Source organism: Klebsiella sp. BIGb0149 (assembly GCF_004362605.1).
GTDB lineage: Bacteria > Pseudomonadota > Gammaproteobacteria > Enterobacterales > Enterobacteriaceae > Klebsiella > Klebsiella terrigena.
This window is the reverse complement of the sequence record NZ_SNYG01000002.1, coordinates 1-112,621: the sequence shown is the minus strand read 5'-3', so window position 1 is coordinate 112,621 and position 112,621 is coordinate 1. Positions and strand designations below refer to the sequence as shown.

Genomic DNA, 112,621 nt, shown 5'->3' with positions numbered 1-112,621 from the left:
TTTCAGTCTATTAAATAGAAAAAATGAGACCTGATAAGCAGTAAAGCAGGGTCTATGCTTATAAAAAGGGCCATAAAAGAGTCTCAGGGGCGAATACCCCTTCTCCAGATGGGTTGAAGTGATAATCGTTATCACTAACATGGTGAGATGCCCTGATGGCGCCAACCAATGAGGTAGACCGATGGAAGTACAAGCAGGAACCTTTAATCCCGACGATTTTAGCTGGCGTGGCCTGATCATGACGCCCGCCGCCGCCGCCCATATCCGTGACCTGGTGAGCAAGCAGCCGCCGATGCAGGGGCTTCGTCTTGGCGTAAAAACCAGCGGCTGCGCCGGCTTTGCCTACGTGATGGAGCTTATCGCAGAGCCCGCGAAAGACGATCTGCTGTTTGAGTTCGAAGGCGCGAAGCTGTGGGCGCCGCTGCAGGCCATGCCGTTTATTGATGGTACGGAGCTGGATTACGTTCGGGAAGGATTAAATGAAATCTTTAAGTTTCATAACCCGAAAGCGCAGCACGAGTGCGGCTGCGGTGAAAGCTTTGGGGTTCAGGCGGAGTAATTATGTCTCGTAATACTGAAACAACTGACGATGTCAAAACCTGGACCGGCGGGCCGCTGAACTATAAAGAAGGCTTTTTTACCCGGTTACAGACCGATGAGCTGGCTAAGGGCATCAACGAAGAGGTGGTGCGGGCGATCTCCGCCCGCCGCAACGAGCCGGAGTGGATGCTTGAGTTCAGGCTGAACGCCTTCAGAGCGTGGCTGGAGATGGAAGAGCCGCACTGGCTCAAGGCGCACTACGATAAGCTGGACTATCAGGATTACAGCTACTATTCCGCGCCCTCCTGCGGCAACTGCGACGACACCTGCGCTTCCGAGCCGGGTGCGGTGCAGCAAACCGGCCCCGCCGACTATCTGACCAGCGAAGTTGAAGAGGCCTTCAATCTGCTGGGCGTGCCGGTACGCGAAGGGCGGGAAGTGGCGGTCGACGCCATCTTTGACTCGGTCTCGGTCGCCACCACCTACCGGGAAAAGCTGGCGGAGCAGGGCATCATCTTCTGCTCCTTTGGCGAAGCGATCCACGATCATCCGGAGCTGGTGAAAAAATATCTTGGCACGGTGGTGCCCGGCAATGACAACTTCTTCGCCGCGCTGAACGCCGCTGTCGCCTCCGACGGCACCTTTATCTACGTGCCGAAAGGCGTGCGCTGCCCGATGGAGCTATCGACCTATTTCCGCATCAATGCCGAAAAAACCGGCCAGTTTGAACGCACGATCCTCGTCGCCGACGAGGGCAGCTACGTCAGCTATATCGAAGGCTGCTCGGCGCCGGTTCGCGACAGCTACCAGCTGCACGCGGCGGTGGTTGAGGTCATCATCCACAAAGATGCCGAAGTAAAATACTCCACGGTGCAGAACTGGTTCCCCGGGGATAACAACACCGGCGGGATCCTCAACTTCGTCACCAAGCGAGCGCTCTGCGAAGGTGAAAACAGCAAAATGTCGTGGACCCAGTCGGAGACCGGCTCGGCGATAACGTGGAAGTATCCAAGCTGTATTCTGCGCGGCGACAACTCCATCGGCGAGTTCTTCTCGGTGGCGCTGACCAGCGGCCACCAGCAGGCGGATACCGGCACCAAAATGATTCATATCGGTAAAAACACCCGCTCGACGATTATCTCCAAAGGGATCTCCGCCGGTAAAAGCCAGAACAGCTACCGCGGGCTGGTCAAAATTATGCCGACGGCGACCAACGCGCGAAACTTTACCCAGTGTGACTCGATGCTGATCGGGCCGGACTGCGGGGCGCACACCTTCCCGTACGTTGAGTGCCGTAACAACAGCGCCCAGCTGGAGCATGAAGCCACCACCTCGCGAATTGGTGAAGATCAGCTCTTCTACTGTCTGCAGCGCGGGATCAGTGAAGATGATGCGATCTCAATGATCGTTAACGGCTTTTGTAAGGATGTCTTCTCAGAGCTGCCGCTGGAATTTGCCGTGGAAGCGCAAAAACTGCTGGCGATTAGCCTTGAACACAGCGTCGGTTAACAGTCTGGCCCATGCCGGCTGCGCGATGGCGCCGCCCGAAGCAGACTGCCGAATTAAGGAATATACATGTTAAGCATTAAAGATTTGCAGGTATCCGTTGACGATAAAGAGATCCTGCGCGGGTTGAACCTCGATATCCGACCCGGCGAAGTTCACGCCATTATGGGGCCCAACGGCTCCGGGAAAAGTACGCTCTCCGCAACGCTCGCCGGGCGGGAAGACTACGAGGTGACCGGCGGCAGCGTTGAGTTTAAGGGCAAGGATCTGCTCGAGCTCGCGCCGGAGGATCGCGCGGGGGAAGGGATCTTTATGGCCTTCCAGTATCCGGTGGAAATTCCGGGCGTCAGCAACCAGTTTTTCCTGCAAACGGCGCTGAACGCGGTGCGCCGCTATCGCGGGCAGGAGCAGCTGGATCGCTTCGATTTTCAGGATCTGATGGAAGAGAAAATTAAGCTGCTGAAGATGCCGGAAGACCTGCTGACCCGCTCGGTCAACGTCGGCTTCTCCGGCGGCGAGAAAAAGCGCAACGACATTCTGCAGATGGCGGTGCTGGAGCCGGAGCTGTGCATTCTCGATGAGTCCGACTCGGGGCTGGATATCGACGCCCTGAAGATCGTATCTGACGGCGTTAACGCGCTGCGCGACGGCAAGCGCGCGTTTATTATCGTCACCCACTACCAGCGTATTCTCGACTATATCAAGCCTGATTACGTCCACGTGCTGTACCAGGGGCGGATCGTCAAATCCGGCGACTTCACCCTGGTCAAACAACTGGAGGAGCAGGGCTATGGCTGGCTTACCGAACAGCAGTAACGCGCTGCAGCAGTGGCACCACCTGTTTGAAGAGCAGGCTGAGCTGAGAACGCCGGAAGCGCACCAGCACCTGCAGCAGGCGCTGCGCCTGGGGCTGCCGACGCGTAAGCATGAACACTGGAAATATACCCCGCTGGATGCGCTGCTTGGCGGCACCTTTGTTGCCCCGCAGCCCGAGGCGCTAACCGAGGCGCAACGGGACGCGCTGGCGCTCTCCGTCGACGCCTGGCGGCTGGTGTTTATCGATGGCCGCTACAGCGAAGCGCTGAGCGACGCGCTGGGCGACAGCGGTTACGAAGTGAATATCGATAACCAGCGTCAGGCGCTGCCCGACGCGCTGCAGCCGGAGCTGTTTCTGCACCTGACCGAAAGCCTGGCGCCGACGGTGACCCGCATTCGCGTGAAGCGCAACCAGCGCCCCGCGAGGCCATTGCTGATTATGCACGTGACGCGCGGGCTGGCGGGCGAAGAGATGAACACCGCGCACTACCGGCATCATCTGGAGCTGGAGAGCGGCGCGGAGGCGACGATTATGGAGCACTACGTCAGCCTCAACGAACAGCGCCATTTCACCGGCGGACGGCTGACCGCCGCGGTGGCGGATAACGCCCATCTGCAGCATATCAAGCTGGCGTTTGAAAATGCCCAGAGCTACCACTTTGCCCACAACGACCTCTCTCTGGGCCGCGATGCGTCGGCCTTTAGCAGCAGCTTCCTGCTCGGTGGCGCGGTGCTGCGCCAGAATACCAGCGTGCAGCTGCGGGGTGAGAACAGCAACCTGCGGATTAACTCCCTGGCGATGCCGGTCAAAAATGAGGTCTGCGACAGCCGCACCTGGCTGAACCATGATGTCGGCTACTGCAATAGCCGCCAGCTGCATAAAACCATCGTTAACGACAAAGGCCGGGCGGTATTTAACGGCCTGATTAACGTTGCGCCGAACGCGATAAAAACCGACGGCCAGATGACCAACAACAATCTGCTATTAGGCCGGCTGTCGGAGGTGGATACCAAGCCGCAGCTGGAGATTTACGCCGATGACGTCAAGTGTAGCCACGGCGCCACCATCGGGCGCATCGACGACGAACAGCTGTTTTACCTGCGCTCGCGCGGCATTACCCAGCAGGCGGCGCAGCACATGATCCTGTACGCTTTCGCCGCCGAGCTGACGGAAGCCATCGGCGACGTGGCGCTCAGGCAGCAAATTCTCGCGCGCATCGGCCAGCGTTTACCGGGGGAGACAGCATGACATTTTCTGTTGAACGAGTCCGCGCAGATTTTCCGCTGCTCGGCCGGGAGGTCAACGGCCAGCCGCTGGTCTATCTGGACAGTGCCGCCAGCGCGCAAAAGCCGGAGGCGGTGATTCGCGCCGAGGCGGAGTTTTACCGTCACGGCTATGCCGCCGTGCATCGCGGTATTCACACTCTCAGCGCAGAGGCGACGACGCGCATGGAGCAGGTTCGCCAGCAGGCGGCAACCTTCCTCAACGCGCGCTCAGCGGAGGAGCTGGTCTTCGTTCGCGGCACCACCGAAGGCATCAACCTGGTTGCCAATAGCTGGGGCAACGCCAACGTGGGGGCCGGGGATAACATCATCGTCAGCGCCATGGAGCATCACGCCAATATCGTTCCGTGGCAGCTGCTCTGTGCCCGGGTGGGCGCCGAGCTGCGGGTGATCCCGCTCAATTCGGACGGAACCCTGCAGCTGGATGCGATACCGGGCCTGTTTGACGCGCGCACCCGGCTGCTGGCCATCACCCAGGTCTCTAACGTGCTGGGCATTGAAAACCCGGTGCCGGCGCTGATCGCTATGGCGCATCAGCACGGTGCCAGAGTACTGGTGGACGGCGCTCAGGCGGTAATGCATCACGCGGTGGACGTCCAGGCGCTGGACTGCGACTTCTACGTCTTCTCCGGACACAAGCTGTACGGCCCGACCGGGATCGGGATCCTCTACGGTAAAGCGGACCTGCTGGATGAGATGCCGCCTTGGGAAGGGGGCGGTTCGATGATCGCCACCGTCAGCCTGACCCAGGGCACCACCTGGGCAAAAGCGCCGTGGCGCTTTGAGGCGGGGACGCCAAATACCGGCGGAATTATCGGGCTTGGCGCGACGCTGGAGTACGTCAGCGCGCTGGGGCTGGCGCAGATCGGCGAATATGAACAGACCCTGATGCGCTACGCGCTGCAGGAGCTGGCAAAAGTGCCGGACCTTATCGTCTACGGCCCATCTCAGCGGCTCGGGGTGATAGCCTTTAATCTCGGGGCGCACCACGCCTACGACGTCGGCAGCTTCCTCGATAACTACGGCATTGCCATCCGCACCGGCCATCACTGCGCCATGCCGCTGATGGACTTCTTTAGCGTACCGGCGATGTGTCGGGCGTCGCTGGCGATGTACAATACCACGGAAGATGTGGATCGGCTGGTCGCAGGACTACAGCGCATTCACAAGCTATTAGGCTAAAGGAAGCAATCATGGCGGCGTTACCGGAAAAAGAGAAACTGCTGCGCAACTTCAGCCGTTGCGCGAACTGGGAAGAGAAGTACCTCTATATTATTGAGCTTGGCCAGCGGCTGGCGCCGCTGAGCGCCGAGGAGCATACGGCGCAAAATATTATCCAGGGCTGCCAGAGCCAGGTATGGATTGTTATCGAGCAGAGCGAATCGGGCGTGCTCGCGCTGCGCGGCGATAGCGATGCGGCTATCGTCAAGGGGCTCATCGCCGTGGTGTTTATCCTCTATGACCAGATGACGGCCAAGGATATCACCGCCTTTGACGTTCGCCCGTGGTTTGAAAAGATGGCGCTGACTCAGCACCTTACGCCATCGCGGTCGCAGGGGCTGGAGGCCATGATTCGCGCAATTCGCGCGAAAGCCGCAAATCTTAGCTAGAATAAACAGGTAGATTTCATTCTGTTACGTTCGGTGGGAACGCGTTTCCCGCCGATATACAGATCCTGGCGTTTTATTAGCGAAAGAAGGAATCTCAGTATGAAACGCGCGACTCTCCTCACGATATCCCTTCTGACGGCCCTGAGCGCTCAGCACGGCGCCTGGGCGGTAGATTACCCACTTCCTCCTGCTAACAGCAGGATCATTGGTCAAAATCAATTCTGGACGGTACAGGAGGGGGATCGCAACCTGCAGGCGATTGCTCGTCATTTTGATACCGCGGCAATGCTGATCCTCGAAGCTAACGATACGCTGGCACCGGTGGAGCCTAAACCGGGCACCCAGGTGCTGATCCCGTCGCAGATGCTGCTGCCCGACACGCCTCGGGAGGGGATTGTGGTGAACCTGGCGGAGCTGCGGCTGTACTACTTCCCGCCGGGGCAAAATTTGGTTCAGGTCTATCCGCTCGGCATTGGCCAGCTTGGCCTGGAAACGCCGGAGATGACCACCCGCGTTGGGCAGAAGATCCCCAATCCAACCTGGACCCCGACGGCGGGCATCCGCGCCCGCTCGCTGGAGAAAGGGATTAAGCTGCCGCCCGTTATCCCGGCGGGGCCAAATAACCCTCTGGGACGCTATGCGCTGCGCCTGGCGTACGGTAACGGCGAATACCTCATCCACGGCACCAACGCGCCGGACAGCGTTGGCCTGCGGGTCAGCTCCGGCTGTATGCGCATGAACGCCGCCGACATTCAGGCGCTCTTTAGCCAGGTGAAGACCGGAACGCCGGTACGCATCATCAATCAGCCGGTGAAGTTTGCGGTTGAGCCGGACGGCAGGCGCTACGTCGAGGTACACCGGCCGCTGTCGCAGGATGAAAGCGGCAATACCCGCACCATTGCCTATACGCTGCCGGCAGAATTCCATCAGTTTTCCGGCGATAAGTCCGTTGATGAGGCGCAGCTGAAGCGCGCGCTGTCGAGACGAGCGGGCTATCCGGTGGTGGTTTCTGGCGGTGAGCAGAGCAGTGCTGGAGGGGCGGTATCGAATTTGTCGGTGCAGAATGCGCCGGTGGATGAGAGCAAAAGAGTGCAGTAAATCGGGGAGAGCAGGACAAAAAAATGGCGCACAATGTGCGCCATTTCTATTACACAGGCACTATTACTTACGGTATTTAGTAGCCTGGTTGTCCAGACGCTGGTTAGCGCGTGCTGCGTCATCTTTAGCAGCCTGAACGTCGGAACGCATTGCGTTCACGTCGTTGCTCAGCTGGTCAACTTTAGCGTTCAGAGTCTGAACGTCAGAAGACAGCTGATCGATTTTAGCATTGCTGGAGCAACCAGCCAGCAGAGTAGAACCCAGGATTACCGCGCCCAGTACCAGTTTAGTACGATTCATTATTAATACCCTCTAGATTGAGTTAATCTCCATGTAGCGTTACAAGTATTACACAAACTTTTTTGGGATGAGAATATTTTTTTACGGTAATACGCCTATTTTTGATCGTTCGCTCAAAGAAACAACGAATTTGGAGGATTAGTTTAAAAAGCCGTGTGAAAACAGGACGCTTCCATCGGATTCATCTTAGATAATCTCTTATTAAATAGTAAATTCCGATTTGCATTTTTATTAAGAGCAGCTAGGGATTGAATAAAAAAAAAGCGCCTCAGGGAGGCGCCTTTAAAAAAACAGGTATTAGCCTGTAAATTATTACAGCACGTGCACGGATGCGGTATTGGTTGTTCCGCTCGGGACCAGCGCACCGGAGACCATCACAACGACGTCGCCTTTACGCGCCAGACCGCTCTGCAGGGCCAGCTCTTTGCCCAGACGGTAGAAGTCGTCGGTAGAGGCCAGCTGCTCAACCAGCTGCGGTACCACGCCTTTGGTCAGCACCAGCTGACGGGCGGTGGTCTGGTTGGTGGTCAGCGCCAGGATGGTGGCATCCGGGAAGTATTTACGCACGGCGCGAGCGGATTTACCGCCCTGGGTAGCGACGACGATCAGCGGCGCTTCCAGTTTTTCGGCGGTCTCAACGGCACCACGGCAAACGGCTTCGGTGATGCGCAGCTTGCGGTTGTCGTTGTTGAACTCCAGACGGCTGGTCATCACGCGGTCGGTACGCTCGCAGATGGTCGCCATGATAGTGACGGCTTCCAGCGGGTATTTACCTTTGGCCGATTCGCCGGAGAGCATCACGGCGTCGGTGCCGTCGAGGATGGCGTTAGCAACGTCGCCGGCTTCCGCACGGGTCGGACGCGGGTTCTTGATCATGGAGTCCAGCATCTGGGTCGCGGTGATAACCACTTTGCGCGCGCGGATACATTTTTCGATGATCATTTTCTGGGCGAAGATAACTTCTTCAACCGGGATTTCAACGCCCATGTCACCGCGAGCAACCATGATGCCGTCAGAGGCTTCAAGGATTTCGTCGAAGTTGTTCAGGCCTTCCTGGTTTTCGATCTTGGAGATGATCTGGATGTTGTCGCCGCCGTTAGCCTTCAGGTGCTCGCGGATTTCTACCACGTCAGAACGCTTACGGATAAAGGATGCGGCAACAAAGTCAACGCCCTGTTCGCAGCCGAAGATCAGATCCTGTTTGTCTTTCTCAGCCAGCGCCGGCAGAGCGATAGAGACGCCCGGCAGGTTAACGCCTTTGTTTTCGCCGAGGTCGCCGTTATTCAGCACTTTACAGATAACGTTTTTACCTTCGATGGCGGTCACTTCCATGCCGATCAGACCATCGTCAACCAGTACGGTATTGCCTACGGAGAGGTCAGAGGTAAAACCTTCATAGGTAACGGCGACGATTTCGTTGTTGCCGACCACGGATTTGTCAGTGGTGAAGGTGAAGGTCTGGCCCGCTTTCAGGGAGACGTCGTTGCCGCCTTCCAGCTTGATGGTGCGAATTTCCGGACCTTTGGTATCCAGCAGGATAGCGGCGGTTTTACCGGTTTTGCTCACCACATTGCGCAGGTTCTGGATGCGCTGACCGTGTTCAGCATAGTCGCCGTGAGAGAAGTTCAGACGCATGACGTTCATGCCCGCGTCCAGCATCTTGGTTAACATCTCTTCGGATTCGGTTTTCGGACCGATGGTGCAAACGATTTTGGTCTTTTTCATGAAGGTATTAGTCTTTAAGTTGTGAAGGATTGGGGAATCTCGCTCCGTGGGCGCAGTGCCGTGGAGTCAAACCTGTATTGCGAAAGTTGCTATGGCACGCTCTAAGGATAGGTGACAACAAAAAAGCGTGCAGAAGAATGTGTGCTGGCGGTTCAGCCCATGAAAAGAGGCAATTTTGTATGCTTTTAGTCATGCAGTCCAATGTGCTGAAACCATTCAAGAAAGATTCGGTGTGCATTATACGACGATGAAACAAAAAAGGAAAATGAAAACAACGTTTCATTTTTCGTTATACTAACGCAACAAAACTCACACCAATTTCAATCTTATCTGCAACACAAATTTTCGCCAGTCGCTAAGCTAAATCGGCCCCGACGCGCGGTTTTTACCGCGGTTTTGTTACGGAAATTCGCCATTAGCGAAGAAACTGCGGGCTGGTTTGATTTATACGGAAAACATATCAATAATGATTTGATTGATAATGATAATTTGTGAGCGAAATTCGATGGGAAACCGAGCGAAAGACGACGAGTTGTACCAGGAAATGTGCCGGGTGGTGGGGAAAGTGGTGCTCGAGATGCGCGATCTCGGCCAGGAACCGAAACATATCGTGATTGCCGGCGTCGTGCGCACCGCGCTGGCGAATTCAAAAATCGCCCGCTCTGAGCTGACGCATGAAGCGATGACCCGGGTTATTCACGCCTTATCCGGACATGAATAACGCCGACGGCCGCGCTTCAGGCTTCAGGAGATAACGAAGCGCACCACCGCTTTTACCGCGATATCGCAGTGGTGGGCGACCATCGCCTCATCGTCGATTTCCGGCAGCGGATCGTCGAGGTAGAGGCTGCTGAAGGTGTAGAAATTCGAGACCTGATAAAAGCTAAAGCTGCTGATCAGCCGATGGACGTCCCGCGCCTCGAGCCCGGCCTGAAAAATTCCCTGCTGCTGCCCGCGCTGGAGAATGTCCTCCAGAATGGACAGGGCGGTTCGGTTCAGCGGTTTTAGCTGCCCGGACGCCTGCAGCCACTTCCCGCGCTGCATATTCTCCATACAGATAACGCGCATAAAGTCGGCGTGCGTCGCGTGATAGCGCACGCTCCACTTCACCAGCTGAACCAGCGCCTCAACCGGAGGAAGCTGCTCCAGCCCGAGCTGCTGCTCCGTCTCGCGGATGCGGGCGTAGACGTGCTGCAGAACCGCCTGATACAGCTGCTCTTTACTTTTGAAGTAGTAGACCACCATCCGCTTGGTGGTCTGCGCTTCGACGGCAATCTGCTCCATCCGCGCCCCCGAAAGCCCGTGTTCGGCAAATACGGCAATCGCGGCGGCGAAGATCCGCTCTTTCAGGGATTGTGCTTCATCATGAGCAACCACGGACATAACCACTCCTTTTTTCTGAGAGACAAAAAATACACATAACGATCATAATTTAGCAACCTTGTGTGGCGCGAATGAACCAAATGATACATATTCAGGGCTCACGTCCGCTGATGACACGAGGATCTATGCTGCGCTCAATCGCCACCGTCTCGATTTCCGGTACCTTACCTGAAAAGCTTCACGCCATTGCCGCTGCGGGTTATCAGGGCGTCGAAATCTTCGAAAACGATCTGCTCTATTATACGGGCACGCCGGCGGATATTCGTAACCTGGCGGCTGATTTAGGGCTAAAAATCACGCTTTTTCAACCCTTTCGCGATTTTGAAGGCGCCAGCCGCGCGCAGTTTGCGGCCAATCTGGCGCGCGCGAAACGAAAATTCGCGCTGATGCATGAGCTCGGCTGCGACACTATGCTGCTGTGCAGCAACGTACAGCCGGACTGCTCCGCCGATATCGCCCTGCAGGTGGCCGACCTTCGCGCCCTGGCGGATCTGGCGGAGCAGGAGGGCATTATCGTCGGCTATGAGGCGCTGGCCTGGGGGACTCACGTTAACCTCTGGCATCAGGCCTGGGAGCGGGTAAAAGCGGTGAACAGCCCGGCGATGGGCATCGTACTCGACAGCTTCCACATCCTGGCGCGCGGCGACGATCTGGCGCGCCTGCACGAGGTACCGGTGGATAAAGTCACCTTCCTGCAGCTTGCCGACGCGCCGCTGATGAAGATGGATGTCCTCGAATGGAGCCGCCATTTCCGCTGCTTCCCCGGCCAGGGGCAGCTGCCGCTGGTGGATTTTGCCTGCGAGCTGACCCGCTGCGGCTATCGCGGCCCGTGGTCGCTGGAGATCTTTAACGATGGTTTTCGCGCCTCGCCGAACGGCGCGACGGCGAAGGACGGCTACCGTTCGCTGCTGTGGCTGGAGGAGCAGACCCGGCGCCGGCTGGCGAGCAGCGATGCGGCGCTGTTTGACGCGCCGGAGCCTGCGCACTACGCCGGGCTGGAGTTTATTGAGTTTGCCGCCAGCCCCTCCGAGGCCAAAGCTCTCGGCCAGCGCCTGGCGCAGCTGGGTTTTCAGCAGGAGGGCCAGCATCGTTCTAAACAGGTGGTGCTGTGGCGTAACGGGGCGGCAAGAGCCGTCGTCAACTTTCAGCCGCACAGCTGGGCCGACCATTTTTACCAGCGCCACGGGATCTCGCTGTGCGCGATGGCCCTTGGCGTCAGCCGCAGCGCGCCGATTATTGCCCGCGCTCGCGCCTACGGCTACGCCACCTGGCAGGGCGACGCCGGGCCGAATGAAAGCCCGATCCCGGCGGTTTGCGCCCCGGACGGCAGCCTGATTTATCTGATTGAGCACGGGGACGATATCTATGCCCGCGATTTCCACCTGCAGCCGTCAGCGGCCGTACGCGATGATTACGGCGGCATCGATCACCTGGCGCTCGGGATGGAGGCGGACAGCCGCGATAACTGGATTATCTTCTTCCGCACGGTGTTCGGCTTTACGCTCGAACACGAACAGACGCTGCCGGACCCGTACGGTCTGGTGCGCAGCCTCGCGGTGCACAGCCCGCAGGGCAACGTCCGCCTGGCGCTAAATATTTCTCAAAGCCGCGCGACGCAGATTGCCCGCTCCGTTGCCTGTTATCAGGGCGCGGGGCTGCAGCATGCGGCCTTCGCCTGCCGGGACCTGCCGGCCACCCTCGATAGCCTGCCTGAGGTCTCCCTCGACGCGCTGCCGATCCCGGCAAACTACTACGAGGATTTAGCGGCGCGCTTTGGCGCCGACGAGCGCGTGGCGCTGTTCAAACGTCTGCAGCTCCTCTATGACCACGATGGTCAGGGCGGTGAATTCCTGCATCTCTACACCCGACCGTTCTCATCGGGGCGCTTTTTCTTTGAATTAACCGAAAGACGCGGCGGCTACGCGCTCTACGGCGCGGCAAACGCGGCGGTACGTCTTTCGGCGATGCAGTACGGCTAGTTTGTATCAAATGGTTCATTAAGTGCGTATCCCCCATACAATAACAACATTCATCTGCACCCCACGCACCGCATCATTCGCGCTGCGCTAAGGCGGCAACGTGCCTGCCGTCCGCGCAAAAAGCGCGGGTGATAACGTGTCTATGACAGGAAACGACTATGAGTTCTTATAGCCATAACCACGCGGCGACGGCAGAGACCGCGACCACCGCTCGCCGCTCCCGGCGGCGGATCGGGATCCTTTCGCTGCTGGCCGTCGGTACGATGATTAACTACCTTGACCGCACGGTATTAGGCATTGCGGCCCCCAGCCTAACCTCCGAGCTCGGCATTGATGCTGCGGTGATGGGGATCGTCTTCTCCGCCTTCGCCTGGACCTACGCGCTGGCGCAGATCCCCGGCGGCCTGTTTCTCGACCGCTTCGGCAACAAGGTGACCTATTTCCTGTCGTTGACCCTGTGGTCGCTGTTTACCCTGTTTCACGGCATGGCGGTTGGCCTCAAGACGCTGCTGCTTTGCCGTTTTGGCCTTGGGGTCAGCGAAGCGCCGTGCTTTCCGGTCAACAGCCGGGTAGTGAGCGCCTGGTTTCCCCAGCAGGAGCGGGCCAAAGCCACCGCGGTGTATACGGTGGGCGAATATCTTGGGCTGGCCTGCTTCTCGCCGCTGCTGTTCTGGATCATGGGCAGCTTCGGCTGGCGGACGCTGTTTATCAGCGTCGGTGCGGTCGGGGTGCTTTTTGCGCTGGTGTGGTGGCGCTGCTACCGTGAGCCGCACGAGGATAAGCAGCTTAGCCCGCAGGAGCGTGACCATATCGCCAGCGGCGGCGGCATGACTACCGCGACGCAGCAGCGGATGGTTTTCAGCTGGCCGCTGGTCCGCCAGCTGCTCGGCAAGCGGCAGATCCTCGGCGCCAGCATCGGTCAGTTTGCCGGCAATACGGTACTGGTCTTTTTCCTGACCTGGTTCCCAACCTACCTGGCGACCGAGCGCCACATGCCGTGGCTGAAGGTGGGTTTCTTCGCCATCCTGCCGTTCCTTGCCGCCGCCGGCGGGGTGATGTTCGGCGGCTGGGTCTCCGACAGGCTGCTGAAGGCCACCGGCTCGGCGAACCTCGGGCGCAAGCTGCCTATCGTTGCCGGCCTGCTGATGGCCAGCACCATTATCTCCGCCAACTGGCTGACCAGCGATCTGGCGGTGATCCTCGTGATGTCCTTCGCCTTCTTTGGTCAGGGCATGGTCGGCCTCGGCTGGACGCTGATTTCCGATATCGCCCCGCAGGGGCTGGGCGGGCTGACCGGCGGGCTGTTCAACTTCTGCGCCAATCTGGCCGGGATCCTCACGCCGCTGATTATTGGCTTTATCGTCGCGGCCTTCGGCAGCTTCTTCTACGCGCTGGTCTATATCGGCGGCGCGGCGCTGCTCGGGGTGGTGGCGTATCTGTTTATTCTCGGCGACGTCAAACGCATCGAGCTGGCAAAATAAGGAAAGGGATAGAACATGGTGATTAGTGGCAACACGCGGCTGATAGCCCATCTTGGCTATCCAACCGCCAGTTTTAAGGCGCCGATGATTTATAACCCGTGGCTGGCAAACCAGCAGGTGGACGTTAAAGTGGTGCCGATGGGGGTCAAGCCGGAGGATTATGCCGCCTTTATCGCGCCGCTGTTCTCGATGACCAACATCGTCGGCGCGCTGGTCACCATGCCGCACAAGATTGCCACCTGCGGCCTGGTGCAGCATCTCAGCCCGGCGGCGGCCATTGCCGGGGCGTGTAACGCCATTCGCCGCGAGGCCGACGGCAGCCTGAGCGGGGATATGTTTGACGGCGACGGCTTCGTCCTTGGCATCCGCCGCAAGGGCTTTCAGCCCCAGGGCGCGCGGGCGCTGGTGGTCGGCTGCGGCGGCGTCGGTTCGGCGATCGCCGCGTCGCTGGCGGCGGCGGGGGTCAGGGCCCTGACGCTCTACGATAGCCATCCGCAGGCAGCGCAGGCGCTGGCCGGGCGCCTGCTGCAGCACTATCCGGCGCTGGATCTCAGCCTGATGCAGCGCGATCCGCAGGGGCATGACCTGGTGGTCAACGCCACGCCGCTGGGCATGAAGGCCGACGACCCGCTGCCGCTGGATCCGCAGCGGATGTCGCCCGCCTGCTGGGTGGGAGAAGTGGTGATGACCCACGAAATGACGCCGCTGCTGCGGGCGGCGCAGGCGCGGGGCTGCGCGATCCAGCGCGGTACCGACATGCTGTTTGAGATGATCCCCGCCTATTTGCGCTTTTTCAATTTACCGGTGGCGACGCCGGAGCGGCTGCGGGAGCTGGCGGAAATTCGCTACTGAAACGCGCTCGGGCCGGTTACCATAACCACCATTTCCGGACTTGAGCGAGAGATCTATGACACCGCGAATCGTTCTGCTGGCGGCGGGGAGCCTGAAAGGCGCCTTTGTCCCGCTGCTGGCGCGTTTTCAGCAGGTTACCGGCATTGAGGTCGAGGCGCATTTTGGTCCCGCGGGCCTGCTGCGCGAGCGAATTGAGGCCGGGGAGCGCTGCTCGGTTTTCGCCTCCGCCAACGGCCAGCATCCGCAGGCGCTGCGGCAGGCGGGTCTGGTGGGCGAGTGCCGGGCGTTTGCCGCTAACCGGCTGATGCTCACCGTACGACGAACCGCCGCCGGCGAGGAGGCCGACTGGCTGACGCTGCTCCGCGACCCGCAGCTGCGCCTGGCGACCTCAACGCCGGGCTGCGATCCCTCCGGCGACTACACCTGGCAGCTGTTCGCACGAATTGAGGCCGGCTATCCGGGAGCCGGACGGGAGATGATGGCCCGCGCCCGGCAGCTGGTGGGAGGAAGAAACTCGCTAAAGGTCCCGCCGGGCAGCACGGCGGCAGCCTGGCTGATTGGCGAAGGGTTGGCCGACCTGTTTATCGGCTACGCCCACTACGCCAGCCAGATGCCGGCCGGCGACGCGCTGCGCTGTGTTGTCATTCCGCCGCCGTGGAACGTGCGCGCCGACTACTACCTGGCACCAATCGACGAGAGCGCCGAGGCGCAGCGGCTCTGCCGCTTTATTCTCGGCGACGAGGGGCAGGGCTTCCTGCGCGCGGCGGGCTTTTTGCCGCTCAGCGGCGGATCGTAAACTGCGGCGCCAGCAGCGGCACGGCCGAGCCGGGGTGGTCGATTTTGCGGACCGGTAAACCGTAGGCGCGCTGCAGATTGGCTTCGCTCAGCACCTCGGCGGACTCGCCCGCCAGCCATTCGCCCTCGGGCAGCAGGAGTAAGGTGTGGCTGGCTATCTGCAGGGCGTGGGTCGGATCGTGGGTGGTGAACAGCACCGTTCGCGTCTGGCGATGCGCCAGATCGCTAATCAGCTGCAGCACCACCTGCTGGTTGGCGAGATCCAGCGCCGAACAGGGCTCGTCGAGCAGGATATTCTGGCTGGCGCCCACCAGCGCGCGGGCGATCAGCACCAGCTGCTGCTGGCCGCCGGAGAGCGCGCGAAAGGCGGCGGCCGCCAGATGCGCAATTCCCAGCTGGCGCAGCGCCTCCAGCACCTGCCGTCGGTCCTCGGCGCCGGGCTGGGCAAACAGATCGACGTGGCGAGCCCGGCCCATCAGCACCACCTCCTGCACCTGCCAGCCGAACGCCGGGCGAAAAGATTGCGGCACGATGGCGGTGCCGCCGATCGATTCAAACCGGCCGCCGAGCGGCGCCAGCACGCCGGTCAGCGTATCAAGCAGCGTGCTTTTTCCGCGCCCGTTAGCGCCCAGGATCGCCCAGACTTCGCCGGAGCGGCAGCGCAGGCTAAGCGGGGCGAACAGCGGCTGACGATGACCATAGAGCAGCTGCGTCAGGCTAAGAGAGGCCTCCATCAGGCGGTTCCTCGACGACGGGAATGGAAAAGCAGCCAGCTAAACAGCGGCGCGCCGAGCAGGGCGGTGATAATCCCGATCGGGATCTCCGCCTGAGTTAAGGTGCGGGCCAGGCTGTCCACCACCACCATAAAGCCGCCGCCGAGCCAGAAGGCGGTTGGCAGCAGGCGCCGGTGGTCGGCGCCGACCAGCAGACGGGCAAGGTGCGGGATAACCAGCCCGACCCAGGCTATGCTGCCGCTGACCGCCACCTGCGCGGCCACCAGCACGGCGCAGCAGACCAGCACGCTGCGCCGCAGCGCGACGACCGAGACCCCCAGCCCGCGGGCGTCCTTCTCCTCCAGCGCCAGCAGGTTAATCCGCCAGCGCAGCCGATAGAGCAGGGTTGCGGCGGCGATAACCGGCAGCGCCATCAGCAGCACCTTATGCCAGTTAGCGGTGGCGAAGCTGCCCAGCAGCCAGAAGACGATATTCGGCAGCGTCTCTTCGCTATCGGCCAGATACTGCATCAGGCTGACCAGGGCGGCAAAAAAGCCGCTGAGGATAATGCCCGAGAGGATCAGCACCAGGGTATTTTCCCGCCCCTGCAGCGCGGCAATCAGGTACACCAGCATCAGCGCCAGCAGGCCAAACCCGAACGTCGAGGCCATCATCAGCAGCGTGTCGAGGCCTAAGAGGATCGCCAGGGTTCCGCCGAAGGCGGAGCCGGAGGTCACGCCGATGATATGCGGGTCGACCAGCGGGTTTTGAAAGACCCCCTGCAGCGTGGCCCCGCACAGGCCCAGCGCGCCGCCGGCCAGCAGCGCCATCACCACCCGCGGCAGGCGCACCGACCAGACGATCTGCCCGGCCACGCCGTCGGCGGGCGACAGGTGGCCCAGCTGGCGAAAGACCTCGCCGAGGCTCAGCGGATACTGGCCTAAACAGAGTGAGGTCACGGCAATCAGCAGCGTTGCCAGCGCCAGTCCACCCTGCAGCAGGGCCGGATGACGATTACTGAGCATCCAGCGTCCATTTTACGCGGTAGAAGCGCTGGTAATAGTCCTGCGCCCTGGCGTCGACGTCGACGGTGCTATAGCGGGACGGATAGAGCTTTTTCGCCATCCACAGTTCGCCGATCGCCAGCGCTTCCGGCATCGGGTAGCCCCAGGCCTTGGCGTATTCCGGCATCAGCCACACGCGATGGTTTTTCACCGCGTCGATCCCCTGCCACTGCGGGTCGCTGGTTATTTGTTTTACCACTTCCGGATAGCGGTCCTGGACAAAAATCACCTGCGGGTTCCACTGCAGCACCTGCTCCAGCGAGACCTGACGCGCGCCCTTCACCGAGGCGGCCGCCACGTTCAGGGCCCCCGCGTGCTTCATCATCAGGCCGGTATACTTCCCGGAGCCGTAGGTATTGAGATCGGGGTTAGCCATATAGACCCGCACCCGCTGGCCGTCGGGAATGTCGGCCACCGGGGCGTTGGCCTGCGCCCGGGCGCTATAGGTGTAGCGAATCAGCTCTTCCGCCTCGGCCTTGCGATTAACCACCTCGCCAATCAGGCGAATGCCCTGTTTCAATCCTTCGCTATAGGCCTGCTCTTCGTCGGCCATCGACGGGTTCATTTTGTTCTTTTCACCGTCGGCGTCCTGGCGCAGCGACACGGCGACGACCGGGATCCCGGCATTCTGGATCTGCTGGATCATCGCCTGGGGCGCGTAGTTGGCGACGAACACCACCTGCGGGTGCAGCGCCAGCAGGCTTTCGATATTGACCTGGGTTAAATCCCCCGGCGTTGGCAGCCCTTCGATGGCGGGCATAAAGCGCGCAAAGGCCGGGCCGAGCTGCTTTTTCCAGCTGCTCATGACGCCGACAACGTCGTCGGCGGCGTTAAGCTGCACCAGCAGGTTCAGGGTCTGGTGCTGGAGCACGACGACGCGGTTAACGCGATCGGGCAGGGTGACTTCGCGTCCGGTCTGGTCGGTGAGGGTGCGATCGGCAAAAGCGTTCGCGGCGAACAGCGTGCTGGTAACCAGCGTCAGGCTGAGTAAGAAACGAGGTAGTGTGGACATAGGCGGCTCGGTTAGAGAGTAAAGAATCGTTGTGCATTAAAATATATAGCGTTGGCGGAAGCAACGCTAAACGTCGCGTATACCCCTTAAGATCAAGATGTTTTGACGCATGCTCCCGCGGACGGGCCGCCTTGCGCATCCGCCGACTTTGGCATACGGTAAATCATCATTAATTCATTTTGCCGCCATCATGTCCTTTCAATCCCGGTTATTAAGCGCTATTCCCGGCATCCGCCACGCCTTCCTCGACGTGCACGAGACCGCCGCCTTTCCCTACGCTGAGATGGCGCCGGTTAAGCTGGTGCACGGCAACGTTGTCCATCACTATCGGGCCCCGTTGGCGGAACGGCCGCACGCCGACGCGGTGTTCACCGCCCTGAGCGGGCAGAAAGTGGGAGTGGTGACCGCGGACTGTCTGCCGATGCTGATGGCCTCCCGCGACGGGCGCTACGTCTGCAGCGTCCATGCCGGCTGGCGCGGGGCGGCGAGCGGGATCGTCGAAAACAGCCTGGCGCTGTTCCGCGAGCATCGGGTGGCACCGGAGGAGGTAGTGGTGGCGATCGGGCCGCATATCCAGGCCTGCTGCTATGAAGTCTCCGGCGAATTTTATCAGATCCTGCTGACGATGCCGGCGGGGGCGCTGGCGCGGCGGCATCGCGACCGCCTGTTCCATCATCGCCCCGCGCAGCCCGCCAGAGCGGAGCAGGCCCGGGGAACGGAGGCGGAGAGTTTGTGGTTCGATCTGCGGGCTTTTGCCGGGCTGCTGCTGCAGCGCGCCGGCGTGGCGGATGAAAACGTCGAGTGGCTGGGCAGCTGCACCTACTGCACGCCGCAGACGCTGGGCTCCTTCCGCCGGCGCACCCATTTCCCGGCAGCGAAAAGCTTCCAGTACTCGTGGATTATGCGTGCGCCCGCTGCGTAAACGCGGCAGCGCCGGCTAGCGCACCCTAAAGCCGTGGGTGGCGTCGCGCGCCAGCTGGTCGACGAGCCCGAACTCCCAGTCAAGATAGGCCTGCATCGCCTCGGGAGAGTTATCCGTTCCCTCGTACGGGCGGCGATAGCGATCGCTGGGTTCGCTCGCCAGGCGCGTATTGCCCCGCTCCAGCGGCAGGTCCGCCGCGATCCACGCCTGCGTGCCGCCGCGCAGCAGCTCTACCGGCTTACCGGTGAGCGCCGCGACTTCGGTGACAGCGTAACGCGCAAGCAGGCTGCTGCCGCAGGTAAGCACGTAGCGCTCGGCGGGCGGGATCGCCTCCAGCGCCTGCCTGAGTTCGGAGCGCACCAGCCACCAGGCGCCGGGAATATGCCGCGCCGCGTAGTTGGCGCTGGTGGTGAAATCCAGCACCGCGGTGCCCGGTTCATTCAGCAGCTCCGCCAGCCGCTGGGGGGCGATCTCTTCCGCTACCGGGGCCGGCGGGACGCTGGCTGCCGGTACGCCGCGCTCGCTAAACTCTGCCAGATTAGCTTCGCGCAGCACCGCCACCTCCCAACCCATCTGCGCCAGCCAGGAGGCGGTGATGGCCGCGCGAACGCCGTCATCGTCCAGCGCGACGATCCGCGCCCCGCGCACGCTGGCGTGGTGGTCGGTCTCCTGCACCAGCTGCCCACCGGGAGCGCTAAGGCTGCCGGGCAGGTGGCCGGCGGCGTACTCCTCCGGGCTGCGGACGTCGAACAGATAGGTGGTGCGGTCCTCCTGGCGCCGCCAGCGCTGCAGCGTAGTCTCATCAATAAACGCCACCCCGGCGCTTTCGGCCAGCGCGCGCACCTGCTGGCGCCGCGCCGTCGACGCCTGCTGCTCCGGGTCATAGCGCCGCTGCTGGCCGTGCTCCAGCGCCAGCCCGGCCAGCGTCCAGCCGATGGTGCCGTTACGCAGGGCGTAGACCGGATTACGCACTCCGGCGTTGCGCAGCGACTGGGCGCCGATAATGCTGCGGGTGCGTCCCGCGCAGTTAACCACGATCGGCGTCTGCTCCGAGGTCACGAGGCCGTCAACCCGCAGCGCCAGCTCGCCGCCGGGAACGCTGATGCTGCCGGGAATGCTCATGGTCTGATACTCATCGAAGCGCCGGGCGTCGAGCACCACCACCGGCTGCGGGCCGTCAATCAGCGCCTGAACCTCCTGCGCGCTCAGCGAAGGCGTATGGCGCTGGTTCTCGACCAGCTCGCCAAACGCTTTGCTCGGGGAGTTGACGTCCTGAAACAGCTCTCCACCGCTGCGCTGCCAGCCCGCCAGCCCCCCGTCGAGCAGGGCAACGTCGCGGTAGCCCCAGCCGCGCAGGCGTTCGAGAGCGACTATTGCAAGGCCTTCACCGCTATCGTAAACGGTTATCGGCGTCGTCAGGCGCGGCACCCGGCGGCTAATTTCCAGCTCCAGCTTGCTGAGCGGCAGGTTCGCGGCGAACAGCGGATGCGCGGTGGCGAAGTGCGCTTCTTCACGCACGTCGATCAGCGCCAGCTCCGCGCCGTCGAGCAGCGCCTGGCGGATCTGTGCGGCCTGGCGTAGGGAGTGTTCGGGCATATTAATTATCCTTAGAGAGATCCCAGAGATTGGGTAAATGGCGGTTGGAGTAGCCGGAGATAAAGGGTTTGCTGACTCCTTCCGGGGTATACACGGCGCGCCTGACGGCGCCGATATTGCCGCCGTAAACGTGGATGCTGATCGATACCCTGTCCGCCAGCGCGTTGCTGACCCGGTGAATATCGCCGTCGCGGGCGGAGACTTTTTCGACCTCGCCGGGGGAGAGGCGCTGGGCGATACCGTCAGCTACCGGCGTGCCGGCGTCGTCGAGACGGTAGCGCTGATTCTCTTCCGCCCCGCGCAGCATGCCGATCGCGCCCCACACCCGGTGGTCGTGGATCGGCGTCGACTGTCCCGGTCCCCAGACGAAGCTGACGATTGAAAAGCGCTGCCCGGAGTCGGCGTGCAGCAGATACTGCTGATAATGGTGGGGATGCGGCAGGGCGTACTCGTCCGGCAGCCAGTCATCCTGCTTCACCAGCGCCGCCAGCCGCAGGGCCACCGCGTCCAGCAGCGGCTCCGGCCGGCCGATCTCGCGATGCAGGACGTCAACGTCTTGAATAAAATGGCGTAATTTTTCCAGTCGGGATGTGCTCATCATCGGTTCCTGTCAGAGGGGCTGGTCAATACGCTAACAAAGGCGTTAATATTATTTAAATGCAATTTCCGCATATATTAATATGCAAAATAAACATTAAGAGTCTGGCGAGGCCGACTCTAAGGAATCTATGCGTATTGACGACATCGACGCCCTGCTAGCCACCGTACAGTTCTCCTCCCTGAATCAGGCGGCGGAATATCTGGGTATTACCCAGTCGGCGATCACCCGTCGCCTGCAGCGGCTGGAGCAGACGCTGAACGTGACCCTGCTGGAGCGGCAGACCCGGCCGCTGACCCTGACCGCCGCCGGGCATCGCGTCTACGAGCAGTGCCTGACCATCAAGCGGGAAACCAAAAAGCTCTACGGGCTGCTGGACCCGGAGGCGGAGCCGCGCGGGGTTCTGCGCCTTGGCCTGCCGCAGAGCGTGGCGGAAATCGGCCTCCAGCCGGCGCTGACGGCGCTGCGTCAGCAGTTCCCGCACCTCCAGCCGCAGGTGACCTGCGGCTGGAGCGCTCAGCTGCAGAAGCGTCTGGAGAGCGTCGAGCTTGACGGCGTGCTGGCGATGGGCCCGGCGCAGCAGGCCTTCGCGGAGGGCTACAGCGGGCGGCTGCTCTGTCCGCTGGATATCGTGGTGATTGCCGGCAGGAGCCTGCGCCTCTCCGCCGGGGCGCTGCGGGAGTGTGCGGCGCACGGCTGGGTGCTCAATCCCGACGGCTGCGGGCTGCGGGCGGGATTGATCCGCGAGCTGCAGGCCCAGGGGCTGCGGCTGCAGCTGAATACCGAGACCGCGGGGGCCCAGCTGCAGATTGGCCTGGTGGCGCAGGGGCTGGGATTGGGCATCGTCCCCCGGGCGGCGCTGGCGGCCAGCCCGTGGCGCGATGAGATTAGCATCCTGGCGTTAGCCGATTTCCAGCCCGCGGTCTGCCTGTGGCAAATCAGCGCCCAGAATTTGGCTAATCTCCAGCAGCCGCTGACTTTTTTTGCCGCCAAAATCGTGCAGCAGCTCGCTTCATCTGACTGAAAAATAGGTGTAATTTATCTAAATGCTGATTTAGCATATTAAGATATGATAAAAATGCATTTTGTTCATTAATCTCCGGTGTATAGGGTAACGATATTGCGCCGCCGCCGCGGCCGGCCCGTTACCCTGACCCAAGGAGTTTGTATGAGCATTCAGTTTCTCGGCATGATCGGCCACCGTCTTGCGTCCGAAACTATCGCCCCGGTAGGGCCGATTTTTGACCGCGACTATATCGTTCGTTTTGCTCAGGCGCACGAGGCCGCCGGCTTTGACCGGCTGCTGGTGGGGCATTGGTCCGATCAGCCCGATGGATTTCTGGTCACCGCCCTGGCCGGGCTGTCGACGCAAAAAATCAATTTTCTGCTCGCCCACCGCCCGGGTTTTGTTTCGCCAACCCTCGCCGCGCGAAAATTCGCCACCCTTGAGCATCTGCTCGGCGGCCGCCTCGCGGTGCACATTATCAGCGGCGGCAACGATGCCGAACAGCGCCGCGACGGCGACTATCTCAATCACGACCGGCGCTATGCGCGCACCGACGCCTTCCTTGAGACGGTACGCGAAATCTGGACCGCGGAGCAGCCGGTCGATATCGCCAATGAGTTCTACCAGGCCGAGCAGGCATGGTCGGCCATTCGTCCGCTGCAAAAGCCGCATATTCCGCTCTATTTTGGCGGCTCTTCAGAAGCCGCCATTCGGGTGGCCGGTAAGCACGCCGACGTCTTTGCCCTGTGGGGAGAGTCGCTGGGGCAAACCCAGGAGACGGTGAAGCGGGTGCGGGCTGAAGCGGCTAAACATCAGCGCGAAATTGATTTCAGCGTCTCCTTCCGACCGATTATCGCCGACAGCGAAGCGCAGGCCTGGGAAAAAGCCGAGCATATCTTACACGTGGCCTCAGAGCGCGCGGCGCAGACCGACGGCGGATTTAAGGCCAAGCCGGAGAGCGTCGGCGCCCAGCGCCTGCGGGCGACGGCGGAGCAGGGAAACGTGGTGGATAAGCGCCTGTGGACCGGTATTGCGAAGCTGGTGGGCGGCGGGCATAACTCCACCGCGCTGGTGGGGACGCCGGAACAGGTTGCCGACGCGCTGCTCGACTACTACGACCTGGGGGTGCACAACTTCCTGATCCGCGGCTTCGACCCGCTCAACGATGCGCAGGAGTACGGCAAGGCGCTGCTGCCGATCGCCCGCGAAAAGGCGGCGCTGCGGGCGGCTAAGGCGCGGGTATCGTGAGCTATCCTCCCCAGGCTCCGCCTCGGCCGGCGGCCAGCTGGCCGCAGCGGCTGACGGAGATCCGCCGGCAGATGGCGGAACGGGCGGCAGAACTTGACCAGAGCGGCGAGTTTCCCCGCCATAACCTCGACCTGCTGCACCGGGAGGGCTTTCTGAGTCTGGCCACGCCGCGGCGCTACGGCGGCGCGCAGGCGGACCTGCTGCAGCTGCAGGAGGCGATTTCTGCCATCGCGTGGGGCGAGCCGGCGACGGCGCTGATCGTCTGCATGCAGTATCTGCACCATCTGCGGCTGGCGGAGAGCGAAGGCTGGGCGGAGCCGCTGTGCGAGCGGGTCTTTCGCGACGCCGTCGAGCGCGGCGGCCTCATCAACAGCCTGCGGGTTGAACCTGAGCTCGGCTCCCCGGCGCGCGGCGGCCTGCCGCAAACCGTCGCCGCCCGCACCGCGCAGGGCTGGCGGCTCAACGGCCACAAGCTCTACACCACCGGCGTTGAGGGGCTGAGCTGGCTGGCGGTCTGGGCGCGGAGCGATGACCCCGACCCGCTGGTGGGGACCTGGCTGGTGCCGGCTAAAAGTGACGGCGTCACTATCGTCAGGAGCTGGGATCACGTGGGAATGCGCGCCACCGGCAGCCATGAAGCGATCTTCAGCAACGTGCTGCTGGCGCCGGAGAGCGCGGTGGAGACCTGGCCCGCGGCGACGCCGCCGGGGCCGAATGCCGAACAGACGCGGCTGTTTGCCAACCGCCACGCGGCGCTGCTGGCGGCCATTTACGACAGCGTCGCCTGCGCCGCGCGCGACTGGCTGCTGGGCTGGCTGCGTTCGCGTATCCCCGGAAGCCTTGGGCAGCCGCTGAGCCAGCTGCCGCGGGTGCAGGAAAAAGTCGGGCAGATCGACAGCGCGCTGCTGACCAACCGCTGCCTGCTGCAGCGGGCGGCCGCGCTGGGGTTTACCGCCGCTGAAGCCAATCTGGCGAAGGTGACCATCACCGACAACGCCATTCTGGCGGTAGGCCAGGCGCTGGAGCTCACCGGCAATCACGGGCTCAGCCGCCAGCACCCTCTGGAGCGCCACTACCGCAACGTGCTGTGCGGGCGGGTGCACACGCCGCAGAGCGACAGCGCCTGGCAGGCGGCGGGTAAACAGGCTTTTCAACTATAAGGATAATCACCATGCGCGAACGAAAGAGAACACCTTTAGCCGCGGCGCTAATGCTGCTGGCGCTGAGCGGCTATGCGGCGGCGCAGGAGCGCGTCACGCTGCGCATTGCCGATCAAAAAGGCGGCATGCGCTCGCAGCTTGAAGCCGCGAATGCGCTGCAGAACCTGAATTACGACATCAAGTGGGCGGAGTTTCCCGCCGCCGCGCCGCTGGCCGAAGCGCTGAACGCCGGTGCGGTTGATGCCGGGATTATCGGCGATGCGCCGCTGCTGTTCGCCCTCGCCAACGGCGCGCCGGTAAAAGCGATCGCCGTCGATAAGAGCAACCCCGCCGGCACCGCGGTGCTGGTCTCTCCGGGCAGCCCGCTGAAAAGCGCGGCGGACTTAAAGGGCAAACGCATCGCTACCGGGAAGGGGTCTATCGGCCACTTTGTCGCCCTCAAAGCGCTGGAGCAGGCGGGGATATCGCCCAGGGACGTGCAGTGGGTCTTCCTCGGTCCGGTTGATGCCAAAGTGGCATTGCTCAACGGGTCGGTGGATGCCTGGGCGACCTGGGAGCCCTACACCACCCAGCTGGTGAAAACCGCCGAGGGGCAAATTCTGGTCAGCGGCAAGGGGCTGCTGCCCGGCAATACCTTCCTTGCTGCCACCGACGCCAGCCTCAAGGACCCGGCTAAACGGGCGGCGCTGCAGGATTATCTGCATCGCCTGGCGGGAGCGGAGCGCTGGGCCTATGCCAATCTGGACAGCTACGGCAAAACCCTCGGGGAGATTATCCGTTTTCCAGCGGATATCGCCCGGGCGCAGTTCGCTAACCGGCAATCGCAGTGGCAGCGCCTGGACTCGCGCATCGTCGCCCAGCAGCAGGCCACCGCCGATTTTTATCAGGCCAACGGGCTGATCCGCGCCAGGCTGGACGTCACGCCGACGTTTGATGACGGCTTTACCGTGCCTGCACAAACCGCGCCTCAGGAGACCACGCCATGATCCAGCACTCTTTTTCCCGCCGCCGTTTTCTTCAGCTGAGCGCCGGTACGGCATTGGCGGCGACGGCCTGGCCGCTGTGGGCACACGATATGGCGGCGATGCCCGCCGAGGGCGAAAACCCGGCGCTGCGCCTGGCCGAACCCTACAAAATCAGGCTGGCGATCAACAAAAGCGCGGTGTGTCTTGCCCCGGTCGCGGTGGCCGAGCAGCAGAAGTTTTTCAGTAAGTACAACCTCGACGTCGAGTTCGTCAATTTTGGTAATTCGACCGACGTTCTGCTGGAGGCGATAGCCACCGGCAAGGCGGACGCCGGCGTCGGGATGGCGCTGCGCTGGCTGAAGGCGCTGGAGCAGGGTTTTGACGTCAAGCTCACCGCCGGGACGCACGGCGGCTGCCTGAATCTGCTGACGGCAAAAAATTCGCCGTTTGGCGGCCTCGAGAGCCTGAAAGGGCAGACTATCGGGGTGACCGATATGGCCGGCCCGGATAAAAACTTCTTCGCCATTTTGCTCAAGCGTCACGGGATCGACCCGCTCAGCGACGTGCAGTGGAAGGTGTATCCCGCCGATCTGCTGAGCGTGGCGCTCGATAAACGCGAGATTGCCGCCATCAGCGGCAGCGAACCCTTTAGCTATCGCCTGCTGGAGACCGGCAAGTATCAGCTGATCGCCAGCAATATGAGCGGGGATTACGCCAACCTCAGCTGCTGCGTGCTGGGGGTGAGCGGATCGCTGGCGCGGGACCACAAGCCGGCGGCCGCCGCGCTGACCCAGGCCATTCTGGAGGCGCATAGCTACGCTTCGGCCCACCCGGAAAGCGTGGCGCAGGCGTTTATGGCCCACGCGCTAAATACCAATGAAACCGAGGTCTCGGGGATCCTCCACGGCCAGGGCCACGGCCACCACGCCGTCGGCGAGGCGTTCGTCAAAGAGCTGACCCAGTACGCCATTGACCTGCAGCGGGTGCAGGTGATCAAGCCCGGGACCGATCCTCATCAGTTTGCGGAGAGTATTTATGCCAACGTATTCGCCTGAGCAGGCGCTGTCGCGGCCGCGGGCCAGCGGTCCGCTGTGGGCTGAAGGCCTGCTGGCCGCCGCGCTGTGGCTGGCGGGCGGGCTTTTTACCCTCAGGTGGCCGGATGCCGGGCGACGCTGGCCCTACAGCGAAGGCTGGGCGATGGCGCAGTTCGCGATCGCCGGCGGGCTGCTGCTGCTGGCGCTGAGCTATCGCTACTGGCGCCAGCGGGGCGGGCGCCTGCAGCATGCCGGGAAATGGCTGGCGCTGCTGCCGGTGCTGTTCGGCCTGTGGGAGTGGCTGACGGCGAAATCCGCGATCCTGCCGGTACCGTTTTTTGCCCCGCCGCAGGCGCTGATCGAAGTGCTGTATGACGACTGGCCGCGCCTGCTGGATAGCCTGCTGCACTCGCTGGGCCTGCTGAGCCTCGGGGTGCTGCTCGGAACGTCCAGCGGCTTTATCAGCGGACTGGCCATCGGCTGGTCGCAGCGCATTGGCTACTGGCTGCATCCGGTACTGCGCCTGCTTGGGCCGGTGCCGTCAACGGCGCTGCTGCCGCTGTGTCTGTTTATCTTCCCTTCCAGCTTCGGGGCCAGCGTCTTTTTAATCGCCCTCAGCACCTGGTTTCCGGTCACCGTTTTGACGTGGTCCGGGGTGATGAGTATCGACAAAGCCTGGTACGACGTGGCGCGCACGCTGGGGGCCAGTCAGCGCTTTCTGATCCTGCGGGTGGCCATTCCCGCCGCGCTGCCGAACGTCTTCGTTGGGCTGTTTATGGGGTTAGGCGCCTCGTTTTCGGTGCTGATCGTCGCTGAGATGGTCGGCGTTAAATCCGGGATCGGCTTCTATCTGCAGTGGGCGCAGGGCTGGGCGGCCTACCCCAACATGTACGCCGCGCTGCTGGTGATGGCCTTTCTCTGTTCCGGCCTGATTAGCGGACTGTTTATTTTGCGCGACCGGCTGCTGAGCTGGCAGCGAGGAGGCATGACATGGTAACGACCACGGCCACGCCGGCCGGTGCGGCCATCGATATCGCCCATCTGAGCCACGCCTTCGCGCTGGGTAGGCAGACGGTGCCGGTGCTGGAGAATATCAGCCTGCAGCTGCGTCCCGGAGAGAGCGTGGCGCTGCTGGGGCCGTCGGGCTGCGGTAAATCCACCCTGCTGCGGCTGCTGGCGGGGCTGGAGGCGCTGCAGAGCGGGCAGGTGCAGATCGACGACCGCCGCATGGGGGCTCCGGGGCCGGAGCGGATCCTGGTGTTTCAGGACCCGACCCTCTATCCGTGGCTGACGGTGCGGCAAAACGTGCTGCTCGGGCCCCAGGCGCAGGGGAGGAAAGGGCTGGAGCCAAAGGCCGACGCGCTGATTGCGCGGATGGGGCTGGAGGCGTTTAGCGCCGCCTGGCCGCGTCAGCTCTCCGGCGGAATGGCCCAGCGGGCGGCGCTGGCGCGGGCGCTGCTCAACGAGCCGCGGCTGCTGCTGCTCGACGAACCCTTAGGCAAGCTGGATTCCCTGACGCGCATCGGCATGCAGCGCGAGCTGATCGCGCTTTGGCAGCAGCAGGGCTATACCAGCCTGCTGGTGACGCACGATATCGAAGAGGCGCTGCTGCTGTGTGAAAGAGTGCTGGTGATGTCGCCCCGTCCGGGGCGAATTATTGCCGAATTTACGCTGCCGCTGCCCTTCCCGCGACACCGCGATAATCCGCAGCTGGTCGGCCATCGGCAGGACATTTTGCGCATCCTGGGCCAGGCGGAGGACTGGTAGGATTGGCGATGGGGAGTCTCTCCCGGCGGCAACCTTGCGCTGCGCCGGGAGAGCGTCGGGCGCTTAAAAATCCATCTTCACCGTAAACTGCACTTCGCGCGGGTCGCCAATCTGGTTGCCCAGGTTGTTGGTACCGACCGAAGAGGTGTAGTAGGTCTTATCGAACAGGTTCTTAACGTTAACCTGCAGGGTGACCGGATACTGCAGTTTCATCTTATAGGCGGCGAACGCGTCCGCGACGCCGTACCCCGGCAGGTAATAGTCCGCGCCGTTGGTGGCGGAACGCTTGCTGACCGCGTGCCCCCCGGCGCCGAGGGTCAGGGTATTGCCGGCGTAGACGTTATGCACGTCATAGGTCATGTACAGCGAGCCGGTATGTTTTGGCACGTTCGGCATCGGCTTGCCGGCGTAGTCCGGATCGTCGAGCACCTTAGCGTCGGTATAGCCGTAGCTGGCGATGATGCTCAGGTTGTCGGTGAGCGACCCGGCGACGTCCATCTCCACGCCCCGCGAGCGCACCTTGCCCGCCGTTTTGGCAATGGTTTCATCCCCGACCGTTTCGTTGTACAGCACGTTACGCTTATCGATATCGAACAGGGCGATATTGGCGGTCACGCCGCTGAACAGCTCAAACTTGGCGCCCAGCTCGTAGGAGGTGGACTCTTCCGGCGGCAGGTTGCCGATATAGCTGGCGATGGACGACTGCGGCATAAACGACTGCGCCACGTTGCCGAACAGCGAGATGGTCGGCGTCAGCTTATAGACCAGGCTAAACTTCGGCGTCCACTTCTGGTCGCTGCTGTCGGTATTGACGTTAAACGGACGCCCCTTGCCGGCGTACTGGGTGTAATACTGGTAGCGCACGCCGGCGACGGCGATCCAGCTATCGTTGAGGTAGAGCGCGTCCTGCACGTAGGCGGCGTAGCTCTCCTGCTGAATGCGCTGATCGCTATCGGATGCCGACACGCTGGTGCATTTATCGACGGTGCCGTAGACCGGATTGTAGATATTGAATCCCTTGGTATTCTTACAGCGGATCATGTCGGTGCGCAGCAGATCGTAGTTCTCGTAGGCGATACCGCTGAGGATCTCGTTGTAGAAACCGCCAATCACCACGTCGCCCTGCAGATCGGCACGGGTCGAGTGCATCTTCTGGGTTGAGCCGTGGGTGGCGTCAACGCGGCGGGTCAGGTCGCCGGTGGCGGAATCATAGGCCATGACCCGAGCCTGGTTATCGTTGTAGTGATCCTGGCTGTAGCTGTAGTCAAAGCGGGCGGTCCAGGCCTCGTTGAGCCGGTATTCGGCGTTAAGCTGCGCCAGGTCGGAATAGCCGTCGGTAATATTGAACGGCTCGTCGAAGCGGGTTTTACGATCGACGTTGACCGCCTTTTTGGTATTGAGATCGAAAATCGTCCCGCGATCGAACGGCGTACTGTAGTCGCGATGCGAGTACGCCACGTTGACCGTGGCGCGGTCGCCAAACCAGGTCAGGGAAGGGGCGATAAAGCTGCTCTTCTCTTTGCCAAAGCTGCGCCAGTAGTCTTCATTCTGATATTCGCCGATGACCCGGTACGCGAGGCGCGTCCCTTCGATGGGCCCGGTGACGTCAAACTGGCCGCTGCCGCCGCCAAAGCTGGTGGAGGTGGCAGAAATCGATCCGCCGAAGGTTTTTTCCGGGCGTTTGGTCACCACGTTAATCAGCCCGCCGGGGTCGAGAATGCCGTACAGCGTCGAGGCCGGCCCTTTCAGCACCTCCACGCGCTCGGCGGCGGCGTTGAAGCTGCGCGGCAGGACGGTGCGCAGCCCGTTGGTCATAATGGAACCGTCGCGGTTAGCGCCGAAACCGCGGCGGGTAAAGGCGTCCTGGGTGCCGCCGAGGGTATTGGTCTGCACGACATTAGCGACGTTATACAGCGCCTCGTCGAGCGTAGTGACGTGCTGATCTTGCAGCACCTGGTCGCTGACGGTGTTAACCACCTGCGGGATATCCAGCAGCGGCATTGAGGTCAGCGTCGCGGTCGAGCTGCTGAGGGGCTGATAGCCGCTGGTGGCGTTTTGCTGGCTGCCGTCCGCTACCACCGTAATGGTTTCGTCGCTCGCCTTTTTATCTTTTTCCGCCGCGGTTTGCGCGGCGATAATCCCCGGAGAGGTAAAGGAACCCAAAAAAATCAGTGAAAAAAGTGCACGCCCTTTCAATGTCGTGAAAGGGACAGTTGATTGCGTCATTTGTCTGTTTCTCGTGAACGAATCCGTCCTTTGCGGACAGATAAAGCCAATTAAATCATTGCCCTTAAAAATATTATCTATCCGTGAACCGCCATAATTCGCGCCCGGATATGTAATTGAGAATCATTCAACCACGTAGCAATGTAGTAGTAAACGTTATGTAAGATAAAAAAACGCTGCCGGCGAAAGCGGCGTTTTGGCGGCATAATGAACGGCGAAAATGATGTTTATCATTCTGTTTTTAATGTATTTAATTAGGATTGCTCCGCTACGTAAGATTGCCGGTAGCGTCTTTTCTCTGCGCGTAAAACAGAGTATTGACTACTACATTCATTCACATCATGATCAAAAGAGAATGAGATGTATTTTTGTTTGAGTGCAGTCCGTGCGGGCCTGATGCCACGCCGCTGCGGTGCGGGAGCGAGTTATGCCACAGCGGGTGATGCCTGCAGAGCAGGGGATTGTGCTGGATTCCCTGTCGGCCGGATACGGCCAGACCCTTATCGTCAACGATATTAATCTGACGATCCCCCACGGCAAAATGACGGTACTGGCCGGGGCCAACGGCTCCGGGAAATCGACCCTGCTATCGACCATCGCCCGAATGCTCAAGCCGCTCGGCGGCTGCGTACGCCTCGACGGTCAGATTATCCACGAGCTGCCCACCCGGGCAGTATCGCGCCGGCTGGGGATACTGCCCCAGTCGCCGCTCACCCCGGAAGGGCTGACGGTTTTCGAGCTGGTCGCGCGCGGGCGCTATCCCTGGCAAGGGCTGATGCGCCAGTGGTCGGACGCCGACGAGCGGGCGGTGGAGGAGGCGCTGGCGCTGACCGGCACCGCCGAGTTCGCCCATCTGCCGGTGGACAGCCTCTCCGGCGGCCAGCGCCAGCGCTGCTGGATAGCGATGGCGCTGGCCCAGCAAACCGCCACTATTCTGCTCGATGAACCGACCATCTGGCTCGATCTGCGCTATCAGGTCGATATTCTCGAGCTGCTGCAGACCCTGACCCGCGAACACGGGCGCACGGTGGTGACCGTCCTGCACGACCTGAACTTTGCGGTGAACTATGCCGATACGTTGGTGTTTCTTAAGCAGGGGCGCATTGCCGGGGTGATTGGTGAAAATGAAACCTGTACCCCGGAGCTGATTAAAACGGTGTTTGACGTTGACGTGCAGATGTCGCTGAACCCGCAAACCGGTAAACCGTTCTTTATGCCCTTTCGCGCCCGCCAGGCGGCCGGACAATGAGCGCCGGCGCGCTGATGCTCCGGCGCCGACGCGCCCGGCCGCGGCTGGCCGTGGTGGTGCTGACCCTGCTGCTGATCGGCGGCTCGCTGGTGCACCTGGAGCTGGGGGCGCGCTGGATTGCGCCGCCCACCATACTGCAGGCGCTGCTCCATTACGATCCGCGCAGTTTTGACCAGCGGATTATCGTCGATTTACGCCTCGTGCGCCTGGCCGCCGCGTTGCTGACCGGCGCCGCGCTCGGCGTCGCGGGTATGCTGCTGCAGACGGTGATCCGCAATCCGCTCGGCGAACCGCACATTCTCGGACTCAATGCCGGCGCGTCGCTGGCGGTGGTGGCGACCTCGGCGCTGGGCCTCGGCGAAGCGGCGTTCGGCCGCCCGCTGACCGCCGCCTGCGGCGCAGGGCTGCTGTTTGGCGCCGTGATGCTGCTGGCCTCCTCCGGACGCGGCGGCATGACGCCGCTGCGCATCACCCTGTGCGGGGTGGCGCTCTCGGCCTTTGCGTCGGCGGTGACCGCGGCTGTCCTGATTCTGGACGAACAGACGCTGCTGGCGATGCGCACCTGGCTGGCGGGCGATCTGGCCGGGCTGAAGTGGCAAACGCTGCGCGCGGCGCTGATCCCGGCGCTGGGCGGGCTGCTGATCGCGCTCACCATCGCCCCGCGGCTTAACGTCCTGGCTTTGGGGGATAAGGTCGCTCTCGGGCTGGGAGTGAAGATCGGCCAAACCCGGCTGCTGGGGCTCGCCGCCATCGCGCTGCTGTGCGGTTCGGCGGTCGCCGTTGCCGGGCCGATCGGCTTTGTCGGCCTGGTGGTCCCGCACGTGGTGCGGCGGCTGATTAGCGAGGATATTCGCCTGGCGCTGCCGCTGGCGGCGCCGGTGGGCGCCCTGGTGCTGGTGCTGGCGGATATTGCGGCACGCACCCTGGTGGCGCCTCAGGAACTGGCGACCGGGGCGATGACCGCCCTGGTGGGGGCGCCGCTGTTTATCTTTATTGCCGCGAGATTCTTTAAATGAAAAGCGCCGCACGTCGTGCCGGATTCCGCCCGCTGATTGTCGGGAGTCGTCATATTCTGCTGCGCCCGGCGGCGCTGAAGATGGCCGCCGCGCTGTTCGTCGTGATGGCGATCCTCGGCGCGTTTGGCCTGACGCGCGGCAGCTTTCCGCTGCCTTCCGGGACCGTGCTGCGGGCGCTGCTGGATGCGGATAGCCTCAGCGGACAGCAGCGCTTTATTCTGTTCGATATCCGCCTGCCGCGGCTGTTTATGGCGCTGCTGTGCGGGGCGATGCTGGGGATGGCCGGCGCGGCGATGCAGAGCATCACCCGTAACGGACTGGCGGACCCGGGGCTTATCGGCGTCAAGGAGGGGGCCAGCGTGGTGGTATTGGCGCTGATCCTGTTCTTCCCGGCGACGGCGCTGGCGTGGCGGCCGCTGGCGGGAATGGCCGGCGGCGTGCTGGTGGCGCTGCTGGTGCTGGCCCTGGCGCGCGACTGCTCGCGGCCGCGCTTTATCCTGATCGGTATCGGCGTCTCCTGGACGCTGGCCGCGGCGGTGGGCATTTTTATGACCACCGCCGACGTCCGCGATGTGCAGACGGCGATGATCTGGCTGGCGGGAAGCCTGCATGCGGCGACCTGGCCGCTGCTGGCGGTCGCCGCCTGCTGGGCGCTGCCCGGCGCGCTGATCCTGTTTCTTACCGCCCGCGCGGCGGACGTGGCGCTGCTCGGCGACCGCGCGGCCATCGGCCTCGGCGTCCGGCTACAGCAGCTGACGCTGCTGCGCTTTTTTGCCCCGGTGCTGCTAACCTCCGCCAGCGTCTCCTGCGTGGGCAGCCTCGGCTTCGTTGGCCTGATGGCGCCGCATATGGCGCGCTTTGTGCTGCGCGGCGGCCAGGTCTCTCTGCTGTGCGGCAGCGCGCTGATTGGCGCTCTGCTGGTATTAGTGACCGACACCATCGGGCGGGTGGCCTTTGCGCCGCTGCAAATCCCGGCCGGGATTGTCATCGCCCTGGTGGGCTGTCCGTTTTTTATTCTGCTGCTGTGGCGTCGTCGTGATGCCCTGTAACTCTCAAGGATTGCTATGCGTTGGTTAGTTCCTCTGCTGCTTTGCGTGGCCGGTACCGCGGGTGCCGCCGCGGGTCAGACGCAAAAATTTACCGATGATTTAGGTCGGGTGGTGAACGTGCCGCTGCATCCGCAGCGGATTGTCTCGATGCACGATCTGGATATCACGATCCCGCTGATTGAGCTCGGCGTGCCGCCGGTCGCCAGCCACGGGCGTACGCGTCCCGACGGTAGCCACTATCTGCGCTCCAGCGCCCAGCTTACCGGCGTCGATTTTGATAACAGCGATATTCAGTTTATCGGCACCGCGGATATCGATCTCGAAGCCGTGGCTGCGGCCAGGCCGGACCTGATTATTACCGAGCCCAGCCGCCACGTCTCGGTGGAACAGCTGGAGAAGATCGCCCCGACGGTAAGCATCGACCATCTGCAGGGCAGCGCGCCGCGCATTTACGCTAAGCTGGCGCAGCTGACCGGCTCCGAGGCGCGGCTGGCGGTGCTTGAACGACGCTATCAGGAGCAGATTAAGCAGCTGAAGGCGGCGGTCGATACGCAGAAGATTACCGTCTCGGTGATTCAGGCCAACGGCGGTAAAGTGACGGTTCACCATTCGTATCACGCGCTGGGGCGCGTGCTGCGCGATGCCGGCTTCCGCTTTCCGCCGCTGATTGAGCGTATTCCCGACGGCCAGCGCATCGACGTCAGCGCCGAGCAGCTGCCGGAGCTGGATGCCGATTTCGTCTTTGCGACCTGGCGCTCCGACACCGGCGGCAAGCCGCAGGACGAGCTGCAGGCGATGGAGGCCGTGATGCCGGGCTGGTGCGACTTTATGCGCGCCTGCCGCAGCGGACGCTATATCCTGCTGCCGCGGGAGGACGTGATCTCCAACTCCTTCGCCGCCCTGAGCCTGATGGCGGCCGAAGTGCAGTCGCATATTGCCGGACGTCCGCTGCCGGCGGAGCTGAAATGAAAACGCCGCTAAAACGCGAGAAGGGGCGGGTTGACCTGTTTGGCGACCGCTTTCGCGCCCGGGCGCATCAGCTGTCGCCGCGCCTGCTGGCGGTGGTCAGCTATATCAACGACAACCGCGAGGTGGTGCTGGAGCGCACGGCGATGGAGATTGCCACCGCCACCCACACCTCCGACGCCACGGTGGTCAGGGCCATCCAGGCGCTGGGCTTCGCCGGGCTGCGTGAGCTGAAGCAGACCATGGAGCGCTGGTTCGGCCCGTCGATTACCTCCTCGGAGAAAATGCTCTCGACGGTGAATGCGCTCTCCACCGACGTCAATTCGAGCATCGATTTCGTGCTCGAGGGCCACCAGCGCGTCTGCGAGGTGCTCTCCCGTCCCGACAACCGCGCGGCGGTCGCGCAGGCGGTGGCCCTGCTCAGCGACGCGCGCCAGGTGGCGATTTTCGGCATCGGCGCGTCGGGGATTCTGGCGGAGTATACCGCCAGGCTGTTCAGCCGCATCGGCCTGCCTTCCTACGTCCTGAACCGCACCGGTTTTAGCCTCGCTGAACAGCTGATCGGCCTGCAGCGCGGCGACGTGCTGATCATGATGGGGCAAAAATCCCCCCACCGGGAGGGCATGACCACCCTGCGCGAGGCCCGGCGGCTCGGTATTCCGACCATTCTGCTGACCCAGGCGGTGGACTCCCGCTTCAGCCAGGAGGCGCAGGTGGTTATCGAGGTGCCGCGCGGCGGCGATAACGGGCGGGTGCCGCTGCACGGAACGGTGCTGGTGTGTCTGGAAATGATGGTGCTCTCGGTCGCCTCTACCGCTCCGCAAAAAACCATGAAATCGATGAAGCGCATCAACGAACTGCATAAAGCGATCGGTAAATCTGGCGGTAAGCGCAGCTAACGGCCAGATAAATCACCGCGGCGCAGGTTTGTGGTTGCATGCCATGCTGAGTGTGTGTATTTTTATGCAAAATAAATGCATAAAAAGGATCGGTCATGGTTAAGAAGTGGATGAAAGCGTGCTGCCTGATGGCGGCAATGATTGGCACCGCGCAGGCGGCGCAGGAAACCTACGTTGTTGGTTCCGGCGGCACCTATCGCCCGTTTGAGTACGAAAACAGCCAGAAGCAGCTGGAAGGTTTTGATATCGACATCATCAAAGCGATCGCTAAGGCGGAAAACTTTGATATCAAGCTGGTCAACACGCCGTGGGAGGGGATCTTCGCTACCCTCAACACCGGCGATCGCGACATTATCATCTCCGGGATCACCATTACCGATAAGCGTAAGCAGATGGTGGATTTCTCCGCCCCTTATTTCCCGGCCGAGCAGTCGATCGTGGTGCCGGCGGATTCGAAGGTGACCTCGCTGGCGGCGCTGAAAAGCGAGAAGGTTGGGGTGGTGAACTCCAGCACCGGCGACATCGTGGTCTCTGACGTGCTGGGTAAAAACAGCACCGCCATCAAGCGCTTCGACAATACGCCGCTGATGCTGCAGGAGCTGTTTGAAGACGGCGTCAGCGCGGCGGTCGGCGACGTTGGGGTGGTAAAATACTACATCAAGCAGCACCCGGAGAAGCAGTTCAGGCTGGTGCCCGACGCGAAGTTTGAGCGCCAGTACTTCGGTATCGCCGTAGCCAAGGGCAACAGCGCGCTGCAGGCGAAAATCAACGCCGGCCTGCAGAAGATTGTCGCCGACGGCACCTACGCCAAAATCTATAAAACCTGGTTCGACGACAACGTCCCGACGCTGCCAGCGCAATAAAATCTGTTTTTTTGTCTTACTCACGGCTATCGGCTTTGACGATAGCCGTATTTTTTAGGGAAAGATTATGACGGGATTCCGTTGGGAGATCATCGAGGAGTACGGTCCGCTGTTTATGGACGGCGCCTTGATGACCATTAAATGCACCATTATTTGCGTGATCCTCGGCACCCTGTGGGGGCTGACCCTCGGGCTGGGGCGAATGGCGAAGGCCGAGCACGGGGTATGGAAATACGTCCTGCGCTACCTGGTTCAGTTCCCGGTACGCTTCTACGTCAGCGCATTTCGCGGCACGCCGCTGTTCGTGCAAATCATGGTGGTTCACTTCGCGCTGGTGCCGCTGTTTATCAACCCGCGCGACGGCCTGCTGGTCACCGGCGGGGTGATGAGCGCCGACTTTGCCCGCGAGCTGCGCTCTAACTACGGCGCGTTTCTCTCCTGCGTGGTGGCGATAACGCTCAACGCCGGGGCCTACGTCTCGGAAATTTTCCGCGCCGGCATTCAGTCGATCGATAAAGGGCAGATGGAAGCCTCCCGCGCGCTGGGGATGCCGTGGTGGAAAACCATGCGCCAGGTGATCCTGCCGCAGGCGTTTCGCCGCATTCTGCCGCCGCTGGGCAACAACGCCATCGCTATCGTTAAGGACTCCTCGCTGGCGTCGGCGATCGGCCTTGCCGACCTGGCCTACGCCGCGCGCACCGTCTCCGGCGCCTACGCCACCTACTGGGAACCCTACCTGACGATCTCTCTGGTCTACTGGGTGATTACCTTCCTGCTGGCACAGCTGGTTAACCGTCTGGAAAAGAGGTTTGGCAAAAGTGATTCACATTAACAATCTGCACAAGCGCTTCGGTGACAGCCACGTTCTGCGCGGCATCAGCTGCGATATTCAGCCGCAGGAAGTGGTGTGCATTATCGGCCCGTCGGGCTCGGGGAAAAGCACCTTTCTGCGCTGCATGAACGCGCTGGAAACCGTCAGCGAAGGCGAAGTTGAGGTCAACGGCTTTGCCGTCCACGATCGCGCCACCGATCTGAATAAAATGCGTGAAAGCGTCGGCATGGTCTTTCAGCGTTTCAACCTGTTCCCGCATATGACGGTGCTGGAAAACCTGATCATGGCGCCGATGAACCTGCGCGGCATGGCCCGGCAGGCGGCGATTGCGCTGGCGGAAGAGCTGCTGGCAAAGGTGGGGCTGAGCGATAAGCGAGACGCCTGGCCCTCCAGCCTCTCCGGCGGCCAGCAGCAGCGGGTGGCGATTGCCCGCGCGCTGGCGATGGAGCCGTCGATTATGCTGTTCGACGAGCCGACCTCCGCGCTCGATCCCGAGCTGGTCGGCGACGTGCTGGCGGTGATGAAAAATCTCGCCAGCGAAGGGATGACGATGGTGATCGTGACCCATGAAATGGGCTTTGCCCGCGAGGTCGCCGACCGGGTTATCTTTATCGACGGCGGGATTATTCAGGAGCAGGGCCGGCCGGAGCAGATCTTCAGCGCCCCGAGCAACCCGCGCACCGCCGCGTTCCTCAGCAAGGTGCTATAAGAAAAGCGGCCGCCAGGGCCGCTTTATCATATTGCTGCAGGCGGAACGGCGCGCTACTGCGCCGCTTCGCTCACCTCATCGACCGAAGCTTCACGCTCGTTGGCCAGCAGCGTTTTCTCGCTCTTGCCTAAGCCCTGAATCAGCAGGAACAGCAGGCCGCTGGCGAAGAGGGTGACGATCAGGCCATCATATCCCGAAACGCCGATCGCCAGGCTGCTGATCACCGGCCCGGCAACGCTCCCCGCCGACCAGAAGAAGCCCAACAGCGCGTTTATCATGATCAGCTTCTGCCCGGAGAAGGTTTTACCCGCGCGCACCAGCGACAGGGTATAGAGCGCGCCCGCCGCTGCCCCGAGCACCAGGCAGCCGACGATCAGCTGCATGCGCGAGCCGAGCAGGAAGGGCAGAGCCAGCAGGGCGAGGCAGAAGACCAGCGCGCAGCTGAGGTGCACCCGGCGGATGCCAAACCTATCGGCAATCCAGCCGAGCGGCGCCTGGAACAGCGCGTCGCCGGTGAGTACCACCGTCACCAGCAGCACCGCCATCGACTCGTTTAGCCCCTTATCCATGCCGTACAGCGGCAGCAGCGCCAGGATGCTGGCATCGAAGAAGGAAAAGCAGAATACGCCGGAGGCCAGAACCGGCAAAAATGCGCCGAGGCTACGCCAGCTGGCGCGTCCGGCGAGGCTTTCACGGCTGCCGCCCGGCAGGTGGCGCAGCATAAGCAGGCACAGGGTGGTCAGGCCGCAGATCGCCAGCAGCGCCCATGACTGATAGGCGGGGCCGGCGGAAATCAGCAGCGGCCCGGCCAGCTGGCAGCCGGTGAACGCCGAGGCGTAAATCCCGGTCAAGGTGGCGCGATTTTTCCCCGCCGCCCCGCCGGTGATCCAGCTTTCCCCCAGCACGATAATCACCCCCGAGGCGAGGCCGGTCAGAAAGCGCGGCAGCAGGAGCTGCGGCAGATCGACGGTCAGGCAGGAGGCTACCGTCGCCAGGGCCAGCAGGATCAGGCTTGCGCTGAGCAGTACGCCCATCTCAAAGCGGCGGCACAGCGCGGGCGAGAGGAAGGAGGAGAGCATCATGCCCGCCGGCGGCAGCGCGGCCAGCAGGCCAACGTAGAGGGTATCAATTTGCTGCTGCGCCAGCTCAAGGCTGATAAGCGGCACCGTATAGCCGGTGATAAAGCCTACCAGCGAGGCGGCCATGATCATCGCCAGCGTAGGCGCCAGGCGATTGTGGTCTGGGTTAAACATTTTATTCCCGATAACGGAAGTCAACAGGTGGATAATCTGGCAAATCGCCAACAGCCCTGCATATTAGTTAATCATATGGCTTCTGTCACCGTTGAAATGGCTACCATTAATGAGAAGGGCGCCGCGGCCGCTCGCCAAAGCCCGCCGGGCGGAGGTTTAGCGAGAGTTGTCAGCGCGCTGGCGAAAGGATATAACTCATAGAGCAGCCCGGCGCTCGCGGGGCGCATGGATAAAATGCATACCGATAACAACCCTCGCTCAGCGCTGATGCTGTGCAGGAAAGGAGTACGACATGGCAGTATCGCCTTCATCCATCGCCGAGGCTATTCGCTGGCGACGCGATTTTCATGCTTACCCTGAACTGGGCTACCAGGAACAGAAAACCTCCCGTCGCGTCGCCGAACTGCTGGCCTCCTTTGGCCTGCAGGTGCATACGGGGCTGGCGGGAACGGGGGTGGTGGCGACCCTGGAGAACGGTCCTGGCCCGGTAATCGGCCTGCGCGCCGATATGGACGCCCTGCCGATTACCGAGCTCGGCGAGGTCAGCTACAAATCCCGCAATCCCGGCGTGATGCACGCCTGCGGCCACGACGGCCATACCGCGATGCTGCTGGCGGCGGCGGCGCATCTGGCGCGGACCCGCCGCTTTCGCGGCACGGTGCATTTTGTTTTTCAGCCGGCGGAAGAGAACCTCGGCGGCGCGCGCAAAATGGTCGAAGAGGGGCTGTTTACCCTGTTTCCAATGGACGCAATTTACGCGCTGCACAACTGGCCGGGGATCCCGCTGGGGCAGGTGGCGATCAACACCGGCGCGATGATGGCCTCCCTTGATGCCTTCGAAATCACCCTGACCGGTAAAAGCTGCCATGCGGCGATGCCGGAGAGCGGGGCCGACCCGATCGTCGCCGCCGCGCAGCTTATTATGGCGCTGCAGACGATTCCGTCGCGGCGCCTGTCGCCGCAGGAGTCGGCGGTGGTCAGTATTACGCAGATTAGCGGCGGAGAGGCGATCAACGTCCTGCCGGACAAAGTGGTGCTGCGCGGCACCTTCCGCTGCCTGAGCAACCCTGTTCGCGAGCGGGTAAAAGGGCTGATTGAACGCTACGTGGCGACGCAGCCGCAGGTCTCTGACGTGCAGGGGGAGATTTTCTGGTATCCGGGCTACCCGGTCACCAGGAACCATCCGGCGCAGGCGCTGAGCGTCCGCGAGGCGGCGATTGCCGCGCTGGGCGAGTCGGCAGTGAGCGCCGAGGTCAGCCCGTCAATGGCCTCAGAGGATTTTGCCTGCATGCTGGAAGCGTGCCCCGGCGCCTATTTCTGGATCGGTACCGATGGCGAAACGCCGTCCAAACCGCTGCATAACGCCGGCTATGATTTTAATGACGATCTGATTGAACCCGGGGTGCTGATGTGGACGGCGCTGGTGGAAAAACTGCTGCCGCTGGTCGGCGAAGCCTGACGCCGTTGAGTGACAACGTCACGTCAGGGGAGGCGCGCCTCCCCTGACTCTTTTAGGCGTTAGCCGCGGCTTTAAGACGCGCTTTCATCTCGTTGTAGGCGCTGAGCGCAAACTGTTCCGCCCAGCGCTGATCGGCAATGGCCTCGACCTTCACCGCGCAGTACTTGGTTTCCGGCGTTTTCGAGATCGGGTCGAGGTTATCCTGGGTTAGCTCATTGCAGGCCCCGACCCACCACTGGTAGGTCATATAGACGGCGCCGCTGTTGATGCGATCGCTGATATCGGCGCGGGTGATAACCTTTCCGCGCCGCGAGCTGACCCACACCAGCTGCCGGTCGGCAATTCCCATCTGCTGCGCATCGGCGCGGCTAATTTGCACCCGGCCCGGCTCGTCGGCCAGCGACTGCAGCGCCGCGCAGTTGCCGGTCATCGAGCGGCACGAATAGTGGCCGACTTCGCGCACCGTGCACAGCACCAGCGGATAGTCGGCATCCGGCGTTTCGGCCGGGGCCCGCCACGGCGCGGCGAACAGCTGGCCCTTACCCGTTGGGGTATCAAACTGGTTATCCTTATAAAGCCACGGCGTGCCCGGATGATCCAGCGTCGGACAGGGCCACTGCACGTGGTTCATGTCGCCCATTTTTTCATAGGTTACGCCGTAGAACAGCGGGCACAGCTCGCGCATTTCGTCCCAGATTTGCTGGTTATCCGCGTAGCGCATCGGATAGCCCATTTCGCTGGCCAGCAGGCTGATAATCTCCCAGTCGCGCTTGACGTTTCCCGACGCCGGGATCGCCTTCTCAAAGCGCTGGAAGCCGCGATCGGCGCAGGTGAACACGCCGCCGTGTTCGCCCCAGGAGGTCGCCGGCAGCAGCACGTCGGCTATCTCGGCGGTTTTGGTCATAAAGATATCCTGCACCACCACGAAATCCAGCGCCTCGATCCCCTTGCGCACCAGCCCGAGGTCGGCCTCCGTCTGCAGCGGATCTTCCCCCATGATGTAGTAGGCCTTGATCTCCCCGGTCAGCGCCTTGTGGGGCACTTCGGTAATGCGGGTGCCGACCTTATCGTCCATCAGCGCCGGGTCGATGCCCCAGGCCTCGGCAAATTTAGCCCGCACCTGCGGGTCGGTGACCTCCTGATAGCCGGGGAAGAGGTTCGGCAGAACCCCCATATCGCAGGCGCCCTGGACGTTGTTTTGTCCGCGCACCGGGCCGACGCCGACGTGCTCGCGGCCGAGGTTGCCGGTGAGCAGCGCGAGGCTGGCCAGCCCTTTAACCACGTCCACCGCCTGGCCAAACTGGGTCACGCCCATTCCCCACATAATGGTGGCCGAAGGCGCGGCGGCAAACATTCGCATCGCCTGGCGTACCTCCTGCGCCGGCACCCCGGTCAGCGGTTCGACCGCCTCGGGTGAGTAGTCCCGCACCGCTTCCCGGTAGGCCTCAAGGCCTTCGGTAAAGCGATCGACGTAATCATGGTTGTAGAGGTCTTCCTCTAGCAGCACGTGCGCGAAGGCGTTGACCAGCGCCATATTGCTGCCGTTATTAAGCTGCAGGTGACGATCGGCAATGCGCGCGGTCTCAATGCGCCGCGGGTCGCAGACGATGATCTTCGCCCCGTTCTCGCGGGCTTTGATCACCCTGCGGGCCACGATCGGGTGGGAATCCGCGCAGTTGTAGCCAAAGACCAGCAGGCATTTCGAGTTTTCAATATCGCTTATCGAGTTGCTCATCGCGCCGTTGCCCAGCGCCTGCTGGAGACCGGCTACCGACGGCCCGTGACACACGCGGGCGCAGCAGTCGACGTTATTGGTGTTGAGCACCGCCCGGGCAAACTTCTGCATCACATAGTTGGTTTCATTCCCCGTGCCGCGCGATGAGCCGGTGGTCATAATGGCGCGCGGGCCGTGCTGCTGTTTGATGGTTTGCAGCTTCTTCGCGGTATAGCGGATCGCTTCATCCCAGGTCACCGGGGTGAGCTGTCCGCCTTTTTGGTAGCGAATCATCGGCTGCTTCAGGCGCGGGGTGAGCAGCTGGGTATCGTTGAGGAAATCCCATCCGTAGTAGCCTTTGAGGCACAGCTGGCTTTGGTTGGTCACCCCATCGGCGGCTTCGGCGCGGATAATTTTATCGTTTTCGACAACCAGCTTAAGTTTGCAACCCGCCCCACAGTAAGGGCAAACGCTCGTGATTTTTTTCATCAGTAACAGACCTGTTAACAGTGAATGAAGATCGTCGGTCAGGCCGGGCCCGGCCTGCCATCGTCATTGAGTCCTTGCGTCACGATGTTGACGTCAGGTATGGCTGTTAAGCAGGAAGCGTGCCAAAACAATAACACATTGATTTTTATTAGAAATTAAATTAGGGGATGCCGGCTCGTCGCGATGTCGTCACTAATGACGATGACGAGCGGCCGGTCCCGACGCCCCGGAGATGGCGGGCTCGCGCCGGCCGGCGGCGCGAAGGAAGGGATGCAGGGCGGGGGATCAGGCCATTTTTTGCCGGAAGTGGGCCAGGGTCTGCGGCGCTAAACCGGCTTCCTGCGCCGCGCTGCAGATGGCCTGCCAGCTGCCCTCGTCAAGCGGAATACCCCGCGCCAGGCGCTCCTCGCGGTTGGCCTGCTCCCATTCGCCGGGCACCAGAATCGGAGCGTCCGCCTCGTGCGGGGACTGCTTACACCAGTCGATAAAGGCTTCGGTCTGGTTCTGCATCTCCGGAGCATCGAAGGTTTCCGGGTCCAGAATGATGGTGGTCATGCAGTTGAAAATGGCGTCGACGCAGGTTTGCAGGCTCTCCTGGTGGGTTGTCTGGCCGCCGGATACCGCGCCGCCGAGGATTTCGCACAGCGTCGCCAGGGCGTAGCCTTTATGCTGGGCAAAGGTCAGCAGCGCGCCCAGCGGCGAGGTCTGCATCACCGCCGGGTCGTTGGTCGGCTCGCCGTGGGCATCGATTAACGAGCCGGCCGGCACCGCTTCCCCCTTGTGCCAGGCAACGCGGGTCTTGCCGAAAGCGATGGCGCTGGTGGCGTAGTCCAGCAGCAGCGGCGGCTGGCCCCTGCGCGGGAACACCACGCACAGCGGGTTGGTGCCGAAGCGGCTGTCCTTCCCGCGAAACGGCGCAACCATCGGGTCGCCGACGACGCTGACGAAGTGGATGGAGATCATGCCCGCCGCGGCGCACTGCTCGGCCCAGTAGCCGATGCGGCCAATATGGTGGGCGTTGCGCAGGGCAACGGCGGCCATGCCGTGCTGTTTTGCCTTTTCGATACCGATCTGCATCGCCTCGTGGGCGACCACCTGCCCGAACCCGGCGTTGCCGTCGAGGGTCACTACCGCCCCGGCGTCCTTCATAATGCTGGCATGCCGGTTAAGCTGTAGGTGCCCCGCGGCCTGGGAGCGCACGTAGCTCGGGATCATCCCGACGCCGTGGGAATCGTGGCCGGCGAGGTTGGCGGCAATCAGATGGTCGGCGACGAGGGTCGCTTCGCTGGCGGTGCTGCCGAGGTGGCTGAAAAGGGCGACGACAAACTGATGCAGATCCGTAGCCTGAAAGCGATGTCCGGTAGGCACTGAGTCTCTCCTGTGGTGGGCGGTTAGCGTAGTTATTTTGTGATGTTTGCCGATCCATGCTGCTCTCCATGCCGATGAAGATCAAGCGCTTGTGGAGAGTGCTGGCGTGAGTGGCAGAGAACAGAGTTGAGGCTGTCGGGACTGGTCGCCGGAGTGAGAATCATTATGATAAAAATCTTATTCTAAATGATATGGAGAAAACCATAATGAACATCAGCTCAATCATTTTAGCCCTCGTCGCCGTTGCCCTGCTGGGTATTTCCGTCTATAGCCTGCTTAGCTATATTAAAGAGCGCCGGGCAATGCGTTTTAAATCGTTTCGCCAGCGCTGAATCACAAAGCCCGCGTCTTATTAACCGGCTTTATGATAATTTTCGCGCCAGGCCTTCGGCGATGCGTGATATTTCTCGCGGAAGCTTTTGCTAAATAACGGATGGCTGATAAACCCGCAGAGCCACGAAATCTGCTCGACCCGCAGCTGAGGTGCGCTCTCCAGCAGCTCGCGCGCGGCCTCTAAACGCCGCTCTTTAAGCACCGTCATAACCGAGGTTCCCTGTTCGTTGAAGGCGCGATCGAGGCTGGATCGCGAGCAGTGGAGCGCTTTTGACAGCAGGTCAGGGGAGAGATCGTGCTGCTGATAGTGCAGGGCGATAAACGATTTCGCGCTATTCACCAGATGCCCCAGCTTGCCGGAAGAGATTAATCCCTGCTGTTTCGCGATATCGCTCAGGACCAGCAGCGCCATATTATGCAGACCGTCGACAACGGTTGCCGTTTCCTTTAGCGACAGGCTCGCCGAATGGCTATCGAGCAGCATCATGTGCGATTTCAGAAACATCGCCAGAGGATGATTCTCCAAAGACACTATCGGGCTATTGAGCCTGCCGTTAAAAACCTCTTTGATTTTCTCGCTGCGCGGAATGATATAGAGCTGCTTCACGTCGTCGCACTGATACTGATAATAGTCATTGCGCTGATGAACAATCAGCATTCCCGGATTGACCTGCGCGGAGACGGATTTCTTTCTGCCGTTAATAACCTGATGTCCCTGCACCAGCAGCGAAATATAGATCGACTGCTCCTCGACGCGATGCGGATCGAAGGTGGTCTGATTTTTCGAACCCATCGCACTACAATAGTCGCCGGAAATAGCGGATATAGTCTTATGCGTGGCAATAATCTCTGCCGGGCGGCGGTTGTTCGCCACTTCTATCCCATAGCAGCCGAGGTTTTGCGATATTTGCTGGTAACGCTCTTCCGGCGCGATATCCGCCGCGCTCAAAACGTGAGGAACGTACAGCGCAGTAGGTCTGGGCATGTTTTTCGCCTTTCTCAAGGTGCTGCTGGCAGGTGAATTTTTATCCTTCGATTATAAGATTAATCCTAAGAAAAACCAGCGCCAGGTGGTTTTTTTTACGCATGTTAACCGCCCGCGCGCACGGGCGTCCTGCCGGCCGAATGACGGACCTCCTTTTTTTATCAGAAAATAGTTTACCGGCGCGCTGAATATTATTTTGCTATTTATTAATGCATGCTTTTCGGTCGTATAAAATATATTTGTGCCGCCTGCCATAGATTAATTGCGCTGTGAATAAACGCCTTGTTTGACCCGAAATGGCCTGGCAACATCGGGCTGGACAGCGGGACGAAAATAATTGCAAGCTATATCGCAGGTAGTGGTCAATACACATCGGCTCACGGGGATAATAAGCTCATGGCGAAACGTAAAATTATTGTTTTATCTTTGATGTTTTTTTGTGTTTTATTTTTTGCCGCCGCCGGCGGTTATTTTTTACTGCAGAAAGACAACTTTGCCGAACCCGATGGCGATGAAACCGCCGCCGCCGTTCTCAAAGTGGCCGGGTTCGATGAGAGCGGCCAGCGCGATCCGCAGGCGCTAAGGGCGCAGTTTCAGCGCCGGGTTAGCGTCCGTCAGCTTAATCTCGATAGCGGCGAGCTGCTGGCGGCGAGCAAGGGCCGCGCGGCGCAAAAACGCTGCGCCAGCCTGCCGGCGGCCGGCGATCCGGCGCAAATCAGGCAGCGCTGCGCCCTGGCTGATATCTACCTCGTTCACGATAGCAGCGGAACCATTCAACAAATTATTCTGCCGGTTTCCGGCAAGGGCGCGAAATCGATGATGTATGCGCTGGTGGCCATCGACACCGACGGCCGCACGGTGAAAGATCTCCTGTACTACCGGCAGAACGAGACGCCGCTGCTCGGCGCGAGGGTGGAAGACCCGCAGTGGCTGAGGCAGTGGGCGGGCAAAAAAGTACGCGACGAGCGCGGCCAGCCGGCGCTGAAGGTGACGCAGAATAGCGGCGAGCGGCACGACGATTATACGGTCGACGGCATCAGCGGGGCGACCTTAACCTCCAACGGCGTTGAGAAGAGTATTAATTACTGGATGGGGCCGCAGGGCTACGGCAGATTTCTCCAGCGTATTCAGCAGGATCCGGCGCAACTATCCGCCGATGCCGCGCGCGATTAGCCCTGCACTCTTTGCAATATCTGACACAAATTTTCACGGTTTGACATTTTAATGATCTGCGTCATGTACATCGACGGTAAAAATGCCAATGATAATTATTATCATTAAATTTGATGGAAGGCGCAATGATTGCCCCTCGTTCTCTCCTGCTGGCTCTGCTTCTTAGCCTCCTGTTCAGCGCCTCGGCGCTGGCGGAGGCCCACTATGCTCCCTACATCGCGGATATTGAGCAGCGGCTGGATAAAACGTCGCAGCTCTACCAGCAGCAGAAAAACGACGAGGCGCGTCGGGAGGTGCAGAGCGCCTACTTTGAAGTGTTTGAAAACCTCGAAGGGCCGATTCGCATTAATATTTCGGCGCGTAAAAGCTACGAGATGGAGAGCACCTTCGGCGAGATTCGGCGGATGATTGCCGAGGGCAAGCCGCTGGACGCGGTGCAGGCGCGCATCGACGGCCTGAAGCGGGCGCTGCGCGAGGTCGAGCCGGTGCTCGACGGCGGGCATCGGCTGGTGGCGGAGGAGCAGCATACCGCCTTATCGCGGGACGATATCGCGGCGCAGTGGCAGGAGAGCTTTCGCACCATCGACGACCGGCTGGCGCAGGCGGTGAGCGAGTATCAGGCCGGCCGCTACTCCCTCGCCAGCCAGCAGATCCAGCAGGCGCACTATCAGGGTTTCAAAAACTCGGAAATGGAAATCGCGGTGCGGCAGAATCGTTCGGCGAAGGACGCCGCGGCGATTAACCAGCAGTTTACCGCCCTGATCGCGCTGACGGCGCAGCCCGGACGGCTGAACGACGTCTCGTATCAGGTCACCGCGCTGCTGCAGGATCTGGAAGACCTTCTACCCGGCCTGCCGGGCACCCGCGACGACGGGCCGCAGGCTAACCCTGCGGCGGCGGAGGCCTCCGCGCCGAACGCCGACTGGGCCAGCGTGGCGGCAGGAATCAACCAAAGTATGGATGCCACCCTGGCGCGCTATCAGCGCGGTGAAGCGGAGGGCGCCATTCAGGATATCCAGGATAGCTACTTCGACCGCTTCGAAGCCAGCGGCATGGAGAACAAAATCGGCTCCCGCGACGCGGCGTTCAAAACCACCCTTGAAGCCTATTTCACCCGCATGGTCAGCCTGATGAAGGCCGGCCAGCCGCAGGAGAAGCTGACGGAACAGGCCGCCGCCCTGGCGCAGGATCTGCAGAAAGCGGTCGCGTTGCTCGGGGAGGGGGAAGAGACCCGCTGGAGCCTGCTGCTCTACAGCCTGATGATCATCGTGCGCGAAGGGCTGGAGGCCCTGCTGATCGTGGCGGCTATCGTCGCCTATCTGATTAAAAACGACCAGCGCGACAAGCTGCCGCTGATTCGCCAGTCGGTGGTGGTGGCCCTCGTCGCCAGCGTGGCGACGGCGTTTATCTTCCAGCTGCTGTTCACCAACTCCGGTGCCAGCCGGGAGCTGCTGGAGGGGATTACCATGCTGATTGCGGTGGTGATGCTGTTCTTCATGAGCTACTGGCTGCTCTCCAAAGTTGAGGCCCGCCGCTGGCAAGCCTGGCTGGAGGGCAAACTCTCCCACTCGCTCTCGCGCGGCTCGCTGGTCGGGCTGTGGCTGACTAGCTTCCTCGCGGTCTATCGCGAAGGTGCGGAAACGGTGCTGTTTTACGCCGCGCTGCTCGGCGACGCCCAGGGCGTTAGCGGACACCTCGCCATCGGCGGCGGGTTTATCATCGGCTGCGCGGTGCTGCTGGTGGCCTGGCTGGTGATGCGCTACTCGGTGGTGCGGCTGCCGCTCAAACCCTTCTTCCTGTTCACCGGCGGCTTTATGTACCTGATGGCGTTCGTTTTTGCCGGCAAAGGGGTGCTGGAGCTGGTGGAGGGCAAGCTCTTCCAGCCGACGCTGGTTGGCGGCATGCCGGAAATCAGCTGGCTGGGGGTCTATCCCTACGTTGAAACCCTGATCCCGCAGGCGATATTGCTGATTGCGGCGCTGGCCGCGCTGTGGATCATGCGCCGCCGCGCTCCGGCGCCGGCGGAAGATATAAAAAATAACTTCTGACTTTTTTAATTTTAAGACGAGAGGATGTGCCAGATGAACTTTAAGCAGACCCTGATTATCAGCGCCACCGTTGCCAGCATCTTTGCCGCCCCGGCGGCGCTGGCCTTTAAGGAGTATCCGGCGGGCGAGCCGGTGACCATGAATGAGATGGAGATTGCGGCGGTTTATCTCCAGCCGATCGATATGGAGCCGCGCGGCATGGGGCTGCCGGCGGCGAAGTCGGATATTCATCTGGAAGCCGACATCCATGCGGTGGAAGGGGGCAAGAATGGCTTTGGCGCGGGCGAATGGATCCCCTATCTGACCATCGCCTATACCCTGGTCAACAGCGACACCGGCGAAAAGCAGGAGGGTACCTTTATGCCGATGGTGGCCAGCGACGGCCCGCACTACGGCGCCAATATCAAAATGATGGGCGTTGGCAACTATAAGGTGACCTACCACATCGACCCGCCGTCAAAAGCCGGGATGCACCGCCATACCGATAGCGAAACCGGCGTCGGCCGCTGGTGGAAGCCGTTTGACGTCAGCTACGAGTTTAAGTACGTCGGCCTGAACTAAGCCTGGCGTAGCCGATTTTTTGCGGCCACGGACGCCGCCGCTGTTACGCAGGACGACCCGCCGGCCATCCTGCGGTCTGTTATTTATCCGCCGTACCGAGTTGAAGTCATGAGCTATTTTTTTGTCTCGACGCTACAGGTCTTTTTCTGCATTGCGCTTCTGTCCGCCGTGCTCTGGGGACGCGGCGACGTTCCCGCGCTGCGCCCGCTCGCCTGGACGCTGCTTGCGGCGCTGGCCGTCGGCCTGCTGGCGGGATTCTACGTTCGCGGTAGCCAGTCGCTGCAGCTGATCCTCGTCGGCGCTGAAATTCTGCTTTCGCTGCTGTTTTTGCTCAGCTTCTGGTGGGCGTCGCCGCGGGTTCGCTACCTGTGGCAGGGGATCCTCGTTGCCGGCGCCGCCCGCCGCTGGGGGCTGGATCCGAACCTGAGCGGCCTGACCTCAACTCACGTCCTGAATACCGATCTGCTGCTGAACCTGACGGCGATCCTCCTCGCGCTGGCCACGCTCTGCCTCGCCGCCGCGCTCTGCGCGATGCTCCTGCGGCGGATGCGCTGGCTCTACTGGCCGCTGACCCTGCTGCTAATGGTGCTGCTGTGGCTGCCGCTGGGCGGAACCCTGCTGCTGCTGCTGATGAAGCTGCAGGTGGTACCGCTGCTGAAGCCGCTGCTGAGCTTTGTCGCCAAAGTAACCAACAATGCCGCGATCTACAGCTGGGCCGCCGGCGCCATACTGCTGCTGATGAGCCTGCTCTGGCTTCCGACGCTGCGCGGCTACGCCCGGGCGGTTAAGGCCGCCGAACGGCCGATTGACCGCCGCCTGGCGCTGGCCAAACGCCGGGGCGCCGGCCGCCTGTGGCTCACCACCGTTGGCTGCGCGCTGGTGATTATCGGCGGCCAGCTGTGGTGGGAGCAGGTGGCCTCCCAGCCGCCGCGCCTATCCGAAGCGCAGCCGGTGACCCTCGCCGCCGACGGTCAGGTGCATATTCCGCTGGCGCAGGTGCGCGACGGTAAGCTGCATCGCTTCGTGTGGATAGCGGACGACGGTAAAGCGGTGCGCTTTTTTGTGATCAACCGCTATCCCGACAAGCTGCGCCTCGGCGTGGTGTTTGACGCCTGCCTGCTGTGCGGCGATCAGGGGTACGTGATGGAAGGTAACCAGGTGATTTGCGTCGCCTGCGGGGTGCACATTTTTATTCCGTCGATTGGCAAACCCGGCGGCTGTAATCCGGTGCCGATCGACGGCTGGCGCAACGATGAAACCGAGCTGACGATCCCCGGCAGCGCGCTGGCGACGGGAGTGAACTACTTCTCGACGGTGCTAACCATCAAGGTTACCGACCCGGTGGACGGCTCAAGCCTGACCAATACCGCGGCCGACTTTAAATACAGCTATGGCGGTAAGACCTGGTTCTTCGCCTCCGAAGCCAACTATGACCGTTTTCGCCAGGCGCCGGAGCAGTTCGTTGCCGACGCGGTGAAGGAGGAGTAGCGATGCTGTGGCGAATGATCTACCGCTCATGGGGGCGGAACCTGCGGCGCAAGGCGCTGGCGGTGCTGACCGTTTTTCTCGCCGCCAGCCTGATTTCGGCCCTGCTGGCGGTCTCTATCGACATCGGCGACAAGATGTCGCGCGAGCTGAAGTCCTACGGCGCCAATATTCTGATTGAGCCGGCGGGGCAGGCCGCGCTGCCGGCGCTGTTCAGCGAGCAAAGCAACCCGCTGGCCAGCGATGACTTCCTCGATGAGTCCGAGCTGCCCAATATTAAAGATATCTTCTGGCGCAACAATATCGTCGGCTTCGCCCCGATGCTCGGCGGTGAGGCGCAGGTCAAGGGTCGGGATATCCGGATTCTGGGGACCTTCTTTAGCCAGCCGGTGGCGATCCCGGATGAAGAGGGCTACCAGACCGGGCAGCGTACGGTCAGCCCCTACTGGCAGGTCGCCGGCGAGTGGCCGCAGGAGCCGCCGGGCCCGCTGGCGCAGACCCTGGTCGGCCACGCGCTGGCGCGCAGCACCGGCTGGAAGCCGGGAGACCGCCTGACGCTGCGGACCGCGGAGCGTGCCCTGACCGTCGAGGTGAGCGGCATTTTATCCAGCGGCGGCGATGAAGATAATCAGCTGGTGATGCCGCTGGGCGTCGTTCAGCAGCTGCTGGGCCTGCCGGGGAAAGTGCAGGCGATCCGCGTCTCGGCGCTGACGGTGCCGGAGAACGAGCTCTCGCGCCGGGCGCGCGAGGATCTGGAGGCGCTAAACGCCGAAGAGTACGACCTGTGGTACTGCACGGCCTACGTCTCCTCCATTGCCCACCAGCTGGAGGAGGCGATCTCCGGCGCCCAGGTGCGGCCGGTGTGGCAGGTTGCCGCCTCGGAAGGGGTGGTTATCGATAAAATTCAGCTGCTGATGGCGGTGGTGACCCTGGCGGCGCTGGCCGCCGCCGCGATGGGGATCGCCTCGCTGATGACCAGCAGCATCATGGAGCGGGCGAAGGAGATCGGCCTGATGAAAGCGCTCGGCGCGCGGCAGTGGCAAATCCTGCTGCTGTTCTACCTCGAGGCGGCGCTCGGCGGCCTCGCGGGCGGGGCGCTTGGCTGTATGGCGGGATGGGGGCTGGCGAAGGTAATTGGCCTGATGCTGTTCGCCACGCCGCTTAATTTTGCCTGGGTGGTGGTTCCCTGCGTGCTGGTGATTGCGGTGCTGATTGCGTTAATCGGCACCTGGTTCCCGGCGCGGCGCATCGCCCGTCTTTATCCCGTGGAGGTGCTGTATGGCCGCTAAGCGCGACATGCTGTGGCTGCTGGTGCGGCGGGCGCTGCGCCTGCGCCTGCAGCGGGTGAGCGTGGTGTTTGCCGCGCTGGCGGTGGGGGCGACCATCGTCACGGCGCTCTCCGCCGTGTGGTTCGACATTAACAGCAAAATGAGCGAAGAGCTGCGCACCTTCGGCGCCAACTTCTATATTGGCCCCGGGCACGGCACCAGCATGCCGCAGCCCGAGCTGCAGGCGATCCTCGACGGCGCGCCGCCGGGGCTGATCCACGGCGCCAGCCCGTGGCTGTACGGCACCGCGCGCACCGAGCTGGAAAAGGTGGTGATGGTCGGCGTGTGGTTCGAGTCGCTGCAAAAGCTGGTGCCCTACTGGCAGGTGAGCGGCAGCTGGATCGGCGTCAGCTTTGACGATCGCAACGCGATGATCGGCGTCAAGCTGGCGCAGCGGCTGGATCTGCGCCTCGGCGATAGCCTGACGCTGGTGGCGGGGAGTCAGCGCAAAAAGCTGCTGGTTAAAGGCATCGTGGAGGCCGGAGACGCCACCGATAATATGCTGATCGTCAGCCTCGACGTCGCGCAGGGCTGGCTGCATAAGCCCGGCGTTATCAGCCACGGCCTGCTGAGCGTCAGCAACGACCTCGGCCAGGTGGATCGCTACGCCGGCCAGCTGCAGCAGCAGTATCCCGACCTCGAGATCCGCCCGGTGCGCAAGGTCTCGGCCTCCGAAGGCCAGGTGCTGGACAAAATCAAGGGGCTGATGGGGCTGGTCTCGCTGGTTATCCTCGCGCTGTCGTCGCTGTGCGTTAACACCACGCTGATGGCGATCGTGGGCGAACGCGCCCGCGAGTTTGCCCTGCAAAAGGCGCTGGGCGCCAGCAACGGCGATATCATCCGCCAGATGCTGCTGGAAACCAGCATTATCACCCTGGCAGCGGTGGTCTGCGGCTGGGTGCTCGGCTATCTGCTGGCGCATGACCGTATTTAATGCCAGCATCTCGCTGCGCCTGCCGGTGCTGCCGATTACCCTGGCGCTGTCTTTACTGGTCGCCCTGCTGGCGGCCATTGTTCCGGTACGACGCGCGGTAAGCGTCGAGCCGGCGAAAGTGCTGAAAGGAGAGTAACGCCATGACCGTCACGCCCCTGCGTCAGATGGCAATTGAGACCCGTCATTTATATAAGCGATTTGGCGAGGTCACCGCGCTGGAAGATATTAATCTGTGCATCGCCCGCGGTGAGTTCGTCGCCATTATGGGCGCTTCCGGTTCCGGGAAAACCACCCTGATGAACATTCTTACCTGTCTGGATACCGCCAGCGAAGGCCAGGTTATCCTCGACGGTACCGACGCGGCGGCGCTGGACGAAGAGGGGCGCCGCGCCTTTCGCGCGCAGAAAATTGGCCTCGTTTTCCAGCAGTTTCACCTGATCCCGTTTCTGACGGCGTTGGAAAATATCATGCTGGCGCAGCACTACCACAGCGTGGTGGACGAGGCCGCCGCCCGGGCGGTACTGGCCCAGGTCGGCCTTGAGCACCGCATGACCCACTTGCCGAGCCAGCTGTCGGGCGGCGAGCAGCAGCGCGTGTGCATTGCCCGGGCGCTGGTCAACGAGCCGCCGGTCATTTTTGCCGATGAGCCGACCGGCAACCTCGATGAGGAAAACGAGCAGCGGGTGCTGGATCTGCTGACCGATCTCCACCGCCAGGGGCGCACCGTGGTGATGGTGACCCATAACCCGGCGCTGGGGCAGTTTGCCGACCGCATCGTGCGGCTGCAGCACGGCAGGTATCTGGGCGAAGAGGTGAACCATCATGCGCATGCCTAAGGTGATTATCATGCTGCTGCTGACGCTGCTGGTCGGCTGCAAAGAGGAGAAGCTGGCGCGCGGCGAGCCGGCCCCCGCGCTGGCGGCCTTCGATCTCCAGGACAACGCGGCCAGCCTTGAGCGCTGGCGCGGCAAGGCCATCTATCTTAATTTCTGGTCCGCCGGCTGCGGCGGCTGCCTGGCGGAGATGGATACCCTGCAGGCGCTCAGCCAGCGCTGGCCGGATAAAGTGGTGGTGGTGGGGGTGAATACCGATCCCGACAGCGTAGAGATCGCGCCGCTGCTGGCAAAGCACGGGATCAGCTATCCGGTGCTGCGCGATCGGCTGAAAATAACCCAGGAGCGCTATCAGGTTATCGGCACCCCGACGTCGGTGCTGATTGATAGCCGCGGGCGGGTGGTGGATCTGCATCAGGGCTGGCGTAAACCGGAGGCGCTGCAGGCGGTATTCAGCCAGCTGGCGCAGCGCTAAGCGGCTTCCCCGGGACTTGCCCGGGGGAAGCCTTGTGCGCTTTAGTCAAGCAGGGAAGGATCGGCGTCGATCATCAGCTGTTTCATCTCCTCAAAATGCTGACGGGAAAAGTCGCTGATTTTTTCCCAGTCGGCGGCGGTTTTCTCCGCCACCTCGTCGGACAGAACCTTCAGCGGCCGGCCGGTTGACCAGGCGGTGACCAGAATCTGGCAGGCTCGCTCGAGGGTCCAGATATCGTCAAACGCCTCGCCGATGGAGCCGGCGGTCACCAGCACCCCGTGATTGCCCATCAGCAGGCGGCGTTTATCCGCCAGCAGCCCCGCCAGCCGCGCCCCCTCGGCGACGGTATCCGCCATCCCGCCGTACAGGGTATCGACCGCCACGCGCTGAAAGTAGCGCGCGGTGTTTTGATCGATCGGCAGGATCTGCGGCTGCTCGAGGCAGGCGACGCTGGTGGCGTAAACCGGATGCAGATGCAGCACCGCCCGGGCCTGCGGCAGCCGCTGGTGAATCTGCCCGTGGATAGCCCAAGCCGTGGCGTCAACGTCCGCGCGGTGGGCGTTATCTTCATCATCGGCGTTCAGCAGCAGCAGATCGCTGGCGCGAATGCGCGAGAAGTGGCGCCACTTCGGGTTAAGCAGGAACGTTTTGCCGTCCGGCGACAGGGCGGCGCTAAAGTGGTTGGCGACCGCCTCGTGCATGCCGAGGTGGGCAACAATGCGCAGCGTCGCCGCCAGATCGATGCGCGTTTGTTCTTCAAAAGAGTAGGCCACGGTGTTATTCCACTTTCGGCATCAGGTCGTTGAGGTCTGCCGCCGTCGGCGGCTGGAAGTTATACTTTTTCAGCAGGGCGGCATACTCCGGCGTGGCGCTGAACTTCTTCAGCCCCTCCTCAAGCGCGGTCTTCACTTCGCTGTTGCCTTTTTTCACCCCAAAGCCGTTGAGCACCGGGTAGATCAGCGTCGTGGAGGAGATGGCGATGCGGTCGCCCAGCTTGTCGACTACGCCGCGCGCCACCGCCGCATCGGTGATCTGCGCCTCCACCGCCCGCGACAGCAGCGCCTGGGTGGTTTGCGGGTCGGTGGCGTATTCGCTAAGCGCAATCGGCGGCAGCCCTTTTTTCACGCAGTAGTCGGCGGAGAGCTTTTGCAGCTGCGCCAGCCACGAGGTGGCGCCCATCGAGCCAATCTTATGGCCGCAAAACTCTTCCGGCGTCTTCGGCTGATAGCTGGCACCCTTGAGGGCGAGGATTGACTCGCCGCTTTTCAGGTACGGAACCATATCAATCACCTTCAGCCGTTCGGCGGTGATATACATCGACGAGTTGGTGATATCGAAGCGTCCGCCCTGCAGACCGGGGATCAGATTCGGGAAGCGGGTATCGAGGTTGACCGACTCGCGGCCCATGGTTTTGGCAATCCCGGCGAGAAACTCGATATCAAACCCGACGGGCTTGTTGTTCTCAATATACTCGTAGGGGAAAAAGGTCATATCCGAACCGGCAATGATTTTTCCCGGCTGCTGAAAGGCCGCCTGGGCGCTAGCCGCGCTCAGGGCGCCGACGGAGCAGAGGAGCAGGGTATTTAAACGTTTCATAGAGATCTCCAAAGTGGGGGCAATCACATGCTGGCAGGGTCGTTTCCGGCCTGCTGTACGAAAAACGAGGCGCCGCGCGGCTTCTGCGGCAGACGAACGTGGTTGGCGGCGCTGCGCACCAGCCCGCTCTCCGTGCCGGCGACCAGCTGTCCGGCATGGGCGCTGGGCAGCGGGTTGTCGCCGTACGGCAGGGCATCTTCGGCGGCGTAAACGCTGATAAACAGGGTCCGCGGCAGGTCGGTTTCATTGGGGCTGGAGGCGTGGAGCAGCCGGGTATGCATAAAGCACACCGAGCCGGACGGGCCAAAGCAGGCCTCGGGCTGCTGGCAGTGGGTCGCCACCACCTCGTCATCCACCGCGCCGGTGAAGCGCGACTCCTGCCAGTGCGACCACAGCGGCCCCTTATGGCTTCCCGGCACCACGTTCAGCGGGCCGTTCTCCGGCGTCACGTCGCTGACCATCAGCAGGGCGGTGATGATGTCGTCGTTGCTGTGCGGCGTGAAGAGAAAATCCTGGTGCCATTTCACCTGGGTGGCGGTGTGCGGCAGCTTGGAGTTAATTTTGCTGTGATGAAAGCGGGTGCCGCTGCCGCCGATAAGCTGCGCGGCGATCGCCGCCATCCGCGAATCCAGCGCCGCGCGCCGGTAGGCGGCGGAGATCTCCGTCGGCGAGCTGACGCGGCGCAGCGACGGGTGGTCGGGGCGATGGTCGCTTTCAAGGTCGAAGCGCGGGCGGCCGTCCTCGGTCTCTCCCCAGGCGTCGCCGTGGCGGCGGCTCTCCTCCACCCAGCCGTCGAAATCCTGCTGAAGCCCGGCGATCTCTGCGGGAGAAAGCACCGCCTCAACCACCAGAAAACCCTGCTGATGAAACTGTTCGATTTGCCACTGCGCGATCATATTTTTTCCTTTCACAAACGGAGCGGTTAAGCCAAAGAGACGTCTTTGAGGAAGGCGTCAACGCGCGGGTGATTGCCGTCGCGCATCGCCTGGGGCGTGTCGTCGCAAACCACACGCCCTTTTTCCATAAAGACAATTCGGTCAGAAACTTTGAAGGCGAAATTCATTTCGTGGGTCACGATAACCATGGTGATCCCCTCATCGGCCAGCGATTCAATAACCTGGAGTACTTCATTGACCTTTTCCGGGTCCAGCGCCGAGGTCGGCTCATCGAAGAGCATGATTTGCGGGCGCATCATCAGGGCGCGGGCGATAGCCACCCGCTGCTGCTGGCCGCCGGAAAGCTGGTGCGGGTACTTCCACGCATGGTCGAGCATCCCGACCTTATACAGCAGCTCGCAGGCGCGCTGCCTGAGCTCCGCCTCCGCCGCCAGCCGGTGATAGCGCGGGGCCAGCAGCAGGTTGCCGAGCACGGTCAGGTGCGGGAAGAGGTTGAAGCTCTGAAAGACCATGCCAATATTCAGCCGGTGCTCGGCGTTCTCCATAAAGCGCGGCTTCTGCACGCCCTGGCGGTCGAGGTGGATAAAGGGCTGGCCGTTGATGCGGATCTCGCCGTTATCGATCTGCTCCAGGCCGTTGAGCAGGCGAATCAGCGTGGTTTTGCCGGAGCCGGAAGGGCCGATGACCGACACCACTTCCCCGGGCTGGACCTGCAGGCTGACGGCGCCCAGCACCTCCACGTTGTTGTAGGCTTTATGCAGCTTCGAGGCCTGCAGCGCCGGCTGGTGGCTATCGACGGCGCTGCGGGCAACGGCCGGACGGGCGGCGGTGGCCAGCGCCAGCATGTCGGCGTCGACCGGGCGGTTGGTTTTACGCTGGGTGACGTCGAGCCAGGTCTCCAGCCGTTTCAGCAGGAAGTCGAACACGGTGACGATCAGCACGTAGTAGAACGCCACCGCCGCCATGGTCTCCATCACCAAAAAGTTTTGCGAATAGAGGCGCTGGCCGACCATCAAAATCTCGGTCAGGGAGATAACGGAAACCAGCGAGCTGAGCTTAACGATCGCAATATACTCATTGGCCAGCGCCGGCAGCGCCACCCGCAGCGCCTGGGGAATAATCACCCGCCACTGGGTGCCGCCATAGCGCAGCCCCAGGGCCCGCGCGGCCTCGCTCTGGCCTTTGGCGATGGAGAGCAGGCCGCCGCGATGGATCTCGGCGACGTAGGCCGCTTCGCTGAGCACCATCGCCAGCAGGCCGGCCCAGAAGGGATCGTTGAGCACCGCCGCGAAGGAGGGCACCGCCTGCGGCAGGTTATAGACGAAGATCAGCAGCACCAGCAGCGGCAGGCTGCGAAACAGCCAGATATAGAGCCGGGCGGGGACGTTAAAGAGCCTGCGCGGCGACTGCTTGGCGAGGGCGAGAATAAAGCCCAGCACAATACTGCAACCCCAGGTCAGCAGACTCAGTTTAATGACGGTCCAGGTGGCCTGCCAAAAATCTGCGTCGCTGAGCAGACTTAACATGTAGTTCCAGTTAAACATCATGGGCTATTTCACTCGCCATAATTAACGGACATGAAGACGATACCGATGTTCTAAAATGGGGCATCGTCACTATTTATCGGGCAATTACACTATGCTGGTACTCTTCGCCATCAGGCAATTAGTAAATTTTTGGTCTTTAAGTTTAAAAAAACTATATAGCCAGATTAATTTCAATAAATTTAAAGCAATGAGTGCGAAACAAGAACTAAACATTAAAAAAACAATTGCTGTTATTGGTCAACGGAATCGGTCGGCAAATTGGATGTTGTGCCACAATGGGGCACGCTGAGGATTTATTTGGTGCAGCCTGGTTCATCCTGGTGCAATTAATTCATCGGGGCTGGGGTTTTATTATTTCAGCGCATTTAGCGAGATAAATAATTCATTCGTCCCCGCGGCAATGCGTCTCTTCGCCGGGGAGTGGCACGATGCTTGCAATTGGCCTATCAGGAAACTATGCCGTTTCTGCGAATGACAATATTTCATAAAGGGTAAGGCTATGACGCGATTCACGCTCAAACAACTTAAATACTTCGTTACCGTTGTGGAGACCGAAAGCATCGCCGAAGCCTCCCGACAGCTGCATATTGCCCAGCCGTCGATCTCGATTGCGATAAAAAACCTTGAGGGCTCCTTCGAGCAGCAGCTGTTTATTCGCCACCACGCGCAGGGCGTTTCGCTTACCCCCTGCGGGCGCCGCTTCTACGAGAAAGCCAAGGAGCTGCTGCGCCTCTCCTGGGAGTTTGAGCAAAACGCCCGCGCCGATAAGGAGCTGGTTTCCGGCATCATTTCGGTGGGCTGCTTTGAATCCGTTGCGCCGCTGTATATGCCAAAGCTGGTGGCCGGATTTAAAAAGATGTATCCCGAAATAACCCTTCAGCTCTACGATGGCGAGCAGCACGAATTAATGCACGGCCTGCATCGCGGGCGGTTTGATTTAGCCCTGGTCTACGATCTGGAATTAGGCCACTCGATCAGCAAAGAGACACTTAATGCCCCGCATAAACCCTATGCGTTATTACCGGCCAGCCATCCGCTGGCGCAAAAAAAGAGCGTTACGCTGCAGGAGTTAAGCCAGGAGCCGATGATTTTGCTCGATGCGGTGCCGAGTAAAAACTACTTTATTACCATTTTTAAAGAGAAGGGCTACCACCCGCAGGTGGCCTACAGCTCGCCGTCAATTGAGATGGTGCGCTGTATGGTCGGGCAGGGGCTGGGCTTCTCGGTATTAGTGACCCGGCCGCTTTGCGATATGACCTACGACGGCGAGCGGCTGGTCCAGCTGGAGATTGAGGATCGCATGCCGGCCTCAACCTTAATTATGGCGCACCTCGCTAATAATGAACCGACCCGGCCAACGCAGCTGTTTATGGACTATTGTCGCAGCATTGAGCTAACCCCGGCGCTGGTTTAGCCGGCAACTTCGAACGCCGCAAGGATATATATTGTCACGAGCCTGAGCACCAGGCTCGAGGGCTATTTTATTTGTTATTTCGAACCCGGACGGTGCTCGACAGAATACTAACGTCCGGCGCGGCAGGCTCTGAGGCTCATAAATTTCTATTACGAGTATCGTTTTATAATAATTTACCATTCGACGCTGGCTAAATAACCTGAGACCGCTGACGCCCGGCGTCATCAACCCAATCATTTATCCAGCACAGGACGGTTAGCTATGCACAATCAGCGTTATCCGCAGATCGACCGGCAGACGATCGATACCTACCAGACGGATGGAGCGGTGTTACTGAAGGGCGCGTTCACTCCGTGGATCGACGGCCTGGCGAAGGGCGTGGCGGAACTGATGGCCAACCCCAGCGAGTACGGGCACGCCAGAACGGTGGTGCCGAAGGACGGCTCCGCGCCCTTTTTCCAGGACTACTGCAACTGGTCACGGATCGCCGACTTTGAGCAGTTTGTCAGGCAGTCGCCGGCGGCGGAAATTGCCGCCGCCCTGATGCAATCGACCACGGCGAAATTTTTCCACGAGCACACGCTGGTCAAGCCCGCCGGCGGCAGCACGGTCACCCCCTGGCATCACGATCAGCCCTACTACTGCGTTGAGGGGCGGCAGAACGTCAGCTTTTGGATCCCGCTGGACCCGGTTGCGCAGGAGATTTCTCTGCGCTGCATCCGCGGCTCCCACCTGTGGGGGGAGGAGTTCAGCCCGACCCGCTTCAACGGCTCGAAGCTCTACCAGCACGGTCGATTTAAGGAGCTGCCGGACATTGACGCCCATCAGGATGAGTACGATATCGTCAGCTGGGCGCTGGAGCCGGGCGATGCGGTCGCCTTTCACTACCGGACGGTGCACGGTGCCAGAGGTAACGCCACGGCGCGGGCGCGACGGGTCTTCTCCGCTCGCTGGGTGGGCGACGACGCCACCTTTGTTGACCGCGGGGGCGTGACCTCGCCGCCGTTCCCGGAGCTGACGCTAAACGATGGCGACGCCCTGGTTTCTCCGCTGTTCCCGCAGGTGTGGCCGCGCGAAGCGCGGGGCTAATATCGCAATAATTAACGGCGGAAAATTATATTGCCGCGGCCGGCCCTCCGGCGGGTTAATTATTTTCCGCCGCCTCGGCGCTAAATCGGCGCCATTTTGCCGGCCCGCCGAATATTCCCGGTGCCGGCATCCCGGTACGAAAATGCCTGCTTAATGTTTTCTTAATATTTCATCTTCAATGATGCTGACGGCTATTCCGTCGACACTCTTCTTATCCGTCTATATCGCGCTAAATAAGAGTTAAATTCCGTCAGCATCACAAAAGCCAGAAAAAAACCGCCCCCGGCGTTGCAAGCCGCGAACCCCTCGCTATATGTTAAATTTGTGTTTAATAAATGATACTTAAGGGTTGGGTTTATGTATAAGAAAATTGGTGGTTTAGTGGTTTCACTGACGGCAGTCTTCTCCGGCTCCGTTTTGGCGGCGCTCCCTCAGGGCTACCCGGCTGAATATCAAAAGGTGGTTGATGCCGGGAAGAAAGAGGGCAAGGTTGTCATCTATTCAACGACCGATACCAAAGCGGCGGGGCCGTTAATTAAAGGATTCGAGGCGCAGTACCCCGGAATTAACGTTGAATATAACGATATGAACAGCACCGAGCTGTACAACCGCTACATCAGCGAGCAGGCGGCGGGAGGCGGCAGCGGGGACGTGGTCTGGAGCTCATCGATGGATACGGCGCTGAAGCTCGCCACCGACTACGCCGAAGAGTACGCCTCGCCCGAGCTGGGCAAGCTGCCAAAATGGGCGGTCTGGCAGCAGAAGGCCTACGGCACCACCTATGAGCCGGTGGTCTTTATCTACAACAAGCGGCTGATCCCGCAGGGCGACGTGCCGGACTCTCATACCGCGCTGGCGAAGCTGATTGCCGGCCAGGCCGACAAATTTAAAGGAAAGGTCACCACCTACGATATCGAAAAATCGGGCCTCGGCTTTATGCTGGCGGTGCAGGACAGCAAGGCCGACGCCAGCTATTTCAGCAACCTGGCGGGAATGGCCAAAGGCGGTCTGACCGTGCAATCCTCTACCGGCACCATGATGGAGCGCGTCTCATCGGGTGAAAACCTGATTGGCTTTAACATTCTCGGCTCCTACGCCGAAGCGCGCGCCAAAACCGATCCCTCCCTCGGCATCGCCTATCCCAAAGACTACGTGCTGGTCCTTTCCCGCGTCTCGTTTATTACCGCCGACGCCGGGCATCCTAACGCCGCGAAGCTGTGGTTCGACTACGTGCTGTCAGAGAAAGGGCAGAGCATCCTCGCCGGTCAGGCCGATATTCCCTCTATTCGTAACGATATCGAAGGCAAAAATGATATCGACGGGATGACCAAAATGCTGGGTAACGCCCTGAAGCCGATTCCGGTGGACGAAACCCTGCTGGAATATCTGGAACCGAAAAAGCGTCTGGAATTTATCAAACAGTGGCGTAGCGCGGCGGCTAAATAATCCTCCTGAGGCGCGACATCTTCCGCTGTCGCGCCCGTTAATACCCGGCAGGCTGTTGTGTTAACGCCTGAGCAAAGGGATCGCATATGAACGTATTACGCCGAAAATGGCAGGGGCTGCCGCGCGGTATTGTGGTGCTGATCGCGGCGCTGGCTATCTACGTCCCGCTGTTATTTATTGTGGTGCAGAGCTTTCTCTCGGCGCCTTTTTTTGCGCGCTCGAAAGCGTTCAGCTTCGAAGCCTTCGAATTTATCTTTACCGACCCTGATTTTTATCTGGCGCTGAGGTCCGGCTTTATTCTGGCGTTCGGCCTGGTGGCGATCGCCATTCCGCTCGGGGGGATCCTCGCCTTTTTAATGGTCCGTACAGATTTGCCCGGCCGGCGCTTTATTGAACCCCTGATTCTGGTGCCTATTTTCGTCTCGCCGATGGTGCTGGCCTTTGGCTACGTGGTGGCAGCGGGGCCGGTTGGCTTCTTCTCGCAGTGGGCCGAGCGGCTGCTGGGCTTTGTGCCGTGGAACATCTACTCGATGTTCAGCATCGTGGCGATCGCCGGATTAACCCACGTCCCGCACGCCTATCTCTATATCTCCTCCGCCCTGCGCAGCGTCGGCTCCGACGTCGAGGAGGCGGCAAGGACGGTAGGCGCTTCGCCGCTGCAGGTCATGACCTCCGTCAGCCTGCCGATGGTACGGCCCTCGATCCTCTACGCCTGCGTGCTGCTGTTTTTCCTCGGCCTGGAGGTATTTGGCCTGATGCTGGTACTCGGCGACCCCGAGGGCAACATGGTGCTGGCGACCTATCTCTATAAGCTGACCAATAAGCTTGGCACCCCCTCTTACCACCTGATGGCTGCGGTGGCGGTGGTGCTCATTTGCATCACCATTCCGCTGGTGATGCTGCAGCGCCGGCTGATGCGCACCGCCAACCGCTTTGTCACCATGAAGGGCAAGGCCTCCCAGGCGCGCGCGCTGCCGCTGGGCAAGTGGCGCTGGGTTGCCGGCGTGGTGGTGGTGCTGTGGCTGACGGTGACCATCGGCGTCCCGCTGCTTGGCGTGGCGATGCGGGCGTTTATTTCCAACTGGGGCGTCGGCGTGTCGCTGTGGGACGAGCTCTCGCTGGCGACCTTCCGCAATATCTGGCAGCAGCCGAACCTGCTGCGGGCCATCGTTAACTCGATGGCGATCGGCATTTTTGGCGGTGCGCTGGCGGTCGTGTGCTATCTGTTTGTCGGGATCGCCATGCACCGCAAGCCGGACAACGTGACGCGCTTCCTTGACTACAGCGTGCTGGTGCCGCGCGCGGTGCCGGGTCTGCTGGCGGGGCTGGCGTTTCTGTGGGTGTTTTTATTCCTGCCGATGTGGCTCGATCAGTCGCTAAAAAACGGCTGGCTCTCGGCGCTGCCGATGGCCGACTGGCTGCGCGAGCATCTTATCGTGCAGCTGCGGGCGCTGCGCAACACCATTTTCAGCGTCTGGCTGGCCTATACCGTGGTGTGGATGGCCTACGGGCTGCGCCTGATCTCCTCGACGCTGCTGCAGGTGGCGCCGGAGCTTGAGGAGGCGGCCCGCAGCACCGGCGCCTCTCGCGGCCAGGTGACCCGCCACGTCACGGTTCCGCTGTCGCGCTACGGCCTGATCGGCTCGTGGCTGCTGATGTTCCTGATCTTCGAGCGCGAATACTCCACCGGGGTGTACCTGCTTTCGCCGGGGACGGAAACGATCGGCTCCATGCTGGTCTCGCTGTGGGCGGCGGGGGCTATCGATATCGTCGCCGCGCTCTCGTTTATCAATATCCTGCTGGTGGTCGTCGGGCTGGGTATCGCCCTGCGCTTTGGAGTGAAATTACATGATTGAGCTATCCGTAGAAAACCTGCACCTCACCTATGGCGACAACCCGGTTCTGAAAGGGGTGTCGATGACGCTGCGGCGGGGGGAAGTGGTGTCGCTGCTCGGGCCGTCCGGCAGCGGGAAAACGACCCTGCTGCGCGCCGTCGCCGGGCTGGAGAAGCCCACCGCCGGGCGGATTACCATTGGCAAAACCGCGGTCTACGACGGCAATCCGCGCAGCGAAATCCCCGCCGAGGAGCGCAATCTGGGGCTGGTGTTCCAGTCCTATGCCCTGTGGCCGCATAAGACCGTATTTGAAAACGTCGCCTATCCGCTCAGGCTGCGCAAGGTCGCCAGCGGCGAAATCGCCCAGCGGGTGCAGGCGGTACTCGACCAGCTCGGCCTGGGGCATCTTGGCAGCCGCCATCCCCATCAGCTCTCCGGCGGCCAGCAGCAGCGCGTGGCGATTGGCCGGGCGCTGGTCTACAACCCGCCGGTTATCCTGCTCGACGAACCGCTGTCGAACCTCGACGCCAAGCTGCGCGAAGAGGCGAGGGTCTTTCTGCGCGAGCTGATTATCAAGCTCGGACTCTCGGCGCTGATGGTGACTCACGACCAGAATGAGGCGATGGCGATATCCGACCGTATCCTGCTGCTGAACAACGGGGTGATCGAGCAGCAGGGCACGCCCCAGGAGATGTACGGCAATCCGACGACGCTGTTTGCCGCCGAGTTTATGGGCAGCAACAACCGCCTGCGCGGTAAGATAACGGCTCTTGAAAACGGCCGGGCGCGCATCGAGGGCGCCAGCTGGGCGCTGTGGGGCATGGCGGGAGAGGGGCTTAGCGTCGGCCAGCAGGCGACGGCGGTGATCCGCGTTGAGCGCCTGCGCCTCGGCTCCTCGCCGGAAGACAACATGCTTGAGCTGCCGCTGCTGACCAGCATGTATCTTGGCGACCGCTGGGAATATCTGTTCCGCACCCGCGGGGATGACTTTGCCATTCGCGTTTACGGCTCGGCGCTGCGCGACGCGGAGCATTGCCATATTACGCTTCCCGCCGACGACCTGTGGATATTCCCGACGCCTTAGGTGACGGCATAAAATCGGTCGCGGCGAGAAGGGCCGATGGTCGAAATAAATAGGGCCGGGTGGCGCGGTTAATGGCTGATAACGATCGCCCGGCACGGCGCAAATAACCGCCAGACGCCGGGCGAGAGTAAAGTAATTAATATCCGTAATTAACTAACTTAACCGCTCAAATTGTTTAATATTTGCCGACGCTGGCGTTTGCACGCCGCCAGGCAGACATGTACCATAAACAAATAATAACATTTGTGATACATATCACTCTTTTTTTGGCACGGATAAGCACTACGCCTTCGGTGATTCCGCACGAGCTTCTGCATCCAGGTTATTTAATAAACGTTCTCATTATCAAATCCCGGGAATATTTTTCCCGTTTCGGCGACGGATTTTGAGAATCGACTAATATCCAAACGATAACGCGATAAATAATCACCTCGCCAACGGCGATTTTTTTGTACGACTTAATGGAATCGAACCGGCAGGTCCCGCAATGCGGAGGCTGAATGGTATCGGTTCCAGATTCGATATTGCTGGGCTTGTAACCTACAAAAGCAGCCATTTAAAATGACAGGAATGTGATAATGTCGAGTGAAAAAACCAACAGCTCGAGGCGTGATTTTTTAGTAAAATCAATGGCCTTGATTCCAACGGTCGTCATCGCTGGCGGCGGCGTCGGGGCCATTGGCGCCGCGGCTCAGGCCCAGGCATCCGATGCCGCCGCGGCGGCAAAAACGCCGGCCGGCGAGGGCTGGCAGCCGCAGTTCTTCAACGAGCAGGAGTGGGCGTTTATCAATGCCGCGGTGGCTCGCCTTATCCCGGCCGACGAGCTGGGGCCCGGCGCGCGCGAGGCGGGGGTTCCGGAGTTTATCGATCGCCAGATGAATACCCCCTATGCTACCGGTTCCATCTGGTATATGCAGGGTCCGTTTAACCCGGACGTGCCGAAAGAGATGGGCTACCAGCTTCCTCTTGTGCCAAAACAGATCTACAACCTCGGGATTGCGGACGCCGACGAATGGTGCCGCAGCCAGCATCAGAAGCCTTTTGCCGAACTGACCGCCGGGCAGCAGGACGCCGCGCTGGGCCAGTTTGAAGCGGGCAGCGCCGCGTTTAAGCAGCTGCCGTCCTCGCTGTTCTTCTCTTATCTGCTGCAAAACACCCGCGAAGGATTCTTCAGCGACCCGATTCATGGCGGCAATAAGGGCATGGTCGGCTGGACGTTGATTAATTTTCCCGGCGCGCGCGCCGACTTTATGGACTGGGTTGAACGGGGTGAACGCTATCCCCTCCCGCCGGTATCAATTAATGGGGAGAGGGCGTAACGATGGCCACCGTACTGAAAAAAACCGATGTCGCGATTGTGGGCTTTGGCTGGGTTGGCGCCATTATGGCCAAAGAGCTGACCGAAGCGGGCCTCAACGTGGTGGCGCTGGAGCGCGGCCCGATGCGCGATACCTGGCCCGATGGCGCCTATCCGCAGGTGGTCGATGAGCTGACCTACAACATTCGCCGCAAGCTGTTCCAGGACCTGTCGAAAAGCACGGTCACCATTCGCCATAATAGCGCTCAGGATGCGGTGCCGTACCGGCAGCTGGCGGCCTTCCTGCCGGGAACCGGCGTTGGCGGCGCGGGCCTGCACTGGTCCGGGGTGCACTTCCGCGTTGACCCGATTGAGCTGCGGATGCGCAGCCACTATGAGGAGCGCTACGGCAAAAGCTTTATCCCGCAGGATATGATCATCCAGGATTTCGGCGTCACCTACGACGAGCTGGAGCCGTTCTTTGATAAGGCGGAAAAGGTTTTCGGCACCTCTGGCACCGCCTGGTCGGTGAAGGGGAAGGTGGTCGGGAAGGATCGCGGCGGCAACGTCTTTGCTCCGGATCGCTCGGACGACTTCCCGCTGCCGGCGCAGAAGAATACCTGGTCGGCGCAGCTGTTTGAGAAGGCGGCGCGCGAGGTGGGCTATCACCCGTACAACCTGCCGTCGGCCAACACCTCTGACTCCTATACCAACACCTACGGCGCGCAAATGGGGCCGTGCAACTTCTGCGGCTACTGCAGCGGCTACGCCTGCTACATGTATTCCAAGGCCTCGCCAAACGTCAATATCCTGCCGGCGCTGCGCCAGGAGAAGCGCTTTGAGCTGCGCACCAACGCCAACGTGCTGAAGGTTAACCTCACCCCCGACCGGCAGCGGGCCACCGGCGTCAGCTACGTCGACGCCCAGGGGCGGGAGATGGAGCAGCCGGCCGATCTGGTTATCATCGGCGCCTTCCAGTTCCACAACGTGCACCTGATGCTGCTCTCCGGCATCGGCAAACCCTACGATCCGCAAACCGGCGAAGGGGTGGTCGGGCGCAACTTTGCCTATCAGAACATGACCACCATTAAGGCCATCTTCGATAAAGATACCGTCACCAATCCGTTTATTGGCGCCGGCGGCAACGGCGTCGGGATTGATGACTTTAACGGCGATAACTTCGATCACGGCGCCGCCGGTTTTGTCGGCGGCTCTCCGTTCTGGGTCAACCAGGCCGGGACCAAACCCATCTCCGGCCTGCCGGTTCCGCCGGGCACACCGGCGTGGGGCAGCAAGTGGAAAGCGGCGGTTGCCGACACCTATACCCACCATCTGTCGATGGACGCGCACGGCGCGCATCAATCCTACCGCCAGAACTATCTTGACCTCGATCCGAACTACAAAAACGTCTTTGGCCAGCCGCTGCTGCGCATGACCTTTGACTGGCAGGAAAACGACATCAAGATGGCGCAGTTTATGTTCGACAAGATGGCGCCGATTGCCAAAGCCATGAAGCCGAAATATATGCTCGGCAGCCCGAAAAACGCCAACAGCCACTTTGATACCACCAGCTATCAGACCACCCACATGAACGGCGGGGCGGTGATGGGCGAGAACCCGAAAACCAGCGCCGTTAACCGCTATCTGCAGAGCTGGGATGTCCACAACGTTTTCGTTATCGGCGCCTCTGCTTTCCCGCAGGGCCTGGGATATAACCCGACGGGAACCGTGGCCGCGCTGGCCTACTGGTCGGCAAAAGCGATCCGCGAACGGTACCTGAAAAACCCGGGTCCACTGGTGCAGGCATAAAGGAAGGCAAATGATGAAGATGCAATGGCTATCTGCACTGGTGCTCGGTGCGCTGAGTTTTTCCGCTTTCGCCGAGGAGGCCCCGGCCGACGGCAGCTTAATTAAACAGGGTGAGTATCTGGCGCGCGCGGGGGACTGCGTCGCCTGCCATACCAACGGTAAAGAGGGCCAGCCCTTCGCCGGCGGTCTGCCGATGGGGACGCCAATCGGCACCATCTACTCCACCAACATTACCCCGGATAAAACCCACGGTATCGGCGACTATACCTTTGAAGAGTTCGACGATGCGGTGCGTAAAGGGGTGCGTAAGGACGGCTCGACGCTCTATCCGGCGATGCCGTACCCGTCGTTCGCGCGCATCAGCGAAGCGGACATGCGGGCGATGTACGCCTACTTTATGCACGGCGTGGCGCCGGTAAACGCGGCGAATCGCGACAGCGATATCCCGTGGCCGCTCTCTATGCGCTGGCCGCTGGTGTTCTGGCGCGGGATCTTCGCGCCGGCGCCGAGCGATTTTGTTGCTAATCCGCAGGCCGACCCGCTGCTTGAGCGCGGCCGCTATCTGGTGGAGGGGCTCGGCCACTGCGGCGCCTGCCATACGCCGCGTAGCCTGACGATGCAGGAGAAGGCGCTGAGCGAAACCGAAGGCGACGATTTCCTCGCCGGCAGCAGCGCGCCGGTGGACGGCTGGGTCGCCTCGAGCCTGCGCGGCGAAAACCGCGACGGCCTCGGCAGCTGGAGCGAGGCGGAGCTGGCGGAGTTCCTGAAAACCGGCCGCAACGATAAGTCGGTGGTCTTCGGCGGCATGAGCGACGTGGTGGAGCACAGCCTGCAGTATCTCTCCGACGAGGACGTGACGGCGATTGCCCGCTACCTGAAATCCCTGCCGCCGCGCGGCGGTCAGCAGACCCCTGCGCCGGTGGAGGACAGTGTGGCGAAAGATCTGTGGAAGGGGGATGACAGCAAGCCCGGTGCGGCGCTGTACGTCGATAACTGCGCGGCCTGTCACCGTACCGACGGCGCGGGCTATAAACGCGCCTTCCCGGCGCTGAAGGGTAACCCGGTGGTGCAGACCCAGGATGCGACGTCGCTTATCCACATCATCCTGACGGGCAGCACCACGCCGGCGGTGAAAAATGCGGTCTCTAACCTGACCATGCCGCCGTTTGGCTGGCGCCTGGACGACGGGCAAGTGGCGGATGTTGTCAACTTTATCCGCACCAGCTGGGGCAACAGCGCGCCGCCGGTCACCGCCAGCGACGTGGCGAAAGTTCGCAAGGATAGGTCGATCGTGCCTGATGAGAAGGCGCTCGGCAGCGCCGACATCTCGAAGCTGCCGGTCTCCGGGCAGTAGCGGCCGGGAGTGTGCCGCTCGCGCGGCGCACTCCGCGATTGCCGCTGCCGACTATGGTCTGATTTGAAAGGGCTTGCACTCATGCTGCACGCAGAACAACTCACCTGCATCTACGACGATCGGGTGCTGTTTCAGGCGCTGACGTTAACGGTTAACCGCGGCGAAATGCTGCAGGTGTCCGGCGATAACGGCAGCGGAAAAACCTCCCTGCTGCGGCTGCTTTGCGGCCTGGCGCGGCCGGAAAGCGGCGTCGTCAGCTGGCAGGGCGAGCCGCTCTCGTCGGTGCGCGACGCCTTCCATCAGCAGCTGCTGTGGTGCGGGCACCGGCCCGGCGTCAAGGCGGCGCTGACGGCGGATGAAAACCTGCGCTTCTTCTTTGCGCAAACCAGCCCGCGGGCGCGGGAAGAGGCGCTGGCGGCAATGGGGCTGGCGGGCTACGAGGACGTGGCGCTGAGCCAGCTCTCGGCCGGGCAGCAGCGCCGGGTGGCGCTGACGCGCCTGTGGCTGACTTCGGCGACCCTGTGGATCCTCGACGAGCCGTTTACCGCCCTTGACGCCACGGCGGTGGAGCGGCTGACCCGACGCCTGGAGCAGCACGTGCAGGCGGGGGGCAGCGTCATTCTCACCACCCATCAGCCGCTGCGGGCGCTGGCCTGTCCCGTGCGGACGCTGCGCCTCTCCGGCGAAAGGACGGTGGGCTGATGATGCGGGCGCTGTTCTGCCGCGAAATGCGCCTCGCCTGGCGCAGCGGGGCGGAAATCCTCAATCCGCTGTGGTTTTTCCTGCTGGTTATCACCCTGTTTCCGTTCGGCGTGGGCGCGAACCCGCCGCTGCTGGCGCAGATTGCGCCGGGCGTGGTGTGGGTCGCGGCGCTGCTGGCGGCGCTGCTGGTGATGGATCGCCTGTTTCGCGATGACTGGCAGGACGGCTCCCTGGAACAGCTGCTGCTGCTGCCGACGCCGCTGGCGGCGGTGGTGCTGGTGAAGGTGGTCGCCCACTGGATAATGACCGGTCTGCCGCTGCTGATCGTCTCCCCGCTGGCGGCGCTGCTGCTGGGGATGACCGCCCACGACGCGGGCGTGCTGGCGCTGACCCTGCTGCTGGGCACGCCCACCCTGAGCTTTTTAGGCGCGGTTGGCGTGGGGCTGACGGTGGGGCTCAGGCGCGGCGGCGTGCTGCTTAGCCTGCTGGTGCTGCCGCTGTCGGTGCCGCTGTTAATCTTTGCCACCGCCGCAACGCAGGCCGCCTCTGCGGGGCTGCCGGTGGATGGCTATCTGGCGATCCTGGGGGCCTTTTTAGCCGCCAGCGCGACGCTATGCCCGTTTGCCACCGCCGCCGCGCTGAGGCTGACGGCACAATAACCCGCTGCGGTCTTTCTGACGCGGTGATAAAAAACAGTCGTGTGAGTAAACGTCTATGTGGAAAGCATTACATCAACTGGCGATCCCCGAACGGCTATACGGCCTGTGCGGGCGCTGGATCCCGTGGCTGGCGACGCTGAGCGCGCTGCTGTTAGCGGTGGGGCTGGGCTGGGGCTTTGTCTATGCGCCCGCCGACTACCAGCAGGGGGAGAGCTATCGCATCATGTATCTCCACGTCCCGGCGGCGATGGGGTCAATGGGGATCTATGCCGCGATGGCCGCGGCGGCCTTCGTCGGCATGGTCTGGCAGGTCAAAATGGCCGACCTTAGCGTTGCGGCGCTGGCGCCGGTTGGCGCCGTCTGCACCTTTATCGCGCTGGTTAGCGGCGCCGCGTGGGGCAAGCCGATGTGGGGAACCTGGTGGATCTGGGATGCCCGTCTGACCTCTGAGCTGGTGCTGCTGTTTATTTATGGCGGCATTATTGCCCTCTGGCACTCCTTCGACGATCGCCGCCTGGCGGGACGCGCCGCCGGGATCCTCGTGCTGGTCGGGGCGGTCAATCTGCCGATCGTTCACTATTCGGTCATCTGGTGGAACACCCTGCATCAGGGGTCGACCAATATGCAGCAGAGCATTGACCCCAGCATGCGCCTGCCGCTGCGCATCTGCATGCTCGGCCTGCTGTGCCTGGTTATTACCCTGACGCTGATGCGCCTGCGCAATCTGATCCTGCGCCAGGAACGCCGCCGCCCGTGGGTGGCGGCGCTGGTGAATAAAGGAGCCTCGAAATGAGTCCCGCTTTTTCCTCCTTCGCCGCGTTTCTGGCGATGGGCGGCTACGCGCCGTACGTCTGGCTGGCCGTCGCCGCCGCGCTGGCGGGCTTTGGCCTGCTGACGGCGCATACCCTGTGGCAGCGCCGGGCGCTGTTCAGTGAAGTTCGGCGCCAGCAGGCCCGCGACCGGCGGGTTGCCGCCGCACGCGTCCGTGACCGGGAGGCCGCAGATGCAGACGCGTCGTAAGAACCGCCTCTATATCGTGCTGGCGGTGGCGGCCGGGCTGGGGCTCGCCGTCAGCCTGACGCTGTACGCCCTGAGCGCCAACATCGACCTGTTCTATACCCCCGGAGAGATTATCTACGGCAAGACGGAAACCCATGAGAAGCCGCACGTCGGGCAGCGCCTGCGCATCGGCGGCTACGTTCAGCCGGGCAGCGTCAGGCGCAATGCGCAAACCCTGGACGTCAGCTTTACGCTGTATGACGCCCGCGGCGCGGTTGAGGTGAGCTATCGCGGCATTCTGCCGGATCTGTTTCGCGAGGGGCAGGGCGTGGTCGCCCAGGGCGAGCTGGATTCCCCCCGGCACATCATCGCCCGCCAGGTGCTGGCAAAGCACGATGAAAACTACACGCCGCCGGAGGTAAAGGACGCCATGAGTCCCGTGAATAAGGAGAGCCAGCCATGATGCCGGAGCTGGGCAACTATCTGCTGTGCCTCGCGGCGGGCCTGGCCCTGCTGCTGAGCGTCTATCCGCTGTGGGGCGCTTCGCGTCAGGATCGGCGCATGATGGCGCTGGCCCGCCCGCTGGCCTGCGCGCTGTTTTTCTGCATCGTCGGCGCCTTTCTGCTGCTGGTGCACGCCTTCGTGGTTAACGATTTTACCGTGCGCTACGTGGCGGAAAACTCCAACAGCGCGCTGCCGGTGTGGTATCGGGTGGCCGCGACCTGGGGCGCCCACGAGGGCTCCCTGCTGCTGTGGGTGCTGCTGCTGAGCGTCTGGACCTTTGCGGTGGCGCTGCTGAGCCGCCGCATGCCGCTCGACGCCGTCGCCAGAGTGCTGGCGGTGATGGGGATGATCGCCTTCGGCTTTCTGCTGTTTATTCTGCTCACCTCCAACCCCTTCACCCGCACGCTGCCGCTGTATCCCATCGATGGCCGGGACCTTAATCCGCTGCTGCAGGATATCGGCATGATCTTCCATCCGCCGATCCTCTATATGGGCTACGTGGGCTTCTCGGTGGCCTTTGCTTTCGCCATCGCGTCGCTGCTGGCCGGGCGGCTGGATACGGCGTGGGCGCGCTGGTCGCGGCCGTGGACCCAGGCGGCGTGGGTTTTCCTGACCCTTGGCATCGTCCTCGGGTCGGCGTGGGCCTACTACGAGCTGGGCTGGGGCGGCTGGTGGTTCTGGGACCCGGTGGAGAACGCCTCCTTTATGCCGTGGCTGGTCGGCACCGCGCTGCTGCACTCGCTGGCGGTAACGGAAAAGCGCGGCAGCTTCCGCGCCTGGACCGTACTGCTGGCGATCTCCGCCTTTTCGCTGTGCCTGCTGGGGACCTTCCTGGTGCGTTCCGGGGTGCTGGTCTCGGTCCACGCCTTCGCCTCCGACCCGACGCGCGGGCTGTTTATTCTCTCGCTGCTGGTCATTGCCATCGGCGGATCGCTGCTGCTGTACGCCATTAAGGGCGGACGGGTGCGGGCGCGCGTCGAGCATTCGCTGTGGTCGCGGGAGTCGTTCCTGCTGAGCAACAATATTCTGCTGATTGCCGCCATGCTGGTGGTGCTGCTCGGAACGCTGCTGCCGCTGGTGCATAAAGAGCTGGGGCTGGGCAGCATTTCGATTGGCGAACCCTTCTTCAACACCATGTTTACCGCCCTGATGGCGCCGTTTGCGCTGCTGCTGGGCATCGGGCCGCTGGTGCGCTGGCGGCGCGACGCTGCGGCGAAACAGCTGAAGCGCGCGGCGGCTTCAGCGGTCGTTACCCTGCTGCTGGCGCTGCTGCTGCCGTGGCTGCTGGAGGACCGCATTGCGGCGATGGCGACGCTGGGCCTGATGATGGCTATCTGGGTGCTTATTTTCTCGCTGATCGAGGTACACGAACGCGCTACCCACCGGCACGGATTCTGGCGCGGGTTAAGGACGCTCTCGCGCAGCCAGTGGGGGATGGTGCTTGGCCACGTCGGCGTGGCGGTGACGGTTATCGGCATCGCGTTCAGCCAGAGCTACAGCGTGGAGCGCGACGTGCGAATGAAGGCCGGCGACAGCATTGATATCCACCGCTACCACTTCGTTTTCGCGGGCGTGCGCAACATCGTGGGCGCCAACTGGACCGGCGGCGAAGGGGTGATTCAGGTCACCCGCGGCGGGCGGCCGGAAGCCACGCTGTATGCGCAAAAGCGCTTCTACAGCGCCAGCCGGATGATGATGACCGAAGCGGCGATTAGCGGCGGGCTAACCCGCGACCTGTACGCCGCGCTGGGCGAGGAGCTGGGCGACGGCAGCTGGGCGGTGCGCCTCTACTACAAACCCTTCGTGCGCTGGATCTGGTACGGCGGCGTGCTGATGGCGCTCGGCGGCCTGTGCTGCATGCTCGACCCGCGCTACCGGCTGCGTAAAAAGCTGCAGGAGGCGCAATGATGAACCGCAGATGGCTTTTTCTCCCGCTGGCGCTGTTCCTGGCGCTGGCGGCGGCGCTGTTCTGGCAGCTGATGCGCAACGCCGACGGCGATGACCCGACGACGCTGGAGTCGGCGCTGGTGGGCAAACCGGTGCCGGAGTTCCGCCTCGAGGCGCTGAACGTCCCGGGCCAGCTCTACGATCGCTCGGTGCTGGTCAGCGGCGGGCCGCTGCTGCTCAATGTCTGGGCGACCTGGTGCCCGACCTGTCGCGCCGAGCATCAGTTCCTTAACGGCCTGGCACAGCAGGGGGTACGCGTGGTGGGGCTGAACTACAAAGACGACCGCCGCAAAGCGGTGAGCTGGCTCGATAGCCTCGGCAATCCGTACGCCATCAGCCTGTTCGACGGCAGCGGCATGCTGGGGCTGGACCTCGGCGTTTACGGCGCGCCGGAGACCTTTCTGATCGACGGCCGGGGAATTATCCGCTGGCGGCACGCGGGGGATCTTAACGAGCGGGTCTGGCGCGAGCAGCTGCGGCCGCTGTGGGAGAAATATCGCCGGGAGTCGGCCCCATGAAGCGCCTGCTGAGCGCCGTGATGGCGCTGCTGCTGTCGGGCAGCGCGCTGGGAGCCATTGATACCTGGCAGTTTAAAAACGAGGCCCAGGAGCAGGCGTTTCGCGAGGTGACCTCCCAGCTGCGCTGTCCGAAATGCCAGAACAACAGCATCGCGGATTCGAATGCGATGATCGCCGCCGATATGCGGCTTAAGGTCTACGAGCTGCAGCAGCAGGGGCAGAGCAAGGAGCAGATCGTCGCCTATATGGTGGCCCGCTATGGCAGCTTCGTCAGCTATGAGCCGCCGCTGACGGCGGGGACGATCATGCTGTGGCTGATCCCCGGGCTGTTTGTGGCCGCGGGCGCCGGGCTGCTGGTGGCGCGCGCCAGGCGTCGCGATACCGCCGATGCGGCGCTGAGTGAACAAGAGCGCCAGCGCCTGGCGGCGTTACTGAAAAAAGGAAATGATGCATGACTGCGTTCTTAATCGTTGCCGCGCTGCTGCTGGCCGGCGCCCTTGCGCTGCTCTATCTGCCCTGGCAGGAGAAAGGGGCGATGGACCGGGATCGGCTTAACCGGGCGCTCTACCGCTCGCGCCTTGAGGAGCTGGAGCAGGAAAACGGCGCTCACCGCGAGGCGCTGGTGGTGGAGCTGCAGCGCACGCTGCTGGCGGATATCCCGGAGTCAGACGCCCGCGTTCCCCGGCCCCTTGGCCGCCGGGTGCTGCTGCCGGGAGCGCTGGCGCTGGTCTGCCTCAGCGGCGGCCTGTTTCTTAAAACCAGCGATTTCGGCCAGGTGATGCTCTGGCAGCAGGCGCAGCGCCACTATCCGGCCCTGCTGCAGCAGGTGCAAGACCCCGCCGCGGCGCCGTTGCGGATGGATGAGATCGCCGAGCTTCGGCTGGGGCTGCGCAGCCGGCTGCAGGATGATCCGCAGGATCTCGCCGGCTGGCAGCTGCTGGGGCGTATCGGCCTGTTGCTGAACGACGGCGAGACGGCGATCGGCGCGTTTGCCCGCGCCCATCGGCTGTCGGCGGACGACCCGGCGGCGACCTTCGACTACGCCAGCGCTCTGGTGCGGGCGGGGGATAGCGGGCAGATGCGGATGGGGGAGCTGCTGCTGCGCGAGCTGCATCAGCGGCAGCCGCGGAGTCTGCCGGTGCTGGAGATGCTGGCGCTGAGCGCGGTACGGAACGAGGATTATCCTCAGGCGGTTGAGGCGCTGCAGGCGCTGCTGGGGCTGTTGCCGCCGGGGGATGCCCGGCGTCGGGCGATTGAGGGGGAGCTGGCGCAGGCGCAGGGGCGGGCGCCGTAGGCTGGCGGGGGGGCTCTCACACTCCGTGGAATATTCCACGTACGCCTGGAGACTCAGCATTCCAACTTTCCAACAATAAAAATTATCGCTGGAAAAACCTCCAGCAATGGTATCGCGACTGAATGACAACGGGCTGGCAGCGAGGGGGTTAAGGCGCATCAAGAAAACTGGCGGGAACGCAGGCGCGCATCCAGGACTGGCCGCCAGGACGGCGGCCAGAGAGGCAGGTCGAGACAGGGACGTCGAGTCCTGCCCGGTCCGCCAGATGAAGCCGGAGTGGAGCGTACCGCGCAGCGGCAGTTTTCAGCGCCATGCCGGGGGCCACGGGGGGCGGGCGAAACGCCCCCCGTGCCGTTCACCCGCAGCGGGTGTGAGAAAAACCCCGGACTCATCGTGAACGGAATATTCCACGGCAGTGAAAAGGAACATTCCACCAAATGTGGGCGGATCAATCTCCCCGAATATGAACGGCCCCCACTACAGTGAACGCAATAATGTGCCGGGAATGTTCTGTGGAAGATTGGACAGGGCTGATTTGTTTGCACTTGCGGTGGGATGGGGCATAAAAAGGCCCCTGCGTTAGGGCAGGGGCAAGGCATGTCAGAGCTTAATATTATTAGTTGAATACCACGATTAGTTGAATACCATGCCGCCGTCGATCAGCAGCGATTGGCCGGTCATATAGTCGGAATCCGGGCCGGCGAGAAACGACACGCAGGCGGCGACGTCTTCAGGCTCCGACAGGCGGCCGAGGGTGATGCGTTTGGCAAACTCTGCCGTACCGTAGCCCAGCGGTTTGCCCGCCGCTTCCGAGACCTGACGGTCAATCTCCGCCCACATTGGCGTCTTAACGATCCCCGGGCAGTAGCCGTTAACGGTGATGCCCAGCGGCGCCAGATCGCGGGCGGCGGTTTGCGTCAGGCCGCGCACGGCGAATTTACTCGAGCTGTAGACCGCCAGCTCCGGGTTGCCGACGTGGCCGGCCTGGGAGCAGGCGTTGACGATCTTCCCGCCGTGCCCCTCTTTTTTGAAGGCCTCGACCGCTGCCTGCATCCCCCAGATGACGCCCTTAACGTTGATGTTATAGACCCGATCAACGGTCTCCTCGGTGATGGACTCGATCGGCGTTGACGGCGCGATGCCGGCGTTGTTGATGATAACGTCGAATCCGCCCAGGGCTTTACGCGCCTGCTCAACGGCGGCGAAAACCTGGTCCCGGCGCGAGACGTCGACCTTAATGGCCACCGCGCGGCCGCTGGCCTGGTTGATTTCAGCGGCTACCGCTGCGGCCGTAGCGTCGTTGTAATCGGCGATTGCCACGGCAAATCCATCCTTCACCAGGCGCAGGGCGATAGCTTTACCGATGCCCTGACCGGCGCCGGTGACAAGTGCGACTTTTTCCATTTTCATTTCCTTTTGTAGTGACTCACAGTATTTGGCTGAGATGGAGCTGGCCCATCAGCAGAGGGTTATCGCGATAATCGACCGGAATGGCGACGACCGCCGGGCCGTCGACGTCCATCGCCGCGCGCAGGGTCGGCTCCAGGGCGTCGGCGCTCTCTACCGCGAACCCCCTGGCCCCGAAGGCTTCGGCGTAGACTTTGAAATCGACCGGGCCGAACTCTACGCCGGAGAGGCGCTGATATTTTTTCTGTTCCTGAATCGCCACCATGTTGTAGCCGTTATCGACCCAGATGATGTGCAGAATATTGGCGTGCAGGCGCACGGCGGTCTCCAGCTCCATGCTCGACTGCAGGAAGCCGCCATCGCCGGACACCGAGACCACCTTGCGCTGCGGATTGACCAGCCACGCGCCGATTGCCCACGGCAGCGCGACGCCCATCGTTTGCTGACCGTTGGAGATCATCACCTGGCGGGCGCGGAAGCTGTAGAGGTAGCGGGCAATCCAGATATGGAAACTGCCCATATCAACGGTCAAGGTGACGTCGCTGTTGACGATATCCTGCATCGCCCGCACGATGCGCAGCGGGTGGAGCGCAAACTGATTCAGTTGCGCCCCGCGGCGGTCAAGCAGCTCCCGCTGGCGCTGGCGGTCGGCGAGGATGTCTGCCGCCTGCGGGGTTAACACCAGCCGATGCTCAATGCGCTGGCTCAGCTTCTCGAGGGTGCCGGCGATGTCGCCCACCAGCTCGATATCCGGGACGTAATTCCGCTCTTCGTAGGCCGGCAGCACGTCGATATGCACCAGGGTTGCCGTGCCGCTGTTCCACATCGCTGGTTCGTACTCAACCGGGCTATAGCCGATGCAGATGATCAGGTCCGCCTGACGCAGCAGGCGATCGCCCGCCTGGTTATTAAACAGACCTACCCGGCCGGCGAAGCGGGTGAAGTTATCCTGATTCACCGCCCCGGCGGCCTGATAGGTGCTGGTGACCGGAATATGGCTTTTTTCCAGCAGGCGGTGCAGGGCGCGGCTGCTTTCCGGCTGGCTGGCCATCAGCCCGAGCAGGAAGACAGGATTCTTCGCCGCGGCGATCGCCTGCGCCACGCCGTCAACGGCGCCATCCGGCGCGGCGCCCATCTGCGGCGCTCTGCTGGCGGGCAGCGTGCTGCCATGGGTGGGGCCGTCGACGATATCCTGCGGCAGGCTGACAAACGCGCTCCCCGGACGCCCCTGTTCGGCGGCGCGAAAGGCGTTGGAGACCACCTCGGCCAGCGCGTCGGCGGCGGTCACCTCGACGGCGTATTTGGTGACCGGGCTGAACATCGCCACGGTGTCCATGCTTTGGTGAACCAGCTTGGCCTTATCCGCGCGCTTCACCGCGCCGCCCAGCGCCACCACCGGGTCGCCTTCGCTATTGGCGGTGGCCATGCCGGTAATCAGGTTTGAGCAGCCGGGACCTGAGGTGACCAGCGCGACGCCCGCTTTACCGGTGATCCGCCCGACCGCCGCGGCCATAAAGGCGGCGTTGGCCTCGTGGCGTACCGGAATAATGCGGATTGAGGAGTCGAGGAGGGAATCAAACACCTTGTCGATTTTGGCACCGGGGATGCCGAAGACCTGGCGTACGCCCTGGGCCTCAAGCTGGCTGACGATGAGGTCGGCACCGTGGGCCCACTGACGTTCGTGACGCGGTTTGTCCATCTGAAGCTCCTTAGTTTTCTACCGCACGAATGGCGGCATCGAGATTGTCAGGATGCAGGTCGGCCTGCAGGAAAGCGCTGTCGGCCGGGAGGTCAATCATCAGCTTGTGGATCTCGCCGAAGGTCAGCACGCCGCTATCGAGCTGGTAGTCCAGCAGATGGCCGCCTCCCTGGCGATCGTCGGTAATAAAGTGCTCGTGGTAGCCGGCAACGTTGAGACCCTGCATATGCTGCGGGGTGCGAAAGCCGACCAGCGTCCCCTTGCGCTGGTTGAAGCGGAAAACCGGCTGGTCATCCAGCACGTCGGTCATCGCCCGATAGGGCGGCGTCTGCCGCGGCACGGTGCGGGTGTGGGCGTGACGAAAGTGGCCATCAATATGCAGAGCGCAGAACAGATTATCGGAGGGGATTTGCCGGTTGATAACGTCGTGCAGCTGCTGGCGGCTGACCGGGTGGTCAAAGGTTTTACGGTACTGCGGTCGGAACCAGGTCATCACCGCGAAGGGCGTTTTTTGATCCGCCCGGGCTTTACGCGCGCTGCCGTCGGCGCGCAGCTGGTAGACCTCGCTGCTAAAGGCAATCAGTTCACCATCGAGTTCGTTAAAGGTCCCGAGGCCGAAGTCGCCGTGGGTGAGCAGGTCGGCGATGGTGGTGCTCCCCTCATAGACGCCGCTCAGCAGCGCGCTCATCAGAGAGGTCTGATAGATAACGCTATCAGGATGGTGGGCAGAGAAGCCGCGTACGGTTTCGCACAGGCTCTCCTGGCAGGTGCATTCAGGATAATGATTCACAATCCACTTCCTCGTTCAACAAATATAAGAAAGATTAAATAAATGTTGACCCGATTCAGCTCACAGTTCCAATATAGAATCCATGCTGGTTTGAGACGTTTTCGATATGGAACTTCGCTATTTACGTTATTTTGTCGCCGTTGCCGAGGCGCGGAACTTCACCCGGGCGGCCCACGATCTTGGGATTTCTCAGCCGCCGTTAAGTCAGCAAATTCAGCGACTTGAGCGCGAAATAGGGACCCCGCTGCTGCGCCGTTTGACGCGAGGGGTTGAGCTGACGGAGGCCGGGGAGTCGTTCTACGTCGACGCCTGTCAGATCCTCGCCTTAAGCGATGCGGCGCTGGAAAAAACCAAGGGGATTGCGCGGGGCATGAACGGTAGCCTGGTGCCGGGGATCACCAGTTCAGCAGCTTTTCATTCGCAGATTTTCTCTTTGCTGTACCAGTTTCAGCAGCGCTATCCGTCGGTGGCCCTGCGCCAGGTCGAAGGCAATATGGCGACGCTGATGCACGCCCTGGGCGAGGCGGAGCTGGATATCGCCTTTGTGCGTCTGCCGTGTGAAAGCAGCAAGGCGTTTAATTTGCGCATTATTGCCGAGGAGCCGATGGTTATCGCGCTGCATCGCTCGCACCCGCTCTCCGGGGAAAGCGCGCTTTCTCTGGCGCAGCTGAGCGACGCGGTACCGGTTATTTTCCCGCCGGAGGTCGCGCCGGGGCTCTACGAGCAGGTTTATGATAGCTGCCGGCGTGCCGGGGTCGATATGAGCCGCGCCAGGCAATCTTCACAGCTCTCGTCTTCCATTAGCATGGTGGACGCGGGCTTCGGCTTTGCGCTGGTGCCTCAGTCGATGACCTGTATTCGCCACCCCAACGTCACCTGGCATCCCCTGCTGGACGCGGCGCTGAAGACCGAGATCGCCATCGCGTGGCGGCGTTTTGAACGCTCGCGGACGGTAAAGCGTTTTCTGGAGATGTTTTAGGCGAGAGCAGGGCTAGCAGGTATAGACGTTTGCCGCGGTTGGCCCGCGCAGGCCGTTAACCCGACGAAACTCAACGCGAATACCGGGCGTCATTGGCGTGGACTCGTTGGGGGATAATGCGGAAATATGAACCTGAACGTCTTTACGACCGTCGGAAGGGACGATAAGGCCTCTGCCGGTTTTATTATCAAAGCTTTTGACAATGCCTGTCATTTTTTGGAACAAATAAACTCCTGGTAAAAACAGGGATGCGATAACCGGGGTTATGCAAAGAAATACAATATTGAACTATTTAAAACCCGCCGGAGTGCGGGTTTTCTATTTGCCTGAACGGAATAAAACCGATTGTCTCATTCGACCCAATAATAAGAATTATCTAAATAACGGGGCAAGGCACAATCAGCGTCGGGCATTTAGGGATTAGGCGGCGTTTCTGGGTGATGACTGGAAGAGTTTGTGGCAGTAAGGGCAGATGAGCTGGGCGCCTTTTTGTACTCGGCTAAAGCTATGTTCTGATTCCTGGGAGCAGTTAGGGCAGGAGCATTTTACAAGGTAATTACGGCGAGTTTTCGAGTCTTTTCGATCTGACATATGATTTTTTCCTGATGTAATGGCCGGCAACCATACATCATTCTGCTATCAATAGCTCGAAATGATTTCGCCGCGGGCAAATAAGCGTCTGATTGGTCAAGGCTATTTACGCAATCCCGGCGGGGCAGGAGGACGATGCGGCAGCCACGTCCTCCGCCCCGCGACGGCTATTGCGCGACCCAGCCGCCGTCCATATTCCACGCGGCGCCGCGCACCTGGGCGGCGGCATCGCTGCACAGGAATAGCGCCATTTCCCCTAGCTGCTCCGGGGTAACGAACTCGCCGGAGGGCTGCTTTTCGGCCACCAGCTGCTCTCTGGCCAGCTGCGGGTCCGTGCCTTCGGCGATGCGTCGGTCGATCTGCTGCTGCACCAGCGGGGTCAGCACCCAGCCGGGGCAGATTGCATTGCAGGTGATGCCGGTTCTGGAGGTCTCCAGCGCCAGGGTTTTGGTCAAGCCGATGGCTCCGTGCTTGGCCGCCACGTAGGCCGACTTATCCTTAGAGGCTACCAGACCGTGCACCGAGGCGATGTTGATAATTCGTCCCCAGTTGCGTTCGCGCATGCGCGGCAGCGCCAGCCGGCTGGTGTGGAAAATGCTCGACAGGTTAATGGCGAGAATATCGTCCCATTTCTCGACGGCGAAGGACTCGACCGGCGCGACGTGCTGAATACCGGCGTTGTTAACGACGATATCGACGCCGCCAAACTCGCGTTCGGCCCAGGCGAACATCGCTTCGATTTGGCCTACGTCGCGCAGGTCGGCGTCGTGGTAGCCCGGCGCGAGCCCCAGCTGCGCGACCTCGGCGCAGGCGGCCTGGCTATCGCCAAAGCCGTTGAGGAGGGTCTGCGCTCCGGCTTTCGCCAGCACCCGGGCGATCCCTAAACCAATGCCGCTCGTTGAGCCGGTGATCAGCGCGACTTTACCTTGAAGATTCATCTTATTTTCCTTAGCGTTGCCGGTTAAACGTTGTCAGTTACACGATACCGGTTAAATAGAAGACGGCAATCACGAACAGGACCGCCAGGCTCTTAATCACGGTGATGGCGAAGATCCCGCCGTAGGCCTGGCGGTGGCTGAGTCCGGTGATGGCGAGCAGGGTAATGACCGCGCCGTTGTGCGGCAGCGTATCCATCCCGCCGCTGGCCATTGAGGCCACGCGGTGCAGCACCTCAAGCGGAATGTTAGCGGCGTGCGCGGCGGCGATAAAGGTATCCGACATCGCCGCCAGCGCGATGCTCATCCCCCCGGAGGCCGAACCGGTGATCCCGGCCAGCACCGTGACGCTGATCGCTTCGTTCAGCAGCGGATTGGGGATCGCGGTCAGCGCTTTTGACAGCACCAGAAACCCCGGCAGGGCGGCAATGACCGCGCCGAAGCCATATTCCGAAGCGGTATTCATGGCCGCAAGAATGGCCCCGCTCACCGCCGTCCGGCTGCCTTCGGCGAGGCGGCCGCGAATGTTGCGAAAGCCGAACAGCAGCACCACTAAAATGCCGGAAAGCAGGGCGGCTTCCACCGCCCAGATGGCGGTGATTTTGCCGGTTTCGGTGATGATAGGCTTCGCCAGGCCCGGCAGGCTCAGCTCGTGGGTCGGGCCGTACCACTGCGGGATCCAGCGGGTAAACAGCAGGTTCAGCACGCCCACCAGCAGCAGCGGCGCAATCGCAATCAGCGGATGGGGGAGGTTAATATTGTCAGGCGTTTCCGGCTCATTTTGCAGGTCCGTCCCGTAGCCTTCGCCGCGAGCCTGCGCCCTGCGGCGCTGGCGATCCAGCCACAGCAGGCCAAAGATAATAATAAACAGCGATCCAATCAGCCCGAGCCACGGCGCGGCCCAGGCGTTGGTGCCGAAAAAGCTGGTTGGAATAATGTTCTGAATCTGCGGCGTGCCGGGCAGGGCGTCCATGGTGAAGGAGAAGGCGCCCAGCGCGACGGTGGCCGGGATCAGCCGCTTGGGGATCCCGCTCTGGCGGAACAGCTCTGCGGCAAAGGGATAGACCGCAAAGGCCACCACAAACAGCGACACGCCGCCGTAGGTCAGCAGCGCGCAGACCAGCACGATGACCGGAATGGCGTGACGGCGGCCGAGCAGCCGGATCGCCGCGGCGACTATCGAGCGCGAAAAGCCCGAAAGCTCAATCAGCTTGCCGAACACCGCCCCCAGCAGAAACACCGGGAAGTAAAGCTTCACAAAACCGACCATTTTTTCCATAAACAGCCCGGTAAAGGTCGGGCCGACGGCGCTCGGATCGGTGAGCAGTACCGCACCAAGGGCGGCGATCGGGGCGAAGAGGATAACGCTATATCCTCGGTAGGCGGCCAGCATCAGTAGCGCCAGCGCGGCCAGGGCAATCAAAACACTCATCACGACTCCTCACTCTCATTGTTATTGTTGGGTACAGTACGAGAAGTTACGGTTTCAGGGCGTGGCGCAGCAGGTGCTCCCGGCGCGACTGAATACGGGCGTTGCGCGCCTCATCCCAGCGGTAAAAGCCTTGCCCGCTGCGGGCGCCGGTCTCGCCCCTGGCGACCTTTTCCGCCACCAGCTCCATCATCTGCGACCCGCTGGCGAGCTCCGGCAGCAGGTGCTGACAAATATCCTTGACCGTTGCCAGCCCGGTCATATCCGCGGCCTCAAGCGGGCCAACCATCGCGTAGCGGCGGCCGAGCGAGGAGCGCATCACCCGGTCCACCACCTCCGGCGAGGCGATCCCGCTTTGCACGATGTGCAGCGCCTCGCGCAGCAGGGCAAACTGCAGGCGGTTGCCGACGAAGCCCGGGGCGGCGCGGTTGAGCACCACCGCCTCCAGCCCGGTGGCGGATAAAAAGTCGCTCACCTGCAGCGGCAGCTCCGGGCGGGTGGCGCTGCCGGGAACCACCTCGACGAGCGGAATAAAATGCGGCGGGTGCCAGAAATGGGCGATCAGCAGGCGCTGCGGATGCTTCATCCCCTGCGCCAGCCGATCCGGCGGCAGGCCGCTGGTATTGCTGGCAATCACCGCATCGTCGGCGATCAGCGCCTCAAGCTGCGCGTACAGGGCGTGCTTAAGCGGCAGGCGCTCCGGAATCGCCTCAATCAGCAGGGTGCAATCCGCCACGTCGCTCAGCGCGGTGGTGCCGCAGAGGTTGCCCAGCGCCGCGGCGCGGTTGGCGTCGTCGAACTGCCCGGCATCCTGCAGTTCGTTAAGAATGGCGTTGGCGACGGCGGCAATTTCGGCGATCCGTGCAGGATCGGTGTCGTAGATCCGCACCCGATGGCCGTGGCGGGCAAAGTGGCAGGCAATGCCGACGCCCATCAGCCCGCTGCCGAGTACCGCGATGTTTGGTTCATTCATGATGCCTCCCGTTCACGTTCAATGGTCATGGCGATGCCCTGTCCGCCGCCGACGCAGAGGGTTGCCAGCCCTTTACTGACGCCGCGCCGCTGCATCTCATACAGCAGGGTCACCAGAATGCGGCAGCCGGAGGCGCCGATGGGGTGGCCGAGGGCGATGGCGCCGCCGTTGACGTTCACCTTCCGGCTGTCCCAGCCCAGCGCCTCGCCGACGGCCAGCGCCTGCACGGCGAAGGCTTCGTTGGCTTCAATTAAATCGACCTCATCCAGCGTCCATCCGGCGCGCGCCAGCGCCAGCCGACAGGCGCTAACCGGGCCTATTCCCATCACCGCCGGGTCAACGCCGGCGACGGCGGAGCTGACGATTTTGCCGAGCACCGGCAGCCCCAGCTCGCGGGCTTTATCGGCGCTCATCAGCAGCACCGCCGCCGCGCCGTCGTTTAGCGAAGAGGCGTTGCCGGCGGTGACGCTGCCGTCCTGCGGGCGAAAGGCCGGGCGCAGCTGCGCCAGCTGCTCTTCGCTGGTATCCGGGCGCGGCTGCTCGTCGCGCTCAATCCGCCGCGGCGCCTTTTTGCCCTGGCTGACGCTGACGGGGACAATTTCATCGCCAAAGCGGCCCGCTTCGATGGCCGCCGCCGCCTTTTGCTGCGAGCAGGCGGCGAAGGCGTCCTGGCGCTGGCGGGTAATGGCGAATTCGTCGGCGAGGTTTTCGGCGGTGATGCCCATGTGGTAGTCGTTGAAGGCGTCCCACAGGCCGTCCTGGATCATGCTGTCGAGCAGGGTGGTGTGGCCGAAGCGCAGCCCGGCGCGGGCGCCATCCACCAGATACGCCGCGTTGCTCATGCTTTCCTGGCCGCCGGCGATGACGATTTCCGCATCGCCGCAGCGGATGGCCTGGGCCGCCTGCTGAACGGCCTTCAGCCCGGAGCCGCAGACCAGGTTCACCGTCACCGCCGGGGTATCAACCGACAGCCCGGCCCGCAGCGCCGTCTGGCGCGCCGGGTTTTGTCCGCAGCCGGCGGTAAGCACCTGGCCGAAAATAAGCTCATCGACCGCATCCGCCGGGAGCTGGCTACGGGCCAGCAGGCCGCGCACGACCTCAACGCCGAGATCCACCGCGGAAAGCGTGGCGAAGGCGCCGCGAAAGCTGCCGACCGGCGTTCTGGCGGCGCTGACAATCACAACCTCTTGCATAGGGATCTCCTCAGTTGAAGCGCATTTCGCGCACGTCGTCAGGGACGATCAGGCGGCCGGCGGTTTTGCTGACAATCTCCGCGACGCTGACGCCCGGGGCGCATTCGCGCAGCACAAATGCCCCGTCGATAATCTCCAGCAGGGCGAGGTCGGTCAGCACCCGCTGAATGCAGCCGACGCCGGTGAGCGGCAGGGTGCACTGCGGCAGCAGCTTGGATTCGCCATCCTTTGAGGCGTGGGTCATCACCACGATGATGTTCTGCGCCCCGGCCACCAGGTCCATCGCTCCGCCCATGCCCTTGACCATTTTTCCGGGGATCATCCACGAGGCAATATTGCCCTGCACGTCCACTTCGAAGGCGCCGAGCACGGTCAGGTCGACGTGGCCGCCGCGGATCATGGCGAAGGACTGCGCGGAGTCAAAAATTGCCGCGCCGATGCGGGCGGTAACGGTCTGTTTACCGGCGTTAATCATGTCGGCGTCGAGCTGCTCTTCCAGCGGAAAGCCGCCCATGCCGAGCAGGCCATTTTCAGATTGCAGCATCACGTCGATGCCGTCGGGGATGTAGTTGGCGACCAGCGTCGGGATGCCGATACCGAGGTTGACGTAGTCGCCGTCGCGCAGCTCCCGGGCGATGCGCATCGCCATTTGTTCACGAGTCAGCATAGTCAGAGGTTCCCCGCGCGCAGCGTGCGCTGCTCAATACGTTTCTCAAAGTTACCGACGATCAGCCTGTCAACGTAGATGCCGGGAGTATGAATGGTGGCCGGCGGCAGCTCGCCTGGTGGGACAATCTCTTCCACTTCCACCACCGTAATGCGCCCGGCGGCGGCCATCAGCGGATTAAAGTTTTGCGCGGTATGGCGATAGATAACGTTGCCGTACCAGTCGGCCTTCCAGCCCTTAATCAGGGCAAAATCGCCGCTAATGGCCTCTTCGAGGATGTAGTGCTTGCCGGCAAACTGGCGCACCTCTTTGCCTTCGGCCACCGGCGTACCGTAGCCGGTGGCGGTATAAAACCCAGGAATCCCGGCCCCGCCGGCGCGAATTTTCTCCGCCAGCGAGCCCTGGGGGGTGAGTTCGACGTCGAGCTCGCCGCTCAGCGCCTGCTGGGCAAAGAGCGTGTTTTCGCCGACGTAGGAGGCCACCACCTTGCGCACCTGGCGGCTCTCCAGCAGCATGCCGAGGCCAAAGCCGTCGACGCCGCAGTTATTTGACACCACCGTCAGGCCCTTCACCCCGCGGCGCTGCACTTCGGCGATGAGGTTTTCCGGGATCCCGCAGAGGCCAAAGCCGCCCGCCAGTACCGTCATTCCGTCGGTTAATCCTTCCAGCGCCGCTTCGTAGCTGGCGACGCGCTTATCCAGTCCTGCCATGTTTCACCTCTGCTGGCTTGCGATAGGGTTATCATTGGGGGCGAAGACTGATTTGTTAATTTTGAATTTGTGACCCACTCATTTGGTTTTTTTATTAATTTATTGTTAACTAAATTTTTTCAATTAGTTAACAGGATAAAAAATGAGAATGAGTGTCAAACAGTTACGCGCGTTTTTAGCGGTAGCTCACACTCTGAATTTCGCCCACGCCAGCGAGAGGCTGAATCTTTCCCAGCCGGCGCTCAGTTTGACGATCAAGGGGCTGGAAGAGGTTTTAGGCGGCCCTCTGCTGCAGCGCAGCACCCGTAAAGTGACGCTGACGCAGGAGGGCGAGATTTTTCTACCGATGGCCCGCCAGCTGCTGGCGGACTGGGATAACGCCGAAGAGGCGATGCGCCAGAGCTTTACCCTGCAGCGGGGAAAAATCTCCATCGCCGCGATGCCCTCCTTTGCCGCGAACGTGCTGCCCGAGGTGCTGAAAGCCTTCCGCGACCGCTATGCGGCGATTAACGTCACGGTTCACGACGTCATCAACGAACAGGTGATTGAAATGGTTCGCGAAGGGCGGGTGGAGATGGGCATCGCCTTTGAGCCCGCGCCGACCAACAACCTGCTTTTTACGCCCCTCGCGCTAGACCGCTTCGTGGCGATTGTGCCGAAAGAGTCCCCCTTAGCCGGCAAAAGCCACCTTTCGTGGCGCGAGCTGCTGACGCTGGATTTTATTACCCTCCAGCGGCCGTCAGCGGTGCGTCTGATGCTCGAGGAGGAGCTGGCGCGCAGCGGGCGTAAGCTCGACGTGGCGCTGGAGAGCCACCAGCTGGTCACGGTGGGGCGGATGGTCGCCAGCGGCCTCGGCGGCAGCGCGGTGCCGGCGCTGTGCCGCTCGCAGATGGCGGCGCTGGGGGCGGTGTGCCTGCCGCTGGATAACCCGCCGATTGAAAAATGCATCGGGGTGATCCACGCCGGACATATGCAGCTCTCAAAAGCGGCGCAGGCGCTGCTGGACACGCTGAAGGGTTTTCTGCCCGCCTGGCCGCCGGGACGGTATTTGCCGTAATGCTGAAGCAGGCCCGCAGCGCCGGCCCGGGGAATTAATTTCCCCGGGCAAGGGATAAAGAGTGTGATTTTTCCCCTATTTTTTGTGATTCAAATCACCATTAATAAATATAGTGACATTTATCAATTGCTTACAGAGTTGACTTTTTGGGTTTTGGAGAATAAATTTCTCCACCTTGCCCTCGTTTGGGGGAAAATAGGTAAGATTTTCTTCGGGCGCTAATATATATTTTAAGAGTGGTTGATTTATAAATATCTCTGTGTTGATAGCAGCGCAGCTGGCTATTTTTTTAGCTCTCCGCGGCGTTTCGGCTGCTGTTTTATTAGCCGGCGCTGATGCTATTGGCGAGATAAATGTTCAATGCCTAATGTCGAATAATAGTTTGAGTATATCCTATGAAAAATAAATTTAAAGATATTGCGACTCTGGTTGTCCATGCCGGGAATCAAATTGATCCGGCGAATAATGCCATATTTACCCCGATTGTTACCGCCAGCTCCTTTATACAGCCGAATCTCAATGAAGGCGGCGATTTTTGCTACTCGAGGGTGTCGAACCCGACCCGTAAGGCTTATGAGTCGGCGCTTGCCGAGCTTGAGGGCGGGATTTATGCCACCGCTACCGCCTCGGGCATGGCCGCCACGAATATCGTTATGGAGCTGTTGCCGAAAGACTCTCATATTATTGCCATGCAGGGTGTATATGGCGGCACCTGGCGCCTGTTCGATAAGCTAAAGGGCAATACAACCGGCGCCACCGTTTCCTATATTGATCTTAATGATGAAGAAAGCCTGATTGCCAGCATTCAGGAAAATACGAATTTAATCTGGATTGAAACGCCGACTAATCCGCTGCTGGAGCTGGTGGATATTAATAAAGTGTGCCGTATTGCGAAAGCGCGCGGTATTTTGACCTGCGTCGATAATACCTTCGCCAGCGCCTGGAACCATCAGCCGCTGGCAATGGGGGCGGATCTGGTGATGCTCTCCACCAGTAAATATATCGGCGGCCACTCCGATTTAATTGGCGGGGCGGTGATTGCCCGGAGCGAACCGCTCGCCGCCCGGCTTGATTTTATCAAAACCACCGTTGGCGCTATCGCATCGCCTTTCGATGCCTACCTCGCGCTGCGCGGGATGAAAACGCTGGATGTGCGCATGCAGCGCCAGTGCAGCAACGCCCAGCGTGTTGCCGAGTACCTTGAAAATCATCCGGCGGTTGCCCGCGTCTATTATCCCGGCCTGCCTTCGCATCCGCAGCACGCGCTGTGCAAAAAGCAGATGCGCTCGGGGGGAGCGGTGGTTACCGCTACCCTAAAAGGCGACCTGCAGGGCCTGAAACGCTTTATCTCCGGCCTGCGCTATTTCGTGCTTGCCGAATCGCTGGGCGGCGTGGAGAGCATGATCAATCATTCGGCATCGATGTCGCATGCCGCGATGTCAAAAGAGGAGCGGGAAGCGATAGGCGTCTACGACACCACGCTTCGGTTCTCCGTCGGGATCGAGAACGTTGAGGATCTGCTAGCCGACCTCGATGCGGCTTTTGCCGCCGGCGCCCGCACACAGGATGGCGATCATGCATGACTATGGCATCTGGACAATTATCACCCCGATGGTCACCATTATTTTGGCGATCCTCACCCGGCAGGTGATCCTCTCCCTGCTGACCGGCATTTTTGTCGGGTATGCGGTAATTCATCAAAGCCTGATCCAGGGCGTTGGCGGTACCCTCAACGGCATCATTGAGACCTTTGCCTCCGCGGGCAACGCGCGAACGATTATCTTTATGGTGATGATCGGCGGCATTATGCGGCTCATCGTGGTAACCGGCGGCGTGCGCAAGCTGGTCCAGTTTCTCTCTGAGAAAAACGACTTTGTCACCAATAAGAAGTCGGTTCAGCTGCTGGCGATGCTGGTCACCTCGCTTATCTTTATCGAGAGCTCGATTAATCAGCTGATTGCCGGGGCGTCGACAAAAAATCTCGCCCGGCGCTATAAGGTCTCGCCGGAAAAGATGTCCTACATCATTCAAACCTCCTGCGTATCGGTCTGCTCATCGGTGATGATCAACGGCTGGGGGGCGGCGATGATGGGGATTATCGGCGTACAGATTGCGCAGGGCTATTTGACCGGCGAGCCCTTTGAAGTGCTGGCCAGCTCAATGGTCTGGAATATCATGGCCTGGTTTTCGCTGGCGTCCGTCATCTTCTATATCCTGTCCGGCTGCACCTGGGGGCCGATGAAAAAGGCGGAAGTTCGCTTTGAGTCCTGCCTGATGGAGCAAGAGCAGGAGGAGAGCGAAGCGGAGCAGGACCCGGTGATTGACCATCCGGCATCCAACTCGCTACTCAACTTCTTTATCCCTATTCTTTCAACCGTGCTGATGGTTCCGGTGGTGCTCTATATTACCGGCGATGGGCAGTTCTCCAGGGGCAGCGGCTCCATGTCGGTCTACTCCGGGGTGATGTTCGGTACCGTGGTCTCTTTTGCCTGGTTCAGACTACGCGGCATTTTAAACGTCGAGAATTTCTTTAAAGAGCTCTATATCGGCTACGCCAGCATGGTGAAAATTAGCTCAATTATGATCCTCGCCTTTTTGATGGGCCATATTTCGGCAGAGCTCAACACCGGGCAGTATATTGCCTCCATTACCTCGGGCGTTATTCCCTCCGGATTTTCGATTGGCTTTATCTTTTTGATTGCGGCGGTCATGTCTTTAGCCACCGGGACCTCGTGGGGAACGTTCGCCATTATGATCCCAATCGGCGTGCAGCTGGGCGTTTCACTCGGTATTGACCCTCACTTTATGATCGGCGCGGCTATTTCCGGTTCAATCTTTGGCGACATGACTTCGCCTATCTCCAGCGACGCCATCGTGGCTTCAATGGCCACCAACTGCGATCACATTGAGCATATTCGCACGCAGATGCCCTATGCGCTGGTTACCGGGTTCCTCGCGCTCATTGTCTATTTAATCGTCGGGTTTTCTATTTAACGCTCAATACTCATACAAGGATTTATCATGACTAAGGTTATCGCTACGCCGCAGGCTCCGGAAGCTATTGGCCCCTATATTCAGGGCGCCCGGGCAGGCGGTTTTATTTTTACCTCGGGTCAGCTGCCGATTCATCCGGCGACCGGCGAGATCGCCGAATGTGCCGCCGGGCAGGCCCGGCAAAGCCTGGAGAACATTAAGGCTATTATTGAAGCCGGCGGGTTAGCCCTCGAACATATTTGTAAGGTTAATATTTTCGTCAAGGACCTGAATGAGTTTGCGGCAATTAATCAGGCCTACGCCGGGTTTTTTGACCAGCACTCGGTGCCGTATCCGGCGCGCTCCTGCGTGGAGGTTGCGCGCCTGCCTAAAGACGTCAAAGTTGAAATTGAAGCGGTAGCCTGGCAGGGCTAACGCCGCCTCAGCGTTATCACAGCGGTGGCCGCGTCGCGCCACCGTTTTTATTCCTTCTTATTGAGAGCAAACGTAATGCTGATAAAAAACTATCTGCAGGCGCTGCCGCGCGTTGAGCTGGTGGGGGCGGTGACGCCGATCCAGCACCTCAAACGGCTGTCGGAGTATCTGCAGCGCGATATCTATATTAAGCGAGACGATCTTTCTAATCTTGGTATGGGGGGCAATAAGCTCAGAAAGCTCGAGTTTCTCGTCGCAGATGCGCTTCAACAAGGCTGCGATACGCTGGTGACGGCGGGTGCCATTCAGTCGAATCACGTGCGCCAGACCGCGGCCGCAGCCGCGCATCTGGGCCTGAAATGTGCGGCGCTGCTGGAAAATCCGATCGCCACGGAGGCGCCAAACTATCTCGCTAACGGCAACCATTTACTCTCCTCGATGATGGGCTGTCGTCTGGAAAGCGTCGAGGCGCTTAGCGATCCTGATGCGCAGCTGCAGGCGTTTAGCGAGAGGCTCGCTCGCGGCGGGGCGAAGCCGTACGTCATTCCCGTTGGCGGCTCCAACGCGCTGGGGTCGCTGGGCTACGTTGACTGTGCGCTGGAAATAGCGGAGCAGTGCGCGCGGATGGATCTCCATATCGACTCGCTGGTGGTACCTTCGGGGAGCGCGGGAACCCATGCCGGACTGGCGGTCGGTTTTGCCCACTGCCGGCCGGATATAGCGGTGGTTGGGGTGACCGTTTCACGCCTTGCCGGCGACCAGCTGCCTAAGGTGGCAAAGCTGCAGAACGAACTCTCGGCGCGGCTCAACGTGACGACATCTTCGCCGATAACGCTGTGGGATGACTACTTTGCGCCGCGCTACGGCACGCCGAATCGCGAGGGGATGCGGGCGGTTGAGCTGCTGGCGAGCCTGGAAGGCATCATGCTGGATCCGGTTTATACCGGCAAGGCGATGGCGGGGCTGATTGACGGCGTGCAAACATCGCGATTCAGCGGCAGCGGTCCGCTGATGTTTATCCATACCGGCGGCGCCCCGGCGCTGTTCGCCTATTGTCCGCAGGTTTAAGCCTCACGCTTTGCCGCGATGCCCCGGCTGCGCTGAGCGGGGCGATGATATTGTCAGCGCTCTCCCCGGCGCGGGCGCGTGCGCCGCAGCCGGGGACGTCGCTAATAGCGCTTGTGCGCCATAATGGTAATAATTTGCCGATCGGTATGCTGCATGGCCTGCGCGGCGAGGGCGCATAAATTACGGATCGAATTTTCCACATCGCGCTCGACGATGCCGTCGCTGGCGGAAACGACGGAGTTATCCAGCGCCAGCAGGGTGGCTTTCCATGCGCAAGAGACGCTGGTCGAGACCTTCATTGAGCAGCTGCTGGAGGCGCCGTCGCAAATCATGCCGCTGATATCGCCAATCATATTGTTGACCGCCATGGTGATATTGTCGTAACTCCCCTCCATCAGCCAGATAATCCCCGCCGCGGCGCCCATTGCGGCGGTGGTGGTGGCGCAGAGCGCGGAGAGGCGCGGAAGCTTGCTGTGGATGTAGATAGCCACGAGATGCGACAGCGCCAGCGCGCGGGCGAGCTGCTGCCGGCTGGCGCCGAGCCGTTCAGCGGCAACCACTACCGGCAGGGTGGCGGTAATGCCCCGATTACCGGAACCGGAGTTGGTCATTGCCGGGAGCGTAGCGCCGCCCATTCTGGCATCCGAGGCGGCGCTGGTACGATAGAGGATCTCGTTAAAAATATCGTCTGCGGCCAGCCCCTTATCGACCTGACGCTTAAGGGTCGGCCCAATATGCAGACCCCACTCCTTCGCCAGACCTCGCTTCGATAGCGCGTTGTTCATCTGCGCGGCGGCTAAAATAAAGTCGATCTCTTCGCAGGGAACGTCGCGAATAAAATCGTAGAGCTGGCGCAGCGAGCTGCCGGCAACCTGGGCCAGCGGCTGCGGCCGATCGCCGCCGGCGGGCTCCGCCTTTTTGACAAACACGGGCTGCCCCATTTTTTCAATCGCCACCACGTTGGTATGGTCACCGATGATGGTGACCGTCGCGTGCTGGTCGCCGGCATAAACCCTGGCGCGAACGTAGAGCGCCTCCTCGCAGGGCTCCTGCAGGACAATGCGCACGGCGCCGACGGCGAGCAGGGCTTTAGCCGCCGCGATCTGCCGCTGGCTGGCACTCTTCAGCACTTCAAGATTCGCCTGCGGGTCGCCGGCGATAGCGCCGAGGGCGGCGGCAATAGGCAGGCCGAGCATATCCGTGCCCGGCACGGTAACCCCCATTCCATTTTTCATTAAATTGGGCGACACCGACGCTTCGATGCGCACGATGGCCCCCGATAGCTGCCGTGCGGCAACGGCGCAGGCGAGGGCGACGGAGACGGGTTCGGTGCAGCCTAATGCCGGCTTAACCTCCTGCCTGAGGACGGTGATGAAGGCGTTCCATTCTACGCGGGTTTCCCGGTGTGGCATGACTGAGCCTCTGTTGGGTACAGGAAAAAGTCCATCGAGAGAGTGAACGAAGCGGAACCTTAACTCTCCCGGTCCTGGGCGCCGCAGCCGTCAAACCGGCACTGACAGTACGGCTGGCGCTTCAGGAGGAATGTTAGCGCAGCAGACAGAGAAATAGGTTGCATGTTCGCTATGTAAAAACCGGCTTTGAGAGAAAAAAATACTGCTATATGCGGGGCGGGTAGATGGTTTTACTTCTCAGCGAGGGAGGGACATAAAAAAACCGGCCTTGTCGGCCGGTTCAGAAATCAGATTTTGCAGGCGTCGCCGCAATCATCATCGGCAACGATCGCCTCGGCTTTCTTATCCGCGTCTTCAAGGCGTTCAGCGTTACGCTCCTGCGCCTCTTCCAGACCGCTAAAAACCAGGTTGTCGAGATCAATTTCCATGAGTTACCCACTTTAGTTCAGTTTTGACCGTGGCCAGATTATAGGGCAAAACGGGCGAGGGGGCACCCCGTGCCGTCGTTGACAGCACGTAGCGGTAACCCGCGCCCGTTTCCCCCAGCAGGCGATGAATAATGAAGCCGACTGCTAATAATGAGAGTTGACAGGCTGGCTTAATTTAATTTTGGTTTTTACAGAATGATTACCTGGCTATTTATTAAATGAAAGGGCAACGAACGGGTAACTAAGCGTTGACTTGAATGATTTATGATATTATTTCCGCGATTATGGTTGATTCTATGGATCTTGATCGATGGCTATAACAGCAGCAGTCGCCATCAAAGAATGGCGAAAAAATAATAAACTCATTTGTAATGTTAAACTCAAATATAAGAAGGTGTTACGTCGATGCAGAGAAATACCTCTGGCAGGGGGCAAATATAGGGAATACCGGGCGCTGTGTGATAAATACGTTTGCGCCAGATTAACCGGCGCCACGGAGGGGCTGGTCAGCTTTCAGGATAAACCCTTCAAAGCCTATTTAAATAAAAAGTTGTCAAAGAGAACCAAACTCGATATCGCCTACGGCTCATTGATTTTTATGGAAAAAACGTTTTCCGCAGCGATCATGCCGCAGCTGTATAACGTGAAAGAGTTTGGCCTGACGGTAGCTAGCGTTCCGCTGAAAAATGGTTCCAGCATTGACGTTAAGCTGCTGGCATCGCCTTTTCAGGAAGAAGGGGAGCTGATGCTGTTAATGCTTCTCGATAATAGACGCATCTACAGTCTCTGTTTTTCCTGTACCGCTGACGGCCGCGCTTATATTGGCGGCATTCAGGGGGGGAAAGACGTGACCGGTGATGAAATTAAAGTCTTGACTAAGGAGCTTCACGGTATCCGACCTAAAAATTTAATTATCACGCTGCTGTACGGTTTTTTACAGCACTGTAATATTAAAGAGATCTATGCGGTTGACGGCAATTTCCACGTTAAAAGCGACAAAGTAATGACTAATTACGCTGCGCTATGGCTGGAAGTGGGTGGTGAGCAGCATCGTCGGGGTTGGTATAAGCTGCCGTCGCAGGAAATAAAGAAAAGCCTTGAAGAGGTCAAAAGCAAGCATCGCAGCCAGTTTATCAAGCGTGAAAGTTTGAAGGAGCTGGCGCAGCACGAGCTTGCAGCCTCAATGCAGCAGCTTGGCGGGCTTCTTCGCGCCGGTTAATCTGCTGCGGCGGGTTTGCCGGTCAACAGGGGGCTGTTGGCCGGCAACCTCCCGCAATCCTCCCGCACCTTCCGGCAACCTCCTGCCATCTTCCTGACTATCCCGTATACCCCTTGCTTTCCGTTATCTCCCCTCTCGTCGTGGTGCTTAAAACCGCTTCGTCTATCAACTTCCTTTTATAAATTAAAAAATTTTAAACATAAAATGCTGGATAGTTTTACATAAAATTTACAAACTCATATACTTTCTTACGTTCTTCGCTCCGCTCAGGAGCGTCCAACCAGTATGTTATGTGGTCTGTGCCTTAATCATGTCAATAAAGCACTGTTTAAAATAAATACATTGGTTATAACGACTAACGTCGTATGGGATGAAATATGGACGAACAACGAGGTAGCGGCGGAGGGATATTCTTCACCGCCTGGCGCCTGCTATTTGTGTTATTGAGTTTTTGCATTGGGCTGTTCTTAACTATCTGGGGCGGAAAGCTCCTCTCTCTTGGCGGCAGCGCCTGGTATCTGCTGGCGGGCCTGGCCTACATGGTTATCGCCGTCGGCTACCTTATCCGCAGTAAATACGTTCTCCCTTTTGCAATTATTACCTTCTTTTTGACCCTGGTCTGGGCGCTGTACGAAGTCCAGCTTAGCTACTGGGGCCTGATCCCTCGCCTGGTGGTTCCCGCTCTGCTGCTGATGTTGGGCCTGTGGCTGGCCGCGACCCTGCCGCTCAAACGCGCGCAGATCCGCTACGCGAACCGCAGCGCCGCGGTGATTTTCATCGTCCTGCTGGCGACGCTGGTATCGGCATTCTATCCGCACGGCGGCATCCATAACGGGGTCGTCAAAGCGGCGACCGACGGCAGGCCGAGCGAGGCCGCGAAAAGCGATAACTGGGCGTTCTTCGGCCGTGACGCTTCCGGCACCCGCTTCGCACCTTATGACCAAATCACCCCGCAAAACGTCAAAAACCTCAAGGTGGCCTGGACCTATCACACCGGCCGTCGGCTGACCGGCGCGGGGATCGGGGTTGATGAAAATACCCCGCTGCAGATTGGCGATACCCTCTATTCCTGCACGCCGCTCAACGTGGTGACCGCCCTCGATGCCGACACCGGTAAAGCGCGCTGGCGCTTTGACCCGCACGCGCAGACCGCAGAGCACGTTACCTGCCGCGGCGTGGGCTATTACGATGCGCAGAGCGACGCCTCGCTCAGCGCCGAAGAGAAGGCCAGCCCGTCGCTGCAGCAGTGCCCGCAGCGGATTCTGGTCTCCACCGTTGACGCCCGCCTGCTGGCGCTGAATGCGAAAACCGGCGAACTGTGCGAAGACTTCGGCACTCACGGCAGCGTCGATCTGAAGCAGGGGATGGATAACACCGAAAACAGCAAGCGCTATCACCCAACCTCAACGCCGGTGATTATGGGGCACATCGCGGTGCTCGGCGGCTGGGTTCGCGATATCGTGCACGGCGAGCCCTCCGGCGTGGTCCGCGCCTTTGACGTGCTCAGCGGTAAGGTGGTGTGGGCCTGGGACGTTGGCCATCCGGAAAACGTGACCGATCCGCAAAAAGGCCGCGTCTACACTCTCGAAACCCCGAACGTCTGGACGGTGCCGGGCTTTGATAAAGAGCTGAACCTGGTGTATCTGCCGACCGGCAACGGTCCGCCGGATTACTGGGGCGGCGATCGTAACGAGGCCAAAGAGAAGTACGGCTCCTCGGTGGTGGCGGTCGATGCCAGTACCGGCGAAACGAAGTGGGTCTTCCAGACCGTGCACCACGATATCTGGGATTATGACCTGCCGTCCCAGCCGGTGCTGTTCCACATGAAGAACGACCAGGGCGAAGAGGTCCCGGTACTGATTCAGACCACCAAAACCGGCCAAATCTACGTCCTTGACCGCCGTACCGGCAAACCGGTGACCCGCGTCGAGGAGCGGCCGGTGGCGCAAGAAGGGGCGGAAGGCGAGCGTCTCTCCGCGACCCAGCCGTTCTCTACCGGCATGCCGCAGCTCGGCGTTGAGCCGTTAACCGAGAAATCAATGTGGGGCGTGACGCCGTTTGATCAGCTGATTTGCCGCATTGACTTCAAAGAGTCCACCTATCTTGGAATGTATACGCCGCCGTCAGAGAAGCCGTATATCGAATGGCCGAGCCTGCTGGGCGGCATGAACTGGGGCGGCATCACCATCGATGAACGCACCGGGACGCTGTTTGTTAACGACATGCGTATGCCGCTGAGAATGTCGCTGGTGCGTCAGGAAGATATGGCGAAATATAAGGTCTCCACCGACGAAGTCCCGGGCTTTATGGGCACCGTCCGTCCGCAGATCGCCGGGCCGTACGGTGGCGTGCGGATCGATATTCTGCAGTCCGCGCTGGGCGTACCCTGCAACACGCCGCCGTTCGGCACCATGAGCGCCGTTGACCTCAATAGCCGTCAGCTGCTGTGGCAGGTCCCGATGGGCTCGGTCGAGGATACCGGTCCGCTGGGTCTGAAAACCCATCTGCATATTCCTCTGGGAATGCCGACCCTGGGCGGGCCAACCTCGACGGCTTCCGGGCTGATCTTCTTTGCCGGTACCCAGGATAACTATCTGCGGGCGCTGGATTCGGCGACCGGGAAAGAGCTGTGGCGCGCGCGTCTGCCGGTAGGCGCAGTGGCCGCGCCGCTGATTTACAAATCGCCGAAAACGGGCAAAGAGTACGTGGTGATCTCCGCCGGCGGCGCCAGCCACTCGCCGGACGTCGGCGACGATATCATCGCCTACGCCCTTGAAGAGTAGCGCCCGCGGGCTATTCACGCCTAACGAGGATTAGCTCACCTCCGGTGAACAAAACCTGCCGCTGAACAACCGGCAGGTTTTTTTTCGCCCGCTGCCGGGCAGGGGCGAACTAAACGGCGTGGCAGGCGACGTGATGGCCTTCGGCGACCTCCCGGAGGTCGGGGACTTCCCGGCGGCAGCGTTCGCTGGCCTGCGGGCAGCGGGAGGAGAAGCGGCAGCCGGGCGGCGGGTTTGACGGGTCAGGGATCTCGCCCTGCATCGCGACCGCCGGTTCGCGCAGCGGATCTAAGGTGGGCACCGCCGCCAGCAGCGCCTGAGTATAGGGATGCAGCGGCCGGGCAAACAGCGCGTCGCGGCTAGCGGTCTCCACCAGCTGTCCGAGATACATCACTGCCACGTCATCGCACAGATGCTCCACCACCCCGAGGTCGTGGGAGATAAACAGGAACGTAACCCCCAGGTCGTCGCGCAGGTCGCAAAAGAGGTTAACGATCTGCGCCTGGATTGAGACGTCCAGCGCTGAGATTGGCTCGTCGGCGATGATGAAATCCGGGTTGAGGATCAGCGCCCTGGCGATGCCGATACGCTGGCGCTGGCCGCCGGAAAATTCGTGCGGAAAACGGTTGTAATGCTGCGGCGCGAGGCCGCAAATCTGCATGACCGCAATAGTTCGGTCATACAGCTCCGCCTTGCTGCACAGTCCGTGCTCCAGCATCGCCTCGCCGATGGCGTCGCCGATGCGAATTCGCGGGTTCAGCGAACTGTAGGGATCCTGAAAGACCAGCTGGATTTTCGGCCGCAGCGCCCGCATCTCGCGCGAAGAGAGCGCGCTGAGCTCGCGGCCGCGATACCTGACGCTGCCCGCGGTTTTCTCATACAGCCCGAGCAGGGTGCGCCCGACGGTGGTTTTGCCGCTGCCGGATTCCCCCACCAGGCCGAAAATGGTCCCCGGACGGATCTTAAAGCTCACGCCGTCCACCGCCCGCAGCTCGCCGGTTTGCTGCCCGAACAGCCCGTCGCGCAGCGGGAAGTACTTTTTAAGCCCTTCGACCTCAATGACGTATTCACTGCTCATGCCACAACCTCCGCGAGCTCAGGATGAAAACAGGCGACCTGCCGGGCGCGGCCCGCCAGCGGCGGTATCCCCTGGCGGCAGCGTTCGCTGGCGCGCGCGCAGCGGTCGGCAAAGGCGCAGTAGGGCGGCAGGGCGGCCAGATCCGGCACCTGGCCGGGGATCGAGTAGAGGCGGCGACGGCGCTCGCCGGGCACCGGACGGGAGGCAATCAGCCCCTGGGTATAGGGGTGCTGCGGGTGGCGTAATATCTCAGCCGTCGGGCCCTGTTCAACAACCCTGCCGGCGTACATCACCACCACGTGCTCTGCCATTTGCGCAATCACGCCGAGGTCGTGGGTGATCAGCATCATCGCCATCCGGCTGGCCCGGGAGCGCTCGCGCAGCAGCTGGAGGATCTGCGCCTGCACGGTGACGTCCAGGGCGGTGGTGGGCTCGTCGGCAATCAGCAGCTGCGGTTCGCAGCTCAGGGCCATCGCGATCATGATGCGCTGCAGCATCCCGCCGGAGAGCTGGTGCGGATAGCTGTTCATCAGGCTCTCCGCCCGCGCCAGGCCGACGTCGCTAATCAGCCGCGTGGCGTGCTGCCAGGCGGCCTTTGCCGATTCTCCGCGATGGCGGATCAGCGGTTCGCACAGCTGCTCGCCGATGGTGAATACCGGATTGAGCGCGCTCATCGGCTCCTGGAAAATCATCGCCAGCCGGTTGCCGCGCAGGTCGGCCATTTTGGCCGCCTTCAGGCGCAGCAGATCCTCGCCGTTGAATAGAATCTCTCCGCCGTCGACGCGCGCCGCCTGGGGAGGCAGCAGGCCCATCAGCGACATGGCGGTGACGCTTTTGCCGCAGCCGGACTCGCCGACGACGCCGACGGTTTGCCCGGCATGAATGGCGAAAGAGACCTCCCGCACCGCCCGCACGCGGTTTTTTTCGCCGGCAAAGGAGACCGAAAGCTGGTTAAAGGTGATTAGCGGCGCGCTCATTTCAGCCTCTGTTTCATTTTGGGGTCCATCGCGTCGCGCAGGCCGTCGCCCAGCACGTTGATGGCGATAACGGTGATAAAAATAGCCAGGCCCGGCGGCATCCACAGCCACGGGCGGCGCTGGAAGTCGATCAGGCTGTTGGCGGCATCCATCATATTGCCCCACGACGGGGTGGGCGGCACCACGCCGAGGCCGAGATAGCTGAGGGCCGATTCGCTCAGAATGGCGTTGGCGACCGCCATCGTCGCCATCACCACCAGAATCGGGATGGTATTCGGCAGCAGATGACCAAACAGGCGGCGGCGCGCCGACAGGCCCAGCACCCGGGTTGCCAGCATAAAGTCGCGCTCGCGCAGCGACAGGCACTGCCCGCGCACCAGCCGGGCCAGCTTCGGCCACTCCAGCAGGCTCAGCATAATGACCACCATGTAGATCCGCGACTCCGGGGAGAAATCGAGCTCCGAGAGCATCGCCCCGGCGACAATCAGCAGCGGCAGGCCGGGAATGGTCATCACCAGATCTGCCAGGCGCATGATCAGCCGGTCGGTCAGGCCGCCGGCATAGCCGGAGACCGCGCCGAGCAGATAGCCCAGGGTGACCGACAGCAGCATGGTCAGGAGGCCGATAATCAGCGAGATCCGCCCGGCCAGCAGCAGGCGGGTATAGACGTCGCGGCCGAGAAAATCGGTACCCAGCCAGTGCTCAGCGCCGGGGGGCTTGTTGAGCATCAGCACGTCGGTGGCGTCATCTTTCCACGGCGACCACAGGGGACCCAGCGCGCACCATGCCGCCATTAGCAGCAGGATGAGCAGGCACAGCATCGCCAGTCGGTTGCGCCGCAGCGCCTGCCAGGCCTGGCGCCAGGGCGATGGCGCGATCTGCGCCAGCGTCGGGATCGTCGCTTTACGCAGGCGACGGTTGGTTGAAAACAGTGAACTGAGCATTATGACCTCACTCGAATTCGCGGGTCGGCCCACGCGTACAGCACGTCGGCAATCAGGTTGCCGAGGATCGTCAGCACCGCCAGAAACAGGGTAAAGCCCATCAGTACCGGGTAGTCGCGGGCGGCCAGCGAGTCGATATGAATATGGCCCGCCCCCGGCCAGTTGAAGACTTTTTCGGTGATGATGGCGCCGGAAAACAGCCCCGGCAGCTCAAAGCCGAGCAGGGTGATAATCGGCAGCAGGGCGTTGCGCAGCGCGTGCCTGAAGATGACCGTGCGTTCGCGCAGCCCCTTGGCGCGGGCGGTACGAATAAAATCCATTTTCACCACCTCGAGCATGCTGGCGCGAAAATAGCGCGTCAGGCTACCGGCCTGCAGCATCACCAGCGCCAGCACCGGCAGCGCCAGATGCGCCGCCACCTGCAGGATATAGGCCCAGCCGCGCTCATCGCTGCCGGTGTTGGTCATGCCCCCCGGCGGCAGCCAGTGCAGATCGACGGCGAACCACTTAATTAGCAGCAGGCAGAGGAAAAAGGTCGGAAAGGACATGGCGGCGAAGACGGCGATGCTGACCAGGTGATCGAACAGCGAGTTGGGCTTCATGGCGGAAACAATCCCCACCGTCAGGCCAATGCCCCAGTAAAAAACCAGCGCGACGCTGGCCAGCAGAAAGGAGTTCCAGACGTACTGGTTGAGCAGCTGGCTGACCGGGATCTGGTACTGCAGCGAGAAGCCCAGGTCGCCGCGCAGCAGCTGGCCGAGCCAGTGCAGGTAGCGGGTGAACAGGGGCTGGTCGAGGCCGTAGATGGCCTTCAGCTCGGCGGCGCGGGCGGCGGTAAGGGTGATATTACCGTCGATAAAGTCGCCCGGGGTTTTAGCGAACAGCATAAAGATGATCAGGGAGGCCAGCAGCAGCATCGGCAGGGTCTGCAGCAGCCGTCTGAGGATAAAATTTCTCATAACATTCTCACGTTCCCCGCCGGTAAACCCCGGCGGGGACGATATTTACCTGGCGATTTTGACGTCCGGCAGGCTGCCGGTCAGACCGTTATAGATATCCGGCTTAAAGCCGCTGACCCTGGCGCTGCTGGCGGAGAGGATCTGGCGGTAGCCGAGGAAGATAACCGGCGGGTCTTCCGCCAGCACTTTGTACAGCTGGTGGTAAATCGGCTTGCGCTGATTCACGTCGAGCACTGCGTTACCTGCGTTAATCAGCTTATCGACCTGCGGATTGTGATAGCCGGACTCTTTCGCCTCGCTGCTGTAGAAGTCCCATACTCCGTCGTGCGGATCGTTCAGCGTGCTGGTGCTGAAGGAGGCCAGATCGTAGTTACCGGATTTGCGCTGGGCCATCAGGGCGTTGAAGTCCACCACCTGCGGCTTCAGCAGGACGCCAATCTGCTGCCAGTTCTCTTTGGCGATGGGGATCAGCGCATCGTTGAGCACCTTCTTACTGACCAGCAGCGTCAGCTCGAGGCGCTTGCCGTCTTTCACCCGGATGCCGTCGGGACCGGGCTTCCAGCCCGCCTCATCAAGCAGCTTTTTCGCCTGTGCCGGGTCGTATTTATACGGGTTAACGCCTTCCGCATTGTAGGCCCAGGAGATCGGGGCGATAGGCTCAATGGCCACCTTGCCGTAGCCCTGATACACCACGTCAATCAGCTTCTGCCGGTCGAGGCCGTAAATCAGCGCCTGGCGCACTTTGACATCCTGCAGCGCCGGGCGACGAACGTTGAATTCAACCTGGCTGTAGTCGCTGGAGCCGTAGAGGTTGATGTTGGCGAAGCCGAGCATTTTCAGCTGTTCGATATCGTCCGGACGCGAGGTAAAGGCGTCATAATCGGTTTCGCCGGTCTGGAACAGCTGGAAGTTGGTGGACGGATTGGTGACGCGATAGATAAAGCGCGGCGTCGGCGGCGTACCGCGATAGTAATGGCTGTTGGCGTGGAAGCGAATCTCCTGGCCCGGGAGATATTTGTCGTAGACGTAAGGGCCGTTGCCCAGCGGCTTGCCGTGCAGCGTGCGCAGATAGTCGAGCTGGCCGCGCTGATATCCCTTGCCGTAGTAAGCTTTGGAGAGCACCGGGCCGCCGATTTTAGCCAGCGTGGTGGCGCCCGGTTCGCTGGTGGTTACCTGCAGCGTCAGCGGATCGATGACCTTCAGGCCGCTAACGCTGTCGGCCGTACCGGCCTTATATTCAGCGCCGCCGGCAATATTGGCGAGCGTAATGTCAGTATCGCCGTCGTATTTGGGGTCCAGCAGCACGGTCAGCGTAAAGGCCACGTCTTCGGCGGTGAGCGGCGAGCCGTCGCTGAAGGTCAGATTGGGACGCAGCTTGATGGTGTAGACCTTGTTATCGGCGCTGACGGTCCAGCTTTCGGCCAGCCCCGGCACCAGATTACCGTGGCTGTCCCAGTCAATCAGCCGTGAAAAGATGACGTTGGTGACGTTTTCATCCCAGCCGTTAACGAAGAAGTAGGGGTTAAAGATGCCCTGCGGCTCGGAAATGCCGGCGACCACGGTGTCTTTACGTAGTTTTGCGGCCGCCGGGATCTGGCTGGCATCGGTGGCCGGGGTGATCCCTTCCTGTAAAATATCATCCGCAGTGGCGACAGAAGAAAATGCCACCGCGCCGCTAATGAGCGCGATTTTCAGAGCCAGCGAGAATCGCGAACGTTTGGTTTTTAATCCGGGCAGTAATCTGGACAAAAGTGCTCCCTCATCAAATGATTGCGCTTAAATTTACAATTCATGACGAAAGATAAGAGCCGCACCTCCGGCTGTCTAACAACGAAAGGCTATGGTTTATAGCGAATTAGAATTAGCAATAATGCAGAATTAAAATGCCGGATTTGTGCTAAGGAGTAGTGGTTTCCACCATTTCCTCCGTGCCGAGGGTGAAGCGGTCCGCCACCCAGCCGTGCTGGCGCAGCGCGCCGGGCTCCAGCGGCTGCGCCAGGCGAACCCGAATCTGGCCGATCGTCCGCCCCTGAATATGTTCGCAGCTGCTGGAGAGCAGGCTGGCCTGGTCCCCGAGCAGGCCGGCGATATGCTGTAAATTCGGCTCCCGTCCGCTGCTGCCGTCAAAATGGAGCGTCACCACCTGGCGACCGGCGACCGGCGCCTCCGGCTCGCCGGGACGCGCGTGGTGCAGCGTCCCGGTCATGCTGCGGGTAACCTCGTGCTGTGGGTTGCCAAAAATCTGCCACACTTCGCCCTGTTCAATAATTTTTCCCTGTTCGAGCACCGCCACCCGATCGCACAGCGTACGAATCACGTCCATCTCGTGGGTGATAAGGATAATGGTCAGGCCGAGGCGCCGGTTTATCTCTCTCAGCAGCGCCAGCACGGCGTAGGTATTCTCCGGGTCGAGCGCCGAGGTCGCCTCATCGCACAGCAGAATTTCCGGCTGAGTGACCAGCGCGCGGGCAATACCGGTACGCTGCTTCTGCCCGCCGGAGAGCCTGGCCGGCCAGCTGTCGCGCAGGGCGCTGAGGCCCACCAGCTCAAGCATTTCATCGACCCGCCGCCGCCTTTCGTCCCTGGGAACGCCGGCCATTTTTAGCGGCAGTTCGACGTTCTGTGCCACCGTCTTCGTCGACATCAGATTGAAATGCTGAAAGATCATCGCCACCCGGCGGCGCAGATCCCGCAGCTGGGCGGGTAAATAGCGCCGGGTAGGCTCGCCGTGAATAATGATTTCGCCGCTGTCGGCGCTTTCCAGGCGGTTAAACAGGCGCAGCAGGGTGGATTTCCCGGCGCCGCTGCGCCCGATAATGCCGAAGATTTCGCCCTGGTGAATCGTCAGGTTGATATCCTGCAGCGCCCGAACGCCGTTGGGATAGGCTTTACCGATGTGGGTTAACTCAATATGCGGTACTGCGGTGAGCGCATTGGTCACGGTATTCTCCTCCGTTAGCCAGCAAATGGCGGCAGCGGTAGCGCTGCCGGGTGGATGTCAGCGGTCAGAAACCGGGCAGGATTTTGCCCTTATAGCGGGTGAGGATGAAGTTGCGAACCGCCTCGGAGTGCAGGGCCTTCGCCAGCTTCTGGATCCCCGGATCGTTGATATTGTCGGGGCGGGCCACCAGGTACTCGACGTAAAGATCGCTGCCTTTTTCCACCAGCAGCGCTTTGTCGGTATCAATTCCGGCCTCCAGCGCATAGTTGGCAAAGATAAACGCCAGGTCGACCTGGTTCACCGCCCGCGCCAGCATCGCCCCCTCCAGCTCGCGGATTTTAAAACGGTGCGGGTTGCTGACGATATCCCGGGTGGCCGACTGCGGGTCCTGCGGGTTTTTCAGGGTGATGAGCCCCGCGTTGCTGAGCATCACCAGCGCGCGGCCGGTATTGACCGGATCGTTGGGGATGGCGATAGTGGCGCCGTCCGGTACCTCTTTAATCGATTTGTATTTACTGGAGTAGGCGCCAAACGGTTCGATATGCACGCCCACCACCGGCAGCAGATTGGTGTGCCGCGTCTGATTGTAGTTATCGAGGAACGGCCGGTACTGGTAGTAGTTGGCGTCGAGATTTTTTTCCGCCAGCTGCTGGTTAGGCTGAATAAAGTCGTTGAAGACTTTGATTTTTAAATCGACCCCTTCTTTCGCCAGCACCGGTTTGACGAATTCGAGGATCTCCGCGTGCGGGACCGGCGTGGCGCCGACGGTCAGCGTTTCGTTGGCGGCGGCCGATAAAGAGAACAGGGCCAGCAGCCCGGCGGCGATAAGCGTTTTTTTCATCATCTTTTCCTTTAATGTTTGCGCGACGGATGCCCGTCAACCGGCTGTGGCAGCGGGAAGAGGGCGGGCATCCTTTATTTACGGCTTATCGACCGCACGAGGCGGTCGCCGCTCATTTGTAATATCTGCACCAGGGCAATCAGCAGCAGCACGGTGACGACCATAACGTCGGTCTGAAAGCGCTGATAGCCAAAGCGGATCGCCAGGTCTCCGAGGCCGCCGCCGCCAATTACGCCCGCCATCGAGGTGTAGTCCACCAGCAGAATGGCGGTGACGGTCACCGCGGCAACCAGCCCCGAGCGCGACTCGGGCAGCAGGGTGTGCCAGATCAGCTGCCAGGTGTTGCCGCCCATCGACCAGCTGGCCTCCACCAACCCGTGATCCACTTCGCGCAGCGCCGTTTCGACCAGCCGGGCGAAGAAGGGCGCGCAGCCGACGACCAGCGGCGGAATGGTGCCCTGTACCCCCAGCGAGGTGCCGGTGATGAAGGTAGTCACCGGGATCATCACGATCAGCAAAATGATAAACGGCAGCGAGCGCAGCACGTTGACGGCCAGCGACAGCAGGCGGTAAAGCCGCGGGGCGTGCAGCAGCCGGGGCTGGCCGGTCAGGTAGAGCACGATCCCCAGCGGCAGGCCAATCAGGACGGTAAAGCCCAGCGACCAGCCCAGCATCGTCAGGGTATCGATAGCGGCCTGCGCCACGTCGTTCCAGTCGATTTCGGCAAAAAATTCCAGCACCGTCGCCACCCTAGTTCCAGTCGTGGCGCTGAGGGCGCACGCCGTTCAGCACCCAGTTGCCCAGCAGCTGATACTTCCAGCGCACCGGATCGTGCAGGGTATGGACGCGCGCGTTGCGCCAGTGGCGATCGAGGTTATTGCCGCTGGCGGCGGCGCGGGTGCCGCTGAGCTCAAACAGGCGGCTGGCGGCCTCCAGCGCCACTTCGGTGGTGAAGACCTTCGCGCGGGCGACGGCAACCGAAGCCAGCGCCACGTTCTCCTCGTTGAGCGCATTGCGGTAGCGATCGAGGGTTTTACCCGCCCGCTCCAGCAGCGCCTCGGCGGCGGCCAGCCGGCTGTCGATCTGCCCGATATGGTAGATGGTGAGCGGGTCGTCGCCGGCGCGATCTACCCCGGCGTCAATCCACGGCCGGGAGAATTCGCGCACGAAGGCCACCGTGTCGTTGAGGGCCGCCCGGGCGATGCCGGCATCGATGGCGGCGGTGGTGAGCTGCGCGAAGGGCCCGGCGAGGGTTGGCGTGGCGTAGGATTGCCACGTCGGAAACAGATGGAACGGCTCGACCGCCAGATCCTCGGCCAGCACCGTCCCGCTGGCGGTGTTGCGCTGGCCGAGGCAGGCCCAGTCGTCGACCACGGTCAGCCCCGCGCTGTCGCGAGGGACAAAGGCCAGCTGCGCGTTGTCGTCGGCGTCCAGCGCCAGAATGCCGATCCAGTGGGCGTAGAGGGAGCCGGTGCAGTAGCCTTTGCGGCCGTTGATATAGAGACCCTCCGGGCGCACCTCCAGCCGGGTGCGGATGTCGAGAACCGTTTCACCCCCGGTTTCCGAGAGGGCGTTGGCAAAACGGTGCCCCTGCAGGACGAGGTTAAAGAAGAAGGCGCGCTGCTCATCGCTGCCCTGCAGGCGAATATCCTCCAGCAGGCAGTAGTGGTTCTGCGGGATTTGCCCCAGCGACGGGTCGGCGGCGGAGATAATGGCGATAACCTCCGCCAGCGTAGCGGCAGAGACCTCGGCCCCGCCCCAGCGGCGCGGCACCGTAATGCCCCACAGCCCGCTGTTGGAAAAGGTATCGACGATTTCGGGGGGCACGACGCCGCTGCGGTCGCGCTCGGCGGCGCCGGGCCGCAGCACCAGCGCTATCTCATGGGCGATGGCCACCGCCTCTTCATCGCTGCTGATAACGTGCGCCTGCGGGGCGAAACGGGTGTAACTAACCGGCTGTGTGCTTTCTGGCATGCTGATCCCATCCTGATTACCGTGCTATATGCAAAAAATAGATAACTAAATAATCTATAATTCCAATGAGTTATATAATCAGTTAGCAAAGGCTGTGCCAGAAAAGTTATTTTTTATTTTATTAAAAATCAATGAGTTACTTTTTTGTCCCGCGAGGGAGATGCTGCAAATGCGGCGGCGCTGAATGCGGGCTGCTGCATTTGCGACAGCCGGCGCGCGTTCGGCTTGCCGAAGACCTCGTTGTGTAGTCTGATATATAGCGAAAATAATAATGAAGGGGATCTGAAGTGAAGCTATTTATGTTCTACGTTGGCGGCAATGCGGGAAAATCGAACATTGAAGTGCACGATATTCAGTTTGTGGTGGCGGAAAAGCCGGAGGATGCCTGGCCCGCTCTGCGCGCGGCGTGGTTCGGCGATGCCGATAAAATTCATATCGATGGCTACAGCCAGATTACCTGGGCGGATGGCTACGACGTGGTATTAGCGAAGCAGCCCCCGGCGGCCGACGTCAGGCTGTTCTTTGTGAATGCCGGGGGCTATCGGCCGGATACGCTGGCGGAACTGCACGAGTTTGACCTTTTCGCGGCGCGGGACGCGCGGGAAGCGAAAGAGAAGGCGCTGCGCACGCTGCTGCGGGGCGTGGATCAGCAGCATAAAGATAATCTCAAAGAGGTTGATGACTGCCTGCTGCTGGATAAGGTGGGCGACTGGTATCTGCACCTGACGCCCAACGCGGCGGGAACGGCGGCGAAACCTGAATGGCAGGGCTACCAGCCGATCGGGCGCTAGCCCCGCGCCGAAGCCGCTGAGGGTCATCAGCGGGGGGATAGCGTTTCAGGGCAGCGGCCGCCATAGCGCGTCCGGATCGGCAAACCCCGCTTCCACCTCGGCGAAGAAGCGGCTGGCGTGCAGGCCGTCAACGAAGGCGTGGTTGAACTTACCCGCTACCGGTATTACGCCGTTTTTCAGTTTGCCCCAGGTGAGGGCGGGCACCGCGGCGCCGACGTAATATTCGGCATGGGTGATGGCGCTGAAATGCAGCCACGGCAGGCAGCTGGCGCAGAAGAAGTGCTCCCCGTTGACGATAAGCGGCGCCGGATCGGTGGTTTTTGCCGCCTCAATGTTCGGCGTTGCCGCCTGGCTGAAGGCGGCAAAATCGGCGGCGCCGTCGCACCACACCTGGCGAAACCCCTCCTGAGCGGTCATCACCGGCGTCATCACTGCTATCTCATCGTATTCAATAATCTCGTCGCCCAGCATCCGCTGTTTGAGCTCAGGAATAGCGTTGGCCGCCCGCAGCAGGGCGTAGAGCGCCAGCTGGAAAAAGGAGACCTGCCGGTCTTTGGCGCATTCGTACAGCCGTTGCGCTTCAAGCGGTACGCAGAGGTTAAAGCTGGGGTTGGCAAATGTGCGATAAAATTCGAAATGCTCTCGGCGATGCCAGGTTTCTCTGTCGATAACGTGGTAGGCGGGCACGGCGCGCTCCTGGTTGGTTCGGATGTCAGAGACGACTATGCGACGATTTCAATCAGATTGCCATCGGGGTCTTTGATCACCGCCTCATAGTAGCCGTCGCCGGTGGTACGCGGCGGCGAGACTAAAATACCCTGCGCGTCGGCGCGCTGCGCCAGTAAATCAACTTTTGCTGCTCCGCCCACCGCAATGGCCAGGTGCACCCAGCCGGTGTGGTTATTATCCGGCGTCCCTGCGCTGAGCCCCGGCTTGGTCATCAGCTCGATGGCAATATTGTCGCCGATCTTCACAAAGTAGGAGGCAAAGCCGTGATTAGTCTGGCTGCAGTACTTATCGTTAATCTCGCCGGCAAAGAAGTCGACCCAGAAGCGGGCCTGCTGCTCAAGCTGACGGGTCCAAAGCGCGATATGGGCTACTTTCATGGTGAATATCTCCTGACGCGTGTTGACAGAGGGAGAGCAGATGCATGATCATGCTCACTAATGCTCGATTACTCAATTAAAAGGATGTTACATGCTCGATTATGCAGCATTCCCTCAGCAGCGACAAGCGCTCATTTGCCAGATCCTGCAGGAGAACGGCAGGGTGGTTTGCGCCGAACTGGCGACCAGGCTGAACGTCTCGGAACACACAATTCGTCGTGATTTACATGAGCTTAGCAAAGGTGGTTTTTGCAAAAAGGTCTACGGCGGGGCGGTGATGAACCTGCCGGAGGCCGGTGACTATAGCGAACGCAAAGATAAAAATACGGCAACAAAACTCAGGATCGCGCAGCAATGCGCAAGGCTGGTAAAGCCCGGCGGCTGCATTTTTATCGATACCGGTACCACCAACCTGGCGATGGCCGAGGCCCTACCCGCCGAGCTGGCGCTGACGGTGGTCACCAACTCACCGGAAATTGCCGCCGTGTTGCTAAAAAAACCGCTGTATGACGTGGTTATCCTCGGCGGACAGATTCAGCGGGCATCCGGGGGATGCGTCGGCACCTCGGCGGTTGCGCAGCTGCAGGGGATTCTGTTTGACCAGGGGTTTATCGGCGGCTGCGCGATGGCGCCGGAATCCGGCCTGACGGGATTTGACTACGCGGACTGCGAATTTAAGAAAGCGGTGATCGGGCAGTGTAGCGAAATTATCGTTGGCCTGACGTCTGACAAGATCCCGGCGGTGGCCCGCTTTGTGGTGGTTGAAAGCGGCGCTATCGATGTGCTGGTGGTGGAAGAGAACGTCAGCCGCGAGTATAGCGCCACGTTTCGCGAGCACGACATCCGCATTTATACGGTGTAATCCCCGGCCGGCGTATGCTGAAACCTGCGCTTCCTTTCCCTGGATGCGACAAATTCTCGACGATCTCGTTGCCCGGGCAGGGCGTTTACGCCGCTACCCGGGAAACGGTCTGACTTAGCCCATCGCGCTTTCGCGCAGGCGGGCTTTCAGCTTACTGTACTCATCAATGACGTACCGTTCGGCGGCGCGCTGGTCGGCAATCCGCTCAACGTTAACCGCGCAGTACTTGTACTCCGGCGTTTTGGTTATCGGGCTCAGGTTCTCGGTCACCAGCTCGTTGCAGGCGCCAATCCACCACTGGTAGGTCATATACACCGCCCCCTTATTCGGCCGCTCGCTAACCTGCGCGCGGGTGATGATGCGGCCCTTACGCGAGTTAACCCACACCAGCGCCTCATCCTCGATACCCAGACGCGCGGCGTCGGCGGTATTGATTTGCGCATAGCCCGGCTCGTCCGCCAGCGCCGCCAGCGCCGCACAGTTACCGGTCATCGAGCGGCACGAGTAGTGGCCGACTTCGCGCACCGTTGAGAGCACCATCGGATATTCCGCGGTGAGCCTGTCGATCGGCGCAACCCAGTCGCAGGTGTAGAACTGCGCCAGCCCGTTGGGGGTAGCGAATTTCTCTTTAAACAGATAAGAGGTCCCCTGGTCGGCGGCGGATTCGTCGCGGCACGGCCACATGATGTAGCCCAGCTCGCCCATCTTCTCG

At 61.3% G+C, this 112,621-nt stretch carries 106 protein-coding genes and 2 pseudogenes; 65 read left to right on the top strand and 43 right to left on the bottom strand.

What is annotated here, in order from left to right; all coding sequences use genetic code 11:
- Positions 1 to 181 precede the first annotated feature (181 nt).
- The 7 genes from sufA (at position 182) to ldtE (ending at position 6,854) form a co-directional block, all read left to right on the top strand.
- Positions 182 to 559: a Fe-S cluster assembly scaffold SufA gene (sufA, locus tag EDF75_RS07240; RefSeq protein WP_045858850.1), complete on the top strand. Its 378-nt coding sequence runs from the start codon at positions 182 to 184 to the stop codon at positions 557 to 559.
- 2 nt (positions 560 to 561) lie between these two features.
- Complete coding sequence (sufB, locus tag EDF75_RS07235; protein ID WP_045858848.1) at positions 562 to 2,049, top strand: Fe-S cluster assembly protein SufB; 1,488 nt, start codon at positions 562 to 564, stop codon at positions 2,047 to 2,049.
- A 66-nt stretch (positions 2,050 to 2,115) separates the two neighbouring features.
- On the top strand, positions 2,116 to 2,862 hold the full coding sequence (gene sufC, locus EDF75_RS07230; RefSeq protein WP_045858845.1) for a Fe-S cluster assembly ATPase SufC: 747 nt from the start codon (positions 2,116 to 2,118) through the stop codon (positions 2,860 to 2,862).
- Positions 2,837 to 4,111, top strand: coding sequence for a Fe-S cluster assembly protein SufD (gene sufD, locus EDF75_RS07225; protein WP_045858843.1), 1,275 nt, complete (start codon positions 2,837 to 2,839; stop codon positions 4,109 to 4,111). The genes sufC and sufD overlap by 26 nt, the downstream gene beginning before the upstream one ends.
- Positions 4,108 to 5,328: a cysteine desulfurase SufS gene (gene sufS / locus EDF75_RS07220; protein ID WP_133598196.1), complete on the top strand. Its 1,221-nt coding sequence runs from the start codon at positions 4,108 to 4,110 to the stop codon at positions 5,326 to 5,328. The genes sufD and sufS overlap by 4 nt, the downstream gene beginning before the upstream one ends.
- A gap of 11 nt (positions 5,329 to 5,339) precedes the next feature.
- On the top strand, positions 5,340 to 5,756 hold the full coding sequence (gene sufE, locus EDF75_RS07215) for a cysteine desulfuration protein SufE (RefSeq protein ID WP_133598194.1): 417 nt from the start codon (positions 5,340 to 5,342) through the stop codon (positions 5,754 to 5,756).
- A gap of 99 nt (positions 5,757 to 5,855) precedes the next feature.
- Positions 5,856 to 6,854 (top strand): L,D-transpeptidase LdtE, encoded by a 999-nt coding sequence (gene ldtE / locus EDF75_RS07210; RefSeq protein ID WP_133598192.1) that lies wholly within the window; start codon positions 5,856 to 5,858, stop codon positions 6,852 to 6,854.
- 63 nt (positions 6,855 to 6,917) lie between these two features.
- Here ldtE and lpp read toward each other — a convergent pair whose 3' ends face one another.
- The 3 genes from lpp to ynhH form a co-directional block, all read right to left on the bottom strand.
- Entirely contained in the window at positions 6,918 to 7,154 is a 237-nt protein-coding gene (lpp, locus tag EDF75_RS07205) for a murein lipoprotein Lpp (protein ID WP_001082307.1), read from the bottom strand.
- Between the two features lie 312 nt (positions 7,155 to 7,466).
- Positions 7,467 to 8,879 (bottom strand): pyruvate kinase PykF, encoded by a 1,413-nt coding sequence (gene pykF, locus EDF75_RS07200; RefSeq protein ID WP_076947623.1) that lies wholly within the window; start codon positions 8,877 to 8,879, stop codon positions 7,467 to 7,469.
- A gap of 7 nt (positions 8,880 to 8,886) precedes the next feature.
- Positions 8,887 to 9,072 carry a protein YnhH gene (gene ynhH, locus EDF75_RS27570; protein WP_422790060.1) on the bottom strand — a complete coding sequence of 62 codons (186 nt, stop codon included), beginning with the start codon at positions 9,070 to 9,072 and terminating at the stop codon, positions 8,887 to 8,889.
- Positions 9,073 to 9,384: 312 nt separating this feature from the next.
- Here ynhH and fumD point away from each other — a divergent pair, with 312 nt between their 5' ends.
- Entirely contained in the window at positions 9,385 to 9,600 is a 216-nt protein-coding gene (gene fumD, locus EDF75_RS07195; protein WP_041146023.1) for a fumarate hydratase FumD, read from the top strand.
- A gap of 23 nt (positions 9,601 to 9,623) precedes the next feature.
- Here the strand turns inward: fumD and EDF75_RS07190 are convergent, their stop codons facing one another.
- Positions 9,624 to 10,262, bottom strand: a complete 639-nt coding sequence (locus EDF75_RS07190) for a TetR/AcrR family transcriptional regulator (protein ID WP_045858829.1) — start codon at positions 10,260 to 10,262, stop codon at positions 9,624 to 9,626.
- A 125-nt stretch (positions 10,263 to 10,387) separates the two neighbouring features.
- On the opposite strand from EDF75_RS07190, the gene EDF75_RS07185 reads away from it, so the two are divergent.
- The 4 genes from EDF75_RS07185 (at position 10,388) to EDF75_RS07170 (ending at position 15,370) form a co-directional block, all read left to right on the top strand.
- A complete protein-coding gene (locus EDF75_RS07185) occupies positions 10,388 to 12,241 on the top strand; it encodes a bifunctional sugar phosphate isomerase/epimerase/4-hydroxyphenylpyruvate dioxygenase family protein (protein WP_133598190.1) in 1,854 nt (617 codons plus the stop codon).
- A gap of 158 nt (positions 12,242 to 12,399) precedes the next feature.
- Positions 12,400 to 13,722 carry an MFS transporter gene (locus tag EDF75_RS07180; protein WP_133598188.1) on the top strand — a complete coding sequence of 441 codons (1,323 nt, stop codon included), beginning with the start codon at positions 12,400 to 12,402 and terminating at the stop codon, positions 13,720 to 13,722.
- A 15-nt stretch (positions 13,723 to 13,737) separates the two neighbouring features.
- Positions 13,738 to 14,574 carry a shikimate dehydrogenase family protein gene (locus EDF75_RS07175; RefSeq protein ID WP_133598186.1) on the top strand — a complete coding sequence of 279 codons (837 nt, stop codon included), beginning with the start codon at positions 13,738 to 13,740 and terminating at the stop codon, positions 14,572 to 14,574.
- 55 nt (positions 14,575 to 14,629) lie between these two features.
- Positions 14,630 to 15,370, top strand: a complete 741-nt coding sequence (locus tag EDF75_RS07170; protein WP_133598184.1) for a substrate-binding domain-containing protein — start codon at positions 14,630 to 14,632, stop codon at positions 15,368 to 15,370.
- Here EDF75_RS07170 and EDF75_RS07165 read toward each other — a convergent pair.
- From EDF75_RS07165 to EDF75_RS07155, 3 genes are read right to left on the bottom strand one after another with little or no spacing between them, the layout of a single operon-like run.
- Positions 15,354 to 16,103, bottom strand: a complete 750-nt coding sequence (locus tag EDF75_RS07165) for an ABC transporter ATP-binding protein (protein ID WP_133598182.1) — start codon at positions 16,101 to 16,103, stop codon at positions 15,354 to 15,356. The genes EDF75_RS07170 and EDF75_RS07165 overlap by 17 nt on opposite strands.
- Positions 16,103 to 17,107, bottom strand: a complete 1,005-nt coding sequence (locus EDF75_RS07160) for a FecCD family ABC transporter permease (protein ID WP_133598180.1) — start codon at positions 17,105 to 17,107, stop codon at positions 16,103 to 16,105. The genes EDF75_RS07165 and EDF75_RS07160 overlap by 1 nt, the downstream gene beginning before the upstream one ends.
- Positions 17,097 to 18,158: an ABC transporter substrate-binding protein gene (locus tag EDF75_RS07155; RefSeq protein ID WP_133598178.1), complete on the bottom strand. Its 1,062-nt coding sequence runs from the start codon at positions 18,156 to 18,158 to the stop codon at positions 17,097 to 17,099. The genes EDF75_RS07160 and EDF75_RS07155 overlap by 11 nt, the downstream gene beginning before the upstream one ends.
- A gap of 190 nt (positions 18,159 to 18,348) precedes the next feature.
- Here EDF75_RS07155 and EDF75_RS07150 point away from each other — a divergent pair, with 190 nt between their 5' ends.
- Positions 18,349 to 19,080, top strand: a complete 732-nt coding sequence (locus EDF75_RS07150; protein ID WP_133598176.1) for a purine nucleoside phosphorylase YfiH/LACC1 family protein — start codon at positions 18,349 to 18,351, stop codon at positions 19,078 to 19,080.
- A gap of 15 nt (positions 19,081 to 19,095) precedes the next feature.
- On the opposite strand, the gene EDF75_RS07145 is transcribed toward EDF75_RS07150, so the two are convergent.
- Complete coding sequence (locus EDF75_RS07145; RefSeq protein WP_133598174.1) at positions 19,096 to 20,676, bottom strand: rhodanese homology domain-containing protein; 1,581 nt, start codon at positions 20,674 to 20,676, stop codon at positions 19,096 to 19,098.
- Position 20,677: 1 nt separating this feature from the next.
- Entirely contained in the window at positions 20,678 to 21,274 is a 597-nt protein-coding gene (locus EDF75_RS07140; protein ID WP_133598172.1) for a cysteine dioxygenase family protein, read from the bottom strand.
- A 130-nt stretch (positions 21,275 to 21,404) separates the two neighbouring features.
- On the opposite strand from EDF75_RS07140, the gene EDF75_RS07135 reads away from it, so the two are divergent.
- The 7 genes from EDF75_RS07135 to EDF75_RS07105 all read left to right on the top strand — a co-directional run bounded on the left by EDF75_RS07135 (position 21,405) and on the right by EDF75_RS07105 (position 28,454).
- Positions 21,405 to 22,298, top strand: coding sequence for a LysR family transcriptional regulator (locus EDF75_RS07135; protein ID WP_133598170.1), 894 nt, complete (start codon positions 21,405 to 21,407; stop codon positions 22,296 to 22,298).
- Between the two features lie 144 nt (positions 22,299 to 22,442).
- Positions 22,443 to 23,528, top strand: a complete 1,086-nt coding sequence (locus EDF75_RS07130) for an LLM class flavin-dependent oxidoreductase (RefSeq protein WP_133598168.1) — start codon at positions 22,443 to 22,445, stop codon at positions 23,526 to 23,528.
- A 71-nt stretch (positions 23,529 to 23,599) separates the two neighbouring features.
- Entirely contained in the window at positions 23,600 to 24,688 is a 1,089-nt protein-coding gene (locus tag EDF75_RS07125) for an acyl-CoA dehydrogenase family protein (protein ID WP_133599404.1), read from the top strand.
- Between the two features lie 11 nt (positions 24,689 to 24,699).
- Complete coding sequence (locus EDF75_RS07120) at positions 24,700 to 25,674, top strand: ABC transporter substrate-binding protein (protein ID WP_133598166.1); 975 nt, start codon at positions 24,700 to 24,702, stop codon at positions 25,672 to 25,674.
- On the top strand, positions 25,671 to 26,708 hold the full coding sequence (locus EDF75_RS07115; protein ID WP_133598164.1) for an ABC transporter substrate-binding protein: 1,038 nt from the start codon (positions 25,671 to 25,673) through the stop codon (positions 26,706 to 26,708). The genes EDF75_RS07120 and EDF75_RS07115 overlap by 4 nt, the downstream gene beginning before the upstream one ends.
- Positions 26,689 to 27,684: an ABC transporter permease gene (locus EDF75_RS07110; RefSeq protein WP_133598162.1), complete on the top strand. Its 996-nt coding sequence runs from the start codon at positions 26,689 to 26,691 to the stop codon at positions 27,682 to 27,684. The genes EDF75_RS07115 and EDF75_RS07110 overlap by 20 nt, the downstream gene beginning before the upstream one ends.
- A complete protein-coding gene (locus tag EDF75_RS07105) occupies positions 27,678 to 28,454 on the top strand; it encodes an ABC transporter ATP-binding protein (protein WP_133598160.1) in 777 nt (258 codons plus the stop codon). Before EDF75_RS07110 ends, EDF75_RS07105 begins: the two co-directional genes overlap by 7 nt.
- A gap of 63 nt (positions 28,455 to 28,517) precedes the next feature.
- On the opposite strand, the gene EDF75_RS07100 is transcribed toward EDF75_RS07105, so the two are convergent.
- Complete coding sequence (locus tag EDF75_RS07100; RefSeq protein WP_133598158.1) at positions 28,518 to 30,680, bottom strand: TonB-dependent siderophore receptor; 2,163 nt, start codon at positions 30,678 to 30,680, stop codon at positions 28,518 to 28,520.
- Positions 30,681 to 31,107: 427 nt separating this feature from the next.
- On the opposite strand from EDF75_RS07100, the gene EDF75_RS07095 reads away from it, so the two are divergent.
- The 8 genes and pseudogenes from EDF75_RS07095 (at position 31,108) to EDF75_RS07060 (ending at position 38,263) form a co-directional block, all read left to right on the top strand.
- A complete protein-coding gene (locus tag EDF75_RS07095) occupies positions 31,108 to 31,929 on the top strand; it encodes an ABC transporter ATP-binding protein (RefSeq protein WP_133598156.1) in 822 nt (273 codons plus the stop codon).
- Positions 31,926 to 32,945, top strand: coding sequence for a FecCD family ABC transporter permease (locus EDF75_RS07090; protein WP_133598154.1), 1,020 nt, complete (start codon positions 31,926 to 31,928; stop codon positions 32,943 to 32,945). Before EDF75_RS07095 ends, EDF75_RS07090 begins: the two co-directional genes overlap by 4 nt.
- Positions 32,942 to 33,994 carry a FecCD family ABC transporter permease gene (locus EDF75_RS07085; RefSeq protein WP_133598152.1) on the top strand — a complete coding sequence of 351 codons (1,053 nt, stop codon included), beginning with the start codon at positions 32,942 to 32,944 and terminating at the stop codon, positions 33,992 to 33,994. Before EDF75_RS07090 ends, EDF75_RS07085 begins: the two co-directional genes overlap by 4 nt.
- A pseudogene (locus tag EDF75_RS07080) lies at positions 33,984 to 34,963 on the top strand (iron-siderophore ABC transporter substrate-binding protein). The gene EDF75_RS07085 and the pseudogene EDF75_RS07080 overlap by 11 nt, the downstream one beginning before the upstream one ends.
- Entirely contained in the window at positions 34,960 to 35,859 is a 900-nt protein-coding gene (locus EDF75_RS07075; protein WP_133598148.1) for a MurR/RpiR family transcriptional regulator, read from the top strand. Before EDF75_RS07080 ends, EDF75_RS07075 begins: the two are co-directional and overlap by 4 nt.
- A 95-nt stretch (positions 35,860 to 35,954) precedes the next feature.
- Positions 35,955 to 36,722: a basic amino acid ABC transporter substrate-binding protein gene (locus EDF75_RS07070; RefSeq protein ID WP_133598146.1), complete on the top strand. Its 768-nt coding sequence runs from the start codon at positions 35,955 to 35,957 to the stop codon at positions 36,720 to 36,722.
- A 67-nt stretch (positions 36,723 to 36,789) separates the two neighbouring features.
- The gene (locus EDF75_RS07065; RefSeq protein WP_041146000.1) at positions 36,790 to 37,554 is read left to right on the top strand and encodes an amino acid ABC transporter permease; all 765 of its coding nucleotides are present in this window, start codon (positions 36,790 to 36,792) and stop codon (positions 37,552 to 37,554) included.
- Positions 37,541 to 38,263: an amino acid ABC transporter ATP-binding protein gene (locus EDF75_RS07060; RefSeq protein ID WP_133599402.1), complete on the top strand. Its 723-nt coding sequence runs from the start codon at positions 37,541 to 37,543 to the stop codon at positions 38,261 to 38,263. Before EDF75_RS07065 ends, EDF75_RS07060 begins: the two co-directional genes overlap by 14 nt.
- Positions 38,264 to 38,316: 53 nt before the next feature.
- Here EDF75_RS07060 and EDF75_RS07055 read toward each other — a convergent pair whose 3' ends face one another.
- The gene (locus EDF75_RS07055; RefSeq protein WP_133598144.1) at positions 38,317 to 39,516 is read right to left on the bottom strand and encodes an MFS transporter; all 1,200 of its coding nucleotides are present in this window, start codon (positions 39,514 to 39,516) and stop codon (positions 38,317 to 38,319) included.
- 292 nt (positions 39,517 to 39,808) lie between these two features.
- On the opposite strand from EDF75_RS07055, the gene EDF75_RS07050 reads away from it, so the two are divergent.
- On the top strand, positions 39,809 to 40,975 hold the full coding sequence (locus EDF75_RS07050; RefSeq protein ID WP_133598142.1) for a M20 aminoacylase family protein: 1,167 nt from the start codon (positions 39,809 to 39,811) through the stop codon (positions 40,973 to 40,975).
- Between the two features lie 52 nt (positions 40,976 to 41,027).
- Here the strand turns inward: EDF75_RS07050 and fdhF are convergent, their stop codons facing one another.
- Together fdhF and EDF75_RS07040 are read right to left on the bottom strand one after the other, a co-directional pair.
- Positions 41,028 to 43,178: a formate dehydrogenase subunit alpha gene (gene fdhF, locus EDF75_RS07045; RefSeq protein WP_133598140.1), complete on the bottom strand. Its 2,151-nt coding sequence runs from the start codon at positions 43,176 to 43,178 to the stop codon at positions 41,028 to 41,030.
- Between the two features lie 285 nt (positions 43,179 to 43,463).
- Positions 43,464 to 44,546, bottom strand: a complete 1,083-nt coding sequence (locus EDF75_RS07040; RefSeq protein ID WP_133598138.1) for a malate/lactate/ureidoglycolate dehydrogenase — start codon at positions 44,544 to 44,546, stop codon at positions 43,464 to 43,466.
- A 212-nt stretch (positions 44,547 to 44,758) separates the two neighbouring features.
- Between EDF75_RS07040 and EDF75_RS27050 the strand changes: the two genes are divergently transcribed.
- Positions 44,759 to 44,878, top strand: coding sequence for a small membrane protein (locus EDF75_RS27050; protein WP_139339464.1), 120 nt, complete (start codon positions 44,759 to 44,761; stop codon positions 44,876 to 44,878).
- Between the two features lie 20 nt (positions 44,879 to 44,898).
- Here EDF75_RS27050 and EDF75_RS07035 read toward each other — a convergent pair whose 3' ends face one another.
- Complete coding sequence (locus EDF75_RS07035) at positions 44,899 to 45,864, bottom strand: helix-turn-helix domain-containing protein (RefSeq protein WP_133598136.1); 966 nt, start codon at positions 45,862 to 45,864, stop codon at positions 44,899 to 44,901.
- Positions 45,865 to 46,260: 396 nt separating this feature from the next.
- Between EDF75_RS07035 and nqrC the strand changes: the two genes are divergently transcribed.
- From nqrC to EDF75_RS06995, 8 genes and pseudogenes are all read left to right on the top strand, one after another.
- Positions 46,261 to 47,037, top strand: a complete 777-nt coding sequence (gene nqrC, locus EDF75_RS07030; RefSeq protein ID WP_133598134.1) for an NADH:ubiquinone reductase (Na(+)-transporting) subunit C — start codon at positions 46,261 to 46,263, stop codon at positions 47,035 to 47,037.
- 125 nt (positions 47,038 to 47,162) lie between these two features.
- A complete protein-coding gene (locus EDF75_RS07025) occupies positions 47,163 to 49,085 on the top strand; it encodes an FTR1 family iron permease (protein ID WP_133598132.1) in 1,923 nt (640 codons plus the stop codon).
- A gap of 33 nt (positions 49,086 to 49,118) precedes the next feature.
- Complete coding sequence (locus tag EDF75_RS07020; RefSeq protein WP_123708245.1) at positions 49,119 to 49,646, top strand: iron transporter; 528 nt, start codon at positions 49,119 to 49,121, stop codon at positions 49,644 to 49,646.
- Positions 49,647 to 49,754: 108 nt separating this feature from the next.
- A complete protein-coding gene (locus tag EDF75_RS07015) occupies positions 49,755 to 51,134 on the top strand; it encodes a Fe-S-containing protein (RefSeq protein ID WP_133598131.1) in 1,380 nt (459 codons plus the stop codon).
- Between the two features lie 2 nt (positions 51,135 to 51,136).
- A complete protein-coding gene (locus tag EDF75_RS07010) occupies positions 51,137 to 52,420 on the top strand; it encodes an ABC transporter permease (RefSeq protein ID WP_133598129.1) in 1,284 nt (427 codons plus the stop codon).
- A pseudogene (locus EDF75_RS07005) lies at positions 52,410 to 53,529 on the top strand (ABC transporter permease). The gene EDF75_RS07010 and the pseudogene EDF75_RS07005 overlap by 11 nt, the downstream one beginning before the upstream one ends.
- A gap of 4 nt (positions 53,530 to 53,533) precedes the next feature.
- On the top strand, positions 53,534 to 54,229 hold the full coding sequence (locus tag EDF75_RS07000) for an ABC transporter ATP-binding protein (RefSeq protein WP_076947590.1): 696 nt from the start codon (positions 53,534 to 53,536) through the stop codon (positions 54,227 to 54,229).
- Positions 54,216 to 54,701, top strand: a complete 486-nt coding sequence (locus EDF75_RS06995; protein ID WP_133598127.1) for a TlpA family protein disulfide reductase — start codon at positions 54,216 to 54,218, stop codon at positions 54,699 to 54,701. Before EDF75_RS07000 ends, EDF75_RS06995 begins: the two co-directional genes overlap by 14 nt.
- A 41-nt stretch (positions 54,702 to 54,742) precedes the next feature.
- Here the strand turns inward: EDF75_RS06995 and EDF75_RS06990 are convergent, their stop codons facing one another.
- The 4 genes from EDF75_RS06990 to EDF75_RS06975 are packed head-to-tail and all read right to left on the bottom strand — an operon-like array spanning position 54,743 to position 58,740.
- A complete protein-coding gene (locus EDF75_RS06990) occupies positions 54,743 to 55,474 on the bottom strand; it encodes a class II aldolase and adducin N-terminal domain-containing protein (protein ID WP_133598125.1) in 732 nt (243 codons plus the stop codon).
- Positions 55,475 to 55,478: 4 nt separating this feature from the next.
- Positions 55,479 to 56,297: an ABC transporter substrate-binding protein gene (locus tag EDF75_RS06985; RefSeq protein ID WP_133598123.1), complete on the bottom strand. Its 819-nt coding sequence runs from the start codon at positions 56,295 to 56,297 to the stop codon at positions 55,479 to 55,481.
- Positions 56,298 to 56,320: 23 nt separating this feature from the next.
- On the bottom strand, positions 56,321 to 57,193 hold the full coding sequence (locus tag EDF75_RS06980) for a phytanoyl-CoA dioxygenase family protein (RefSeq protein WP_045858756.1): 873 nt from the start codon (positions 57,191 to 57,193) through the stop codon (positions 56,321 to 56,323).
- 26 nt (positions 57,194 to 57,219) lie between these two features.
- Entirely contained in the window at positions 57,220 to 58,740 is a 1,521-nt protein-coding gene (locus tag EDF75_RS06975) for an amino acid ABC transporter permease/ATP-binding protein (RefSeq protein WP_133598121.1), read from the bottom strand.
- Positions 58,741 to 59,239: 499 nt separating this feature from the next.
- Here EDF75_RS06975 and EDF75_RS06965 point away from each other — a divergent pair, with 499 nt between their 5' ends.
- From EDF75_RS06965 to ccmI, 17 genes are all read left to right on the top strand, one after another.
- The gene (locus EDF75_RS06965; RefSeq protein ID WP_133598115.1) at positions 59,240 to 60,154 is read left to right on the top strand and encodes a LysR family transcriptional regulator; all 915 of its coding nucleotides are present in this window, start codon (positions 59,240 to 59,242) and stop codon (positions 60,152 to 60,154) included.
- A gap of 261 nt (positions 60,155 to 60,415) precedes the next feature.
- Positions 60,416 to 61,243, top strand: a complete 828-nt coding sequence (locus tag EDF75_RS06960) for a phytanoyl-CoA dioxygenase family protein (RefSeq protein WP_133598113.1) — start codon at positions 60,416 to 60,418, stop codon at positions 61,241 to 61,243.
- A 357-nt stretch (positions 61,244 to 61,600) separates the two neighbouring features.
- Positions 61,601 to 62,689 carry an ABC transporter substrate-binding protein gene (locus EDF75_RS06955; RefSeq protein WP_041145988.1) on the top strand — a complete coding sequence of 363 codons (1,089 nt, stop codon included), beginning with the start codon at positions 61,601 to 61,603 and terminating at the stop codon, positions 62,687 to 62,689.
- 86 nt (positions 62,690 to 62,775) lie between these two features.
- Positions 62,776 to 64,545: an ABC transporter permease gene (locus tag EDF75_RS06950; RefSeq protein ID WP_133598111.1), complete on the top strand. Its 1,770-nt coding sequence runs from the start codon at positions 62,776 to 62,778 to the stop codon at positions 64,543 to 64,545.
- A complete protein-coding gene (locus tag EDF75_RS06945) occupies positions 64,538 to 65,608 on the top strand; it encodes an ABC transporter ATP-binding protein (protein WP_133598109.1) in 1,071 nt (356 codons plus the stop codon). Before EDF75_RS06950 ends, EDF75_RS06945 begins: the two co-directional genes overlap by 8 nt.
- A 575-nt stretch (positions 65,609 to 66,183) precedes the next feature.
- Positions 66,184 to 66,927: a gluconate 2-dehydrogenase subunit 3 family protein gene (locus EDF75_RS06940; protein WP_166646160.1), complete on the top strand. Its 744-nt coding sequence runs from the start codon at positions 66,184 to 66,186 to the stop codon at positions 66,925 to 66,927.
- 2 nt (positions 66,928 to 66,929) lie between these two features.
- Positions 66,930 to 68,714 carry a GMC family oxidoreductase gene (locus EDF75_RS06935; RefSeq protein WP_041145984.1) on the top strand — a complete coding sequence of 595 codons (1,785 nt, stop codon included), beginning with the start codon at positions 66,930 to 66,932 and terminating at the stop codon, positions 68,712 to 68,714.
- 10 nt (positions 68,715 to 68,724) lie between these two features.
- Positions 68,725 to 70,068, top strand: coding sequence for a c-type cytochrome (locus EDF75_RS06930; protein WP_161795704.1), 1,344 nt, complete (start codon positions 68,725 to 68,727; stop codon positions 70,066 to 70,068).
- 81 nt (positions 70,069 to 70,149) lie between these two features.
- Complete coding sequence (gene ccmA / locus EDF75_RS06925; protein WP_133598105.1) at positions 70,150 to 70,770, top strand: cytochrome c biogenesis heme-transporting ATPase CcmA; 621 nt, start codon at positions 70,150 to 70,152, stop codon at positions 70,768 to 70,770.
- Positions 70,770 to 71,429 carry a heme exporter protein CcmB gene (ccmB, locus tag EDF75_RS06920; RefSeq protein WP_133598103.1) on the top strand — a complete coding sequence of 220 codons (660 nt, stop codon included), beginning with the start codon at positions 70,770 to 70,772 and terminating at the stop codon, positions 71,427 to 71,429. Before ccmA ends, ccmB begins: the two co-directional genes overlap by 1 nt.
- Before the next feature lie 55 nt (positions 71,430 to 71,484).
- A complete protein-coding gene (locus EDF75_RS06915) occupies positions 71,485 to 72,222 on the top strand; it encodes a heme ABC transporter permease (RefSeq protein WP_133598101.1) in 738 nt (245 codons plus the stop codon).
- Complete coding sequence (ccmD, locus tag EDF75_RS06910) at positions 72,219 to 72,449, top strand: heme exporter protein CcmD (RefSeq protein WP_133598099.1); 231 nt, start codon at positions 72,219 to 72,221, stop codon at positions 72,447 to 72,449. The genes EDF75_RS06915 and ccmD overlap by 4 nt, the downstream gene beginning before the upstream one ends.
- Positions 72,433 to 72,891, top strand: a complete 459-nt coding sequence (gene ccmE, locus EDF75_RS06905) for a cytochrome c maturation protein CcmE (RefSeq protein ID WP_128877987.1) — start codon at positions 72,433 to 72,435, stop codon at positions 72,889 to 72,891. Before ccmD ends, ccmE begins: the two co-directional genes overlap by 17 nt.
- Positions 72,888 to 74,840 (top strand): heme lyase CcmF/NrfE family subunit, encoded by a 1,953-nt coding sequence (locus tag EDF75_RS06900; protein WP_133598097.1) that lies wholly within the window; start codon positions 72,888 to 72,890, stop codon positions 74,838 to 74,840. The genes ccmE and EDF75_RS06900 overlap by 4 nt, the downstream gene beginning before the upstream one ends.
- The gene (locus EDF75_RS06895) at positions 74,840 to 75,397 is read left to right on the top strand and encodes a DsbE family thiol:disulfide interchange protein (protein ID WP_133599400.1); all 558 of its coding nucleotides are present in this window, start codon (positions 74,840 to 74,842) and stop codon (positions 75,395 to 75,397) included. The genes EDF75_RS06900 and EDF75_RS06895 overlap by 1 nt, the downstream gene beginning before the upstream one ends.
- Entirely contained in the window at positions 75,394 to 75,852 is a 459-nt protein-coding gene (locus tag EDF75_RS06890; RefSeq protein ID WP_133598095.1) for a cytochrome c-type biogenesis protein, read from the top strand. Before EDF75_RS06895 ends, EDF75_RS06890 begins: the two co-directional genes overlap by 4 nt.
- Positions 75,849 to 76,691 carry a c-type cytochrome biogenesis protein CcmI gene (ccmI, locus tag EDF75_RS06885; RefSeq protein ID WP_133598094.1) on the top strand — a complete coding sequence of 281 codons (843 nt, stop codon included), beginning with the start codon at positions 75,849 to 75,851 and terminating at the stop codon, positions 76,689 to 76,691. Before EDF75_RS06890 ends, ccmI begins: the two co-directional genes overlap by 4 nt.
- Before the next feature lie 633 nt (positions 76,692 to 77,324).
- Here ccmI and EDF75_RS06880 read toward each other — a convergent pair.
- The 3 genes from EDF75_RS06880 to budA are packed head-to-tail and all read right to left on the bottom strand — an operon-like array spanning position 77,325 to position 80,587.
- Entirely contained in the window at positions 77,325 to 78,095 is a 771-nt protein-coding gene (locus tag EDF75_RS06880; RefSeq protein WP_133598092.1) for a (S)-acetoin forming diacetyl reductase, read from the bottom strand.
- Positions 78,096 to 78,117: 22 nt separating this feature from the next.
- Positions 78,118 to 79,797, bottom strand: coding sequence for an acetolactate synthase AlsS (alsS, locus tag EDF75_RS06875; RefSeq protein WP_133598091.1), 1,680 nt, complete (start codon positions 79,795 to 79,797; stop codon positions 78,118 to 78,120).
- Positions 79,798 to 79,807: 10 nt separating this feature from the next.
- Complete coding sequence (gene budA / locus EDF75_RS06870; RefSeq protein ID WP_045858713.1) at positions 79,808 to 80,587, bottom strand: acetolactate decarboxylase; 780 nt, start codon at positions 80,585 to 80,587, stop codon at positions 79,808 to 79,810.
- A 106-nt stretch (positions 80,588 to 80,693) separates the two neighbouring features.
- On the opposite strand from budA, the gene EDF75_RS06865 reads away from it, so the two are divergent.
- The gene (locus EDF75_RS06865) at positions 80,694 to 81,566 is read left to right on the top strand and encodes a LysR family transcriptional regulator (protein WP_133598089.1); all 873 of its coding nucleotides are present in this window, start codon (positions 80,694 to 80,696) and stop codon (positions 81,564 to 81,566) included.
- A gap of 12 nt (positions 81,567 to 81,578) precedes the next feature.
- Here the strand turns inward: EDF75_RS06865 and cspF are convergent, their stop codons facing one another.
- The 8 genes from cspF to EDF75_RS06830 all read right to left on the bottom strand — a co-directional run bounded on the left by cspF (position 81,579) and on the right by EDF75_RS06830 (position 88,064).
- The gene (cspF, locus tag EDF75_RS06860) at positions 81,579 to 81,791 is read right to left on the bottom strand and encodes a cold shock-like protein CspF (protein ID WP_133598088.1); all 213 of its coding nucleotides are present in this window, start codon (positions 81,789 to 81,791) and stop codon (positions 81,579 to 81,581) included.
- A 195-nt stretch (positions 81,792 to 81,986) separates the two neighbouring features.
- Positions 81,987 to 82,157 carry a YnfU family zinc-binding protein gene (locus EDF75_RS27270; RefSeq protein ID WP_217698331.1) on the bottom strand — a complete coding sequence of 57 codons (171 nt, stop codon included), beginning with the start codon at positions 82,155 to 82,157 and terminating at the stop codon, positions 81,987 to 81,989.
- 167 nt (positions 82,158 to 82,324) lie between these two features.
- The gene (locus tag EDF75_RS06855; protein WP_133598086.1) at positions 82,325 to 83,095 is read right to left on the bottom strand and encodes a 3-hydroxybutyrate dehydrogenase; all 771 of its coding nucleotides are present in this window, start codon (positions 83,093 to 83,095) and stop codon (positions 82,325 to 82,327) included.
- Between the two features lie 37 nt (positions 83,096 to 83,132).
- Positions 83,133 to 84,527 (bottom strand): GntP family permease, encoded by a 1,395-nt coding sequence (locus EDF75_RS06850; protein WP_208113309.1) that lies wholly within the window; start codon positions 84,525 to 84,527, stop codon positions 83,133 to 83,135.
- A 43-nt stretch (positions 84,528 to 84,570) separates the two neighbouring features.
- The gene (locus EDF75_RS06845) at positions 84,571 to 85,494 is read right to left on the bottom strand and encodes a 3-hydroxyacyl-CoA dehydrogenase family protein (protein WP_133598082.1); all 924 of its coding nucleotides are present in this window, start codon (positions 85,492 to 85,494) and stop codon (positions 84,571 to 84,573) included.
- Positions 85,491 to 86,687: an acetyl-CoA C-acetyltransferase gene (locus tag EDF75_RS06840; protein ID WP_133598080.1), complete on the bottom strand. Its 1,197-nt coding sequence runs from the start codon at positions 86,685 to 86,687 to the stop codon at positions 85,491 to 85,493. Before EDF75_RS06840 ends, EDF75_RS06845 begins: the two co-directional genes overlap by 4 nt.
- A 10-nt stretch (positions 86,688 to 86,697) precedes the next feature.
- Positions 86,698 to 87,354, bottom strand: coding sequence for a CoA transferase subunit B (locus EDF75_RS06835; protein ID WP_133598078.1), 657 nt, complete (start codon positions 87,352 to 87,354; stop codon positions 86,698 to 86,700).
- A gap of 2 nt (positions 87,355 to 87,356) precedes the next feature.
- The gene (locus EDF75_RS06830) at positions 87,357 to 88,064 is read right to left on the bottom strand and encodes a CoA transferase subunit A (RefSeq protein ID WP_133598076.1); all 708 of its coding nucleotides are present in this window, start codon (positions 88,062 to 88,064) and stop codon (positions 87,357 to 87,359) included.
- A gap of 142 nt (positions 88,065 to 88,206) precedes the next feature.
- On the opposite strand from EDF75_RS06830, the gene EDF75_RS06825 reads away from it, so the two are divergent.
- The 5 genes from EDF75_RS06825 (at position 88,207) to EDF75_RS06805 (ending at position 93,597) form a co-directional block, all read left to right on the top strand.
- Positions 88,207 to 89,121 carry a LysR family transcriptional regulator gene (locus tag EDF75_RS06825; protein ID WP_166646146.1) on the top strand — a complete coding sequence of 305 codons (915 nt, stop codon included), beginning with the start codon at positions 88,207 to 88,209 and terminating at the stop codon, positions 89,119 to 89,121.
- A 395-nt stretch (positions 89,122 to 89,516) separates the two neighbouring features.
- Entirely contained in the window at positions 89,517 to 90,704 is a 1,188-nt protein-coding gene (locus tag EDF75_RS06820) for a trans-sulfuration enzyme family protein (RefSeq protein WP_133598072.1), read from the top strand.
- Positions 90,697 to 92,115 (top strand): Na+/H+ antiporter NhaC family protein, encoded by a 1,419-nt coding sequence (locus EDF75_RS06815; RefSeq protein WP_133598070.1) that lies wholly within the window; start codon positions 90,697 to 90,699, stop codon positions 92,113 to 92,115. The genes EDF75_RS06820 and EDF75_RS06815 overlap by 8 nt, the downstream gene beginning before the upstream one ends.
- Before the next feature lie 27 nt (positions 92,116 to 92,142).
- Positions 92,143 to 92,529 carry a RidA family protein gene (locus EDF75_RS06810; RefSeq protein WP_133598068.1) on the top strand — a complete coding sequence of 129 codons (387 nt, stop codon included), beginning with the start codon at positions 92,143 to 92,145 and terminating at the stop codon, positions 92,527 to 92,529.
- 75 nt (positions 92,530 to 92,604) lie between these two features.
- Positions 92,605 to 93,597: a D-cysteine desulfhydrase gene (locus EDF75_RS06805; protein WP_133598066.1), complete on the top strand. Its 993-nt coding sequence runs from the start codon at positions 92,605 to 92,607 to the stop codon at positions 93,595 to 93,597.
- A gap of 101 nt (positions 93,598 to 93,698) precedes the next feature.
- On the opposite strand, the gene EDF75_RS06800 is transcribed toward EDF75_RS06805, so the two are convergent.
- Both EDF75_RS06800 and EDF75_RS06795 read right to left on the bottom strand, forming a co-directional pair.
- Positions 93,699 to 95,009 carry an L-cysteine desulfidase family protein gene (locus EDF75_RS06800; RefSeq protein WP_133598064.1) on the bottom strand — a complete coding sequence of 437 codons (1,311 nt, stop codon included), beginning with the start codon at positions 95,007 to 95,009 and terminating at the stop codon, positions 93,699 to 93,701.
- 287 nt (positions 95,010 to 95,296) lie between these two features.
- Positions 95,297 to 95,437, bottom strand: coding sequence for a hypothetical protein (locus EDF75_RS06795; protein WP_004862935.1), 141 nt, complete (start codon positions 95,435 to 95,437; stop codon positions 95,297 to 95,299).
- Positions 95,438 to 95,747: 310 nt separating this feature from the next.
- Here EDF75_RS06795 and EDF75_RS06790 point away from each other — a divergent pair, with 310 nt between their 5' ends.
- Both EDF75_RS06790 and EDF75_RS06785 read left to right on the top strand, forming a co-directional pair.
- Positions 95,748 to 96,656, top strand: coding sequence for a DUF535 family protein (locus EDF75_RS06790; protein WP_133598062.1), 909 nt, complete (start codon positions 95,748 to 95,750; stop codon positions 96,654 to 96,656).
- 377 nt (positions 96,657 to 97,033) lie between these two features.
- On the top strand, positions 97,034 to 99,439 hold the full coding sequence (locus EDF75_RS06785) for a membrane-bound PQQ-dependent dehydrogenase, glucose/quinate/shikimate family (protein WP_166646145.1): 2,406 nt from the start codon (positions 97,034 to 97,036) through the stop codon (positions 99,437 to 99,439).
- Positions 99,440 to 99,548: 109 nt separating this feature from the next.
- On the opposite strand, the gene EDF75_RS06780 is transcribed toward EDF75_RS06785, so the two are convergent.
- The 9 genes from EDF75_RS06780 to EDF75_RS06740 form a co-directional block, all read right to left on the bottom strand.
- Positions 99,549 to 100,514 carry an ABC transporter ATP-binding protein gene (locus EDF75_RS06780; protein WP_133598060.1) on the bottom strand — a complete coding sequence of 322 codons (966 nt, stop codon included), beginning with the start codon at positions 100,512 to 100,514 and terminating at the stop codon, positions 99,549 to 99,551.
- Positions 100,511 to 101,491 carry an ABC transporter ATP-binding protein gene (locus EDF75_RS06775; protein ID WP_133598058.1) on the bottom strand — a complete coding sequence of 327 codons (981 nt, stop codon included), beginning with the start codon at positions 101,489 to 101,491 and terminating at the stop codon, positions 100,511 to 100,513. Before EDF75_RS06775 ends, EDF75_RS06780 begins: the two co-directional genes overlap by 4 nt.
- Positions 101,488 to 102,435 (bottom strand): oligopeptide ABC transporter permease, encoded by a 948-nt coding sequence (gene opp4C / locus EDF75_RS06770; protein ID WP_166646144.1) that lies wholly within the window; start codon positions 102,433 to 102,435, stop codon positions 101,488 to 101,490. The genes EDF75_RS06775 and opp4C overlap by 4 nt, the downstream gene beginning before the upstream one ends.
- The gene (locus EDF75_RS06765; RefSeq protein ID WP_133598055.1) at positions 102,435 to 103,394 is read right to left on the bottom strand and encodes an ABC transporter permease; all 960 of its coding nucleotides are present in this window, start codon (positions 103,392 to 103,394) and stop codon (positions 102,435 to 102,437) included. Before EDF75_RS06765 ends, opp4C begins: the two co-directional genes overlap by 1 nt.
- A 45-nt stretch (positions 103,395 to 103,439) precedes the next feature.
- A complete protein-coding gene (locus EDF75_RS06760) occupies positions 103,440 to 105,143 on the bottom strand; it encodes an ABC transporter substrate-binding protein (RefSeq protein ID WP_133598053.1) in 1,704 nt (567 codons plus the stop codon).
- Positions 105,144 to 105,291: 148 nt separating this feature from the next.
- Positions 105,292 to 106,335, bottom strand: a complete 1,044-nt coding sequence (locus EDF75_RS06755; RefSeq protein ID WP_133598051.1) for a methionine ABC transporter ATP-binding protein — start codon at positions 106,333 to 106,335, stop codon at positions 105,292 to 105,294.
- 64 nt (positions 106,336 to 106,399) lie between these two features.
- Positions 106,400 to 107,176, bottom strand: coding sequence for a MetQ/NlpA family ABC transporter substrate-binding protein (locus EDF75_RS06750; RefSeq protein ID WP_133598050.1), 777 nt, complete (start codon positions 107,174 to 107,176; stop codon positions 106,400 to 106,402).
- Positions 107,177 to 107,250: 74 nt separating this feature from the next.
- Positions 107,251 to 107,916: a methionine ABC transporter permease gene (locus EDF75_RS06745; protein WP_370461189.1), complete on the bottom strand. Its 666-nt coding sequence runs from the start codon at positions 107,914 to 107,916 to the stop codon at positions 107,251 to 107,253.
- Positions 107,917 to 107,926: 10 nt separating this feature from the next.
- Complete coding sequence (locus tag EDF75_RS06740) at positions 107,927 to 109,150, bottom strand: SfnB family sulfur acquisition oxidoreductase (RefSeq protein ID WP_133598046.1); 1,224 nt, start codon at positions 109,148 to 109,150, stop codon at positions 107,927 to 107,929.
- A gap of 287 nt (positions 109,151 to 109,437) precedes the next feature.
- On the opposite strand from EDF75_RS06740, the gene EDF75_RS06735 reads away from it, so the two are divergent.
- Positions 109,438 to 109,941 carry a DUF1543 domain-containing protein gene (locus EDF75_RS06735; RefSeq protein WP_133598044.1) on the top strand — a complete coding sequence of 168 codons (504 nt, stop codon included), beginning with the start codon at positions 109,438 to 109,440 and terminating at the stop codon, positions 109,939 to 109,941.
- 45 nt (positions 109,942 to 109,986) lie between these two features.
- On the opposite strand, the gene EDF75_RS06730 is transcribed toward EDF75_RS06735, so the two are convergent.
- Positions 109,987 to 110,628, bottom strand: a complete 642-nt coding sequence (locus tag EDF75_RS06730) for a CatA-like O-acetyltransferase, family 1 (RefSeq protein ID WP_133598042.1) — start codon at positions 110,626 to 110,628, stop codon at positions 109,987 to 109,989.
- Positions 110,629 to 110,663: 35 nt separating this feature from the next.
- Positions 110,664 to 111,047, bottom strand: coding sequence for a VOC family protein (locus tag EDF75_RS06725; RefSeq protein WP_133598040.1), 384 nt, complete (start codon positions 111,045 to 111,047; stop codon positions 110,664 to 110,666).
- 91 nt (positions 111,048 to 111,138) lie between these two features.
- Here EDF75_RS06725 and EDF75_RS06720 point away from each other — a divergent pair, with 91 nt between their 5' ends.
- Entirely contained in the window at positions 111,139 to 111,909 is a 771-nt protein-coding gene (locus EDF75_RS06720; protein ID WP_133598038.1) for a DeoR/GlpR family DNA-binding transcription regulator, read from the top strand.
- Between the two features lie 114 nt (positions 111,910 to 112,023).
- Here the strand turns inward: EDF75_RS06720 and EDF75_RS06715 are convergent.
- Positions 112,024 to 112,621 (bottom strand): molybdopterin oxidoreductase family protein (locus EDF75_RS06715; protein ID WP_279538253.1); only part of this gene is annotated, 598 nt, incomplete at its 5' end.

Excerpts from the sequence above, each read along its gene's own strand:
- EDF75_RS07015 (WP_133598131.1), top strand. The coding sequence starts at position 49,755 with ATGAGCTATTTTTTTGTCTCGACGCTACAGGTCTTTTTCTGCATTGCG.
- EDF75_RS06890 (WP_133598095.1), top strand. The coding sequence starts at position 75,394 with ATGAAGCGCCTGCTGAGCGCCGTGATGGCGCTGCTGCTGTCGGGCAGC.
- ynhH (WP_422790060.1), bottom strand. The coding sequence starts at position 9,072 with ATGACTAAAAGCATACAAAATTGCCTCTTTTCATGGGCTGAACCGCCA.
- EDF75_RS06845 (WP_133598082.1), bottom strand. The coding sequence starts at position 85,494 with ATGAATGAACCAAACATCGCGGTACTCGGCAGCGGGCTGATGGGCGTC.
- EDF75_RS07020 (WP_123708245.1), top strand. The coding sequence starts at position 49,119 with ATGAACTTTAAGCAGACCCTGATTATCAGCGCCACCGTTGCCAGCATC.
- EDF75_RS06975 (WP_133598121.1), bottom strand. The coding sequence starts at position 58,740 with ATGATGTTTAACTGGAACTACATGTTAAGTCTGCTCAGCGACGCAGAT.
- sufC (WP_045858845.1), top strand. The coding sequence starts at position 2,116 with ATGTTAAGCATTAAAGATTTGCAGGTATCCGTTGACGATAAAGAGATC.
- EDF75_RS07120 (WP_133598166.1), top strand. The coding sequence starts at position 24,700 with ATGCGCGAACGAAAGAGAACACCTTTAGCCGCGGCGCTAATGCTGCTG.
- EDF75_RS06790 (WP_133598062.1), top strand. The coding sequence starts at position 95,748 with ATGGCTATAACAGCAGCAGTCGCCATCAAAGAATGGCGAAAAAATAAT.
- EDF75_RS06815 (WP_133598070.1), top strand. The coding sequence starts at position 90,697 with ATGCATGACTATGGCATCTGGACAATTATCACCCCGATGGTCACCATT.
- EDF75_RS07065 (WP_041146000.1), top strand. The coding sequence starts at position 36,790 with ATGACGGGATTCCGTTGGGAGATCATCGAGGAGTACGGTCCGCTGTTT.
- EDF75_RS06835 (WP_133598078.1), bottom strand. The coding sequence starts at position 87,354 with ATGCTGACTCGTGAACAAATGGCGATGCGCATCGCCCGGGAGCTGCGC.
- EDF75_RS07155 (WP_133598178.1), bottom strand. The coding sequence starts at position 18,158 with ATGTCCACACTACCTCGTTTCTTACTCAGCCTGACGCTGGTTACCAGC.
- EDF75_RS07055 (WP_133598144.1), bottom strand. The coding sequence starts at position 39,516 with ATGTTTAACCCAGACCACAATCGCCTGGCGCCTACGCTGGCGATGATC.
- sufD (WP_045858843.1), top strand. The coding sequence starts at position 2,837 with ATGGCTGGCTTACCGAACAGCAGTAACGCGCTGCAGCAGTGGCACCAC.
- EDF75_RS07160 (WP_133598180.1), bottom strand. The coding sequence starts at position 17,107 with ATGCTCAGTAATCGTCATCCGGCCCTGCTGCAGGGTGGACTGGCGCTG.
- EDF75_RS06720 (WP_133598038.1), top strand. The coding sequence starts at position 111,139 with ATGCTCGATTATGCAGCATTCCCTCAGCAGCGACAAGCGCTCATTTGC.
- ccmA (WP_133598105.1), top strand. The coding sequence starts at position 70,150 with ATGCTGCACGCAGAACAACTCACCTGCATCTACGACGATCGGGTGCTG.
- EDF75_RS06930 (WP_161795704.1), top strand. The coding sequence starts at position 68,725 with ATGATGAAGATGCAATGGCTATCTGCACTGGTGCTCGGTGCGCTGAGT.
- EDF75_RS07125 (WP_133599404.1), top strand. The coding sequence starts at position 23,600 with ATGGCGGAACGGGCGGCAGAACTTGACCAGAGCGGCGAGTTTCCCCGC.
- EDF75_RS06820 (WP_133598072.1), top strand. The coding sequence starts at position 89,517 with ATGAAAAATAAATTTAAAGATATTGCGACTCTGGTTGTCCATGCCGGG.
- EDF75_RS06795 (WP_004862935.1), bottom strand. The coding sequence starts at position 95,437 with ATGGAAATTGATCTCGACAACCTGGTTTTTAGCGGTCTGGAAGAGGCG.
- EDF75_RS06725 (WP_133598040.1), bottom strand. The coding sequence starts at position 111,047 with ATGAAAGTAGCCCATATCGCGCTTTGGACCCGTCAGCTTGAGCAGCAG.
- EDF75_RS06865 (WP_133598089.1), top strand. The coding sequence starts at position 80,694 with ATGGAACTTCGCTATTTACGTTATTTTGTCGCCGTTGCCGAGGCGCGG.
- EDF75_RS06960 (WP_133598113.1), top strand. The coding sequence starts at position 60,416 with ATGCACAATCAGCGTTATCCGCAGATCGACCGGCAGACGATCGATACC.
- EDF75_RS06780 (WP_133598060.1), bottom strand. The coding sequence starts at position 100,514 with ATGAGCAGTGAATACGTCATTGAGGTCGAAGGGCTTAAAAAGTACTTC.
- EDF75_RS06840 (WP_133598080.1), bottom strand. The coding sequence starts at position 86,687 with ATGCAAGAGGTTGTGATTGTCAGCGCCGCCAGAACGCCGGTCGGCAGC.
- lpp (WP_001082307.1), bottom strand. The coding sequence starts at position 7,154 with ATGAATCGTACTAAACTGGTACTGGGCGCGGTAATCCTGGGTTCTACT.
- EDF75_RS07115 (WP_133598164.1), top strand. The coding sequence starts at position 25,671 with ATGATCCAGCACTCTTTTTCCCGCCGCCGTTTTCTTCAGCTGAGCGCC.
- sufA (WP_045858850.1), top strand. The coding sequence starts at position 182 with ATGGAAGTACAAGCAGGAACCTTTAATCCCGACGATTTTAGCTGGCGT.
- EDF75_RS27270 (WP_217698331.1), bottom strand. The coding sequence starts at position 82,157 with ATGTCAGATCGAAAAGACTCGAAAACTCGCCGTAATTACCTTGTAAAA.
- EDF75_RS06955 (WP_041145988.1), top strand. The coding sequence starts at position 61,601 with ATGTATAAGAAAATTGGTGGTTTAGTGGTTTCACTGACGGCAGTCTTC.
- EDF75_RS07075 (WP_133598148.1), top strand. The coding sequence starts at position 34,960 with ATGAAAACGCCGCTAAAACGCGAGAAGGGGCGGGTTGACCTGTTTGGC.
- pykF (WP_076947623.1), bottom strand. The coding sequence starts at position 8,879 with ATGAAAAAGACCAAAATCGTTTGCACCATCGGTCCGAAAACCGAATCC.
- EDF75_RS06775 (WP_133598058.1), bottom strand. The coding sequence starts at position 101,491 with ATGAGCGCGCCGCTAATCACCTTTAACCAGCTTTCGGTCTCCTTTGCC.
- EDF75_RS07185 (WP_133598190.1), top strand. The coding sequence starts at position 10,388 with ATGCTGCGCTCAATCGCCACCGTCTCGATTTCCGGTACCTTACCTGAA.
- sufS (WP_133598196.1), top strand. The coding sequence starts at position 4,108 with ATGACATTTTCTGTTGAACGAGTCCGCGCAGATTTTCCGCTGCTCGGC.
- opp4C (WP_166646144.1), bottom strand. The coding sequence starts at position 102,435 with ATGCTCAGTTCACTGTTTTCAACCAACCGTCGCCTGCGTAAAGCGACG.
- EDF75_RS07070 (WP_133598146.1), top strand. The coding sequence starts at position 35,955 with ATGGTTAAGAAGTGGATGAAAGCGTGCTGCCTGATGGCGGCAATGATT.
- EDF75_RS06830 (WP_133598076.1), bottom strand. The coding sequence starts at position 88,064 with ATGGCAGGACTGGATAAGCGCGTCGCCAGCTACGAAGCGGCGCTGGAA.
- fumD (WP_041146023.1), top strand. The coding sequence starts at position 9,385 with ATGGGAAACCGAGCGAAAGACGACGAGTTGTACCAGGAAATGTGCCGG.
- EDF75_RS07140 (WP_133598172.1), bottom strand. The coding sequence starts at position 21,274 with ATGAGCACATCCCGACTGGAAAAATTACGCCATTTTATTCAAGACGTT.
- EDF75_RS06765 (WP_133598055.1), bottom strand. The coding sequence starts at position 103,394 with ATGAGAAATTTTATCCTCAGACGGCTGCTGCAGACCCTGCCGATGCTG.
- EDF75_RS06825 (WP_166646146.1), top strand. The coding sequence starts at position 88,207 with ATGAGAATGAGTGTCAAACAGTTACGCGCGTTTTTAGCGGTAGCTCAC.
- EDF75_RS06785 (WP_166646145.1), top strand. The coding sequence starts at position 97,034 with ATGGACGAACAACGAGGTAGCGGCGGAGGGATATTCTTCACCGCCTGG.
- EDF75_RS07165 (WP_133598182.1), bottom strand. The coding sequence starts at position 16,103 with ATGGAGGCCTCTCTTAGCCTGACGCAGCTGCTCTATGGTCATCGTCAG.
- EDF75_RS07000 (WP_076947590.1), top strand. The coding sequence starts at position 53,534 with ATGACCGTCACGCCCCTGCGTCAGATGGCAATTGAGACCCGTCATTTA.
- EDF75_RS06915 (WP_133598101.1), top strand. The coding sequence starts at position 71,485 with ATGTGGAAAGCATTACATCAACTGGCGATCCCCGAACGGCTATACGGC.
- EDF75_RS07090 (WP_133598154.1), top strand. The coding sequence starts at position 31,926 with ATGAGCGCCGGCGCGCTGATGCTCCGGCGCCGACGCGCCCGGCCGCGG.
- ccmB (WP_133598103.1), top strand. The coding sequence starts at position 70,770 with ATGATGCGGGCGCTGTTCTGCCGCGAAATGCGCCTCGCCTGGCGCAGC.
- ccmI (WP_133598094.1), top strand. The coding sequence starts at position 75,849 with ATGACTGCGTTCTTAATCGTTGCCGCGCTGCTGCTGGCCGGCGCCCTT.
- EDF75_RS07095 (WP_133598156.1), top strand. The coding sequence starts at position 31,108 with ATGCCACAGCGGGTGATGCCTGCAGAGCAGGGGATTGTGCTGGATTCC.
- EDF75_RS06880 (WP_133598092.1), bottom strand. The coding sequence starts at position 78,095 with ATGGAAAAAGTCGCACTTGTCACCGGCGCCGGTCAGGGCATCGGTAAA.
- EDF75_RS06980 (WP_045858756.1), bottom strand. The coding sequence starts at position 57,193 with ATGATCGCGCAGTGGCAAATCGAACAGTTTCATCAGCAGGGTTTTCTG.
- EDF75_RS06985 (WP_133598123.1), bottom strand. The coding sequence starts at position 56,297 with ATGAAACGTTTAAATACCCTGCTCCTCTGCTCCGTCGGCGCCCTGAGC.
- EDF75_RS06855 (WP_133598086.1), bottom strand. The coding sequence starts at position 83,095 with ATGAATCTTCAAGGTAAAGTCGCGCTGATCACCGGCTCAACGAGCGGC.
- EDF75_RS07010 (WP_133598129.1), top strand. The coding sequence starts at position 51,137 with ATGCTGTGGCGAATGATCTACCGCTCATGGGGGCGGAACCTGCGGCGC.
- EDF75_RS07175 (WP_133598186.1), top strand. The coding sequence starts at position 13,738 with ATGGTGATTAGTGGCAACACGCGGCTGATAGCCCATCTTGGCTATCCA.
- ldtE (WP_133598192.1), top strand. The coding sequence starts at position 5,856 with ATGAAACGCGCGACTCTCCTCACGATATCCCTTCTGACGGCCCTGAGC.
- ccmD (WP_133598099.1), top strand. The coding sequence starts at position 72,219 with ATGAGTCCCGCTTTTTCCTCCTTCGCCGCGTTTCTGGCGATGGGCGGC.
- EDF75_RS07100 (WP_133598158.1), bottom strand. The coding sequence starts at position 30,680 with ATGACGCAATCAACTGTCCCTTTCACGACATTGAAAGGGCGTGCACTT.
- sufE (WP_133598194.1), top strand. The coding sequence starts at position 5,340 with ATGGCGGCGTTACCGGAAAAAGAGAAACTGCTGCGCAACTTCAGCCGT.
- EDF75_RS07145 (WP_133598174.1), bottom strand. The coding sequence starts at position 20,676 with ATGCCCGAACACTCCCTACGCCAGGCCGCACAGATCCGCCAGGCGCTG.
- EDF75_RS07135 (WP_133598170.1), top strand. The coding sequence starts at position 21,405 with ATGCGTATTGACGACATCGACGCCCTGCTAGCCACCGTACAGTTCTCC.
- EDF75_RS07025 (WP_133598132.1), top strand. The coding sequence starts at position 47,163 with ATGATTGCCCCTCGTTCTCTCCTGCTGGCTCTGCTTCTTAGCCTCCTG.
- sufB (WP_045858848.1), top strand. The coding sequence starts at position 562 with ATGTCTCGTAATACTGAAACAACTGACGATGTCAAAACCTGGACCGGC.
- EDF75_RS06900 (WP_133598097.1), top strand. The coding sequence starts at position 72,888 with ATGATGCCGGAGCTGGGCAACTATCTGCTGTGCCTCGCGGCGGGCCTG.
- EDF75_RS07190 (WP_045858829.1), bottom strand. The coding sequence starts at position 10,262 with ATGTCCGTGGTTGCTCATGATGAAGCACAATCCCTGAAAGAGCGGATC.
- ccmE (WP_128877987.1), top strand. The coding sequence starts at position 72,433 with ATGCAGACGCGTCGTAAGAACCGCCTCTATATCGTGCTGGCGGTGGCG.
- EDF75_RS07170 (WP_133598184.1), top strand. The coding sequence starts at position 14,630 with ATGACACCGCGAATCGTTCTGCTGGCGGCGGGGAGCCTGAAAGGCGCC.
- EDF75_RS06965 (WP_133598115.1), top strand. The coding sequence starts at position 59,240 with ATGACGCGATTCACGCTCAAACAACTTAAATACTTCGTTACCGTTGTG.
- EDF75_RS07130 (WP_133598168.1), top strand. The coding sequence starts at position 22,443 with ATGAGCATTCAGTTTCTCGGCATGATCGGCCACCGTCTTGCGTCCGAA.
- EDF75_RS06805 (WP_133598066.1), top strand. The coding sequence starts at position 92,605 with ATGCTGATAAAAAACTATCTGCAGGCGCTGCCGCGCGTTGAGCTGGTG.
- EDF75_RS07180 (WP_133598188.1), top strand. The coding sequence starts at position 12,400 with ATGAGTTCTTATAGCCATAACCACGCGGCGACGGCAGAGACCGCGACC.
- EDF75_RS07050 (WP_133598142.1), top strand. The coding sequence starts at position 39,809 with ATGGCAGTATCGCCTTCATCCATCGCCGAGGCTATTCGCTGGCGACGC.
- EDF75_RS07150 (WP_133598176.1), top strand. The coding sequence starts at position 18,349 with ATGTCCTTTCAATCCCGGTTATTAAGCGCTATTCCCGGCATCCGCCAC.
- EDF75_RS06740 (WP_133598046.1), bottom strand. The coding sequence starts at position 109,150 with ATGCCAGAAAGCACACAGCCGGTTAGTTACACCCGTTTCGCCCCGCAG.
- alsS (WP_133598091.1), bottom strand. The coding sequence starts at position 79,797 with ATGGACAAACCGCGTCACGAACGTCAGTGGGCCCACGGTGCCGACCTC.
- EDF75_RS06800 (WP_133598064.1), bottom strand. The coding sequence starts at position 95,009 with ATGCCACACCGGGAAACCCGCGTAGAATGGAACGCCTTCATCACCGTC.
- EDF75_RS06935 (WP_041145984.1), top strand. The coding sequence starts at position 66,930 with ATGGCCACCGTACTGAAAAAAACCGATGTCGCGATTGTGGGCTTTGGC.
- EDF75_RS07105 (WP_133598160.1), top strand. The coding sequence starts at position 27,678 with ATGGTAACGACCACGGCCACGCCGGCCGGTGCGGCCATCGATATCGCC.
- EDF75_RS06950 (WP_133598111.1), top strand. The coding sequence starts at position 62,776 with ATGAACGTATTACGCCGAAAATGGCAGGGGCTGCCGCGCGGTATTGTG.
- EDF75_RS07035 (WP_133598136.1), bottom strand. The coding sequence starts at position 45,864 with ATGCCCAGACCTACTGCGCTGTACGTTCCTCACGTTTTGAGCGCGGCG.
- EDF75_RS06995 (WP_133598127.1), top strand. The coding sequence starts at position 54,216 with ATGCGCATGCCTAAGGTGATTATCATGCTGCTGCTGACGCTGCTGGTC.
- nqrC (WP_133598134.1), top strand. The coding sequence starts at position 46,261 with ATGGCGAAACGTAAAATTATTGTTTTATCTTTGATGTTTTTTTGTGTT.
- EDF75_RS06895 (WP_133599400.1), top strand. The coding sequence starts at position 74,840 with ATGAACCGCAGATGGCTTTTTCTCCCGCTGGCGCTGTTCCTGGCGCTG.
- EDF75_RS06945 (WP_133598109.1), top strand. The coding sequence starts at position 64,538 with ATGATTGAGCTATCCGTAGAAAACCTGCACCTCACCTATGGCGACAAC.
- EDF75_RS07085 (WP_133598152.1), top strand. The coding sequence starts at position 32,942 with ATGAAAAGCGCCGCACGTCGTGCCGGATTCCGCCCGCTGATTGTCGGG.
- EDF75_RS06810 (WP_133598068.1), top strand. The coding sequence starts at position 92,143 with ATGACTAAGGTTATCGCTACGCCGCAGGCTCCGGAAGCTATTGGCCCC.
- fdhF (WP_133598140.1), bottom strand. The coding sequence starts at position 43,178 with ATGAAAAAAATCACGAGCGTTTGCCCTTACTGTGGGGCGGGTTGCAAA.
- EDF75_RS07110 (WP_133598162.1), top strand. The coding sequence starts at position 26,689 with ATGCCAACGTATTCGCCTGAGCAGGCGCTGTCGCGGCCGCGGGCCAGC.
- EDF75_RS06750 (WP_133598050.1), bottom strand. The coding sequence starts at position 107,176 with ATGAAAAAAACGCTTATCGCCGCCGGGCTGCTGGCCCTGTTCTCTTTA.